Origin of the sequence: Aquirufa novilacunae, assembly GCF_045310505.1 — a bacterium.
Classification (GTDB): domain Bacteria; phylum Bacteroidota; class Bacteroidia; order Cytophagales; family Spirosomataceae; genus Aquirufa; species Aquirufa novilacunae.
The window spans coordinates 638,493-753,835 of record NZ_JBEWZG010000001.1 but is presented as its reverse complement, the minus strand read 5'-3'; the positions used below and the strand labels follow the sequence as shown (position 1 = coordinate 753,835).

Annotated in this window: 100 protein-coding genes and 1 tRNA gene (2 of these 101 cut by a window edge); 43 read left to right on the top strand and 58 right to left on the bottom strand. The window is 41.8% G+C overall.

What is annotated here, in order from left to right; genetic code table 11:
* The 3 genes in view from V7S74_RS03450 to porD are tightly spaced (at most 48 nt apart) and all read left to right on the top strand, a layout consistent with a single transcriptional unit that may run on beyond the window.
* Window positions 1–723 carry the 3' portion of an outer membrane protein assembly factor BamD gene (locus V7S74_RS03450; protein WP_406777367.1) on the top strand. It extends 162 nt beyond the left edge of the window, so 723 of the gene's 885 nt are visible here — the last part of the coding sequence; the start codon falls outside the window, past its left edge; its stop codon occupies window positions 721–723.
* Window positions 724–771: 48 nt separating this feature from the next.
* On the top strand, window positions 772–1,101 hold the full coding sequence (locus tag V7S74_RS03445; protein ID WP_406777366.1) for a DNA-directed RNA polymerase subunit omega: 330 nt from the start codon (window positions 772–774) through the stop codon (window positions 1,099–1,101).
* A 21-nt stretch (window positions 1,102–1,122) separates the two neighbouring features.
* Complete coding sequence (porD, locus tag V7S74_RS03440) at window positions 1,123–2,025, top strand: type IX secretion system protein PorD (RefSeq protein WP_406777365.1); 903 nt, start codon at window positions 1,123–1,125, stop codon at window positions 2,023–2,025.
* Window positions 2,026–2,166: 141 nt separating this feature from the next.
* On the opposite strand, the gene tilS is transcribed toward porD, so the two are convergent.
* Entirely contained in the window at window positions 2,167–3,513 is a 1,347-nt protein-coding gene (gene tilS / locus V7S74_RS03435; protein ID WP_406777364.1) for a tRNA lysidine(34) synthetase TilS, read from the bottom strand.
* 56 nt (window positions 3,514–3,569) lie between these two features.
* Between tilS and V7S74_RS03430 the strand changes: the two genes are divergently transcribed.
* Both V7S74_RS03430 and V7S74_RS03425 read left to right on the top strand, forming a co-directional pair.
* Window positions 3,570–5,105, top strand: coding sequence for an OstA-like protein (locus V7S74_RS03430; protein ID WP_406777363.1), 1,536 nt, complete (start codon window positions 3,570–3,572; stop codon window positions 5,103–5,105).
* 51 nt (window positions 5,106–5,156) lie between these two features.
* Window positions 5,157–5,507, top strand: coding sequence for a T9SS type A sorting domain-containing protein (locus V7S74_RS03425; RefSeq protein ID WP_406777362.1), 351 nt, complete (start codon window positions 5,157–5,159; stop codon window positions 5,505–5,507).
* 46 nt (window positions 5,508–5,553) lie between these two features.
* On the opposite strand, the gene htpG is transcribed toward V7S74_RS03425, so the two are convergent.
* A complete protein-coding gene (htpG, locus tag V7S74_RS03420) occupies window positions 5,554–7,371 on the bottom strand; it encodes a molecular chaperone HtpG (protein WP_406777361.1) in 1,818 nt (605 codons plus the stop codon).
* Window positions 7,372–7,459: 88 nt separating this feature from the next.
* Here htpG and V7S74_RS03415 point away from each other — a divergent pair, with 88 nt between their 5' ends.
* The 4 genes from V7S74_RS03415 (at window position 7,460) to lpdA (ending at window position 14,340) form a co-directional block, all read left to right on the top strand.
* Window positions 7,460–8,353, top strand: a complete 894-nt coding sequence (locus V7S74_RS03415) for a type IX secretion system membrane protein PorP/SprF (RefSeq protein WP_406777360.1) — start codon at window positions 7,460–7,462, stop codon at window positions 8,351–8,353.
* A gap of 252 nt (window positions 8,354–8,605) precedes the next feature.
* Window positions 8,606–11,335, top strand: a complete 2,730-nt coding sequence (locus V7S74_RS03410) for a 2-oxoglutarate dehydrogenase E1 component (RefSeq protein WP_406777359.1) — start codon at window positions 8,606–8,608, stop codon at window positions 11,333–11,335.
* Between the two features lie 10 nt (window positions 11,336–11,345).
* Window positions 11,346–12,887, top strand: a complete 1,542-nt coding sequence (gene odhB, locus V7S74_RS03405) for a 2-oxoglutarate dehydrogenase complex dihydrolipoyllysine-residue succinyltransferase (RefSeq protein WP_406777697.1) — start codon at window positions 11,346–11,348, stop codon at window positions 12,885–12,887.
* A 46-nt stretch (window positions 12,888–12,933) separates the two neighbouring features.
* Complete coding sequence (gene lpdA / locus V7S74_RS03400; protein ID WP_406777358.1) at window positions 12,934–14,340, top strand: dihydrolipoyl dehydrogenase; 1,407 nt, start codon at window positions 12,934–12,936, stop codon at window positions 14,338–14,340.
* Window positions 14,341–14,599: 259 nt separating this feature from the next.
* Here lpdA and V7S74_RS03395 read toward each other — a convergent pair whose 3' ends face one another.
* From V7S74_RS03395 to asnS, 5 genes are read right to left on the bottom strand one after another with little or no spacing between them, the layout of a single operon-like run.
* Window positions 14,600–15,958: an MATE family efflux transporter gene (locus V7S74_RS03395; protein WP_406777357.1), complete on the bottom strand. Its 1,359-nt coding sequence runs from the start codon at window positions 15,956–15,958 to the stop codon at window positions 14,600–14,602.
* Window positions 15,958–17,265: a UDP-N-acetylglucosamine 1-carboxyvinyltransferase gene (murA, locus tag V7S74_RS03390; RefSeq protein ID WP_406777356.1), complete on the bottom strand. Its 1,308-nt coding sequence runs from the start codon at window positions 17,263–17,265 to the stop codon at window positions 15,958–15,960. The genes V7S74_RS03395 and murA overlap by 1 nt, the downstream gene beginning before the upstream one ends.
* A 6-nt stretch (window positions 17,266–17,271) precedes the next feature.
* A complete protein-coding gene (locus V7S74_RS03385) occupies window positions 17,272–17,934 on the bottom strand; it encodes a DUF4290 domain-containing protein (RefSeq protein ID WP_406777355.1) in 663 nt (220 codons plus the stop codon).
* A 12-nt stretch (window positions 17,935–17,946) separates the two neighbouring features.
* A complete protein-coding gene (locus tag V7S74_RS03380; protein WP_406777354.1) occupies window positions 17,947–18,297 on the bottom strand; it encodes a diacylglycerol kinase family protein in 351 nt (116 codons plus the stop codon).
* Window position 18,298: 1 nt separating this feature from the next.
* On the bottom strand, window positions 18,299–19,729 hold the full coding sequence (gene asnS / locus V7S74_RS03375) for an asparagine--tRNA ligase (protein ID WP_406777353.1): 1,431 nt from the start codon (window positions 19,727–19,729) through the stop codon (window positions 18,299–18,301).
* A gap of 134 nt (window positions 19,730–19,863) precedes the next feature.
* Between asnS and rpoN the strand changes: the two genes are divergently transcribed.
* The 5 genes from rpoN (at window position 19,864) to V7S74_RS03350 (ending at window position 23,725) form a co-directional block, all read left to right on the top strand.
* Complete coding sequence (gene rpoN, locus V7S74_RS03370) at window positions 19,864–21,291, top strand: RNA polymerase factor sigma-54 (RefSeq protein ID WP_406777352.1); 1,428 nt, start codon at window positions 19,864–19,866, stop codon at window positions 21,289–21,291.
* Between the two features lie 156 nt (window positions 21,292–21,447).
* Window positions 21,448–21,801, top strand: coding sequence for a four helix bundle protein (locus tag V7S74_RS03365; protein ID WP_406777351.1), 354 nt, complete (start codon window positions 21,448–21,450; stop codon window positions 21,799–21,801).
* Between the two features lie 80 nt (window positions 21,802–21,881).
* A complete protein-coding gene (locus tag V7S74_RS03360) occupies window positions 21,882–22,652 on the top strand; it encodes an enoyl-CoA hydratase/isomerase family protein (protein WP_406777350.1) in 771 nt (256 codons plus the stop codon).
* A 74-nt stretch (window positions 22,653–22,726) separates the two neighbouring features.
* Window positions 22,727–22,800 (top strand) — tRNA-Arg (locus V7S74_RS03355).
* 58 nt (window positions 22,801–22,858) lie between these two features.
* Window positions 22,859–23,725: a bestrophin family protein gene (locus V7S74_RS03350; RefSeq protein WP_406777349.1), complete on the top strand. Its 867-nt coding sequence runs from the start codon at window positions 22,859–22,861 to the stop codon at window positions 23,723–23,725.
* Window positions 23,726–23,731: 6 nt separating this feature from the next.
* On the opposite strand, the gene V7S74_RS03345 is transcribed toward V7S74_RS03350, so the two are convergent.
* Genes V7S74_RS03345 through V7S74_RS03335 form a run of 3 tightly spaced genes read right to left on the bottom strand, consistent with a single transcriptional unit; the run spans window position 23,732 to window position 27,130 of the window.
* The gene (locus tag V7S74_RS03345; protein WP_406777348.1) at window positions 23,732–24,976 is read right to left on the bottom strand and encodes an alkaline phosphatase family protein; all 1,245 of its coding nucleotides are present in this window, start codon (window positions 24,974–24,976) and stop codon (window positions 23,732–23,734) included.
* Window positions 24,973–26,226, bottom strand: coding sequence for a DEAD/DEAH box helicase (locus V7S74_RS03340; protein WP_406777347.1), 1,254 nt, complete (start codon window positions 26,224–26,226; stop codon window positions 24,973–24,975). Before V7S74_RS03340 ends, V7S74_RS03345 begins: the two co-directional genes overlap by 4 nt.
* Window positions 26,227–26,242: 16 nt before the next feature.
* Window positions 26,243–27,130 carry a hypothetical protein gene (locus tag V7S74_RS03335; RefSeq protein ID WP_406777346.1) on the bottom strand — a complete coding sequence of 296 codons (888 nt, stop codon included), beginning with the start codon at window positions 27,128–27,130 and terminating at the stop codon, window positions 26,243–26,245.
* Between the two features lie 142 nt (window positions 27,131–27,272).
* Here V7S74_RS03335 and V7S74_RS03330 point away from each other — a divergent pair, with 142 nt between their 5' ends.
* Window positions 27,273–27,932: a hypothetical protein gene (locus V7S74_RS03330; RefSeq protein ID WP_406777345.1), complete on the top strand. Its 660-nt coding sequence runs from the start codon at window positions 27,273–27,275 to the stop codon at window positions 27,930–27,932.
* Here V7S74_RS03330 and V7S74_RS03325 read toward each other — a convergent pair.
* From V7S74_RS03325 to rsmA, 4 genes are read right to left on the bottom strand one after another with little or no spacing between them, the layout of a single operon-like run.
* Window positions 27,929–28,255: a nucleotide pyrophosphohydrolase gene (locus tag V7S74_RS03325; RefSeq protein ID WP_406777696.1), complete on the bottom strand. Its 327-nt coding sequence runs from the start codon at window positions 28,253–28,255 to the stop codon at window positions 27,929–27,931. The two genes, V7S74_RS03330 and V7S74_RS03325, sit on opposite strands and share 4 nt — an antisense overlap.
* A gap of 2 nt (window positions 28,256–28,257) precedes the next feature.
* Window positions 28,258–28,707 (bottom strand): D-aminoacyl-tRNA deacylase, encoded by a 450-nt coding sequence (dtd, locus tag V7S74_RS03320; RefSeq protein ID WP_406777344.1) that lies wholly within the window; start codon window positions 28,705–28,707, stop codon window positions 28,258–28,260.
* Window positions 28,708–28,710: 3 nt separating this feature from the next.
* Entirely contained in the window at window positions 28,711–30,087 is a 1,377-nt protein-coding gene (mgtE, locus tag V7S74_RS03315) for a magnesium transporter (protein WP_406777343.1), read from the bottom strand.
* A gap of 50 nt (window positions 30,088–30,137) precedes the next feature.
* Window positions 30,138–30,920 (bottom strand): 16S rRNA (adenine(1518)-N(6)/adenine(1519)-N(6))-dimethyltransferase RsmA, encoded by a 783-nt coding sequence (rsmA, locus tag V7S74_RS03310; RefSeq protein WP_406777342.1) that lies wholly within the window; start codon window positions 30,918–30,920, stop codon window positions 30,138–30,140.
* Between the two features lie 72 nt (window positions 30,921–30,992).
* Between rsmA and V7S74_RS03305 the strand changes: the two genes are divergently transcribed.
* Both V7S74_RS03305 and clpB read left to right on the top strand, forming a co-directional pair.
* Window positions 30,993–34,160, top strand: coding sequence for a PAS domain S-box protein (locus V7S74_RS03305; protein ID WP_406777341.1), 3,168 nt, complete (start codon window positions 30,993–30,995; stop codon window positions 34,158–34,160).
* Between the two features lie 112 nt (window positions 34,161–34,272).
* Window positions 34,273–36,873, top strand: coding sequence for an ATP-dependent chaperone ClpB (clpB, locus tag V7S74_RS03300; protein ID WP_406777340.1), 2,601 nt, complete (start codon window positions 34,273–34,275; stop codon window positions 36,871–36,873).
* Between the two features lie 139 nt (window positions 36,874–37,012).
* On the opposite strand, the gene V7S74_RS03295 is transcribed toward clpB, so the two are convergent.
* From V7S74_RS03295 to V7S74_RS03285, 3 genes are read right to left on the bottom strand one after another with little or no spacing between them, the layout of a single operon-like run.
* Window positions 37,013–38,371 carry an aldehyde dehydrogenase (NADP(+)) gene (locus V7S74_RS03295; RefSeq protein ID WP_406777339.1) on the bottom strand — a complete coding sequence of 453 codons (1,359 nt, stop codon included), beginning with the start codon at window positions 38,369–38,371 and terminating at the stop codon, window positions 37,013–37,015.
* Complete coding sequence (locus tag V7S74_RS03290) at window positions 38,371–39,192, bottom strand: fumarylacetoacetate hydrolase family protein (RefSeq protein WP_406777338.1); 822 nt, start codon at window positions 39,190–39,192, stop codon at window positions 38,371–38,373. Before V7S74_RS03290 ends, V7S74_RS03295 begins: the two co-directional genes overlap by 1 nt.
* A complete protein-coding gene (locus V7S74_RS03285) occupies window positions 39,189–39,773 on the bottom strand; it encodes an IMPACT family protein (RefSeq protein WP_406777337.1) in 585 nt (194 codons plus the stop codon). Before V7S74_RS03285 ends, V7S74_RS03290 begins: the two co-directional genes overlap by 4 nt.
* Before the next feature lie 22 nt (window positions 39,774–39,795).
* Here V7S74_RS03285 and V7S74_RS03280 point away from each other — a divergent pair, with 22 nt between their 5' ends.
* Complete coding sequence (locus V7S74_RS03280) at window positions 39,796–41,346, top strand: NFACT RNA binding domain-containing protein (RefSeq protein ID WP_406777336.1); 1,551 nt, start codon at window positions 39,796–39,798, stop codon at window positions 41,344–41,346.
* A gap of 61 nt (window positions 41,347–41,407) precedes the next feature.
* Window positions 41,408–43,078 carry a sodium/sugar symporter gene (locus tag V7S74_RS03275; protein WP_406777335.1) on the top strand — a complete coding sequence of 557 codons (1,671 nt, stop codon included), beginning with the start codon at window positions 41,408–41,410 and terminating at the stop codon, window positions 43,076–43,078.
* Between the two features lie 335 nt (window positions 43,079–43,413).
* Here V7S74_RS03275 and acs read toward each other — a convergent pair whose 3' ends face one another.
* From acs to V7S74_RS03235, 8 genes are all read right to left on the bottom strand, one after another.
* Window positions 43,414–45,303, bottom strand: coding sequence for an acetate--CoA ligase (acs, locus tag V7S74_RS03270; protein WP_406777334.1), 1,890 nt, complete (start codon window positions 45,301–45,303; stop codon window positions 43,414–43,416).
* A gap of 17 nt (window positions 45,304–45,320) precedes the next feature.
* The gene (locus V7S74_RS03265) at window positions 45,321–45,686 is read right to left on the bottom strand and encodes a response regulator transcription factor (RefSeq protein WP_406777333.1); all 366 of its coding nucleotides are present in this window, start codon (window positions 45,684–45,686) and stop codon (window positions 45,321–45,323) included.
* A gap of 11 nt (window positions 45,687–45,697) precedes the next feature.
* A complete protein-coding gene (locus V7S74_RS03260; RefSeq protein WP_406777332.1) occupies window positions 45,698–48,259 on the bottom strand; it encodes an ATP-binding protein in 2,562 nt (853 codons plus the stop codon).
* The gene (locus tag V7S74_RS03255) at window positions 48,256–48,444 is read right to left on the bottom strand and encodes a hypothetical protein (protein ID WP_406777331.1); all 189 of its coding nucleotides are present in this window, start codon (window positions 48,442–48,444) and stop codon (window positions 48,256–48,258) included. Before V7S74_RS03255 ends, V7S74_RS03260 begins: the two co-directional genes overlap by 4 nt.
* 56 nt (window positions 48,445–48,500) lie before the next feature.
* Window positions 48,501–48,719, bottom strand: a complete 219-nt coding sequence (locus tag V7S74_RS03250) for a DUF6814 family protein (RefSeq protein ID WP_406777330.1) — start codon at window positions 48,717–48,719, stop codon at window positions 48,501–48,503.
* A gap of 20 nt (window positions 48,720–48,739) precedes the next feature.
* Complete coding sequence (locus V7S74_RS03245) at window positions 48,740–50,296, bottom strand: MFS transporter (RefSeq protein ID WP_406777329.1); 1,557 nt, start codon at window positions 50,294–50,296, stop codon at window positions 48,740–48,742.
* A gap of 27 nt (window positions 50,297–50,323) precedes the next feature.
* Entirely contained in the window at window positions 50,324–51,700 is a 1,377-nt protein-coding gene (locus V7S74_RS03240) for a porin (RefSeq protein WP_406777328.1), read from the bottom strand.
* Window positions 51,701–51,797: 97 nt separating this feature from the next.
* Window positions 51,798–52,223, bottom strand: a complete 426-nt coding sequence (locus V7S74_RS03235) for an IS1/IS1595 family N-terminal zinc-binding domain-containing protein (protein WP_406777327.1) — start codon at window positions 52,221–52,223, stop codon at window positions 51,798–51,800.
* A 97-nt stretch (window positions 52,224–52,320) separates the two neighbouring features.
* On the opposite strand from V7S74_RS03235, the gene V7S74_RS03230 reads away from it, so the two are divergent.
* From V7S74_RS03230 to miaA, 3 genes are all read left to right on the top strand, one after another.
* A complete protein-coding gene (locus tag V7S74_RS03230) occupies window positions 52,321–52,806 on the top strand; it encodes a hypothetical protein (RefSeq protein ID WP_406777326.1) in 486 nt (161 codons plus the stop codon).
* A gap of 76 nt (window positions 52,807–52,882) precedes the next feature.
* Window positions 52,883–54,184, top strand: coding sequence for a DEAD/DEAH box helicase (locus tag V7S74_RS03225; protein ID WP_406777325.1), 1,302 nt, complete (start codon window positions 52,883–52,885; stop codon window positions 54,182–54,184).
* Between the two features lie 24 nt (window positions 54,185–54,208).
* On the top strand, window positions 54,209–55,093 hold the full coding sequence (gene miaA / locus V7S74_RS03220) for a tRNA (adenosine(37)-N6)-dimethylallyltransferase MiaA (RefSeq protein ID WP_406777324.1): 885 nt from the start codon (window positions 54,209–54,211) through the stop codon (window positions 55,091–55,093).
* Here miaA and V7S74_RS03215 read toward each other — a convergent pair.
* The 5 genes from V7S74_RS03215 to V7S74_RS03195 form a co-directional block, all read right to left on the bottom strand.
* Complete coding sequence (locus V7S74_RS03215) at window positions 55,082–55,354, bottom strand: rhodanese-like domain-containing protein (RefSeq protein WP_406777323.1); 273 nt, start codon at window positions 55,352–55,354, stop codon at window positions 55,082–55,084. The two genes, miaA and V7S74_RS03215, sit on opposite strands and share 12 nt — an antisense overlap.
* 1 nt (window position 55,355) lies before the next feature.
* A complete protein-coding gene (locus V7S74_RS03210; RefSeq protein WP_406777695.1) occupies window positions 55,356–55,655 on the bottom strand; it encodes a rhodanese-like domain-containing protein in 300 nt (99 codons plus the stop codon).
* Window positions 55,656–55,659: 4 nt separating this feature from the next.
* The gene (locus V7S74_RS03205; protein ID WP_406777322.1) at window positions 55,660–56,430 is read right to left on the bottom strand and encodes a PASTA domain-containing protein; all 771 of its coding nucleotides are present in this window, start codon (window positions 56,428–56,430) and stop codon (window positions 55,660–55,662) included.
* Window positions 56,431–56,719: 289 nt separating this feature from the next.
* Window positions 56,720–58,045, bottom strand: coding sequence for a Gfo/Idh/MocA family protein (locus V7S74_RS03200; RefSeq protein WP_406777321.1), 1,326 nt, complete (start codon window positions 58,043–58,045; stop codon window positions 56,720–56,722).
* Between the two features lie 8 nt (window positions 58,046–58,053).
* The gene (locus V7S74_RS03195) at window positions 58,054–59,421 is read right to left on the bottom strand and encodes a 3-keto-disaccharide hydrolase (protein ID WP_406777320.1); all 1,368 of its coding nucleotides are present in this window, start codon (window positions 59,419–59,421) and stop codon (window positions 58,054–58,056) included.
* Window positions 59,422–59,589: 168 nt separating this feature from the next.
* On the opposite strand from V7S74_RS03195, the gene V7S74_RS03190 reads away from it, so the two are divergent.
* Genes V7S74_RS03190 through V7S74_RS03165 form a run of 6 tightly spaced genes read left to right on the top strand, consistent with a single transcriptional unit; the run spans window position 59,590 to window position 67,367 of the window.
* The gene (locus V7S74_RS03190) at window positions 59,590–60,756 is read left to right on the top strand and encodes a trans-sulfuration enzyme family protein (protein WP_406777319.1); all 1,167 of its coding nucleotides are present in this window, start codon (window positions 59,590–59,592) and stop codon (window positions 60,754–60,756) included.
* Window positions 60,756–61,844 carry a complex I subunit 1/NuoH family protein gene (locus V7S74_RS03185; RefSeq protein WP_406777318.1) on the top strand — a complete coding sequence of 363 codons (1,089 nt, stop codon included), beginning with the start codon at window positions 60,756–60,758 and terminating at the stop codon, window positions 61,842–61,844. Before V7S74_RS03190 ends, V7S74_RS03185 begins: the two co-directional genes overlap by 1 nt.
* A 56-nt stretch (window positions 61,845–61,900) precedes the next feature.
* Window positions 61,901–64,306 carry a TonB-dependent receptor gene (locus V7S74_RS03180; protein WP_406777317.1) on the top strand — a complete coding sequence of 802 codons (2,406 nt, stop codon included), beginning with the start codon at window positions 61,901–61,903 and terminating at the stop codon, window positions 64,304–64,306.
* Window position 64,307: 1 nt separating this feature from the next.
* Window positions 64,308–65,456 carry a DUF4249 domain-containing protein gene (locus tag V7S74_RS03175; RefSeq protein WP_406777316.1) on the top strand — a complete coding sequence of 383 codons (1,149 nt, stop codon included), beginning with the start codon at window positions 64,308–64,310 and terminating at the stop codon, window positions 65,454–65,456.
* A 35-nt stretch (window positions 65,457–65,491) separates the two neighbouring features.
* Window positions 65,492–66,502, top strand: a complete 1,011-nt coding sequence (gene hemH, locus V7S74_RS03170; RefSeq protein WP_406777315.1) for a ferrochelatase — start codon at window positions 65,492–65,494, stop codon at window positions 66,500–66,502.
* Window position 66,503: 1 nt separating this feature from the next.
* The gene (locus V7S74_RS03165) at window positions 66,504–67,367 is read left to right on the top strand and encodes an EamA family transporter (protein WP_406777314.1); all 864 of its coding nucleotides are present in this window, start codon (window positions 66,504–66,506) and stop codon (window positions 67,365–67,367) included.
* Window positions 67,368–67,529: 162 nt separating this feature from the next.
* Here V7S74_RS03165 and V7S74_RS03160 read toward each other — a convergent pair whose 3' ends face one another.
* From V7S74_RS03160 to pdxA, 7 genes are all read right to left on the bottom strand, one after another.
* On the bottom strand, window positions 67,530–68,420 hold the full coding sequence (locus V7S74_RS03160; protein WP_406777313.1) for a YicC/YloC family endoribonuclease: 891 nt from the start codon (window positions 68,418–68,420) through the stop codon (window positions 67,530–67,532).
* Entirely contained in the window at window positions 68,417–70,855 is a 2,439-nt protein-coding gene (locus V7S74_RS03155; protein WP_406777312.1) for a YfhO family protein, read from the bottom strand. The genes V7S74_RS03160 and V7S74_RS03155 overlap by 4 nt, the downstream gene beginning before the upstream one ends.
* A gap of 3 nt (window positions 70,856–70,858) precedes the next feature.
* Window positions 70,859–71,287, bottom strand: coding sequence for an FKBP-type peptidyl-prolyl cis-trans isomerase (locus tag V7S74_RS03150; RefSeq protein WP_406777311.1), 429 nt, complete (start codon window positions 71,285–71,287; stop codon window positions 70,859–70,861).
* A gap of 130 nt (window positions 71,288–71,417) precedes the next feature.
* The gene (locus V7S74_RS03145) at window positions 71,418–71,906 is read right to left on the bottom strand and encodes a tetratricopeptide repeat protein (protein ID WP_406777310.1); all 489 of its coding nucleotides are present in this window, start codon (window positions 71,904–71,906) and stop codon (window positions 71,418–71,420) included.
* Entirely contained in the window at window positions 71,903–74,344 is a 2,442-nt protein-coding gene (locus tag V7S74_RS03140) for an endonuclease MutS2 (protein ID WP_406777309.1), read from the bottom strand. Before V7S74_RS03140 ends, V7S74_RS03145 begins: the two co-directional genes overlap by 4 nt.
* Window positions 74,341–75,267, bottom strand: coding sequence for an NAD(P)-dependent oxidoreductase (locus V7S74_RS03135; protein WP_406777308.1), 927 nt, complete (start codon window positions 75,265–75,267; stop codon window positions 74,341–74,343). The genes V7S74_RS03140 and V7S74_RS03135 overlap by 4 nt, the downstream gene beginning before the upstream one ends.
* Complete coding sequence (pdxA, locus tag V7S74_RS03130) at window positions 75,260–76,258, bottom strand: 4-hydroxythreonine-4-phosphate dehydrogenase PdxA (protein ID WP_406777307.1); 999 nt, start codon at window positions 76,256–76,258, stop codon at window positions 75,260–75,262. The genes V7S74_RS03135 and pdxA overlap by 8 nt, the downstream gene beginning before the upstream one ends.
* 186 nt (window positions 76,259–76,444) lie before the next feature.
* Between pdxA and V7S74_RS03125 the strand changes: the two genes are divergently transcribed.
* The 5 genes from V7S74_RS03125 to V7S74_RS03105 are packed head-to-tail and all read left to right on the top strand — an operon-like array spanning window position 76,445 to window position 83,955.
* Window positions 76,445–80,305, top strand: coding sequence for a pyruvate carboxylase (locus tag V7S74_RS03125; protein WP_406777306.1), 3,861 nt, complete (start codon window positions 76,445–76,447; stop codon window positions 80,303–80,305).
* On the top strand, window positions 80,305–81,036 hold the full coding sequence (locus V7S74_RS03120; protein ID WP_406777305.1) for a phosphatidylinositol-specific phospholipase C/glycerophosphodiester phosphodiesterase family protein: 732 nt from the start codon (window positions 80,305–80,307) through the stop codon (window positions 81,034–81,036). Before V7S74_RS03125 ends, V7S74_RS03120 begins: the two co-directional genes overlap by 1 nt.
* Window positions 81,037–81,071: 35 nt before the next feature.
* On the top strand, window positions 81,072–81,950 hold the full coding sequence (locus V7S74_RS03115; RefSeq protein WP_406777304.1) for a sugar phosphate isomerase/epimerase family protein: 879 nt from the start codon (window positions 81,072–81,074) through the stop codon (window positions 81,948–81,950).
* Window positions 81,951–81,973: 23 nt separating this feature from the next.
* Window positions 81,974–83,188, top strand: coding sequence for a TCR/Tet family MFS transporter (locus V7S74_RS03110; protein ID WP_406777303.1), 1,215 nt, complete (start codon window positions 81,974–81,976; stop codon window positions 83,186–83,188).
* A gap of 35 nt (window positions 83,189–83,223) precedes the next feature.
* Entirely contained in the window at window positions 83,224–83,955 is a 732-nt protein-coding gene (locus tag V7S74_RS03105; protein ID WP_406777302.1) for an outer membrane lipoprotein-sorting protein, read from the top strand.
* Window positions 83,956–84,003: 48 nt separating this feature from the next.
* Here the strand turns inward: V7S74_RS03105 and V7S74_RS03100 are convergent, their stop codons facing one another.
* The 3 genes from V7S74_RS03100 to V7S74_RS03090 are packed head-to-tail and all read right to left on the bottom strand — an operon-like array spanning window position 84,004 to window position 85,986.
* Window positions 84,004–84,924, bottom strand: a complete 921-nt coding sequence (locus V7S74_RS03100) for a sugar phosphate isomerase/epimerase family protein (protein WP_406777301.1) — start codon at window positions 84,922–84,924, stop codon at window positions 84,004–84,006.
* Window position 84,925: 1 nt separating this feature from the next.
* A complete protein-coding gene (locus V7S74_RS03095) occupies window positions 84,926–85,285 on the bottom strand; it encodes a transmembrane 220 family protein (RefSeq protein WP_406777300.1) in 360 nt (119 codons plus the stop codon).
* Complete coding sequence (locus tag V7S74_RS03090) at window positions 85,282–85,986, bottom strand: tetratricopeptide repeat protein (protein WP_406777299.1); 705 nt, start codon at window positions 85,984–85,986, stop codon at window positions 85,282–85,284. The genes V7S74_RS03095 and V7S74_RS03090 overlap by 4 nt, the downstream gene beginning before the upstream one ends.
* 180 nt (window positions 85,987–86,166) lie before the next feature.
* Between V7S74_RS03090 and fsa the strand changes: the two genes are divergently transcribed.
* Both fsa and V7S74_RS03080 read left to right on the top strand, forming a co-directional pair.
* On the top strand, window positions 86,167–86,823 hold the full coding sequence (fsa, locus tag V7S74_RS03085; RefSeq protein WP_223130404.1) for a fructose-6-phosphate aldolase: 657 nt from the start codon (window positions 86,167–86,169) through the stop codon (window positions 86,821–86,823).
* Between the two features lie 17 nt (window positions 86,824–86,840).
* Window positions 86,841–87,512, top strand: a complete 672-nt coding sequence (locus V7S74_RS03080; RefSeq protein WP_406777298.1) for a cell division ATP-binding protein FtsE — start codon at window positions 86,841–86,843, stop codon at window positions 87,510–87,512.
* On the opposite strand, the gene porX is transcribed toward V7S74_RS03080, so the two are convergent.
* A complete protein-coding gene (gene porX / locus V7S74_RS03075; protein WP_406777297.1) occupies window positions 87,513–89,078 on the bottom strand; it encodes a T9SS response regulator signal transducer PorX in 1,566 nt (521 codons plus the stop codon). It lies immediately after the preceding gene.
* A gap of 64 nt (window positions 89,079–89,142) precedes the next feature.
* On the opposite strand from porX, the gene V7S74_RS03070 reads away from it, so the two are divergent.
* Together V7S74_RS03070 and V7S74_RS03065 are read left to right on the top strand one after the other, a co-directional pair.
* On the top strand, window positions 89,143–89,424 hold the full coding sequence (locus tag V7S74_RS03070) for a HesB/IscA family protein (RefSeq protein WP_406777296.1): 282 nt from the start codon (window positions 89,143–89,145) through the stop codon (window positions 89,422–89,424).
* Complete coding sequence (locus V7S74_RS03065; protein WP_406777295.1) at window positions 89,421–90,311, top strand: Ppx/GppA phosphatase family protein; 891 nt, start codon at window positions 89,421–89,423, stop codon at window positions 90,309–90,311. The genes V7S74_RS03070 and V7S74_RS03065 overlap by 4 nt, the downstream gene beginning before the upstream one ends.
* Here V7S74_RS03065 and V7S74_RS03060 read toward each other — a convergent pair whose 3' ends face one another.
* The 5 genes from V7S74_RS03060 to V7S74_RS03040 all read right to left on the bottom strand — a co-directional run bounded on the left by V7S74_RS03060 (window position 90,312) and on the right by V7S74_RS03040 (window position 94,563).
* Window positions 90,312–91,202 (bottom strand): DUF3078 domain-containing protein, encoded by an 891-nt coding sequence (locus V7S74_RS03060; protein ID WP_406777294.1) that lies wholly within the window; start codon window positions 91,200–91,202, stop codon window positions 90,312–90,314.
* Between the two features lie 33 nt (window positions 91,203–91,235).
* Window positions 91,236–92,117 carry an aldose epimerase family protein gene (locus V7S74_RS03055; RefSeq protein ID WP_406777293.1) on the bottom strand — a complete coding sequence of 294 codons (882 nt, stop codon included), beginning with the start codon at window positions 92,115–92,117 and terminating at the stop codon, window positions 91,236–91,238.
* On the bottom strand, window positions 92,108–92,890 hold the full coding sequence (locus V7S74_RS03050) for a TIGR02757 family protein (protein ID WP_406777292.1): 783 nt from the start codon (window positions 92,888–92,890) through the stop codon (window positions 92,108–92,110). Before V7S74_RS03050 ends, V7S74_RS03055 begins: the two co-directional genes overlap by 10 nt.
* 157 nt (window positions 92,891–93,047) lie before the next feature.
* Window positions 93,048–93,917, bottom strand: coding sequence for a septal ring lytic transglycosylase RlpA family protein (locus V7S74_RS03045; RefSeq protein WP_406777291.1), 870 nt, complete (start codon window positions 93,915–93,917; stop codon window positions 93,048–93,050).
* Window positions 93,904–94,563 carry a hypothetical protein gene (locus tag V7S74_RS03040; protein WP_406777290.1) on the bottom strand — a complete coding sequence of 220 codons (660 nt, stop codon included), beginning with the start codon at window positions 94,561–94,563 and terminating at the stop codon, window positions 93,904–93,906. Before V7S74_RS03040 ends, V7S74_RS03045 begins: the two co-directional genes overlap by 14 nt.
* 64 nt (window positions 94,564–94,627) lie before the next feature.
* Here V7S74_RS03040 and kdsB point away from each other — a divergent pair, with 64 nt between their 5' ends.
* The 4 genes from kdsB (at window position 94,628) to V7S74_RS03020 (ending at window position 100,505) form a co-directional block, all read left to right on the top strand.
* Window positions 94,628–95,380 (top strand): 3-deoxy-manno-octulosonate cytidylyltransferase, encoded by a 753-nt coding sequence (gene kdsB / locus V7S74_RS03035; protein ID WP_406777289.1) that lies wholly within the window; start codon window positions 94,628–94,630, stop codon window positions 95,378–95,380.
* 64 nt (window positions 95,381–95,444) lie between these two features.
* Window positions 95,445–99,203: a methionine synthase gene (metH, locus tag V7S74_RS03030; RefSeq protein ID WP_406777288.1), complete on the top strand. Its 3,759-nt coding sequence runs from the start codon at window positions 95,445–95,447 to the stop codon at window positions 99,201–99,203.
* Window positions 99,196–100,149 (top strand): methylenetetrahydrofolate reductase [NAD(P)H], encoded by a 954-nt coding sequence (gene metF, locus V7S74_RS03025; RefSeq protein ID WP_406777287.1) that lies wholly within the window; start codon window positions 99,196–99,198, stop codon window positions 100,147–100,149. Before metH ends, metF begins: the two co-directional genes overlap by 8 nt.
* Window positions 100,149–100,505, top strand: a complete 357-nt coding sequence (locus V7S74_RS03020; RefSeq protein ID WP_406777286.1) for a CoA-binding protein — start codon at window positions 100,149–100,151, stop codon at window positions 100,503–100,505. Before metF ends, V7S74_RS03020 begins: the two co-directional genes overlap by 1 nt.
* A 3-nt stretch (window positions 100,506–100,508) precedes the next feature.
* Here the strand turns inward: V7S74_RS03020 and purS are convergent, their stop codons facing one another.
* Genes purS through selD form a run of 6 tightly spaced genes read right to left on the bottom strand, consistent with a single transcriptional unit; the run spans window position 100,509 to window position 104,606 of the window.
* The gene (purS, locus tag V7S74_RS03015) at window positions 100,509–100,760 is read right to left on the bottom strand and encodes a phosphoribosylformylglycinamidine synthase subunit PurS (protein WP_406777285.1); all 252 of its coding nucleotides are present in this window, start codon (window positions 100,758–100,760) and stop codon (window positions 100,509–100,511) included.
* The gene (gene pssA / locus V7S74_RS03010; RefSeq protein WP_406777284.1) at window positions 100,760–101,473 is read right to left on the bottom strand and encodes a CDP-diacylglycerol--serine O-phosphatidyltransferase; all 714 of its coding nucleotides are present in this window, start codon (window positions 101,471–101,473) and stop codon (window positions 100,760–100,762) included. The genes purS and pssA overlap by 1 nt, the downstream gene beginning before the upstream one ends.
* Window positions 101,470–102,111 carry an MBL fold metallo-hydrolase gene (locus V7S74_RS03005; RefSeq protein WP_406777283.1) on the bottom strand — a complete coding sequence of 214 codons (642 nt, stop codon included), beginning with the start codon at window positions 102,109–102,111 and terminating at the stop codon, window positions 101,470–101,472. Before V7S74_RS03005 ends, pssA begins: the two co-directional genes overlap by 4 nt.
* Before the next feature lies 1 nt (window position 102,112).
* Window positions 102,113–102,811: an SAM-dependent methyltransferase gene (locus tag V7S74_RS03000; protein ID WP_406777282.1), complete on the bottom strand. Its 699-nt coding sequence runs from the start codon at window positions 102,809–102,811 to the stop codon at window positions 102,113–102,115.
* Window positions 102,808–103,569, bottom strand: a complete 762-nt coding sequence (locus V7S74_RS02995; protein ID WP_406777281.1) for an alpha/beta fold hydrolase — start codon at window positions 103,567–103,569, stop codon at window positions 102,808–102,810. The genes V7S74_RS03000 and V7S74_RS02995 overlap by 4 nt, the downstream gene beginning before the upstream one ends.
* Window positions 103,569–104,606 carry a selenide, water dikinase SelD gene (gene selD / locus V7S74_RS02990; RefSeq protein ID WP_406777280.1) on the bottom strand — a complete coding sequence of 346 codons (1,038 nt, stop codon included), beginning with the start codon at window positions 104,604–104,606 and terminating at the stop codon, window positions 103,569–103,571. The genes V7S74_RS02995 and selD overlap by 1 nt, the downstream gene beginning before the upstream one ends.
* Before the next feature lie 256 nt (window positions 104,607–104,862).
* On the opposite strand from selD, the gene V7S74_RS02985 reads away from it, so the two are divergent.
* Window positions 104,863–108,225, top strand: a complete 3,363-nt coding sequence (locus V7S74_RS02985; RefSeq protein WP_406777279.1) for a TonB-dependent receptor — start codon at window positions 104,863–104,865, stop codon at window positions 108,223–108,225.
* A gap of 368 nt (window positions 108,226–108,593) precedes the next feature.
* On the opposite strand, the gene V7S74_RS02980 is transcribed toward V7S74_RS02985, so the two are convergent.
* Genes V7S74_RS02980 through V7S74_RS02965 form a run of 4 tightly spaced genes read right to left on the bottom strand, consistent with a single transcriptional unit; the run spans window position 108,594 to window position 112,914 of the window.
* Entirely contained in the window at window positions 108,594–109,565 is a 972-nt protein-coding gene (locus tag V7S74_RS02980; protein ID WP_406777278.1) for a UDP-glucuronic acid decarboxylase family protein, read from the bottom strand.
* Window position 109,566: 1 nt separating this feature from the next.
* Window positions 109,567–110,877, bottom strand: coding sequence for a UDP-glucose dehydrogenase family protein (locus V7S74_RS02975; protein ID WP_406777277.1), 1,311 nt, complete (start codon window positions 110,875–110,877; stop codon window positions 109,567–109,569).
* Window positions 110,878–110,881: 4 nt separating this feature from the next.
* A complete protein-coding gene (pafA, locus tag V7S74_RS02970; protein ID WP_406777276.1) occupies window positions 110,882–112,474 on the bottom strand; it encodes an alkaline phosphatase PafA in 1,593 nt (530 codons plus the stop codon).
* Window positions 112,471–112,914 carry a type I restriction enzyme HsdR N-terminal domain-containing protein gene (locus V7S74_RS02965; protein ID WP_406777275.1) on the bottom strand — a complete coding sequence of 148 codons (444 nt, stop codon included), beginning with the start codon at window positions 112,912–112,914 and terminating at the stop codon, window positions 112,471–112,473. Before V7S74_RS02965 ends, pafA begins: the two co-directional genes overlap by 4 nt.
* A 67-nt stretch (window positions 112,915–112,981) precedes the next feature.
* On the opposite strand from V7S74_RS02965, the gene V7S74_RS02960 reads away from it, so the two are divergent.
* Window positions 112,982–113,755 carry an AMP nucleosidase gene (locus V7S74_RS02960; protein ID WP_406777274.1) on the top strand — a complete coding sequence of 258 codons (774 nt, stop codon included), beginning with the start codon at window positions 112,982–112,984 and terminating at the stop codon, window positions 113,753–113,755.
* Here V7S74_RS02960 and V7S74_RS02955 read toward each other — a convergent pair.
* Together V7S74_RS02955 and menA are read right to left on the bottom strand one after the other, a co-directional pair.
* The gene (locus V7S74_RS02955) at window positions 113,752–115,104 is read right to left on the bottom strand and encodes a tetratricopeptide repeat protein (RefSeq protein ID WP_406777273.1); all 1,353 of its coding nucleotides are present in this window, start codon (window positions 115,102–115,104) and stop codon (window positions 113,752–113,754) included. The two genes, V7S74_RS02960 and V7S74_RS02955, sit on opposite strands and share 4 nt — an antisense overlap.
* A gap of 31 nt (window positions 115,105–115,135) precedes the next feature.
* Window positions 115,136–115,343 carry the 3' portion of a 1,4-dihydroxy-2-naphthoate octaprenyltransferase gene (gene menA, locus V7S74_RS02950; protein WP_406777272.1) on the bottom strand. The gene runs 701 nt beyond the window's last position, so the window shows 208 of its 909 coding nt (coding positions 702–909); its start codon lies off the right edge, out of view; it ends in the stop codon at window positions 115,136–115,138.

Sequence of the window (115,343 nt, the reverse complement as noted above, 5' to 3'; positions counted from 1 at the left end):
GAGGTATTGCCTTTACTGACAGGGGATTCTACGCAGGAAATGGCTACTTTTTATCAGGCCAAATGCGATTTTGAATTAGCGAATTACACGGTAGCTAATACGCACTTTAAACGTTTTTCTGAGGTTTTTTCTCGTTCTGAATTTGCAGAGGAATCCATTTATATGGCGGCATTCTCGCTGTACAAAGATTCGCCTAATTTCAATTTAGATCAAACGGGTACTCTGGCTGCCATTAATGAGTTGCAGAGTTATTTGAATAATTACCCGGATTCGAAGTACCGGGAGGATTGCAGTTTGATGATCAAGGATCTTCGTAAGAAATTAGAGAAGAAAGCCTATGAGAAGGCTAAATTATACTATAAAACGTCGCCTTTCAATATCGCTTCTTTAAAGTCTGCGGTTATTGAGATTACGAACTTTCAACGTGATTTCCCCGATTCAGATTATAATGAAGAGATGGCCTATTTCAAGGTAGTTTCCCAGTTTGATTTGGCCAAAAGCACGGTAGAATACAAACAAAAAGAGCGTTACGAAGAGGTTGTTAAATTCTATTTAGAGTTTATTGATAAATACCCTCAGAGCTCTTACTTGAAAACGGCAGAGAAATGGTATACGGAAAGCCAAAATGAGGTAGTTCGTATTGCCAAAATCGAAGCGGAATACAAGGCCCTACAGGAAAAAGAGAAATCGAATACCTCTAAAATTGCTACCAGTCCGCAATAGTATTTCTTAAAAATTAACGTTAAATTTGCTATCTTAAATTATATAGAGATGTCCAAGACCCCAACAAATCCATCCATCATTACACGTGATGTAGATAAGATCGCTGCTAAAACTGGTAACGTATATGAATCAATTACCATCGTAGGGCAACGTGCTCGTCAGATTTCGAGCAAGATGAAAGAAGAATTATCAGGTAAATTATCTGAGTTTGCTTCATCTGTGGATAACTTAGAAGAGATTTTTGAGAACCGCGAGCAAATCGAAATCTCTAAATACTACGAGCGTATGCCTAAGCCATCTGCTTTAGCTATCGATGATTTCTTAGCTGATAAAGTAGATTTCAGAAACCGCGAAGAAGGTACAACTGAAAACCAATAGTTTTTATTTGATCGAACGATCATGAAATCCATCCGATTTCTATTGATATTCTTATTAAGTTCTTGGGCTGTTCAAGCTCAAGAACTTTCTACTTTTATAACGATCAGTACAGAGCAATTACAGCTCGATCAGCAGCGTGGTAGTTCTCAAGTCTACGTTGAATTACAAAGAACGATGCAAGAATTTATGAATGGCCGCCGCTGGTCATCAGATAATTTTGCCCCGGAAGAAAAAATCAAGCTAAATATCAATTTACTATTAACGAAGTCATCTGCTCAAGGTGATATTGAAGCCTCAGCGCGCATTCAAGTACTGCGCCCTGTTTTTAATACGTCTTACGAGACTGTACTTCTGAATTTAGTTGACAAGAACTTCAACTTCAAATACCAAATAGGTAACCCCATCACGTATAATGACAATAGCTATTCAGATAATTTGAGTTCTCTGATGGCCTTTTATGCCTACATCGCATTAACCTATTCCTACGATTCATTTGGCCCGAAAGGAGGGGAGCCCTTCGTTCAAAAGCTCACCAACCTAACTAATTTAGCCCAAAACTCCGGCTCAGGCTGGGGAACAATGGCTGATGTTCGCAGTCGTATCGGTATTTCTGAAAATCTGATTAATCAAAATTTGCAAGCCATGCGCGAGGTATATTATGATTACCACCGCGTCTATCTTGATAAAATGGCTGAGAATCCGGATGCAGCCAGAAAAGGCTTGCTAGAAATCCTCAAGCAAATTCGTCAAGTAAACACTTTACGGCCAGGAGCCGCCTCAATTCGGGTCTTCTTTGATGCAAAATCGGAGGAGATTATTTCCATTCTCAACGAAGCTAGTCCTTCGGAGCGTCAGCAAGCGTTTACGTATCTGAGTATGTTGGATCCAATTCGAACGGAGGCGTATCGCATTTTACTAAAATAGCCTCTGGCTATTTTAGTAAAATGCGATAAAGCATAAAGCACAAAGAATAAAGAATAAAGTCCGAAGGAAATGAGTTCGTTGGAAACATTTCAGAGACTATCCCCGCAGGGGATTCCATCTTTATACTTTGTGCTTTATTCTTTATGCTTTTATGTTTGAGTCAGAAGCTCCGCTTTTTAACTCAAACACCGCTACCAATTCCGTCTTGTCCGTCACCTTATTGCGGTTATCGATTCTTTGTCCTAAAATCCAGGCAACGGAGCCTTTGCTTAAAAGGATTTGGGTGTTCTTTTTGATAGCAAGAGGGACTTTTTTGTCCGTTAAGAAATCAGATATCAATTTCTTTTGATTCATCCCAAGTGGGCAGAACCAGTCGCCTTCTTGCACTTTGCGGATTTCTAAAGGGAAATCCAAGGTGTCTGCATCAAGGCAGGCTACGTTTGGATCTGTGATGGCTTTCCAGTCTGCTGTTCTTTCTTCAATGAAAATGTGCAATTCTTGATTGCCAATGGTGATGACCTCATCTTCTTCTGAAATGACGATGGGTTTATAATCTGCTTGGCTCTTTAAGCTGATAATCCATTGGCCGCGATCGATATTTAACGAGTGGCTAGGGGATTCAAAGATAGCACCTACTTTATCAGCATGTAATATTGACTCAATACTAGCTGAGTTAAAGTGGTATGAAAGTAATAACTCCGTGAGTAAAACGGTGGTTTTGGAAGAGATGGCAGGCAATTTAATGCAAGTGTTTCCAGCGGAATCTGTCGTGCAGTATTCATTTTTAAAGGCCTGTAGTTCATCTTGTAACCAAGATTCGATCCCTTTGATTTTTGCGCTGGTAGCGGATAGCGTTTGCTCAAACTGGGGATTTAGCTCCTGGAATTTGGGCAGGATCTCGTGCCGAATAAAATTGCGCTGGTATTTAGTGGATTCATTGGAAGAATCTTCTCTCCAGGCTAATTTATGCGAGACAACGAAATCAAAAATGGCTTCTTGACTTGCAAAGGAAAGGGGTCTAATTAAGTGACCCGATTTTACAGGAATTCCGTGAAAACCGGCGATTCCGCTACCTCTTACGAGGTTAATGAGCATCGTTTCGGCACTATCGAGTTGATGGTGACCGGTGGCGATGTAATCGTATCCTTCTTTTACACGGATTTCTTCAAACCATTGGTAGCGCAAAATGCGGGCCGCCATTTGGGTGGAGATTTTTTCCTGTACAGCGAAGGCGTTGGTGTCGAAGCAAATGGTGTGGTAGGGGACTTTGAGGGTTTTAGCGAATTTCTTTACAAATACCTCGTCTGCTAAGGACTCTTCTCCCCGAAGGCTGAAGTTCACATGAGCGATGCCGAAATTAAATTTGGCCAAAGAAAACAGTTTACTCAATACAATCGAGTCGATTCCGCCGCTAACAGCGACCAAAATTTTCTGATCGGTTTGGAATAAATTCTCTTTTTGGACAAAATGGATAAAATCTTCCAGCATAAAAATGGTAAATTGCGTGTTCAATGGAGCTACGAAATTAGCGATTCAATTTCAAGATGCGTTACAAAGGTTGGATTTTCCTGGTATTTCTTCTGAGTTTGTCGCTATTCGCACAGGCTCAGGGTCAGCTTTTGCAAGTCATTCGCGCAGATAGTTTGAACGGAATGCAGCAGGAATTAATCATGCGCAAAACCTTAATCGGTCGCGTATTACTGCAACAAGGAACAACGACGCTTTATTGCGATCAGGCCGTTTTAAATTCGACCACGAATAATGTGGAAGCCTATGGCCACGTTCGGATCATTCAAGCTGATACGGTGACGATTACAGGTGATACCGCTCTTTACAATGGAAATATGCGCCAAGCCTACATTAGTGGCCGCGTGAAATTAGATGATCATACTATCCTTCTGAATACCCCTAAATTGGATTATGATTTGAACTCTAAAATGGCAATTTACCACTCTGGAGCAAGGATTATTGACAAGAAATCCACTTTAACGAGCCGGGAAGGATTTTATAATACTGTAACTAAGAACTTCTTATTTAAGGAAAAGGTGCGGGTCATTGATAAAGACGGAGGTTCTGTCAAGGCCGATTCCTTGAAATACAATACAGCTTCGAAAGAAGCCTATTTCATCGCACCCACGCAGATTATAACGAAGAAGGATACGGTCATTACGAGTCGCGGTTTTTATAATACGATTTCCAAAGTCTCTAATTTCACCGGTCGTTCGACGGCAAAAACAGATGAATATATTTTGACGGCTGATACCTTATTCTATGATTCTCCCACACAAATTGGGGTTGCAAAAGGAAAAGTGGAATTCATTTCTCAAAAGGAAAAGGTCATCCTGAAAGGCGATAATGGCCGCTATGCGGGTAAAACAGGTGTCACGCGAGTTTATGGACATGCTTGGATGCAGAATATCATGGAAAAAGATACGCTGTATTTGACGGCGGATACCTTGGTTTCTGTTAACATTAAAAAGGATTCCATTCGGAAATTATTTGCCTATAAAAACGTGCTCATTTATAAGTCGGATTTGTCTGGTCGCTGTGATTCGTTAGGATATAATGTGCAGGATTCGATTATTTATTTCTACCAAAAACCCATTCTCTGGACCCAAGATTCTCAATCGCAAGCCGACTCTATTTCTTTATTTATGGGTAATCAAAAGCTGAAAGAGATGCGCCTTCGTGGAAAGTCTTTCGTGATTTCGATTGATTCTGCAAATCATTTCAATCAGATAAAGGGTCGTAAGATTTGGGTGCATTTCAAAGAGGATTCCAAATTGAATCGAGTGAATGTCGAGGGAAATGGGGAGAGTATTTATTACGTCATTGATGACAAGAAAGTAACCACGGGTCTGAACCGGGTGGAATGTAGTCGAATGAACTTGTTTTTCGAGGACAATAAAGTCAAGAAAATTGCCTTTATAACGAAGCCTGAAGCTAAATTCGTCCCTCCAAAAGAATGGAAAGGGGATCTTCAAGAATTAGACGGATTCAGGTGGCGTATTTCAGAGAAGCCTTCGCTTCAAACGATTTTGAATCGAGTTGAATATCAAGATCTTGTTAAAAAACCTTAAAATGAACAAAGGGATGTGAATTTGTACTACTTTCGTCTCAACGAATTGAGCATGAAAATAGTATTACGACATATCACTTTATTTTTAATCCTAGCAGCCCTGTTTGGATTTAAAAATGACACCTTACTTTTTCAAGGCGATCGCATATTCGTTTCACACTTATACCCTAATCCAGCTGCAGATTTTGCCTTAGTTGATTATCAGTTTTCTACGAACAATCAAGAGGTGAAGATTGCAATCTACAATGTGCTAGGATTACTGGTGAAGGAAGTAGAGTTAGATCGGGAAGATCGATCCGCTAAGATTTCGCTAAAAGAATTGAATAGTGGCTTGTATATGTACCAGTTGCTGGTGGATGGTAAACCCGTCGCCACGAAGAAATTGATGGTTAGAAAGCAATAAAAAAGAGCCGCCTGCATAGCAGGCGGCTCTTTTTGAAATACATCACTTAAAATCCACTAACTGTTCTTTTGATGAAGGCCGTTAGATCAGCCCCTGTCAATAAGTTTTGTGATAATAAAGCTAGATCTGAGATTTGTTTCGCCAGCGCTTTTTGTTCGCTTTCGTCTTTTAAATCAGCTAGTTTATTGATCAATGGGTGATTCGCATTGATGGTGATGTTGTAGGTATTTGGCATAGCACCAAACATTCCCATTCCACCGCCACCGGTTTTAGACATGTCACTCATTCTGCGCATAAACTCGTTTTGAGTTACGATAGCAGGTAATTCATCGGGTGACATCGCTTCCACTGCGACTACTTTTTGTTTGTCATTCAGAGTTTCTTCGAAGACTTTCTTCACGCTCTCTTTTTGCGCATCAGATAAAATAGCTTCTAACGTAATCCCTGTATCAATTAATTTGTCGACCGCATCAGCATCCACACGCTTCCATTGCGTCTTTTCTAGTTTAGACTCCATCGTGTTAATGAAGTGGCTGTCGATCAGGGTATCCAATTTAATGACTGAATAACCTTTGTTTTGGGCGGATTGAATAAAGGCATCTTGTTGCTCGACATCGGTGGTGTATAAGTAAATCTTGTTTCCATCTTTGTCAGTTTGGGCAGCTTGCACCTCTTCACTGTATTCGTCTAACGTGAAATATTTGTTATTCGTATCTTGCACTAAACAAAAATCTTTTGCCTTCTCTAAGAATTTCTCATCCGAGATCATTCCGTACTTGATGAATAAGCCGATGTTCGCGAATTTCTCTTCGAAAGCTGGGCGATCTGATTTGAATAATTCAGCTAATTTATCCGCCACCTTTTTCGTGATGTACGAGTTGATCTTCTTCACGTTCGAATCGGCTTGTAAGAACGAGCGAGATACGTTTAATGGAATATCTGGAGAATCGATCACCCCGTGTAATAACATCAAGAATTCTGGGACGATGTCTTTTACTTCATCAGTAATGAATACCTGACGGCTGTAAAGGGAGATTTTTTCGCGTTGCAATTGCATCTCGTTCTTCACTTTTGGGAAATATAAAATACCCGTTAAATTGAACGGATAGTCCACATTTAAGTGAATCCAGAATAGTGGCTTCTCTTGGAATGGATATAATTCCTCGTAGAATTTCAAGTAATCTTCGTCCGTTAAATCAGATGGAGATTTAGTCCAAATCGGGTTCGGATTGTTGATGACCTTATCGCCAAATTCAATCTCGGTTGGCAAGAACTTACCATATTTCTCAAGGATGGACTTTAATTTGAACTCCTCTAAAAACTCTTCTGAATCCTCCGCGATGTGCAAGATGATATCTGTACCCCGGTTTTTCTTTTTCGCTGGTCCGATCGTGTATTCCGTAGAACCATCACACTTCCAGGTAGCGGCTTCTGAACCTTCTTGGTAGGACTTAGAGATGATCTCTACTTCTTTTGCGACCATAAAGGCTGAGTAGAAACCTAGACCAAAGTGTCCGATAATTCCTTTGTCATCGCCTTGATCCTTGTATTTCTCGACGAATTCTGTCGCGCCGGAGAAAGCGATTTGGTTAATGTATTTCTTGATTTCTTCTGCGGTCATACCGATACCGTTGTCAGAAATCGTAATGGTCTTTTTGTCTTTGTCAAAACTAACTTTCACTTTCAACTCGCCCAATTCGCCGTTAAATTCACCAATAGAACTTAAACGCTTGATTTTTTGGGAAGCATCGACAGCGTTAGAAACTAGCTCACGAAGGAAAATCTCGTGATCCGAATAGAGAAATTTTTTGATGATTGGGAAAATGTTCTCGGTGTGAATGGAGATGTTACCTGTTTCTTTCATATTTTTTGATGTTAATAATTCCTACATTTAGGAATACTTTTGCAATTTTAATTCCAAGCCTCCCGGGGGTGTCACATTGTCAGATTTTATGAGAAAAATTGTCCTATTCTTATTGGTCACTTTTACTTCAATCGCGCAGCAAGAATCTTTACAGATGGCGTATCCATTTTTGCCCTTAGCCATTAATCCGGCGGATGCAGGAGCCTTGAAGATTTTTTCTGCCAAAGGAGTCTTTCGCAAAAAGCCCTTATTTCAAACCATCGGCGGAGCTTCGTCCTCACAACAATTAATGAGTATTGATATGCCTATGAAAAAGGGGGCCTGGGGATTGGGGTTTTTGGCATTCAACACAGATCAATCCTATGCAACAAATTCGGGTTTGATTTCTTCCAATCTGGGTTTAGCGGCAGTCGTTTCTAATCATATGTACTGGGGCAGAGGAAATCAATTAAGTTATGGAGCGAATGTGGGGATAAATCAGTATCCGATTTTGGGAAAATCTGGTACCAGTGAAATGCTCGGAAGTGTCGGAGTCGGAGTGACTTATCGAAAAGAGGCGTTGAAGGTCGGAATTTCAAAGCCAGCTAATCGTTTAGATGGATTAGGAGATACACCATTATATGTTCAAGCCTCTTATTATTTTCCTGTAGGTAATTTGCATACCTTGAAACTAGGGACAGTTGTAAGGAAGAATCGGCAGACGAAAGTAGATTTGAATGCCGTTTTTTGGTACCAAGAAAAAGTTGGAGTAGGGCTATGGTACCAGCAGACGGGTTCCGAGTTTGGTGATCCGGCTTTGTTAGGAACCCTAGAGGTGCCTTTAGGTGTTAATTTTCGGGTAGGCTATTCCTACGATTTTCTGGGAAAAAATGTATCTACTTTAGGTAGTTCCACGACGAGTGAAGCAGCTGGTTTTCACCAAATTTTCCTTAGATATGACCTGGATTTTGGTTTGGGAAAATTAGGTCAATTTCATCCCTAAAAGAATCGGTTAATTATTGGTGATTTAGGAGGAAAAAATTGAAATTATTAAAGATTTTCAAAGGCTCCTTACTAGTAGTTAGAATTCCTCAGAAATTTGTGCACTTATAGCTAAAAAACCCGGTGAAAATTAGGGTTATTTTGCGGAGCAAATAGTAAATTGCGTAGATTTTAGCATTTATATAATGTTAAGATTTATACTAAACCAAAACATTGAAACATTTCTTTGGCCTAAAGCCTAGAAAATTAACTTATGGATCCATTTTCCTACGTAGCCAATGCCGATACACAAGTCATAGCTGACTTGTATGAGGCGTACAAACAAGATCCCAATTCAGTTGATAGCTCTTGGAGAGACTTCTTCAAAGGTTTTGACTTTTCTCAGACCTGGTTAGGCGAGGGAGCTCCTGCGGGCGCTGTTTCAGCTGATTCAAGCCATGTTCAAAAGGAAATGGCGGTAATCTCGTTGATTAAAGCCTTCCGTTCTAGAGGACACTTATTATCGAAAACCAATCCCGTACGTGAACGTAAGGATCGCAAGCCACGTTTAGATTTGGCGGATTATTCTTTGTCTGACGCTGATTTAGATACCGTTTTCCAAGCGGGTTCTTTCATGGGTTTAGGCGCGGTAACCTTGCGTACAATTCAGGCAGCTTTACACAAAATCTATGCGGGTTCTGTTGGATTTGAATATTCGTATATCCGTGACGTTCAACAAAAAGAATGGTTGCGCAATAAGATTGAAAAGGAAGCACTTTCCTTTAAGCCTACATTTGAAGAGAAGAAGCACATTCTTCAGAAGATGAATGAGGCGGTTGTTTTTGAGAACTTTTTAGGAACTAAATATTTAGGCCAAAAGCGTTTCGGCTTAGAAGGTGGTGAATCCACTATCGCAGGTTTAGATGCGATTATCAATGTGGCAGCTGATGCGGGTGTGAAAGAGGCGGTGATCGGTATGGCGCACAGAGGTCGTTTGAACGTTTTGGCAAACATTATGCACAAATCTTACGAAGCGATCTTTGATGGTTTCGAAGGAAATGTACCTAATGAAATCCACGGTGACGGTGACGTAAAATATCACTTAGGATATTCTAGCAAGCATATTTCTCCAAAAGGCAGCGAGATTTCACTGAAATTAGCTCCAAATCCATCTCACTTAGAGGCCGTAAATCCACTAGTAGAAGGATTCTGCCGTGCAAGTGCGGATGCGCATTACGCTGGAGATTACGATAAAGTATTGCCTATTTTAATTCACGGAGATGCGGCGGTAGCTGGTCAAGGTATCGTCTATGAGGTAACTCAGATGGCGAAATTAAAAGGCTTTAGCACGGGGGGAACGATTCACTTTGTGATCAATAACCAAGTAGGTTTTACGACTGATTTTGAAGATGCACGTTCGGCGATTTATTGCACGGATGTGGCTAAAATCATCGATGCACCGGTATTCCACGTGAATGGAGATGATCCTGAAGCGGTGGTTTTCGTGTCTCGCATGGCCGCTGAATACCGTCAAGAATTCAATCGCGATGTATTTGTAGATATGGTTTGTTACCGCCGTAATGGTCACAACGAATCAGATGAGCCTCGTTTTACGCAGCCTACTTTGTATGCGAACATCACGAACCATCCAAACCCACGCGAGGTTTATACGCAACAATTAATCAAGAACGGCGAGATCGAAGCTAAATTAGCGGAGGAAATGGATTCAGCTTTCAAAGCGGAATTGCAAGCTCGTTTAGATATGGTGAAGCAAAAAGTTAGCCCACCTTACGTTCCCTTAAAATTAGACAACCGTTGGTCTGCTCTACGTTTCTCTAACGAGAAAGATTTCGATGCATCTCCGAAGACAGCAATTTCTAAGGAGGTAATTGATCAAGTAGCAAAAGCTTTAACGGTCTTGCCGAAAGGTTTCACTGCTTTAAAGCAAATTGAAAAGGTCATTGCAGACCGTAAAGGATATTTTGAGAAAGGTCAATTAAACTGGGCAACAGCTGAATTATTAGCTTATGGTTCTCTTCTTTTGGAAGGAAAGCCTGTTCGTTTATCTGGTCAAGATGTACAACGTGGTACTTTCTCTCACCGTCACGCCGTATTACACGATGCGAATACGAATGAGAATTATAACTCGTTAAATCACATTAAAGAAGGTCAAGAGCAAGCGCAGATCTACAACTCCTTACTTTCTGAGTATGGCGTGTTAGGATTTGAATTTGGCTATGCTTTGGCTAATCCTGATGCCTTGGTGATTTGGGAAGCACAGTTTGGAGACTTCGCAAATGGCGCTCAAACCATGATTGACCAATTCGTTTCTTCTCATGAGTCGAAGTGGGGTACACAAAATGGTTTAGTGATGTTATTGCCACACGGTTACGAGGGACAAGGTCCAGAACACTCAAATGCACGTCCAGAGCGTTTCTTGCAGTTAGCTGCGGAAAACAATATGATCGTGGCGAACTTAACAACGCCAGCGAATATCTTCCACGCCTTACGCCGTCAATTGACTTGGGAATTCCGCAAGCCATTAGTGGTGATGTCGCCTAAGTCGATTTTCCGTCATCCGAAAGTGGTTTCGCCTATCGAAGAATTTACGAAAGGTAAGTTCCAAGAGGTGATTGGTGATAGTTATGCAGATAAGGCCAAAGTGAAAAAGGTATTACTTTGCTCAGGTAAAGTATACTTCGATCTATTAGATCGCCAAGAAAAAGACAAGCGCAAAGATGTGGCGATTGTTCGCATTGAGCAATTACACCCATTCCCGACGAAGCAAGTAGACGCGGAATTAGCGAAATACAAAGGAGCAGATGTGGTATTCGTTCAAGAAGAACCAGAAAACATGGGCTACTGGTCGTATGTGATCCGTGAGTTTGGCTGGTCTAAATTCAAAGGTTTAGTAGCGCGTAAAAAATCCGCTTCTCCAGCGACTGGATTCCTAAAAGTTCACGGCGTAGAGCAAGCAAACCTAATTAACAAAGCATTCGAATAATAGAATTATGATGGCTATAGAAATGAAAGTGCCCGCTGTGGGCGAGTCGATTACAGAAGTGACCGTTGCCACTTGGAACAAGAAGGAAGGCGATCACGTGAAATTAGACGAGGTTTTGTGCGAATTAGAATCGGACAAAGCGACCTTTGAATTGCCTGCAGAGGCAGAAGGTGTGTTGCACATTGTGGCTAAAGAAGGCGATGTTCTTCCGATCGGTGCAGTTATCTGTACGATTGAGGCAGGTGGCGCAACCGCTTCTGTGAAAGTAGCAGATGCTCCTGCTGCAGCAGCCGTGGCAGCTCCAGCTCCTGCAGCAGCACCAGCGGCACCAGCAGCAGCTCCAGGTCCTGTTTCGGTTTTAGAAATTAAAGTTCCAGCGGTAGGGGAGTCGATCACGGAAGTGACGGTTTCTGTTTGGAATAAAAAAACGGGAGATAGCGTTTCTTTAGACGAAGTTCTTTGTGAATTAGAATCAGATAAAGCGACTTTCGAATTGCCAGCAGAAGCTGCGGGTGTATTGGAAATAGTAGCTGAATCAGGAACGGTTGTTCCGATCGGTGGAGTTTTAGCGAAAATCACGGTAGGTGGTGCGGTAGCAGCTTCGGCTCCGGCTGCAGCTCCAGCAGCACCTTCTGCTCCGGCAGCTCCTGCTTCATCCGGTGACGCATCTTATGCCGCAGGTCATCCATCTCCAGCAGCAGCAAAAATATTAGACGAAAAAGGTATCTCCGCTGCTTCAGTAGCAGGTTCAGGCGTAGGTGGTCGCATCACGAAAGAGGATGCGGTAGCTGCTTCAAAACCAGCCGTTGCCGCTTCAGCTCCAGCAGCTGCCGCTGCACCAGCCGTAGCACAAGGAGGAACACGTCGCGAAAAAATGAGCTCATTGCGTAAGACAGTAGCTCGTCGTTTAGTGGCGGTGAAGAATGAAACAGCGATGTTGACGACGTTTAACGAAGTGGACATGAAGCCTGTGATGGATCTTCGCGGTAAATACAAAGACAAATTCAAGGAGAAACACGGTGTTGGTTTAGGATTTATGTCCTTCTTCACGAAAGCTGTTTGTGTGGCTTTAAAAGAGTTCCCTTCAGTGAATGCAAAAATCGATGGAGACGAAATCGTATTCCACGACTATTGTGATATTTCGATTGCAGTTTCTGCACCGAAAGGTTTAGTAGTTCCGGTGATCCGTTCTGCGGAAAACTTATCATTAGCTGGAATCGAATCAGAAGTGGTTCGTTTAGCTGGTAAGGCGCGCGAGAACAAATTGAGCTTGGAAGAAATGAGCGGCGGTACCTTTACGATCACGAATGGTGGGGTATTTGGATCGATGCTTTCGACTCCGATTATCAACGCACCACAAGTTGCGATCTTAGGTATGCACAATATCGTAGAGCGTCCAGTAGTGGTAGATGGTCAAATCGTGGTTCGTCCGATCATGTACCTTGCTTTATCATACGATCACCGCATTATCGATGGTCGTGAGTCCGTGAGCTTCTTAGTTCGCTTAAAGCAATTACTAGAGGATCCAGCTCGTTTATTATTAGACATTTAATTAACAGAATAGGCCTTAGCGGGCCTATTCGCTTTCAATTGCCTATATGCAAGAATTTGATGTAGTTGTTATTGGTTCAGGCCCAGGAGGATACGTTTCGGCGATCCGTGCGGCTCAGTTAGGTTTTAAAACCGCTATCGTGGAGAAATATGCCGTGATGGGTGGAACCTGTTTGAACGTAGGTTGTATTCCTTCCAAAGCCCTTTTGGACTCATCCGAGCACTATTACAATGCCGTACATAGTTTTTCAGAGCATGGAATCGAAATCGCGAAGCCTAAAGTTAATTTAGCTCAAATGATCGCTCGTAAGACGGGTGTCGTTGAGAAAATGAACGGTGGTATTACGTATTTGATGAAGAAGAACAAGATTACGACCTTCCACGGTTTGGGATCATTCGACTCGGCTAAAACAGTAAAAGTGACCAAAGAAGATGGTAGCTCTGAAGTTTTATCAGCGAAGAATATCATCATCGCCACTGGATCGAAGCCTACTATTTTGCCCTTCATTCCGGTAGACAAGGAACGCATCATTACGTCGACAGAGGCGTTGAAAATGAAAGAAATTCCGAAGCATTTAATCGTGATCGGTGCCGGTGTAATCGGTGCTGAATTAGGATCGGTGTATGCTCGTTTAGGTTCCAAAGTATCTTTCGTCGAATTTGCTGACAGCATGATTCCAACGATGGACAAGACGATGGGAAAAGAATTACAAAAGTCGATTGCTAAATTAGGCGCAGACTTTTACTTATCGCATAAAGTGACTTCAGCTGCTGTAAAAAGCAAAGAAGTGACGGTGAAAGCCCAAGACTCAGCTGGAAAAGAAGTCGAGATCAAAGGTGATTATTGCTTAGTTTGTATCGGTCGTCGTCCGTACACAGATGGATTAAACCTTGCTGCGGCTGGTTTGACAGCTGATGAGCGTGGTCGCATCGCAGTCGATGAGCATACTTTACAAACATCCGTTCCAGGCATTTATGCCATCGGTGACGTGGTTCGCGGTGCGATGTTAGCACATAAAGCAGAAGAGGAAGGCGTTTTTGTAGCAGAAGTTATTGCTGGCCAAAAACCTCATATCAACTATAATCTAATTCCAGGTGTTGTTTACACGTGGCCAGAAGTGGCTTCTGTAGGGAAGACGGAACAAGAATTAAAAGCTGCTGGTATCGCTTACAAAGAGGGTTCATTCCCGTTCAAAGCCTTAGGTCGCGCAGTTGCTTCTATGGATGTGGATGGTTTAGCCAAAGTTTTAGCCGACGCAAACACTGACGAAATTCTCGGAGTTCACATCATTGGTGCTCGTGCCGCTGATATGATCGCTGAAGCAGTAGTTGCAATGGAATTCCGTGCTTCCGCTGAAGATGTTGCTCGCATGTCTCATGCTCACCCGACGTATACGGAGGCGATGAAAGAGGCTTGCTTGGCAGCAACGGCGAAGAGAGCTCTTCATTCTTAGATTAGAGATTATAGAGTAGAGTATAGATATGGAATTAAAAAAGGCGCAATTTGCGCCTTTTTTGATGAATACAGAAGATTTAAAGAATAGAGCATAAAGTAAAAAGAATAAAGTTTGAATCGCCTTTGGCGATGAATTTAGGTAATGTAAATCAGCATTTCATGATACCAAAAAAAGGGCTCGAATTTCGAGCCCTTTTTTCACGTACTTTATACTTTATTCTTTGTGCTTTATACTTTAGTTAAAGTTTTTTGTGCTTTTATTCAACTTCAAGGTCCTCAAAATTCACCCCCTTCGCTCGCACATAAAACCGCCACGAAAGCAAAGCTGACGAACACACTAAACTTGCAGTTAAGCCTACCCAGATGCCTACAGCGCCTACTTTTTGGTAAATACCGATATAGTAACAAAGAGGAATTCCGACTGCCCAATAGGAGATCACGGTGATTGCTGTAGGGATTTTATAATCTTGTAGCCCGCGTAATAATCCTAGTGATACGGCTTGAATGCCATCAAATAGCTGGAAAATAGCCCCCCAAACTACTAAGGTGACAGCAATCGTAATAACAGGTAAATCTTGAGTATAGCCGCGAACTAGGTATTCCCGGCCGAAGAAAAAAACTAAAGCACAAGCCCCCATGAATAAAATGGAGAGTACGAGTGCGGCCTTCCCAGATTGAATAATCCCGGAACGATTTCGTTCACCGATGGCAGTTCCTACATTAATTCCGCCAGCGACTGCAATCCCGGTTGCCATCATGTAGGTTATGGATGCCATATTAATCGCCACAATGTGAGCCGCTTGTGCTGTCACAGAAATCCAGCCCATCATAACGACCGCCATTCCAAAAGTGGCGATTTCAAAGAAACCTTGCATTCCGGAAGGAATTCCAATGCGGAGAATGTTTTTTTCTAAGACATTCTTCACCACATGCACATGGCCTTTACTCAGATAGGGCTTGAACTCTTCTCTTGTAAATACATAAATAGCTAATGCTCCCGCCATAAATATACGGGACAGCAAGGTCGAAATGCCTGATCCGAATAAGCCTAGGGCAGGTAATCCCCATAATCCATTGATCAATAAATGGTTGCCGAAAACATTTAGAGCTAAGGCGATGATGGTAATCGTCATACCCACTGTTGTCCGTTGTAATCCATCCATGAAGCTTTTTAAGGCAATGAACCAGAATATGGGTAAAACCGAAATAGAGATTAAACTTAAGAAGGGTAGGGTTAACGCTTTGTTTTCCTCTGTTTGGCCAAATAAATCGTAGTTTAAACCAATGAGGTAGGTAATAAGGATCGTAATTATGCCTAAAAAGGTGGCTACACGGAGATTAGCTCGTAGGAGGTTACCGCATTCAGTTTTGTCTCCTTCAGCAACTGCTTTGGAAATCATGGGCGATACAATCTGTATACAGATGATACCGATAATCGCAATGGTAAAAAATATGGATTGTGCCATTCCTGCAGCTCCTAGGCTTTCGGCGGCACCGGTGGACATTTGGCCTACTTGAATGGTGTCGGCTAGACCCATTAACATAACGCCCAATTCCCCTACCACGATGGGTAAGGCTAATTGGACGGTCTGTTTTATTTTAGAAAGAAGGGACATTAGATACGTACGATTTCTGCGCCGATGGCGTTAAGACGCGTATCAATGTTTTGGTAACCACGGTCGATTTGCTCGATATTATCAATGATAGACGTTCCATTGGCAGACATCGCAGCGATTAAAAGAGAAACACCCGCGCGAATATCAGGAGATGACATGCGGATTCCTTTTAAGGTCTGCTTGCGGTCGAAACCAACAACCGTAGCACGGTGTGGATCGCAAAGGATGATTTGAGCACCCATTTCGATCAAACGGTCAACAAAGAATAGACGGGATTCGAACATTTTTTGGTGGATTAAGACCGTTCCTTTGGCCTGAATCGCAGTTACTAAAATGATCGATAATAAATCCGGTGTGAAACCTGGCCACGGGTGGTCAGAGATCGTTAACATCGACCCATCGATGAAGTTTTCTAATTCGTAATGCTCCTGAGAAGGTATGAAAATATCGTCTCCACGGAATTCCATTTTGATACCTAATTTCTTGAATACATCTGGAATGATGCCTAGTTCAGGAATTTGGCAGTTCTTAATCGTAATCTCCGATTGAGTCATCACCGCTAAACCGATGAATGAACCGATCTCGATCATATCTGGAAGCATTGTGTGCTCTGTTCCATGTAACACGTCAACACCTTCGATAATCAACATGTTCGAACCGATACCGGAGATTTTCGCCCCCATGCGGTTTAACATCTTGCTCAATTGCTGTAAATAAGGCTCACAAGCGGCATTGTAAATGATTGTTTTACCTTTCGCTAAAACAGCTGCCATCAAAATGTTCGCCGTTCCAGTTACCGAAGCCTCATCTAAAAGCATGTAAGCACCTTGTAATTCAGACGCATCTACTTCGTAGATACCGCCATCCTCTGGGCTATAGTTAAACTTCGCACCTAGCTTCATGAAGCCAAAGAAGTGCGTATCCAATCTTCTACGACCAATTTTATCTCCACCTGGTGAAGGAATACGTCCTTTCTTGAAGCGGGCCAACGTAGGTCCTAAAAGCATCACTGAACCACGAAGTGCAGCCGCTTTTTTCTTGTAGGTTTCTGATTCTAAGTAATCAATATTGACTTGTGAGGCATCGAATTCAATGCTTGACTCGGATAAACGACGCATGCTCACGCCCATATCGCCTAATAAATCAATTAATTGATTTACATCGCGAATGTTCGGGATATTGTGGATGGTTACAGGCTCTGCTGTTAAAACCACGGCACACAAGATCTGTAATGCTTCGTTCTTTGCTCCTTGAGGAGTAATTTCTCCTTTTAAACGGCGGCCACCGGTTACTTTAAATGATGCCATAAATGATTACTTATTTTTACGGAAATTGTTATTTCGGTTGTTGTTATTATTTCTGAAGTTGTTCTTCCGGTAATTATTGTTCCGGTTATTGTTATTGCTATTCGGGTATTCCGGTGCGTTATAGGCGTTTCTTGCGTTATTAGCTACCTTGGCGTGACCTAAACCTTCTTGAGATAATTCGTCCACGATGGTGCCTAATAGGTTTTCGGACATCTCTTTGATGTTCTGCCAAATCACCGCATCATCTACTGACTCCTTGTTCCAGGTCACATAGAATCCTTTCATTAAGCGGGCGATATAGGCCACTAAAATCTTTTTGTCTTCTACTTTTTCCTCAGCGATCGCACGAAGAATTAATAACTCTACGTTGCGGCCATAATGCTTAAAACGTAGGTTATGTTGGTTATAAGCCACTTTACGAGGGGCTTTACCTAAAGATTCTGGGGAAGGAGGAGGGAATGGGCCTTGCACATTCAATTCGAAATTAGACATGATGTATAAATCATCCCATAATTTTTTCGAATAGTCTTGGCTATTATCCTTCATATTCGGGTGAATTTGTTTCATCACCTCGACCATCAAAAACGCGTATTTTGTCCTTTGCTCTTCATCCGCAATGGTCAAAATGTAATTCACTAATTTTTGAACACTTGATCCGTATTCTTTCATATTTTGTTGCTCTTAAAGCATTAAATTCAATAATAAGCGAGGTAAAGCGATGATTAAAAATACGATGATTGCCCAAATAGCCATCATCAATACCGCTCCAGCCGCATAATCTTTGGCCTTCTTCGCTAATTCATTCTGTTGTGGAGAAACTAAATCCGTAATTCGCTCTAAAGCAGAATTAAACAATTCAGCCACCCAAACACCGGCCACAGCCAGCGAAATCCAAATCCACTCAGATCCAGTAAATCCAAGTCTAAAACCCACATAAATAACCACAACCGTACTTGCCGCATGGAACTTCGCATTGCGTTCCTGCTTGATAAGATCAATAATGCCGTTAATTGCGTGCTTTAAACCAAACATCTTAAAATTCAGCCGTCTTAGGTGTACGAGGGAATGGAATTACGTCACGAATATTGCTCATACCCGTCACAAATAACACTAAACGCTCAAATCCAAGTCCAAAACCAGCGTGTGGCGCTGAACCAAATTGACGTGTTTCTAAGTACCACCAGATCGATTCTTCCTCGATACCTACCTCTTTCGTGCGTTGTAAAAGCTTCGCGTAATCGTCCTCTCTTTGAGATCCCCCGATGATTTCACCAATACCCGGGAATAAAACGTCCATCGCACGAACCGTTTTCCCGTCCTCATCTAACTTCATGTAGAAGGCTTTGATGTCTTTCGGGTAGTTCGTTAGAATTACTGGTTTTTTGAAGTGTTTCTCCACTAAATAACGCTCGTGTTCGGACTGAAGGTCGATTCCCCATTCTACTGGATAAACGAATTTGCCATTTTTGTGCGCTTTCGAATTCAATAAAATGTCGATCGCTTCGGTATAAGTTAAGCGTTCGAATTCATTTTCTGTCACGAAACGTAACTTCTCAGACAAGGTCATTTCTGACTGCTCCTCCTTCTTTTTATTCTTTTCTTCTTCGATTAAGCGCTTCTCTAGGAAGGCGATATCGTCAGCGCAATTATCTAAAGCGTATTTGATACAGAATTTAGTGAAGTCCTCCGCTAAATTCATATTATCAGCTAGTTCATAAAAAGCGACTTCTGGCTCGATCATCCAGAACTCAGCCAGGTGACGAGTTGTGTTCGAATTTTCTGCACGGAAAGTAGGGCCGAAGGTATAGACTTTGGACAAAGCCATCGCCCCTAATTCACCCTCTAACTGGCCAGAAACCGTTAAATTCGTCTCTTTTCCAAAGAAATCCTCTTTGTAATCCACTTTACCCTCTTCCGTTAATGGAGGATTAATGGGGTCCAAAGTCGTCACGCGGAACATCTCTCCAGCGCCTTCCGCATCCGATCCCGTGATGATAGGCGTGTGCAAATAGAAGAAACCGTTGTTGTTAAAATAGGTATGAATCGCATAAGCCAATGCGTGGCGAATACGTAAAATCGCAGAGAAGGTATTCGTACGTGGGCGTAAATGCGCAATCTCACGTAAGAACTCTAAAGAGTGCTTCTTTGGCTGTAAAGGGTATTTTTCAGGATCTGCAGTTCCATACACTTCGATGGAAACCACTTCTACTTCTACCGATTGTCCTTGACCCTGTGAGGCAATTAATTTACCCGTCACGGCGATGCAAGAACCAGTCGTCACTAATTTCAAGGTTTCTTCAGAAACAGTTCCCTCAGAAACTACGGCTTGGATATTATGAATAGTCGACCCATCATTGATGGCGATAAAAACGACAGAGGAGGATACTCTTTTTGTACGCACCCAACCTTTCACGACGATGCTTTGCTGCGTGGGTGTTAAACCTAGTATTTCTTTGATTTGCATAAATGACTCGGGCATTTTAAAAGGAAAAGGCCTCAATAGAGGCAATAACCCTCAAAAATACGGATAAAAAACCGATTTATTTTATTTATTTGTAATTAAAAATCGGCTTATCTTTGGTGTAGATTATACAGACGATGCAGGGATTATCCTTAAAACAGAATCAACAACAGAACCTTTCTCCACAACAGATACAGTATATCAAGTTGTTGCAGATTCCGACAGCTGAATTAGCTGCCAGAATCGAGGAGGAATTGGAGGATAATCCGGCGCTGGAAGAAGGTTTGGATCACTCTGCTGAAGATGTCCCACGCGAAACGATTGATGATTTAGAGCGCGAGGAGATGGAAGTGGGGGATTATCTACAGGATGATTATGCCGGTTACAAGATGGCCGGTGATTCATATGATCCGAATGAGGAGACGCGTGAACGCCCTTTGGCCACCGAATCTAGCACTCAGGAGTATTTGTTAAACCAAATCCGTTACGTTGTTTGCACCGAGCGCGAAGAAGTTTTAGCACAGCAAATCATCGGTTCTTTAGAAGAGGACGGCTATTTACGCCGAAACATCGAAAGCATTGTGAACGATCTTGCCTTCACACAAGGCTTTGAAACCGATTATGACGAAGTGGAGCAGGTCTTGTTTAAAGTGCAATCACTAGATCCAGCCGGAATTGCTGCCCGTTCGTTACAAGAATGTTTGTCATTGCAATTACATCGCAAGGAATCGGATACACCAGCTCATGCATTAGCTATTCGCTTGATTGATGATTTTTTTGAGGAGTTTTCCAAAAAGCATTTTAGTGTTTTACTCTCCAAACTTGCCATCACCGAAGAGGAGCTTAAAAAGGCGATGCATGTCATCACCCATTTGAATCCAAAACCAGGTGGGGGAGACGACGCACCTATCGCTCCTTATTTGCAGCCTGATTTCATCATTTCGAATCAAAACGGAAAGATCGAAATTAAACTCAACGGGAAAAATGCCCCTGAACTTCGGGTATCTAAGGCCTTCCAAGAAATGCTTCAGACCTATGATAAAGGCGATAAGCAGCAAAAGGATATCAAGGAAGCCGTTACTTTTATCAAGCATAAATTAGATTCTGCTTCTTGGTTTATCTCTGCCATTCAGCAGCGCCAGGGTACTTTGATGAAGACGATGGAGAGTATTGTCGCTAAACAATTTGATTTCTTTAGTACTGGTGACGAAGCAGTTTTGAAACCAATGAAGATGAAGGAAATCGCGGCGATGATTGAGATGGATATTTCCACTGTTTCTCGTGTGGTTTCTGCGAAGTCAGTCCAAACTGATTTTGGCATCTTTCCCCTAAAATACTTCTTCTCCGAAGGCATCACCCACGAATCGGGTGAAGACTTCTCCACTCGCGAAGTGAAAAATATCTTGCGCGAAATCATCGAGCAAGAACCTAGCTCGGAACCCCATTCAGATGAGGATTTAGAGCAATTATTACTCGAACGCGGATTCGTCGTGAAACGCAGAACGGTGGCTAAATACCGCGATCAATTGGGTATTCCAGTGGCGAGGTTAAGGAAACACCTCTAAGAATGTTAAATGGCATTTAAATGGTGAATGGTGAATGGTAAATGGTAAATGGTGAATGAGTGGCATTAAAATGGTGAATGGTAAATTAGGGGGCAGTTTTTATCAAAATGTTGATATGAATTGGGCCTAATTTTCTTTAGTTTTCTGCCAAAAACTATGGCAACTAATCTTATCCAAACAAAAACCTTCGCATTTTCTCTCCAAATTATTTCTGTTTATAAATTACTTCAACAAGAAAGGGAATACGTCTTATCTAAGCAATTATTACGCTGCTCCACATCTGTGGGTGCGATGGTGATGGAAGCTGACCATGCTGAATCCAGGGCAGATTTTAGACATAAAATGAGTATTGCTCAAAAAGAAATTAATGAATCTATTTATTGGCTAAAGCTTTTGGAAGCATCGAATTATATATCCTCCGAACAATTATTTCTACCCTTGAAAGATGCAAACGATATTTTGCATATCATTACAAGAATTTTGATAACAGTTAAGCAAAACATGAATTGAACACTAAATAGATTCCATTCATTTACCATTCACCATTTACCATTTATCATTCTTTTGCCATTCACCATTTACCATTCAATATGAATTACCTAAAGCTTCACCGCAACGGTCCCATGTGGACCTTAACCTTACATCGTCCTGAGGTATATAATGCCTTAAATGCGGGTTTAATTCATGAGATCAGAGAAGTAGCGGAAGCTGCCCAAATAGACGATGAAGTCCGTGTTTTAGTCATCACGGGCGAAGGGAAAGCCTTCTGTTCGGGAGCAGATTTGAAGTCAGGTGTAACAGACCCTAATCTAGGCAATGTATTGAGATCAACTTATAACCCCATGATTTCTGCCTTACGTGGCTTAAATAAACCAGTTATTGGAGCTATTAATGGAGTGGCGGCTGGGGCTGGTTGCAGTTTAGCATTGGCCTGCGATTATCTCATCGCGAAAGAGGACGCCTATTTTTCCGAATTATTTGTCCAAATCGGTTTAGCCATGGACGCTGGATCCACCTCCTTTTTGATGCAGTCAGTAGGTTATCACCGCGCATTTGAATTAGCGACGACAGGACGTAAAGTAGGAGCAATGGAAGCCAAAGAAATAGGATTAGTGGCTGAGGTCGTATCAGAACAAGAATGGGAGGCTAAAGTCCAGGAGATTGCCGTATCCTTTTCAAAGAAAGCCACTTTAGCCATCTCTCTCATGAAGCGTAGTTTGCAACGTGCTTATAATCAAGATTTAGCGGCGACATTAGCTTCCGAAGCAGAGGAGCAAACGATACTTGGTCACAGTGAAGACTTCGCAGAGGGCGTGACCGCCTTTATGCAGAAAAGGGCTCCTCATTTCAAAGGGAAATAATTTTTAGAAAATTTTAGGGGATAGTTTTTCATTTTGCCAAAGAAATTCTACCTTTGCAATCCCGAAAGGGCAATGGTTGCGTAGCTCAATTGGATAGAGCATCTCACTACGGATGAGAAGGTTTGGGGTTCGAATCCCTACGCGACCACAGAAATCAAAAGACCTGTATTTTTACAGGTCTTTTTTTTTGCCTAATTTACAGGCCTATGGTACAATACAATACAAAAGACTGGATCACCTTTATTTTTAAGTTACATCAGTCAGATACATTTCGAAAATTATTGCCTCTAATGTTCTTTATAGGGGTATATTCTGGACTTATTTGCTTTTTGGAAATGGAATATTTTCACTTAGGTGAGGATAGTAAAGTGAAGAATATATCCATTATGCACGGTATGTTGGGATTTGTCATCTCTTTGTTACTTGCCTATAGAACTAATACGGCCTATGATCGTTGGTGGGAAGGAAGAAAATTATGGGGATCATTAGTGAACTCTAGTAGGAATTTAGCCTTGAAATTAGCTGCGATTTTAGATAATGAAGTTGATCGTCACTTTTATCAGAAAGTCATCCCTTTATATGCCTTTGTACTTCAAAAATATTTAGCAGATGATGAATCAGGTCTTGTCCTTTTTGAAGGCTTGGATTTGCAAATAGACCATACCAAGCACAAGCCTAATCAGGTGGCTAAGATGATCATGAAAAAGTCAAATGACCTCTATAATACGGGTAGATTAAGCGGCCATCAACTTTTATATATAAATGCTGAATTGCAGTCGTTTACGGACGTATGTGGGGCTTGTGAAAGAATTAAAAATACGCCAATACCCTATTCGTACAGCGCATTCATTAAGAAATTTATTTTCATCTATGTGATGACTTTACCTTTTAGTTACGTGTTTACGCTAGGATATTATGTGATACCGGTGGTGGTTTTTATCTTTTATGTATTGGCCAGTTTAGAATTAATTGCAGAGGAAATAGAAGATCCTTTTGGTACTGATGCCAATGATTTACCTACAGATAAAATTGCTGCCAATATAAAAAAGCATGTAGAGGAGATATTCGCTTGATCGCGCTTATCTTAAAGCTTTCTGCAAAACCTGCAGTTTCCCATCGATCGACTTAGGATCATAGCTTAAACCTAAGATTTTGGCGACAAAAGGATAGACGTTCACGTTTTCGAATCCTTCTAAAGTGAGTCCTGATTTAATTGCAGGCCCCCAAGCTTGGAAGCTTGCGCGCATTTCAGGAAGCAATGGGTCGAATCCGTGTTTCCCTTTTGAGGTTTTGCGCGTGGAGAGGTTGAATACCTGTGGAAGTTTTGGGACTAATAATAAATCACCTAGGCGGTTATATCGATCATCCGTTTTACGGTAATGCCAATGTGCTGGAGTCTCATCAAGGCGAAACGTTGTAAAACGCGTATCCTTCTTCAATTCTTGGTAAGTAGAATCGATTTTGGTAGAATCTTTTGCATACACATGCAATAAGGCATCTCCCCAAGGTACCTGAAAGGCGGTAGTGTTCAAAGGTGCCGGTTTGCTGATCGTATTCACGTTATCCACTTCTTTCATCCCATGATCCGAGACGAACACGAAGTTAATCGGAAGACCTAACGGTGCTACGGCCGCTTCTAGATCTGCAATAACCTGATCCACAAATTGTACAGAATGCTGAACGCGGGGATCCTCTGGGCCAAATTCGTGGGCGTCATGGTCGACTTCCGGGAAGTAGAAGGTAATTAAATGCGGACGCTTGTCTGCAGGTAGGGAAAGCCAATTCTTGACTTGTGCGATACGCGTTTTGATATCAATGGCTTCGTTGTAGACGTAGTAGTAAGAAGGATAGGTGTCCTGAATATTTGCTTCAGAGGCCACCCAGTAGAAGCTGGCAGCCATCATCTGTTGTTTCTCGGCTAATACCCAAAGCGGTGTTCCACCATACCATTTACCTTCGCCTACCATTTTCTTATTCGACATCCGGTATTCTTGTCCAGAATTCACATCTAAATAGGTATTATCTACTAAACCATGGTGCGCTGGATACAATCCTGTAGCAATGGAATAATGATTAGGGAAGGTGAGTGTAGGGTAGGAGGCTTGCATATAGCTTGCCTTTACACCGGATTTTTCTTTCGATTGCAGGAATTTTGCTTCGTATTTATGAGAAAAATCAGAGCGAAATCCATCTGCTGAAATCAAAATAACATAAGGCTTTTCTTGTTGTTTTAGGGCATTTGAACGTCCAGCGATGATGTGCTGAGTGGTGTCTTGTGCGTAAGCCTGAAGGCTAAAAAACAATAATAAAGCGAGTATTCTCATGATTTCTTTTTCCAAAATTTACCACCGCCAGACTTGCCGCCACCCGGCTTGCCACCAGATTTGCCCTTATATCCACCAAAAGAACTTTTCTGAGCTGCTGGATTGTATTCAGGTGTTTCCCCAAATTCCTCCGGAACGGCCGCTTTTGTCACTTCTTTTTCTAACAGATCTTCGATTGTCTTAAACTTACGTTGTTCAGATTCCGTAATGAACGTATAGGCCGTTCCTTTCGTTTGTGCACGTGCCGTACGACCGATGCGGTGAATATAATCCTCGCCGTCGTTAGGTACGTCGTAATTAATCACTAATTCGATTTCGTCGATGTCAATACCGCGGCTTAGAATGTCCGTGGCTACTAAAATCTTCGTCTTCTTATTTCTAAAATCTTGCAAAACCTGTTCGCGAACCTCTTGCTCTAAATCCGAGTGTATTTCCTCTACAGAGAATCGTGCGCGTTTTAAATCAGCCGTCAGGGATTTGACATTTTGCTTTTTAGAACAGAAAACAATCACGCGGGTATAGTCTTGCAACTTTAATAAGTGCTTTACTAACGGACTCTTTTGTTTTTCATATACCACGAACGCCTCTTGAACGATTTGCTCTGGGGGTTTCGAAACGGCGATGTTGATTTCGACCGGATTTTGTAACAGTTTTTGTGCTAGCGTCCGCATCTTAGGCGCAAAGGTCGCAGAGAATAAAAGGTTCTGGCGTTTCTCCGGCAGGAATGAGATGATCTTCATCAAATCATCCGAGAATCCCATATCTAGCATGCGATCCGCTTCATCGAGCACTAAATAACTACAGTGTTTTAAATTCACATAACCCATATTCAAGTGGGCAATCATGCGACCTGGTGTGCAAACCACGATATCCACACCGCTGGTCAAAGCTGTCTTCTCCGTCGTGAAGGAATTTCCATCCCCTCCGCCATAAATGGCAATTGAGCTAACATTCGTGAAATAGCCCAAGCCTTCCATGTTTCCAGCGATTTGAATGGCCAGTTCACGGGTAGGTACGATAATCAGGGCATTGATGTGATCCTCGGGATGAGGTTCGGTAATTAATTTGTGGATGATGGGCAAAAGAAAGGCGGCTGTTTTACCGGTTCCTGTTTGCGCTGAGGCTAAAATGTCGCGGCCTGCTAATATGGGTTGGATAACTTGGGATTGTACCGGTGTTGCGGTCTTGTATCCCATGGAACTGATACCGTCTAAAATTTGTGGGCTAAGCCCGAGTTCTTCAAATGTCAAAGTATGTGTGTTTATTTTACCTTCTGATAGGTGGACAATCAATGCTTCGATCAAGGTGGAAGATTAATTGAAATTGAGTTACAAAATAGTGATCGACTAAATTAGTCGCGTATTCTGAGGGAATTAAAAGTTTGGTTGTTAACTCCGTTTGAGCGGGTTGATTTTTAGGAGCTGAAAACAAATTTCCCAGTTGCGTTCGTAAACTAGCCTCAAATCCGAAATCCATAAAATCATTCAATCGATATCTAAAACCAACACCTACGGGAATAGAAAATCCAATGGAGGGGATTGTTTCGTTGAAATTACGGATAGGGTTAGTTGGGTAATCAGTCGCAATGATGTCTGAATAGTTTCTCCAAGAAGCCCCGGGAATACCCGCTCCTCCAAGTGAATCTAATTGATAAAGCTCCGGATTAGTAGAAACTAAGGCTATTCCAGCAGACAAATAGGGAGAGAAGCGATTACGCTTCATATAACTTTGTTGATTACCGTTTAACTCTAATAAACCCGATAACCCAAACTCCACAATATCATTTCTAAACCGGAAACGTAAATCGGGTGTGGTCGGTAATAGCGCTGAATTATCAAAAGTATAATCATTACCAGCCAGGCGGATATAATTCAAATTTCCTTTAATGCTGAAGTTCTTGCTGACGTGACGGGTTAAATGAGTACCTACATTAAATCGAGATTGATCATTTACTAAACGATTAAACATCGTTAATTCGTCGTTTAAGCTGTAGTAATGGGAACTGCCTACTCCAAAGCCAATAGATGTATGCGGATTAAAAGTCGACCTTTTGAAACCGGTTCCTCCTTTTTTACCAATTTTCCAAAATTGAGCTTGCGTAGCTGAACAGAAAGTCAACAAAAACAGAAGGAGTAAAGAACTAGTACGAAGCATAGGATGCAGCATTTTAAAAACAAATATAGGTATAAATCAATAAACGCTGAGAACTTGGATTTATTTTGCTGAGCTAATTTGGAATATTTCTAACTTGCTTCTCTCCGGAAGCTTCGGTAATTTTAGGTATAATTCTGTAACCATGAAAAAAATCATCCTCTTTTTAGCTGCGGCTGTATTTGCCGCTTGTAGCTCAAATCCTGAAGTGAGTGCACCCACCGAGAATTTAAACGAAGTCTTAGCCTGTACGGATGCGAAAGGCTTAATTGCAAAATATGGGGAGAAATCTGTGATATTGGATACCTCCATCATTTCGGGCGATGACACGTTAAAAGGCGCGATTATTTTCCCTGGTACAGCGAAACAAGCCAGTGTGTTTTTCCATGAAGGTAAGATATCAGATGTGAGTATTCAAGGTGATAATTCTGCTTGGAAAACAAGTTCAGGCCTTTATTTAGGATTAACACTTCAAGAAGTAGAGAAGATTAATACAAAGAATTTCACGATCTCCGGTTTTGGCTGGGCACACGGTGGTTCTGTCGTTTCCTGGGAAGGGGGCAAATTAGCGGGTGATAGCACGTTAACGCACCAAGTTTCCTTCCGTAATAAGCGTCAAAATATTTCCGTAGAAGAATTCAATAAAGTGTCAGGAGAGGCAGAGTTTGATGTGCGTCATCCTTCGATTCAACAAATGAACCCAACGCTAGAACAAATCACGATTTTGAAACCTTATATCCCATCGAAAGAAGAGGGTAAAGGGATAGCAAAGAAAATTGAATCCAGCCAAATACCTGTTCGCTAGGTTAATTTAGGGTTGTTCTTGTGACGGTCTGCATCGCGTACCGTCTTCTTTAAGAGGTTCTGTTTCAGAGCCTCTTCTAGGTTAATGCCCGTTTGGTTCGCTAGACAAATCAATACAAACAAGACATCCGCCATTTCATCCCCAAGGTCCTTATTTTTATCCGACTCTTTCTCTGATTGTTCGCCATACCGACGCGCAATGATGCGTGCGACTTCACCCACTTCCTCTGTCAGCATCGCCATATTAGTCAGCTCACTAAAATAGCGAACACCTACCGTCTTAATCCACTCATCTACTTGTTGTTGGGCTTCAGATATAGTCATCATTAAGGATTTTTAGAGTCGATGATTATGGTCACAGGACCATCATTCGTGAGATTAATTTGCATATCGGCACCGAAAACGCCGGTTTGGATCTTTTTGCCTAGCTTTTCAGATAATGTGCTAATCAGTAGTTCATATAGCGGAATAGCCTGTTCAGGTCTGGCAGATTCTAAAAAACTAGGGCGATTGCCTTTTCTAGTGGCAGCATACAGGGTGAACTGACTTACGAGTAATAGTTCTCCGTTAATCGCCTGTAGATCTACATTCATTTTGCCTTCTTCGTCTGAGAAAACACGTAGTCCTGCGATTTTGCCAGCGAGATAGGCTACATCTTCTGGAGTATCCTCCACATGAATGCCTAAAAGCACCATAAAGCCTTGTTGAATAGAAGCTTGTAATGCTCCGTCAATATGAAGTGTCGCTTGACTGACGCGTTGAATAACCGCTATCATATGCTAGAGAAGCCAGTAAACAATTAAGAAATAAACCCCATAGCCTAAGATGTCATTGGTCGTGGTAATAAAAGGGCCACTAGCTACGGCTGGGTTAATCTTTAATTGATTTAAGACGAGCGGAGTGATTGTCCCCATTAAGCTAGCCAGCATTACCACGGCAAACAAAGAAAGAGAGACTGTCATGGATAACATGATTTGGCCTGAATCCACTAATAAGGAACATCCAAATGCGAAGATGGACGCAATTAAAGCGTTGATTAAAGCAACTAGGAGCACTTTCTGAAGACGTTTCCACAACGTAGTATCTAGACCACTTTTATCTGCTAAAGATTGAACGATTAAAGAGGATGATTGAATTCCTACATTTCCTCCCGTAGAGCCGATCAAGGGAATAAAGGCTGAAATCGCAGGTAAAATGGAGATGGTATCGTCGAATCGATCAATGATTTTAGCCGCTAAAAAACTACCGACCATACCTCCGATTAACCATGGAAGACGGGAACGAACTAATAACCAAACTGAGTCATCTTCCTCTACGTCCTCGGAGATACCGGCCATGACCTGAATATCTTCTTGCGCGGATTCCGTAATGAAATCGACCACGTCATCGATGGTGATTCGGCCTAAAAGTCGACCTTGAATATTGACAACAGGAATGGCTTCTAAATCGTATTTCTGCATTAAATCCGCCACTTCTTCACCAGAGGCATAGGTTTGAACGGATACGATTTCATCATCTTCATAAACATCAGCGATTTTAGAACCTCGCTTAGCTAAAATGATTTTCTTCAGAGAAACAGTACCTAATAATTTGCCATCATCATCTATGACATAGACGGAATATACTTTCTCCACGTCTTCCGCCTGTTTGCGGATTTCCTCCACACACTCGGTAACAGTTTGAGAGATATTAATCTTAATTAATTCTTTCTGCATTAAACCACCCGCACAATCCTCGTCGTAATGCATTAAGTCGATTATGAATCGAGCTTGCTCCCGGTCTTTCAATAAGGCGATTACTTCCTCACGTACTTTTACGGGTTGTTCATTTAAAATATCCACCGCGTCATCTGAATCGATCACGTTGATGTATTGAGCAATTTCTTTCGAAGTAAAGTTCTTTAAGAACTTCTTACGGTCGTCAGAATCGAGCGTAGAAATGATTTCAGCGGCTAGTTTAGTATCAATTAATAACACTAAATACTTCGCTTCCTCTGTCGTTAACTCGATAAGAATGTGCGTGATATCCGCGGGGAATAGTTCATCTAATTTCAAAAGCAATTCCTCATTCGCTTGATTTTCGATCAATAAGCGAATGTCCTCTAAGAACTCTTTGGTTAGTTCAAACGGAAGGTGATTTGGGTTTAATTCTTCCATGTTTTGAGGGATTTTAGATGTAACGGCGCAAATTACTAAAAATAGCTCGATTAAGCGCCTTGGTAGCCATTATCTTTCCATAAAATCGTTAACTCGGTGAACTCAGCTACACCCAATTGTTCCGCGCGTTTAGAGAGCAATGGGTGTTCTGGTAATTGCAAGGCTCTGAGGGCATTACGTAAGGTTTTGCGACGTTGGTTGAACGCCATTTTGACCAAAGACTTAAATTTAGCCGGATCGCAGTCTAGTTTTTTGTCCCAATTCCGTACCAGTCGAATAACACCGGAGTTGACTTTTGGGGGAGGCGTAAATACCTCAGGTCCTAAACTGAAGAGGTATTCAATATCGTAAAAGGCTTGAAGCAATACGCTTAAAATGCCGTAATCTTTATTTCCCGGTTTCGCCGCTAAACGGACAGCCACTTCTTTCTGTAACATGCCCACTACTTCGATGCATTGGTCTTTGTATTCCAAAATTCGGAAGAAGATCTGAGTAGAAATGAAATAAGGGAAATTGCCCACAATCGCGAACTTCTCTTCTCCGAAAATATTTTCAAGGGGATAACGTAAGAAGTCACCATCAATTAAACGAGGGCCGGTAAACTCTAAATAGTTTTTACGTAAGTAGTCCACGGACTCTTTATCGATTTCGATGAGGGAGGTTTCGTATTCTGTTTTTTTGACCAAAAACTGTGTCAATACCCCCATACCCGGACCAATCTCCAATACTTTCGTATAGGCGCCATTCGGTTGCAAGCCATCTACGATGCGCTTAGCGGCATCTAAATCATTTAAAAAATGTTGTCCTAAACTCTTTTTTGCTCTTACTTGCACCGTGTCTTGTGGGTTTAAGGGGTAAAATTAAGCCCTTTTTTGTACATTTAAACAAAATTTGTGATTTAAGGCATGGAGGATAAGCAGGCCCTGATTAGTACATTGGACTCTTTGAAGCTTTTTGGCATCATTATGGCGCTAGATGGCACTATCTCGCATGCGAATGCCTATACACATCAATTACTTGGTTATAAACCAGGGGAATTAAATGGGCAAGACTTCTTTACAACCTTAGTTCCAGACGGAGAAAGTGAAATACGTCGCAATTCATTCGATAAGGCCATTCAGACGGGTGGTTTATTCGAAGAGCGGGAGCGAAATTATAGGACGAAATCGGGCGCCATCAAGTGGGTGGAAGTTGCGTCCACTGTGGTTAGCGATAATTTTCTGAGTATCATAGGGGAGGATGTAAGTGAGAAGAAGAAGGTTTCTGAAGCCTTAACTCGTTCGAATGCCCAATTACAAGACTTAATTAACAATACCACCGACCTGATCCAAATCACCGGGGTGACGGGTCGTTTCCTTTTCGTGAACCGCGCTTGGTTAGAAACCATGGGTTACACGGAGGAAGAGGCGAAGGATTTGAAAATACAGGATGTCCTACATCCCGAGTTTGCGCACCTGACACAAGCCCAATTTGATCAATTAGCCAAGGGAGAAGATATTCCTGAATTTACGGCTGTATTTAGGCGTAAAGATGGTCGCCGTTTGTATGTCTCAGGTTCAGCGACTTGTCGATTCGAACGGGGTACCCCTACGGCTTATCGCTGTATTTTGCATAATTCGACAGCGAAAGTGCGGGCAGAGCGGGCGAATAAATTGTTCTCGTCCATCTCGCAGGTGGCCATTAATTCCTCTAACCTGGATGATTTGTTTGTGAATATTCACAAGCAATTAGGCGAGGTGATTGATGTGAAGAACTTCTTTATCGCGCAATACGATCCAGGAAAGAGCTATATCTATTTCCCCTATTACATAGACGAATACTTCAATTCTCGGGTACATTTTACGAAGCGCCGTTTAGGAAATGGTTTGACGGAATATGCCTTAATGGAGAATAAGCCACTCATCTTGCATGACGATGATATTCATCAACTGGCAGCTGAGAAGAAGATTTACCTGTATGGTGTGGTCCCCAAAGTTATGCTTTGCGTTCCCCTCCGCATCGGTGATCGGGTGACGGGGATTATCGGGGTGAAGTCCTATGAGCGGGCAAACAAATACGAGAACCGAGATTTGGAGTTATTAGACTTTATTTCGGGGCAAGTGGCGATTGCGATTTCGAGAAAGCAGGCGGAAGAGGCTTTGGCAAGAGAAACTGCCCGATTAAATTCCATCTTTGAGAGTTCTTCCCACTTAATGTGGTCAGTGAATAAGCGTTTGCTATTGCAGAGTTTCAACCATGACTATGCGGAGCTACTAGAACAGGAGATAGGGATTAAGCCGCAACTGAATTTCAGTTCAGAGACAATGGGCTTCAAGATGATGGCGCCAGAGGAGCGGAAAGTGATGGAAGAACGCTATAAATTGGCTTTTCGAGGGAATAAGCAACACTTTGAGTTGTGTTTACAGAAGAAAGATGGAACAGATCGCTGGTTAGAGATCTACTTGAACCCTATTTTGACGCAGGACACCATCTCGGAGGTATCTGGTATCGCTAGGGACATTACGGAATTAAAGAAGTACCAAAGCGAACTAGTGGAAGCCCGTGAGCAAGCGGAGCATTCGTTGAAGGTAAAGGAGCAGTTTTTAGCGAACATGTCACATGAGATTCGTACACCGATGAACGGAGTGATTGGGATGGTCGATCTATTGTGCGATACGCCGCTAGATGAGGATCAGCGCGATTATTTACAGACGATTCGGAAGTCTTCGGAAACGCTATTACATATTCTGAATGATATTTTGGATTTGGCCAAAATCGAAGCAGGCAAAATGGTCCTTCATCCGACCGATATTTTGCTAGAAGAGGTATTTGATCGTCTAATGGCCTTATTTACGCCATTAGCACATCAAAAAGGCAATAAGGTTTCTTATAAACTGGACGATAGTGTACCAGCCTTCGTGAAGGCGGATGAGACGCGATTATTGCAGATACTTTCGAATTTAACGTCGAATGCCTTGAAGTTTACCGAGAATGGAGCTGTAGCGATTTCAGTTAAGGCGCTCACGGTTTCAGCAGAGATGACAGAACTCGAGGTTCGTGTAAAAGATACAGGTATCGGTATTAGTCCTGAAAATCTGCAAAAACTATTCAATGCCTTCCAGCAAGTGGATAATTCTACCTCGAAAAATTACGGAGGTACGGGATTAGGCTTAGCTATTTCCCGCGAGTTTTGTAAGATGATGGACGGAGAAATCGGTGTGGAGTCGGAGGAAGGAAAGGGGAGTACGTTTTGGTTTACGATCAAGCTGGCTATCGGGGATTCTTCACTAGCTGCGAAAACGAAGAATATTTCGGATATATCGATTGCAGGTAGTCTGCAGTCAGTTCATGCGCGCATCCTTTTAGTCGATGATAATGCCACGAATCGAAAAGTAGCCAGCCAAATATTAATGAAGGCTGGTTGTGAGGTTGAGATGGCCTCCAGTGGACAGGAAGCTATTTCGGTTCTTCAAAGCGACGCGAATTTTGATTTAGTCCTGATGGATATCCAAATGCCTGAGATGGATGGTATGGAGACTACGCGCCGCCTGAAAGCTTTGGGGCTTGTTCATTTGCCGCCTATCGTGGCTATGACGGCCTATGCGATGAAGGAAGATCGAGAACGATTCCTCGCTGCAGGAATGGATGATTATTTAGCTAAACCGATTAGGGCACAACAATTAATTCAGACGGTTTCTCGTTGGGTGGCTGATGGTCACGGAGTTGTGGAGGAGACTAGAGTCGCAACTGAATTCGTAGTGGACGAGGAGGTTTTAGCTTCGCTTTCCGATGCGGTGGGCGGAGATCCTGCCTTCGTGCAAAGCATGTTAGAGGAGTTTATTGTGGAGGCCAAAGACCAGATTGCTTCGGCTATTTCTTTTCACGCGTCCGGAAGCTGCAAAGGCGTTCAGTCGGAGTTGCATACCTTAAAAGGGAATTCAGGTACCTTAGGTGCGGCTCAAGTGCATTCAATTTGTGAAAAGATCGAGTTGAAGGCCAAAGTATGTGATTTCGAGCATTTCCCTTCTGAGATTGTGGATTTACAAATTGCGTTGAAGAATTTTGAAGACGCGATTAAAGCCAAATTCGCCTAATATGCGCCATTTTGGCGTATTTTTCTTCTTTGCCACGCGTTTTTTAATGTCATTTTTTCCGAATTATTCGATTGGATATTCATTTGCTAAGTAGTGTGAAAACCTAGCCGATATGAATCCAAATAATTACACATCACAAGCTGGATTGGTTATCCAAAACGCGATGGAAATCGCGAGCACGAATGGCCAGCAAGCCATTGAAACGGGGCATCTATTGCAAGCCATCTTGCAAGACGACACCCAAACATCTGCTTTTCTCTTAAAAAAGAATAACGTGTCTGTTCAGCAGATTCAAGAGAAATTACAAACCATTCTTTCTTCTTATCCGAAAGTATCGGGCGCTCAGCCCTATGCGAGCAATGCGTTGCAACAGGTACTAACGAAAGCGGAGGCTTTGAAATCAGAATTTGGTGATTCCTTTGTGAGTGTTGAACTACTTTTTCTCGCTCTCATCGAATCCAAAGATGCCACAGGAGATTTGTTGAAGTCTTTAGGCATTACGAGTGCAAATTTTAAGAAATCCATCATAGAACTTAGAGGAAATAGAAAAGTGAACGATCCACATGCAGAAAGTACTTACCAGTCTTTGGAGAAATACGGTAAGAATTTGAATGAATTAGCGAAGGCCGGGAAAATCGACCCGGTGATTGGACGTGACGAAGAGATTCGCCGGGTCTTACAGATTTTATCCCGTCGTACGAAGAATAACCCCATTCTTTTGGGAGAACCAGGGGTAGGTAAAACCGCCATCGTAGAAGGATTAGCCCAACGTATCGTTTCAGGTGACGTGCCTGAAAACTTGAAATCCAAGATCGTGATGTCGCTCGACATGGGTCTATTGGTCGCTGGAGCAAAGTACAAAGGGGAATTCGAGGAGCGTTTGAAAGCGGTCATCAAAGAGGTAACGGATTCCGACGGAGAAATCGTCTTATTTATCGATGAGATCCACACCTTAATCGGTGCGGGAGGCGGAGGCGAAGGAGCGATGGATGCGGCGAACTTATTGAAACCTGCTTTGGCTCGCGGAGAGCTGCATGCAATCGGAGCTACGACTTTAAAAGAATACCAAAAGTACATCGAGAAAGACAAAGCCCTAGAGCGCCGTTTCCAATCCGTTTTAGTGGAGGAACCTGATGTGGCTGATGCCATTTCGATCCTGCGAGGTATCAAGGATAAATACGAATTACACCACGGGGTGCGTATCCAAGATGACGCGGTTATTGCGGCTGTCGAATTATCGAATCGCTACATTTCGGATCGATTCTTACCCGATAAGGCCATCGATTTGATGGATGAAGCTGCTGCCAAAATGCGCCTGGAGATCGATTCCGTTCCAGAAGAAATCGACGATATTCAGCGCAAAATTATGCAGCTAGAAATCGAGCGCGAGGCCATTCGCCGCGAGAATAATAAGGAAAAGGAAACAATTTTGACCCGCGATTTAGCGGATTTGTCAGAGAAAAGAGATGAGTTGAAGGCCAAATGGCAATCGGAAAAATCTGTTCTCGATGCCGTACGTGCCGAAAAAGAAACCATCGATCGACTCAAGTTAGAAGCCGAACAAGCCGAACGACAAGGCGATTATGGTAAAGTAGCCGAGATTCGGTACGGCCGTTTAGTGGAGTCCGAGCAGAAATTAAAAGATATGCAGGCCCAGCCAGCCGGAGAAAATTCGATGTTGCAAGAAGAAGTGACAGCAGAAAACGTAGCGGAAGTAGTCGCAAAATGGACCGGAATTCCAGTCAGCAGAATGCTACAAACCGAAGTGGAGAAGCTATTGCATTTAGAAGATGAATTGCACAAACGCGTGGCTGGTCAAGACCAAGCTATTGAGATGGTTTCGGATGCCGTTCGCCGTTCGAGAGCTGGTTTACAGGATCCAAAACGTCCCATCGGTTCGTTTATCTTCTTGGGAACTACGGGGGTAGGTAAGACGGAATTAGCCAAAACTTTGGCCTCCTACCTATTCAACGACGAAAACGCCATGGTTCGCATCGATATGTCCGAATACCAAGAACGCCATGCAGTAAGTCGCTTAGTAGGAGCGCCTCCGGGATACGTGGGCTACGATGAGGGCGGACAATTAACGGAAGCCGTGCGCCGTAAACCTTATTCGGTCGTGTTATTAGACGAGATCGAAAAGGCGCATCCGGATGTTTGGAACATCTTATTGCAGGTGTTAGACGAAGGTCGCTTAACGGATAATAAAGGTCGCACCGCGAACTTCAAGAACACGATCATTATCATGACCTCTAACATCGGAAGCCACTTAATTCAAGAGAAAATGGCGCAGATGGAAGGCTGGAACAATGCGTTGATCCTAGAAGAAACCAAAGAAGAGGTGATGACTTTACTGAAACAAGTCGTGCGTCCTGAATTCTTAAACCGCGTAGATGAAGTGGTTTTATTCGAACCATTAACCTTAGAACATGCGCGCAAAATTTTAGCGATTCAGTTCAAAGAGGTGCAGAAGCGTTTAGCTGACCAACACATCACTTTGGAAGCAACGGAAGATGCTTTGAATAAATTAGCGGCTGATGGTTATGACCCGAATTACGGTGGTCGTCCCATGAAGCGTGTGCTTCAGAAAGCTGTGCTGAACGAATTGTCTAAAGCCATTTTATCAGGCAAAATCGTGAAAGATTCGGCGGTGATGATGGAGTTAGGTGCGGATGGGGAGTTGACTTTTGAAAACGTGATTGTCGAAGTTTAAAGCATAAAGCACAAAGAATAAAGTATAGAGAATAGATCGCCTATGGCGATAGATTCAGAAATAAATATTTCATAAATGTAAAAAAGGGCTCGAATTTCGAGCCCTTTTTATTCCGCCTTTATTATTTATTCTTTGTGCTTTATAATCTATTCTGAAGGCATACCATCCTCACAAACCGATAAATAGCCTGCGTTCCCACACTCGTGCTGCGAGAATCCGTTGTAGCTGGGAAAGGACCTCCGTGGACCATAGCTCCAGAAACTTCTACGCCGGTAGGGAAGCCGTTGAAAAGCAAGCGACCTACTTTTTGTAAAAGAGCATCGACCAGTTCCTCTGAAATTTCCGCCTTAGTTCCGTGAATAGTCCCAGTTAACTGACCGTCGATTGATTCGATGAAGGAGATCATTTCTGTCTCATCTTCCACTAAAATGGCCACTGTGCAAGGGCCGAAAACTTCCTCTAAAACTACTCGATTAATAGTCGCAGATTCAGCCACAAATAGGGCAGGGGAAGGCAAATCTCGTGAAGTTAATTTTTTCGAATGTTGGGCCAGATTTAAAACGCCTGTTGCGTAGGCATCTGCAATTCCTGGAGTTAAAAACGTGCCTAAAGGCAATTTATCTAATTCTTCAGCCAATAAATCTAAGAAAAAGGCATCCTTTTTCTGAAGTATCAGTAAGCCTGGATTCGTGCAAAATTGTCCTACACCCATGCAAACAGACCCAGCTAAACCGGCAGCAAGTGCTGTAGGGTTTTCGGCGATTTTATTGGATAATAGTACCACGGGATTCACGCTTCCCATTTCCGCGTAGACTGGAATAGGATGTGGTCTGCGCACCGCAAGGTCATACAAGGCTTTTCCTCCACGATATGAACCGGTAAATCCTACCGCTTGAATGTCTGGGTGTTGCACTAAATGGGATCCCACCTCGTTTGAAGCACCGTGGATTAAACTAAATACGCCTGCAGGTAAACCGTAAGAAGCGACCGCTTTAGATATAGCGCCACCCACAAGATCCCCTGTTTTAGGGTGAGCCGGATGGGCTTTGAAAATAACAGGACAGCCTGCTGCAAGCGCAGAAATGGTATCGCCACCGGCCACAGAAAAGGCAAGCGGGAAGTTGCTTGCACCAAAAACAGCGACAGGGCCTAATGGAATTTGGGTTTGAAATAAATCTGGTTTAGGAAGCGGAGCGCGGTCTGGCTGAGCTGGATCGTGGATTTCTTTTTTCCAGGAAGGGTTGGAGATGAAATCGGCAAAAGCTTGAATTTGACCTGTGGTACGACCTCTTTCACCTGTGATGCGAGCTTCCGGGAGATGTGATTCCGCACACGCTGTTTGGATTAATTCATCACCAATTGCAAGAATTTCACGCGAAATGGCTTGAAGAAATTCAGCGCGTTTCGCATCTGAAATACGACGGTAAAGGGGAAATGCGGCTTTGGCAGCGGCTATTGCTGAGTCGATTTCAGCAATCGAAGCGTCTTTATAGTTCATTAGGCAACGGTTTGAATAAGGGTTCCAATAGGTTCAATCGTAATGTGGATGCTGTCCCCAGATTGTAAAGTGAAAGGAGGATCAGGAACGATGCAAGTTCCGGTCATTAAATAAACGCCGGTTGGGAAAGACATTTCGCGGGTTAAATAATCCACTAATTCGGCGTGGGAGCGCTTCATTTGAGAGATTTCCGTATCTCCATGGAATACGCTTTCTCCGTTTCGGAAGATTTCCATAGAGATTACCGTGCTAGGTGCTAAGGGTTTTTCCGTCACCAAAAGGCAGGGGCCGAGGCCGGCAGCGGCATCGTATACTTTGGCCTGAGGCAAATACAAGGGATTTTCGCCCTCGATATCCCGGGAGCTCATATCGTTACCGATGCTGTAGCCGGCTAATTCGCCATGTTTATTAACGAATAAGGTCAATTCAGGTTCTGGCACATTCCACATCGAATCCTTCCGAATACGCACCTTACCACCTGGACCTACTGAACGCAAGCGGTTTCCTTTATAGAAGATTTCAGGGCGAACGGCATCGTAGACTTTGTCGTAAAAAGTATCGCCGCCTGATTCTTTGGATTCCTCCATTCGGGCTACTTTGCTGCGCAAATAGGTCACGCCAGCTGCCCAAATTTCCTGTGAATCGATAGGGCAAAGTGGATTCTCGATTTTGGCCTCTTGAAAATGCAGAGACGCGCAATTTTGAAATAACTGAGACTGATTAATAAAGTCATCCCATTTGCCAGGAACCGAGCAAATCAGACCATGCTGATTCTGCACTTGAATTCCTGCGGAGGTTAGATAAATTTTATAGGTTTTCATAGGTTGTCTAGAGAGGCATCAATCTCCGCGGCGTGCCAAGATGGATAGGTCAATTCAAAGGTACAAAGGTTATCAATCACTTGATTTACTATTTGGATGGGGTGTTTCTTGCAGATTTTCATCACCTCATTCATCTGCGCATAGCTAAATTCGATGCTACGAACGCTCATGGGCTCTTTTTCATAAATTTCCGCGTTCGCCAGCGCATCGATGGCACCTTCCTTGTAGGCATGAATCAGGCCAGGCACCCCCAGTAAAGTTCCACCGAAATACCGAACCACCGCCACTAAAACATAGTGTACATTATGCGATAAAATCGTATTTAAAATGGGTTTTCCTGCACTTCCTGATGGTTCTCCGTCATCATTCGAGCGAGCTTCCTCTGGCGTAAAACCCAGGCGATAGGCATAACAGATATGTCTGGCCTTAGGATGCGCTTCTTTTAGTGAGGCTAAGTGGCTTTTGATTTCTTCCAAATCTTTCACCGGATATGCCCAGCTGATGAATTTACTTCCTTTATCTTTGTAAAGTCCTTCAGCAGATTTCGCGATGGTGAGATAGGAGTCGGGTATCAATGACATAAGGATAAATTTAAGCTAAGCGATGCATAATAACTATTATTTTCTGCGGATTTTATCGAGCCATTTACGGCAGATATTGATGTATGCGCGCTTAAAACAGTGTTTTTCGCAGGAGAAGGACGAATTAGTTTTAGGTTTTGAACGCCAAAACGGCGAAGATTTCTACATCAAATGTTCTTTGGGTCCCCAGTTCTCTAGCTTACAATTTCCGGAATCTTTCCACCGCGCTGGCCGAAATTCCATCGATCTTTTCTCCGATTTACTCCTGGCCGAAGTCCAGGAAGTGGAGATGTACGAAAATGAACGAGCCTTTGGGATTCATTTCTTGGGCAATTATGTGCTAGTTTTTAAGCTTTTTGGCAACCGAGCTAATCTAATATTATACCTTGATGGAGAATATGATTCTCAGTTCCAAAAGCGCCTAAAGAAGGACGATGAGCTAGTATTGTCGGGCATATCCAGATCAATCGATCAGAGTTTCGAAGCCTTCCAAGCCGCTGATGGCGACTATTTTCCTCTTTTTCCCACTTTAGGAAAAGAAGGGCAAGCCTGGCTGGCAGCTCAAGGTTACGAGCGCTTACATCTCAAAGACCGATGGGCCTTACTTCAAAAGATGCTTGAAATACTTGAGGAGGGTCATTTCTATGTAGTCAAGACGCCTAAAGGAATTGGGTTTACTTTATTCCCCCCTTCAGAGGATTCGCTTTTTGAAACTTCCGATCCCATTGCCGCATTAAACCAGTTTTATGTGCTGCATTATTCGGTTGGGGAGTTCACAAGAGAAAAGACTCAAGTGAAGGATGGCTTAGAACGAAACTTAGCTAAATCCCATTTGTATTTACAAGAGCTCGAGAAGCAGAAGGTGATTCGAGAGACGAATGTGCCATTTGAGGAAATAGGCAATATTTTGATGGCCTATTTGCATCTCATTCCGGAAGGGGAAAGTAAGGTGACTTTGGAGGATTTCTACCGAAATCAACCCATTACGATTAAGCTGAATTCTACTTTGAGCCCAGCCGCGAATGCGGAGAATTACTACCGAAAGGCAAAGAATTTCAGTAAGGAATTGGCGCATTGGGAAGAGAATATTGCGCGCAAGAAGCAAGAAATAGCTGAAATTGTTGAAAAATTAGAAGCCTTAGCCTCTGTAGAAACCCGAAAAGGCTTGAAGCCTTTTTTAGCTCTCGCTACTGATAAAAAATCAGCCGAAGAATTACCCTTTAAGCAGTTTGAGGTAGAAGGATGGGTGATATGGGTGGGTAAGAATGCGAAAAACAATGATTTACTGACGCTCAAATATGCGAAAAAACAGGATATCTGGCTGCACGCTCGTGACGTTTCTGGTTCTCACGTGATTGTGAGAAATCCCCAAAATAAAACGGTTCCCGCCTTTGTCATCGAAAAAGCAGCGAGTTTAGCGGCCTATTTTTCCAAAAGACAAACTGAATCCCTTTGCCCAGTGATTGTTACCTCGAAGAAATACGTTCGTAAAACGAAGGATTTACTCTCTGGGATGGTCATCGTGGATCGGGAGGAGGAAGTTGTTTTGGTGAAACCCGAACTTTGGAATTAGTACATTTCCGATAAAAATCTTAATTTAGGCAATTCAAGACCTTAATTAACTTTAAAACTCTATGCAATCAAACGGTTTACAAACACTTGACTACCTCGTATTTCTCTTTTATTTCGTGGTAGTTGCCGGTTACGGCTATTGGATTTATAACAAGAAAAAATCCGAATTATCTGATTCAAATGACTTCTTTTTAGCGGAAGGTTCTTTAACCTGGTGGGCGATTGGAGCTTCATTAATTGCCTCTAATATCTCTGCAGAGCAGTTTATTGGTATGTCAGGAAATGGTTTTAGACTGGGTCTAGCCATTGCTACGTACGAATGGATGGCAGCTGCAACGCTTTTAATCGTAGCGATTTTCTTCATGCCTATTTATTTGAAGAACAAAATCTTCACGATGCCTCAGTTCTTGTCGCAGCGTTATTCTCCTACCGTTAGTTTAATTATGGCCGTTTTCTGGTTATTATTATACGTAGCGGTGAATTTGACATCGATTTTGTACTTAGGAGCTTTGGCAGTAACCACCATCTCCGGAATCGACTTCACAGTATGTATGATCGGAATGTCCGTTTTCGCGGTAATTATCACCTTAGGCGGTATGAAAGTAATCGGTTTTACAGACGTAATTCAAGTATTCTTCTTAATCCTAGGTGGTTTAGCAACGACGTATTTAGCTTTACAAATGGTGTCTGATCACTTCGGTGGCGAAGGTGTGATGAGCGGTTTGAATCATTTGATGACCAAAGCGCCGGAGCATTTCCACATGATCTTAAACAAAGACAATGCGAATTATCCATCGCTTCCAGGCCTTACGGTATTAATCGGAGGTATGTGGATTATCAACTTGAACTATTGGGGATGCAACCAATACATCACGCAACGTGCCTTAGGAGCAGATCTTCCAACCGCGCGTAACGGTATCTTGTTCGCCGCTTTCTTAAAAATGTTAATGCCTATCATCGTGGTTTTACCAGGTATTGCAGCGTATTTATTACACAAGGATGGCATGTTCCAACAAGAGATGTTGAAAGATGGCGTAATCAACCAAGATAGCGCTTATCCAGTGTTATTGAACTTATTGCCTGCAGGTTTGAAAGGTCTATCTTTTGCGGCTTTAACGGCAGCTGTAGTGGCATCTATGGCTGGTAAAGCGAATTCAATCTCTACCATCTTCACTCTAGATATCTACAAAAAATATATCAATAAGGATGCGAATGAGAAGCAATTAGTGAATATCGGACGTATCGCTGTCGTAGCTGCGATGGTATTAGCCATTGCGATTGCTCCTTTCATGGGTATCGACAAAAAAGGTGGTTTTGAATTCATTCAAGAGTACACTGGTTACGTTTCTCCAGGTATTTTCGCCTTGTTCATTATGGGCTTCTTCTGGAAAAGAACGACTTCAAACGCTGCGTTATTCGCAATGATCGGCGGTTTAGCTTTCTCTATCATTACTAAATACATCCCTGCTTGGACAGGTGTAAACGATTGTATGTTCTACACGGCGTTCTTAGATGGTGATGTGTACATGATTCCATTTATGGACCGTATGGGTTGGGTATTTATCTTCTGCGTGGTTTCTATGGTGATTATTTCACTAGCTGATCCAGAAAGCAAGAACAATCCGAAAGGTCTTGAGATTGATGCCAAAATGTTCAAATTGGAGCCTTCTTTCATCGCTGGAACAGTGATTGTGGTGATGGGGATTGTGGCGTTGTATACTTATTTTTGGTAAAACTTTCAGCTAAGGGTTTTAAAATTTTGCTACGCAAATAATTTTGTGAACGCTAACACAAAATTCTTTCTTAGGACACTTTGACTAAGCCGTGAAACGGCGACTAAGTTGCGAAGCAACGACTTTATAAAAAAAGGGATCGAAATTCGATCCCATTTTTTGTAGCCAGTAGCCAGTAATCAGTGGTCAGTCCGAAGGAAATAAGTCCGAAGTAAAAATCATTTCTGAATGTATCGCCGCAGGCGATTCCATCTTTATGCTTTGTGCTCTATTATTTTTGCTTTAAATCTATACTCTCTACTCTCTAATCTCTACTCTAAAGCGGCGAAGCTCTTTTATAATGCTCCTGAAATAATCGATTCCACCACACTCGGATCTAACAACGTCGACGTATCGCCTAGGTTAGAGGTATCACCTTCCGCCACTTTGCGTAGAATACGGCGCATGATTTTGCCGGAGCGTGTTTTAGGAAGGCCAGTCACGAATTGAATCTTGTCCGGTTTAGCGATAGGTCCAATGACGCGTGTAACGGTTGCTAATATATCTTTGCGGGTTAAATCATCATTAATCGTCGGGTGTTCACAGATGACATAGGCATAAATTCCTTGGCCTTTCACATCATGTGGGTAACCTACAACGGCTGATTCAATGACACCTGTATGCATATTGATGGCATTTTCTACTTCTGCCGTTCCGATGCGGTGTCCAGAAATGTTCATTACGTCATCTACACGACCGGTGATTCGGTAGTAACCATCTTCATCTCGCATACATCCATCACCAGTGAAGTAAAGTCCTGGGTAGGTAGAGAAATAGGTTGATTTGCAACGTTCATGATCACCGTAGGTGGTACGGATAATGGATGGCCATGGGTATTTGATACATAAGTTACCATTTACCCCGTTCCCTGTAATCTCTTTTCCGTTCTCATCTACCAGCATCGGTTGGACGCCAGGTAAGGGTAAAGTCGCGAATGCTGGCTTTAGCGGAGTTATTCCGGCGATAGGGGAAATCATTAATCCACCCGTTTCTGTTTGCCACCAAGTATCGACAATTGGGCAGTTTCCTTGTCCTACTTTATCATTGTACCAGTGCCAAGCTTCTTCGTTCAGGGGCTCACCTACAGATCCTAAAACGCGAAGAGAGCTTAAATCTTTATTGTCGATATGTTCATCTCCAAAACCCATCAATGAACGAATCGCTGTAGGTGCGGTGTAGAAAATATTAACGGAATGTCTTTTGATAATATCCCAAAAACGTCCAGCATCAGGATAAGTCGGGATGCCTTCAAATAGAACGGATTTAGCCCCGTTTAAGAGCGGGCCATAAACCAAATAAGAGTGACCTGTAATCCAGCCAATGTCAGCCGTACAGAAGAAGACTTCACCTGGGTTATATTGGAAAACATTAGCGAAAGTATAGGCTGTGTAAACCATATAGCCTCCGCAAGTATGCACAACGCCTTTGGGCTTTCCGGTTGATCCTGAAGTATATAAAATAAACAAAGGGTCTTCTGCATTCATCGCTTCGACTGGGCAATCTGCTGATGCTTCGTTTTCTTCTTGCTCCCACCATAGATCACGGCCACCGATCATCGATACAGGTGTTTTTGTGCGTGTTTTTACGATTACTTTTTCGACCGATGGACAAGTGACTAAGGCATCATCCACGGTTTCTTTCATGGGAATTGTTTTATTTCCACGAACGGCACCATCGGTAGTGATAACTACTTTGCATTCGGAATCATTAATTCTATCGGCAATAGATTGGGCGGAAAATCCACCGAAAACTACGGAATGTATAGCACCAATGCGAGCACAAGCTAAAACCGCAATGGCTAATTCAGGAATCATCGGCATGTATATACAGACACGGTCGCCCTTGTTAACTCCTTGATTTTTTAACACATTACCGAATTTACATACGCGGGTATGTAATTCGCGGTAGGTTAAGGTGATGGCTTCATCGCCTGGTTCATTTGGTTCGTAAATGATGGCTGCTTGATCTGGAATCGTTTTTAAGTGACGATCTAGGGCATTGGCGGTAATATTCATTTGGCCATCTTCAAACCATTTGACCGAATAATCATCAAAATTCCAGTCTAGTACTTTCGTAAAAGGTTTAATCCAGTCGAATTCGTTCGCTATACCAGCCCAGAATTTTTCTGGCGTCTTTACGCTTTCTTCGTAGGCCTCATGGTATTGTTGAAGGGAGGTAATTCTCATAACAGTATTGATTAGTTTTAGCTTTGTAGGTTTAATTCATGGACTTTTTTCAATAAATCTCTATTGGAAAAAGGTTTTGGTACGTATAAATCGGCTCCTGCCTGGTAGCCACGTTCAATGTCTGAATCAGCAATTTTGGCAGAAATAAAAATGATTTTAGGGAGGTAAGAAGGAGATAGGGCTTTTGCTTGTGAGCAAACGCCATATCCATCAATTTTAGGCATCATGATGTCCAAAATGATCACTTCTGGCAATTCTTTTTCGATTAGTTGGATGGCTTCCTCTCCATCTCGTGCCACATACACTTGATGTCCTTCCTTTCGCATTAGAAAGTCCAAAGACATTAAGATAGCTGGTTCATCGTCTGCAATTAGTATTCTCATAGTAGGCGGTTTTATTCGATAGGTAATTTAATCAAAAATAGGGCTCCTTGTCCTAAAGAACTCTGAACATGTATACTTCCTTGTAGGTGTTCCACAATTTTTTTCGAAATGGATAGCCCTAAACCAGAGCTTTCAATTTTGCGATTAGGGTTATCTACCTGTTTGAATTTTTCAAATATTTGATCATGGAATTTAGGATCAATTCCTATGCCATTGTCTTCAATTTCTACACAAATGTGTGTGGCTGATTCTTTTAAACGAACAGTGATTTTTCCGATTCCTGGTTCCACATTTTTAATGGCATTGGAAATCAGATTGATGACTACTTGAACGAGTTTTTCAAAATCACCGATTACTTTTCGTTGGGTTCTTTTTTGGCCTAGATCAATTAGTAAGCTTACTTGATTTTGTTTAGCAATGGCTATGAAATTTTGGGCCGCTTTTTCAATGACCTCCTCTAAAAGGATGGCTTCTAGTTTGAATTTCTGTTTCCCCGCGTCTAATTTTTCTAAGTCTAATACCTGGTTAACTAATCGGCTTAAACGATCAGATTCTTGAATAATGGTTTCTAGGAATTTTTTACGATCCTCTGGATCAATATCCTCATGGTCCACCATGATCTCAGAAAGAGATCGAATGGAGGTGATAGGGGAGCGAATTTCATGGGTTACCGTCGTTAGGAACTCATTTTTTTGTGCGTCTAATTTGCGCAGATTCAAATTACTCTGTTGCAAATCCCTTGATTTTTGTACTAAATCCACCACTTCAGAAACGCCAATACGCTCTTCTTTTGCAATGGCAGAAATAATGAGGCGAGCGGAAGTGGAACCGACGAACCCTGCTAGCATTTTCTCTGTATTGTTCACCAATCGAGGGTCAGCATAAGTCTCTTGCAAAGAGATTTGATGTAAGGCAGCAAACTGTTTTAAATTAGTTTCTGCTTTCAGCTTACCCATAAATCCAGCTAAAGCGTTTTTCAAATCCTTTAATTTAGCTTTCCCTCTCCACAAAGTCGCATCTTCTAAGCTTTGTGAATATTCAAATACGTTGACAAAAAGGTAAGCTTGATTGGCTTCTTTGGCAGACTGCTTCGTTAAAATAGAGACACTGATGAAGGCGAATGTATTTAGACTTAAAGACCAATAACCCGCATTATTGATGGGGTTAAATCCAGGAATTCGAAAATTATCTACAGAAATCCCAAGGCTTGGTAGTAATAATAAGGCGCAACAGATCGAAAAGCCTACCAGGATGCCAGAAAGAGCACCTAAGCGAGTCCCATTCTTCCAATAAAGACTTATAATGGTAGCGGGTGCAAATTGCGCTACAATCAAAAAAGAGGTCATTCCGATGGACACTAGATTGACGAAATTCTCATTAATTCGGTAATGTGCATAGGCCATCCCCATTATGACCACAATAAATAAACGCCTTAAGTTATGAATGATGGACCCGAGTTTTTCTTGATTTCTTTCGACAAAGGCTTTGCGCTGTAATAGGAGCGGCATAAATAAGTTATTACTGATCATGGAACTGATGGCAATGGTCTCCATAATGACCATGCCTGTCGCAGCGGAGAAGCCCCCGATATAAACAATGACAGCAAGTGTAGTAGATGAAAAGTGTAAGGGTAATCCTAAAACGTATAAATCTGGATTTAATCCGGAGCTATGTAAATAGGTATATCCTGCGTAACCCAAAGGGAGGACAAACAGGTTAATTAACACCATGTAAAGTGGAAAAATCCATGAAGCTTGTTTGAGGTTTTCTTCTTCATTTATTTCAACGACTGCCACATGAAAAACACGGGGTAGAAATAGAAATGACACACTACAAATGACTAATTGGATAAACCAATTACCATATCCTCCTTGATTTTTTAGCGAGATAGGAGCAACAGAAGCTTGATCTACTATGCTCGACCAACCCTCCTGGAAATAATAGGTAAGAATGATTCCTGCCGCCAGGAAGGCAATTAATTTAATGATGGATTCGATGCCAATCGCAAAAATCATGCCTTCGTGTTTTTCCGAAGAATCGAATTTGCGCGGACCTAAGACTAAGATGAATAGAGTTAAGGCAATGAAAAGGAGGAAAGAAGGGTCTTGGTAAAATGTACCCTCTGGTGTACTATGTGTGATTAGGTCGAAACTTTGTGAGATCGCTTTTAATTGCAATCCGATATAGGGTATACCTGCAAAGACGGATATCAGGGTAATGATTTGACCTAAGCGGTTATCTTTTCCAAAACGAGTGGAAATAAAATCGGCAATATTTGTAATGTGGTGAATTTTAGCAATGCGAATCATTTTGCGCACAAATCCCCAAGCTAAAATCATCACTAAAGTGGGTCCTAAATACACGGTTAGGAAACTCATTCCACCTGTACTTACTTGACCCACAGATCCGTAAAATGTCCAGGCGGAGCAATAAATGGCTAGGGATAAAGCATAAATAAGCGGATTATTAATCAGGCTTTTTGAGCGTACTTTTTGCTTTTCAGCCCAGGCAGCTAAAAAGAAAAGTATTCCTAAATACACGACCGATAAAAGGGCTATAATCCAGGTACTCATTTTTTGTTTTTATAATTCAGTATGATGCCCGTTAAAAGAATGACGAACACCCAAACAACCACACAATAAGCATAGAGTAGCGGAACACCTCCTACACTTTTTGAATTGTCAAAAAGGCTGATGATCGGAAAGTTAATCAGTCCTAAAAAGAGGAAAGCCACTAAAACCAGGCGATTATTGCGCATACTAGATAAAACGGCTGCCCTCTATTGCTAGAAGGCAGGCCGTTTTTGTTTGTTGATTATACATTATCAAATTCTCCAGTCAGGGAATAATATCCGAAAACGGACATTCCAATGGAGATCAGCGGAGCTAACACAAAGGTGTAGATGATCGCTGGGACTAAATCATTTCCCCCTTTTTCAAAAAGCGGTACCGCTTGAAAATAGATGAGGTAGATTCCTGCAGATACGCCTAATGCGATCCAAATCAGTCCTAATAGTTTTTTAAGAGCATTCATAATTTTTCTTTTATAGGTTATTAGGCGTGTTTTTTATCGCCTTTGATGTAAATAATACCGATGATAACACAAACAGTCACTAGAGCGATTGGGTAATTTAAACCCTCTAAATAAGGTTTCGCATAGGTAGCTGCTTGTCCTGCTTCTTCCGCTGTTTTGTTTGCATCTTTCGCTGTGGTAACTAAGAAAGTCGCAATCGCTGGCATTAAACCACCGAAGATACCATTTCCAATGTGGTAAGGCAATGACATAGACGTATACCGAATTTTAGTCGGGAATAATTCGACTAAGAACGCCGCGATAGGACCATAGGCCATTGTTACAAAGGAAATAAGTAAGAATACCATACCGATAAGGGTCCATTTGTCAGAATCATTAATCGTGATAGTTTCTTTAACATCCGCTTTAGGGGCCTCAGCGGCCTTATCCGCAAGGATTACTTGTTTGCTTACTTTTTTATACGTTGCACCATCCGTGTAAGCACGTGTTGTGGTGATAGTTACTAAAGAATCAACCGTTGATTTCGCATTTAAAGCACGTGTTTCTTCGATTTTCTCAGAACCAGCAACCACTTCCTTATTGTTTACATTCACTGTTTGGTACATCTTATCAAAAATAGGGCGATAAGCAAAAACAGCAATGGCCATACCCGCTAGCATAATGCCTTTACGGCCGATTTTATCCGATAGAGCTCCAAAGAAAATAAACAAAGGAGTACCCAATAGTAATCCGATCACGAGGATGGTATTCGTTTGGATATCATCCAAGTTACAGATCTTTAACAAAAACGTTTGTGCATAGAACTGACCTGTGTACCAAACTAAGCCTTGACCCATTGTCGCCCCAAACAAGGCAAGCAAGACGAATTTCAAGTTTAATTTATTGCCAAAAGATTCTTTTAACGGATTCGTTGAAGTCGTCCCCTCTTTTTTAGCTTTCTCAAACATAGGTGACTCCTCCATATTACGGCGAATTAAGAAAGACAATCCTACCATAACGATGGAAAGTAAGAAAGGAATTCTCCAGCCATACTCATCAAAAGCTTCTTTGCTCATCGATGAACGAGTTAACATGATAACACCAAGTGAGATGACAAGTCCTACTGTCGCTGTTGTTTGGATCCATGATGTGAAGAATCCACGACGCTCGGCTGGACTATGTTCAGCCACATAGGTGGCTGCACCCCCATACTCACCACCTAAGGCTAAACCTTGTAATAAACGAAGTGTCAAAACTAAAAATGGCGCCCATCCACCAATGGTAGCATAGGATGGTACTAAACCAATCGCGAAAGTCGCGCCACCCATTAACATAAGCGTAACCATAAACGTGTACTTACGTCCGATTAAGTCGCCTAAACGACCAAATACTAAGGCTCCGAAGGGACGAACAACGAAACCAGCCGCGAAGGTGGCCAAGGTATTTAAGAAGGCAGCGGTCGGATTATCCGTTGGGAAAAACTTGGTGGATAATACCGTCGCTAAGCTACCGAAGATGTAAAAGTCGTACCACTCGATGAGTGTCCCGACAGATGAGGCACTAATAATGTAGGCCAGGCTTTGTTTTTTTTGTGACATAGTTTTTAAGTTAAGAATGGATAGATTTTATAGGTAGTTGGCAAATTGTATGATAAATTCTCCTTTGTAATCGCTGATATTATCCTTGGTAGAATAAATCGGTCTTGAAGAGTATTGTAGGGTAATTTTAGAGTTGTGGCCATCGATGTAAAAATTAGATCCGATATCGAAATAACTACCTGCCGCAGGTAAAGCAGCTAATTGTTTCATCGTGTAAGCTACAAATGGTTGTACTCTTAATTTAGGTGCATCTGAGTTTTTAGGTAATAATAAACCTGCCTGCGTATACCAGATCGATCCAGTACCTACCAATGGGCGCGCATTTCCTGCGCCAGCCAGGGCTTTAGTACCCGTGAAGCTAGGGTCTGCTGCTCCAGGATTCATAATTCCGGTATTACGAAGGTAATTAGGGCCAAAGTCATTCGAGTACAGCACTGTATAGGCTGTTATCGCCATGTTTTTCTTTTTATCCCCAATCGGCATATCCAAGAAAGCATCGACGGCTAAGGAATTGATAGCATGTTTTGATTTTACTCCATTCAAAGAACTCATTGTTCCATCTGGTTGGTTATAAAATCCAGCTCCAATATTAAACACGCGTTTCGTGCCTACATAGGTACCAACGGTGTAAGGTAATAAATTCGATTCTTGATCCAGGAATTGGTACATCGCATAGCCACCAGTTGATAGTTTTGAATCCCCATTATTGTCTACAGCGATCGCTTCTGTAGTACCATTAACCGGTGCGATGGAGGTTGCAAAAGGCTTGTTAATATTAACGCGGTAATCTAATTTACCCCATTTTCCTTTTGCATAAATTCCATATAAACGGGCAAATTGATCTGAATTCTCAATTAATGGCCAGTTAAATACGGGAGCGTCTACTGCTAAGAAGTTCAAAGTACTTGCGGAAGTCATTCGGGAGATGCCATTGAAGTAATGTAAACCCGCCCCAAAAGACATACTAAACTTCTTGTCCTTTGCTGGAAGAATAAGCGCATATTCGCTATAAGCGTCGTGGAAGAACATTTGTGGTTTTTTGCCAGCTCCATAACCTCCTGTGCCTGAGCTTCCTGAACCTCCTCCTTGGATAAAGGATTGATTATTTACCCCAAAATGAAGAACCACCATATAACGGGGAGATAGTTGTGAGTATCCTAGCATACGGATTCGGCGAGCCCCTATATCAATCGTATTGCTTGATGGCGTGCCGTTAACGCTAGTTCCTGGATTGTTGTCAATGGATCTAGCCCAGATTTGATTCCAAAGGATGAAGCGCATATACTTCGAGCCTTTGTCGTTAAAGTTAATTTTCATCCCTGAGCCATAATCGAGAGAGCCTTGTCCTTTCATGCCCAAAGCTGTTAAAAGTAGTGCAAACAGAATAACAGAAGGTTTTTTCATCTAATATAAGTTTTTAAGGTTTTATTTGCATTTTTTGGTTGAGCAAATATTCGCTTAAAATCTTCTGTTCTCTAATTTTGCTATAGGCTTGCTAATTTTATATAGATTTTATTCTTGTCCATTGAATAACCATAAATTTATCCCCTAATTCCGTGATAATCATCCCTTTGTTACTGAGGTTTCCGGGGACGATGACGAACTCCGAGAGCTCTTTGTGGTTGAGTATGCGGTAGGTAGGCGTATAGAACTCCTGTTTTGGTATTTTGATCCGGTATTTTTTAACCCAGTTCATCACAGAAACGTGGCTAATGCCTAATAATCGCTCAATTTCTCGGTAGCTAACACCTTCAATATAAAGTTGTAAAGCTTTAATCACGTAATAGCTATCGATACTTTTACCCATTTTGGCGACCGTAAAGTTGTAGCCACAGGATTTACACTTAAATCGTTGTTTTTCGTTAATGATGCCGTTTTTTGCGATTTCATACGACGAACATTGAGGACAAGGGGTGGAGTTTGCCATAGGTACCTATATTATTTTAGCAAAGCTATAGAAATTTACCAAAAATGGTAATTTTGTGAGAATATATTTAATTTTGTTTATTCAAACTGCTGAAAAAATGAAACAATTCAACGAAACACAACGCTTTACCCAATGGTGGTTATGGCTGATCTTGATAGGAGTTTGGTCTTCCATGGTGTATTCCATTATAACTGCACCACTACAAACTGATGCGGCTGCATACGTATCTTTTGGCATAGGTATTTTGTTGCCTTTGCTGTTTTGGCAAATGAAATTAACCACCCGTATTGCGCAGGATGGCATTTATGTGCGTTTCTTCCCGTTTCATTTTAAGGAGAAGTTTTTCGCTTGGGAATCCATATCAGCTAGCTATGTCAGAACCTACAGTCCATTGATGGAATATGGTGGCTGGGGGATTAAATACAGTTTTAAGGGAAATGGTCTCGTATATAATACCGCCGGAAATGTAGGTCTCCAATTGAATTTTAAAGAGGGAGATCCTGTCTTAATTGGTACTCAGAAAGGGGAGGAGATTAAGGCCGTATTAGCCGAATTAGGACGTTTAACCGAATCTGTGAAATAAAAGGCGTACCTTTGCGCTGCATTATGAGGATGTTTGTTATTATTTCATTGCTCATAACACATCTTTATACATTTTTATGTCATTCGAATCATTGCACCTCATTGAGCCCATTTTAAAGGCGCTCAAAGAAGAGGGTTATAGTAATCCTACCCCCATTCAAGCTCAATCTATCCCAATTGTCCTTCGTGGAACGGATTTATTAGGTTGTGCCCAAACAGGAACAGGTAAAACCGCAGCGTTTACCTTGCCCATCATTCAGCTGTTAGAAGAGAACAAAAGCTTTTCAAAAAATAAGAAAGTTCGTGCCCTAATTGTTACTCCTACTAGGGAGTTAGCGATTCAGATTGGGGAGAGTTTCCGCGCCTATGCGCGTCATACGGATTTGAAATATGCCGTTATTTTTGGTGGCGTAGGCCAAAGTCCTCAAGTTTCAGCCATCCGCAGCGGTGCTGATGTGGTGATTGCGACTCCGGGTCGTCTTTTGGACTTAATGAACCAACGTCTTTTATCTATCGCAGACGTAGAATACTTCGTTTTAGACGAGGCGGACCGCATGCTTGATATGGGTTTCATTCACGATGTGAAGAAATTATTAGCGGCTTTGCCACACAGGCGTCAATCGCTATTTTTCTCAGCGACGATGCCCCCAGAAATCGTGAAATTAGCGGGTAGCATTTTAAGAAACCCCGCATCTGTTTCTGTAACACCCGTTTCTTCTACTGTTGAAATAATCAATCAATCGGTCTATTTCGTCGATAAAGGAAACAAAAATGACCTTTTGCTCGATATCTTACAAGACACGTCCATTAAAACAGCCTTAGTCTTTACGCGGACGAAACACGGCGCTGATAAGGTGGTGAAAATGTTATTGAAGGCAAGCATAAAGGCGGAAGCCATTCACGGGAATAAGTCCCAAAACGCCCGCCAAACAGCTTTGAAAAACTTCAAAGCCCAAACAACACGTGTCCTTGTCGCTACCGACATCGCCGCTCGTGGTATTGATATTGACGAATTAGAATACGTTGTCAACTTCGAACTATCAAATATTGCTGAAACCTATGTACACAGAATCGGTCGTACAGGCCGTGCAGGGGCAAAAGGAGCAGCTATTTCCTTCTGTGATATTGAAGAGAAAGCGTATTTGAAGGACATTGAGAAATTAATTGGAAAGAAGATTCCAGTCGTGGAAGCACATAAATACCCGATGAAGGTTTTACACGTGGAGAAAGCGGCGAAAAAACCTCAAGGTCAATCACGCCATGGCGGTGGCTCTCGTCCAGGTGCTCCAGCGGCAGCAGCTAAGGACGCGAAACCGGCTCGTTCTTTCGATAAGGCAAGTTCTGGCCGAAAATGGTACGGCAAGAAAAATACGTATTGATAATTGAAGTCTTCCAATAAAATATTGCTCGTCATTGTAGGTCCCACCGCCGTGGGTAAGACTGCACTTTGTGTGGATTTAGCGAAGCACCTACAGACGGACATTATTTCGGCTGATTCCCGTCAATTTTACCGAGAATTGGCCATCGGTACCGCAAAACCTTCTTTAGATGAGCAGGGTGGGGTTAAACACCATTTCATTGATTCACATTCGGTGGAGGATTATTTCTCACCCGGCGATTTTGAGCGGGAGGCGACAGCACTGCTGGAGAATTTGTTTCAAAAACACGATGTGGTCATCGCCACGGGAGGTTCGGGATTGTATATCAAAGCTTTGACGGAAGGATTAGATGAGATGCCTGAGGCTGATCTCGACTTACGTGACTCACTGAATAATCGGTTGAAGAAGGAAGGACTTTGGGCCCTATTCACTGAATTAAAGTCCCTTGATCCGGAATATGCAGCGAAAGTAGATGCCAAAAATCCACAGCGCGTCATTCGTGCCCTAGAGGTTTGCCTTTCTACCGGGAAACCCTACTCTGAATTTCGCTTAGCCCAAAAGCCTGCTAGACCTTTTCAAGTCATCAAAATCTGTTTAGAGCGTCCTCGCGAAGAATTGTATACGCGCATTGATCTACGTATGGATCAAATGTTAGAGGCTGGTTTGATGGAAGAAGCAAAGGCTTTCGAAGATAAACAGCATTTGTACGCACTGAAAACGCTAGGCTATAAGGAGATCTATGGTTTTCTGCGAGGTGAATACGATGAGGCAGAAATGATTCGCTTGTTAAAACGCAATAACCGGCATTATGCGAAGAAGCAGATGACCTGGTTTAGAAATCAAGATGCGTATACGTACTTACATCCAAGTACGGCATTTGTGGAGATTTTGAAACGATTAGAGGCTTAAATAGGCTTCCAATCCGCCTTCGAGGTGGTCGATGTGTGTGAAGCCTTTGGCCTTCAACAAACGCAAAGCAATCAAACTCTGCGTCCCATTATAACAGATAATCACCCAGTTTTTATCCCTAGAAATTTCATCGATGCGCTCCAAAAGCACATCCAATGGAACGTGAAAACCTCCTAAATTAAAGTCATCCCACTCTCTGGGCGTCCTTATATCTAGGAGGTTTACCTGTGTTAAATCAGCTTTGAATTTAGCCGCGGTCATCTTAGTAACCAGCCGCTTGCCACGCCAACATGCCGCCCAATACATTGCGGACATTTGTGTAGCCTTCAGCTGTTAAATAGTCTTTCGCACGACCTGAACGCGCACCAGAACGGCAATGAATCAAAATCTCCTCATTTTTCAAATGAGCTATCTCATCCAAACGATCTGGCAATTCACCCAAAGGGATCAACGTCGCACCAATATTGAACTCATCGAATTCATATTCTTCGCGTACGTCGAATAAGTTCAATTTTTCGCCTTTATCTAAGCGTTCTTTTAATTCTTCAATTGTAATATCCATCATATTAATTATTTCCGTCACCTACCACCCAAACATCAATCGTATCTCCCGGATGAATACTCGTTCCATCACACGTAGCACATGTTTGTTTGAATACAGTTCCTGCCTCTAAATCGCTATTAGCCTCATAGGTCACTTTGCCTAATTTCAAATTCATTCCCGCTAAGATGATCGACACCTCATCTAAGGGCTTTCCAATCAAATCAGGCAATTCAATCTCCGCATCCGCCGTTCCATTTCCGATATACAAATCGACCTCAGTTCCCTTCGGAATACTACTTCCAGCCGTTATTTTACGTCCCAAAGCCTCCATATCAATTACCTCTTTCAATCGCGGATCATTCACCTGGTGCACAATCCCTTTTTTCAACCCTGCAATCACTAATTGCTGCTCCGCACTACGCACGGAAAGGCCAATTAAATTAGGCATTCGAATCGTAGGAGGGGTTTCTGAATTAATCGTAATGTAGATTTTACGACCGGACTTCACTAACGCATTGGGCAATGGATACTGCGATAAAATGGTCAATGGCGGCTTATCAGACACAAAAGTGCAATCCGATATTTCGTATTCTAGGTTATTCGCATCCACAGCCTCTTCCATCTTATCCATCGACATTCCTTTCAAATTAGGAACTTTTATAGTTTCGCCGTGGTGCGTGCTCCAAGGTAAATAGACGAAAAAGAAACCAAAGAAGAGTACTAAAAACAACGTCACTAAAATCGCTACGTGTAGGTAGAAGTCCTTTTTTGATTTAGTTGAAATGATCGCCATGGAAGTATTAATCTATTGTACCGCAATTTACTAAATCTTATTAAAGCATAAAGCATAAAGCACAAAGAATAAAACCAGTATTGAAGTTGTAGGAACTAAAAATAGCATAAAACATAAAAATGGTGGCTTTCACCTCCATTTTGAATCCAACTTTATTCTTTGTGCTTTATTCTTTTCCTTCAACTCTCCACTCTGATAAACAAAAAAGGGGCTTGCGCCCCCATTTTGAAATTATCATTACTCTATAATCTATACTCTATAATCTATACTCCGGACTAATGACTAGCGACTAGTACTTAAACACCTTATCTCCCGCCATCACTTCTTGCGTTTTCTCATCGAAAGTAACACGTTGTCCCGTGCGGTAAGCTGCATTTGACATAATCGTAGCGATCGAGTGCTGGTAACCAGCTTCGATAGGTGCGTTAGGCGTTTTGCGAGAACGAACACATTCCATCCAGTTTTTCACGTGGTTGAAAGTTAAGATATCTCCACCTGTATCTGCGTCAGTTGCTACTTTAGCTCCTTCGATTTTCATCGTAGGTAGTAAGTTCGCTTGTAAGCCCATTGCTTTTGCTTCGCGCTCACGAAGACCCCCGTTAGGAGAGATCGTGTTGGTGTCTAAGTTTAATTCACCCCCATTTGAGTAGTAAATTTCTTTTGTTCCACCCGCTGAATTCGAGAAGCGAGACGTAAATTGAACTTGGAAACCTTTGTTTCCTTGGCCATAATCAAATACCACAGTCATCGTATCTGCGTTTACGCGACCATCGTTCCATTGGTAGATACCACCGTTTGCCACCACTGAATTAGGGTGAGAAAGGCCTGAGAACCAGTGAACGGTATCGATTTGGTGAGACATCCATTGTCCTGGGATTCCGGATGAATAAGGCCAGAATAAACGGTATTCTAAGTATTTACGTGGATCAAATTTGTCTGCTGGACGGTTCATTAAGAAACGCTTCCAATCGATATCTGATTCTTTCAAAATACTCGTTAATTCTGGGCGTCTCCAGCGACCAGGTTGATTGACATTCCACATTAATTCCACCATTTTGATATCGCCAAATTTACCCGACTTGATAAATTCATCCGCTGCCCAATAGTTCTCGCCTGAACGACGTTGTGAACCGATTTGAACGATTTTACCAGAATCTTTCACCGCCTTTAGAACTGCGCGGTTATCTTCCATCGTTTCAGCTAAAGGCTTCTCTGTATAGGTATCACAACCCGCTTTTACAGCCTCGATGGTATGTAAAGCGTGTTGAAAGTCAGCTGTAGAGATGAAAACAGCATCGATTCCTTTAGCAGAATACAATTCTTCATTGTTTCTGTAGGTCTGGATATTTCCTCCTAATTCTTTTTCTAAAAAGGCCTTACCCTCGTCTCTACGGCGATTCCATAGATCGGAAAGGGCAACCATTTCGAAGTTCATGCCTTTGGCTAATGCCTTAAATGGAGGCACGTGTGAGGCACGGTGACGATCTGAAAAACCGACACAAGCTACGCGAACGCGGTCGTTTGCGCCAAGAATCTTGCTATACGATTTTGGGCTAAATGCTAAAGTACCTAGAGAAGCTAGGGCACCTTTGTGTAAAAATTCTCTTCTTTCCATAGGTTGGTTTAGTTAATTTCTCTGATTTTGATGTTTTTATAGAATACGGAATCCCCGTGCTCTTGGAATAAGATAGGTCCTGAATCTTGTGCCCCAAAACCATCCCAAACTTTATGCTTGCTGTGAGCCACTAATACTTTGAAAATATTGCTCTTACGCTCGTATTCGACTACTTTAAAGCCATTTAGCCAGTGTTGAACGATATTGTTTGGATACACAATAATACGTCCTTGATTCCATTCGCCTATTTTCTTTTGGAAACGACCATCAATTTTATTCGATGGAATGATGTCATATAAACTGGCTAATGTTCTGTTACCTACTGTGCCTAATTTCGCATCTGGGTGCTTAGCATCATCTAACACTTGGTATTCTAAACCAATCGCTGACATACCCGAGTTATAAGACTCGTTCACGAAATATTTCACGCCTGAATTTGCACCTTCTGTTAATTTAAAATCGAAAGTTAATTCGAAGGCAGAGAATTTGTCATTGGTTAAGATGTCACCACCATTTCCAGATTCTTTACCACCTGAGCTGTTCACGTGTAAAGTTCCGTCTTCTACTGTCCACACCGATGGAGGAGCCGTTGTTTTGAAGGCTGAACGGAAACCTGTTAAATCTTTTCCATTAAATAACAAGCGGAATCCTTGCTCTTTTTCTAAAGGAGAGACATGGTTTAATAGGTAGTTGTCTACGACTACGTTTTTGTCCAAAGGACGTGGTTGCATATCTTTTCCCGTTTGAATACGGATGTTTTTCCACATCACTTGCATGCCCGGTTTCATGTCCGCATAAATCGCGTGAACTTGGAAGGCAATGAAGCCTTTAGCGGTCATATCATCCACTAAATACGTCACAGGAATGTCGTTAATCCACGTGCGGATCGTGCTTCCGATAGCTTCAATGCGGTAGTGATTCCAAACATCGCCTAATTTGAAGGCTTTCTTCGCCTCTGGCTTTAGTTCGTTTTGGGATAACCAACCACGTCTCGATTCATCGTATATTCCCCCAGACCATCCACGTGGAGAAGGATCGATTTCAGCTTGATAGCCATGTACGCGGCCATTTTGGTATTCTGGAATCGAAAGGCTTCTGAATTGAACGCCTGAATTCATTTTGTTATCTACTTTTACGTCGAACTCCAGGATGAAATCCCCATATTCCTGTTCGGTAGCCATGAAAGAGTTTGGGGTATTCGCAACGGTAGTTCCCACCATGACGCCATCTTTCACTTCGTAATTTGCTTGTCCATTTAATTGTTTAAAACCCTTGAAGGATTTTCCATCGAACAAGTTAGTCCATTTTTGAGCCCGCGCCTGGAACGATCCAATTGCTAAAAAGAGGCCTAAAAAGGGTAGTATTAGTTTTTTCATAGTTTCATATAAGTTTTATTTACAAGGCTCTTATCTTCGAAATTTACTCATTTATCTTTAAATAATTTAGTTTGTCTAGGGGGTGAAATCAGGGCAGGAAAATAGTCCGAAACGGAAGCCGTATTTATTAAGTATTCTATTATTTTTGTAGATTAATAAATGATTACTATGCAAAAACAGACAAAAGCCATCCGCATACAGGCCGAAAGATCTCAAAATAGAGAGCACTCGGTTCCTTTATATCTGACCTCTAGCTTTACATTCGAAGATGCAGAGCAAGGTCGCGCCATCTTTGCAGATGAAATGGCCGGTAATATCTATTCTCGCTACATGAATCCGAATGTGGATGAATTCGTAGAAAAGATGAATATGCTAGAGAATGCGGAGGATGGAATCGCCTTTTCTACGGGTATGGCTGCTATTTTCGCTTCTATGGCCGGTCTGTTGAAAGCAGGTGATCACGTGGTTGCATCGAATGCGTTGTTTGGATCTTGTATCCAGATTTTAACAAAGATTACGGCTAAATGGGGGATTGAATGTACTTTCGTTCCAGGTGCTGATATCAACGCATGGAAGGCTGCGATTAAACCCAATACGAAGTTTTTATTCTGTGAATCTCCATCGAATCCAGGTTTAGAGCTAATTGATTTACCCGCATTAGCCGCTTTGAAAGAAGGAAAGGATATTATTTTAACAGTTGATAACTGTTTTGCAACGCCTATTTTACAAACGCCATTGGATTTAGGAGCAGATTTAGTCATTCACTCCGCGACGAAATATATTGACGGCCAGGGCCGTGTCTTAGGTGGAGTGATCTGTGGAAAGAAAGTGTATATCGATGAAATTCGCTTCTTTGCGCGCCATACGGGACCTTCTTTATCACCATTTAATGCCTGGGTGCTTTCTAAAAGTTTGGAATTATTAGACTTGAGATTGCAAAAGCATTCAGAAAATGCGATGGCATTAGCAGAAGTTTTGGAAGGCCATAAAGCATTAAATAATGTCAAATACCCTTATTTGAAATCCCATCCTCAATATGAATTAGCGAAACGCCAAATGAAATATGGCGGCGGTATCTTAACGATCGATGTGAAAGGTGGATTTGAAAAAGTGGTGGCTATGAGTAAGTTATTAAAAATAGCCTCGATTTCTCCTAATTTAGGGGATACGCGCACGATTATCACACACCCCGCATCTACCACTCACTCAAAATTACCTGCGGAGGAAAAAGCTTCATTAGGTATCACGGACGGCTTAGTTCGGGTGGCTGTGGGTTTAGAATCGATTGAAGATTTAAAAGCGGATTTCCTACAAGCCCTTAATCAAATTAGCTAATGTGGGTCGCTCTGATCGTTTGTTTGCTTTTATTGACCGTAAACGTTGTGATTGGCGTTTATGTGGAGAGAAAGCTATCTGCTTTTATGCAGGATCGATTAGGGCCTATGGACGTTGGTAAATGGGGTTTATTACAAGTTTTTGCAGATTTATTGAAGTTGATTCAAAAGGAAGATATTGTTCCTGCTGATGCTCAAAAACGACTTTTCTTATTTGCTCCGTGGATTATATTTTTATCTGTTTTTGGGGCATTTTCTGTGATTCCCTTAAGTTCGGGTGCTTTTTTACAAGGAAGCCAAACCGAAATGGGCATTATGCTCTTAATCGGTATTGTTTCCCTAGACAGCCTCGGTATTTTATTAGCTGGATGGACATCCAATAATAAGTATTCTCTTCTAGGCGCCATTCGTTCCGCGGCGCAATTAGTTTCGTATGAGATACCTTTGGGATTAACCATCCTATCTGTTGTATTAATTTCTGGTTCCCTGAATTTACAAGATATCTCTATACAACAGGGGATATTCGCTACGGAAACCCAGTATTTATTTGGATTGAAAAGTATAGGTATTGATGTCACCAAGGCGGGAGGTTTCTTAAGCTGGAATGTGGTTCGGATGCCGCTGTTCTTTCTTCTATTCATCCTTTATTTTATTGCCTCATTAGCTGAAGCCAATAGAGCTCCATTTGATATACCCGAGGCGGAATCTGAATTAGTAGGAGGTTTTCACACGGAATATGCCGGGATGCGTTGGGCTTTATTGTTCTTGTCAGAATACGGAATGATGCTTTTAGTCAGTGTCCTTGGGGTTATTTTATTCTGGGGTTCTTGGTATTCACCGCTCCCTAATATGGGTTCAATAAGATTAGCCGATTGGACGAATGGAGAGCCCGGAACGTTATCTGCAACTATTTTAGGTTTCTTTTGGATCATGCTCAAGTCCTATATTTTAATTGGTCTCCAAATGTGGATTAGATGGACCCTGCCGCGCCTTCGAGTCGATCAATTGATGTATTTGTGCTGGAAAGTGCTGACCCCCTTTGCCCTGATTTTCGTCGCAATTTCTGCGGTGTGGTCGCTACTCATGTAAGGATTCTCCTTTAATTTTTGTTTATTTACAGAATTGCATCTGTTAACCTATATTCTATGATCAAACTCTTACCCAGAGTGTTGTGCCTAGGGCTTTTATTTGTCCTTTCCCATCAAAGCATTGCACAAACGACCTCCCTTCCTTCCATTTTTGGAAAAGTTTTGGATGCCTCTACCGGAGAGCCTTTAAGGGGAGCTGACATATCGGTCGATTTTAAAAAATCGGGTGTCACCACAGATTCACTAGGAAATTACCGCGTTTATTTGCCCTACGGCGAATGGGTGGTCAAGGTGAGTTATGTAGGCTATAATCCGTACCGGACGAAAGTGTATATTAAAGCAAATACGGAGCTGAATGTAGAGCTTAATAATGTCACGAAGCAATTGGAAGAGGTTATTGTTTCCAGTGCTGCGACGAAGCGGGATATTCAAACCCCTTCTTTGGGAGTAACGGTCTTGAGTTTAAAAGGGATTAAGAAGCTGCCTACGATGATGGGCGAGGTCGATGTGATTCGTAGTTTGCAATCGCTTCCAGGTGTTTCCTCTGTGGGAGAAGGGGCGAATGGATTGAATATTCGCGGTTCTAATGTGGACCAAAACCTTATCTACATCGATGATACCCCTATTTTTAACCCAACGCACATGTTTGGTTTATTCTCTGTTTTCGCTTCCGATGCGATACGTGATTTAGAATTATACAAAGGAGGGGTTCCTTCTCGTTTTGGCGGCAGAACAGCCTCTGTATTAGATATCAAGATGATTGAGCCGAACACGGATAAATTCAAAATGCAGGGAGGTATTGGTTTGATTTCAAACCGCGTGATGGCCGAAATTCCATTGATTAAAGAGAAATTATCGGTCTTAGTAGCAGGTCGATTATCGGTGAATGACTTTATGTTCAAATGGTTTGCGCCCGATTATTTGAAAAACTTGAGAGCAAACTTCTCTGATGTGGCCACAAAAATCTATTACCGTCCTAATACGAAGAACACCATTTCCTTGTCTTCTTACCTAAGTCACGATTACTATCGCGTAGATTCGTTGTTTAGCATTGAGAATGTCATTGCGAAGCAAACTTCGTTTAATTATGGACACACCAATTTTTCTGGTCATTGGAATCATTATTTTTCTCCCAAGTTAAATATGATGGTGAGTGGTTCTTATACAGATTATTCGACAAAAACATTTGCACCTGATTCTGTAAATACGATTGATCTGAAGAGCTCCATTTTGTACCGTAATTTGACGGCCAGCTTTGATTACCAGCCTAATGAACGGCACAAAATGAATTTTGGGGCAACTGCTACTCGCTACGATATTAATCCTGGTATTCTAAACGAAGGAGTTGTTTCAAGGGTATCAACTGTCAAATTGCCTTTTGAGCAATCCTACGAGTTAGCTGTTTTCGCAGATGATGAGTGGACCTTAAGTGATAAATTTACACTGCAGGCTGGTTTACGGTATTCGCATTATTACCGCATGGGAGCCGGTACAGAAAATGTATATGCTTCAGGCCAAATGCCGTCCCTGAATACCATTCTTCGGAAGAACACGTATGCGGATGGTGAGGTGATGGCCTCTTATGGCGGATTCGAACCGCGTGTTACGATGAAGTATTCACTCGCGGAGAATACGACGATGAAATTTGGCTATAACCGACAACAACAATTCTTCCAATTATTATCTAATAATACGACTCCATTACCTACTTCTCGCTGGAAAACAGCTGATAATTTCATTAAACCACAGCAAAGTGATTTCCTATCCTTGGGATTATTTAAAACGTTTAATGAAAACGTTTATGAGGCTTCAATTGAATCCTACTACCGAGACGTAAGAAATACACTTGATTTTATTTCAGGAGCTAATTTGCAATTAAACCCGACGATTGAAACGCAATTAATTACAGGTAAAAGCAAGGCGTATGGAATGGAGTTGATGGTCCAAAAAAAGAAAGGGGAGGTGTCTGGTTGGGTTTCCTATACCTATGCGCGTGCCTTCAATCAAATGATCGGGGATTATCCTGAAATTCAATCCATTAATGGAGGGGAATGGTTTGCCACTAATTATGACAAGCCGCACACCTTTAATATGATGTTGAACATTCAACCGACGACTCACCATAGTTTCTCGTTTACCTTTGCTTACAATACAGGACGTCCTTTCTCTTCACCATCTGGTTCATACGAGATTGGAGGTAAAAAATTCCCTGTCTTTGCAGAACGAAATAACGATCGCATTCGAGACTATCACCGATTAGATTTCTCTTGGACGATTAATAACCCGTCGATGAAAAAACAACGTTGGGAGGGAAGCTGGGTATTTACCATTTATAATTTATATGGTCGCCAAAACCCCTATTCTGTATTCTTCAAATCGACTAGAAATGGTCTAAGGGCGTATGAATTAAGTGTATTCGCTTCGCCATTTATCTCGTTGACCTATAATTTCAAATTCTTCTAATATGCCTTTATCTATCAGAAATATACTTTTTTATGTCTTGCTACTTGGTCTAGTGACTTGGGCATGCGTAAATCCAATTCAAGATTTTGTCCAAATAGACTCCACCTCATTTACCACCATCGAAGCAGATATTTCAGATGATGCAGCTTTGAGTAAAGTGCGATTAACGAGTTCATCTAATCGCTTAACTTCTCAATTCTCCTTACCGATTTCGAAAGCCGTCGTCATATTATCGGATCAAAATGGAGTGAAAACAACTTTCACAGAAGGAACACCTACCGGCACCTATTATCCTACAGCTGGATTTAAGGGTGTTGTAGGTTCATCGTATAAATTATCAGTTAAACTACTAACCGGTCAAGCATACGAGAGTTCAGTTGAAACGATGAAAGCTGTCCCTGAAATTGAGAATGTGATTACTCGTTTTGAGACTCTAGAGCAATATTCCAAAGTAGATGTTCGCAGGGCTGGATTTTCAGTTTATTTGGACTTTAAAGACCTACCTACGGAAGGAGATTATTACCTGTGGAATTGGAAGCATTTTGAAAAAATTCGCCTATGTGCCACGTGTACAGACGGTGGACGTTATGATTTCAAGAAATTTGATTGCGTTCAACCTCGTTTCCCGACAGATGCGATTTTAAATTACATGTGTGATGGGAATTGCTGGGATATTTCTACGAATAATGATTTAAATGTGTTCTCAGATGTATTGACCAATGGACAACGTGTGGTAGGTCGACAAGTGGCGCGTATTCCATTTGATAATTGGACTCCTTATTACTTCCGATTAGAGCAGAGATCAATTACACGTAGTGCTTATGATTTTTATCAATCTTTAATCTCTCAAATCCAATCATCAGGGTCCTTGTTTGATGTTCCTGCGGAGACTCGATTTAGTTTAAATATCAAATCACTGACAAACCCAGCAGAAAAGGTAATCGGTATATTCAATGTATTCTCTGTGCGGAAAAAGATATTTATTATCGATCGTTCGAAGAATATTCCGGTAGGGGAATTGCCCATTATTTCAGTAACCCCAGGGGAGACCTATACCTGTCCTCCAGGATCTGTAGGTTGTCAAGAGAAAGTACCTTGTTTCGAATCGAACACTAGAACAAAAATTACTCCAGAAGGTTGGGTATTCTAGTTTTTTAGGCACAAATTTGTGCTTTAATAAAAGCTATGATTGGAGTTTTGTTAGTGAATCTGGGAACCCCAGATGATCCAGGTACACCTAGTGTGCGTAAGTATTTACGTGAGTTCTTAATGGACGGTCGTGTCATCGACATACCCTATCCATTTCGGTATTTGTTAGTGAATGGCATTATAGCACCTTTTAGAGCGCCTCAATCTGCTAAAATCTATAAAGAATTATGGGAAGAACGAGGTTCTCCCTTGAAGTTTTATGGGGAAGACGTTTGTGCATCCTTAGCCGCGAATCTTGGCGATGGTTACATGGTACGTCTAGCGATGCGCTATCAAAGTCCGGATTTAAAGTCAGTGATGGCTGAAATGCAGCAAGCTAATTTGAAGAAATTAATTGTCATTCCTTTCTTCCCTCAATATGCTTCCGCTACGACAGGCTCCGTTTATGAGCGTGTAATGGAAATCATGTCAGACTGGCAAATTATGCCTTCTCTATCCATGGTTAGCTATTTTTATCAGCATCCTATTTTTGCCAAATACTTCGCCGATAAAGCAGCGAATTACCAGAAAGACGTCGACTTTGATTATTATTTATTCTCTTACCACGGTGTTCCAGAACGCCATATTCGCAAAGGAGATATTACCAAAAATACCTGCGTTTTTGGATCCTGCTGTGAAACAATTACCGAAAAAAATCACAATTGCTATCGGGCACAATGCCATGAGACTACCCGTTTAATTGCGAAAGAAATGGGCTTGACACCGGGTACTTTTGGTACAGCGTTCCAAAGTCGCTTAGGCCGTGATCCTTGGTTACAACCTTATACTGATGAGACCATTAAGATGTTGGTTAAAGAAGGCAAAAAGAAGATTTTAGCTTTCTCACCAGCCTTCGTAGCTGATTGTCTAGAAACCACTATCGAAGTAGGCGAGGAGTACAAAGAGCTCTTTGAAGAAGCGGGTGGAGAACATTGGCAATTAGTGGAGAGTTTAAACAACTCTCCAGAATATGTGGCTTTGTTAGAGGACTTAGTTAAGAATTCATAAGATGATTGCCTTACTTTTAACCATTGTTTTTTCTGTCTTGTTATTGGTGAATTTTCGGGCACACGCGAAGTTTGACATCGATACCCGGATCGCCATTTTACTGAACTATCCCGTTTGTTTTTTAACGGGTTATTTCCATCAGATGGATGCAATACCCTTTCATTGGCCTTCTACTGGCTACTCTTTGGGTATTTTAGGCATTGGTATTGGTTTCGTGATTACGTTCTTATTATCTGGTTATTCCACCGTTAAGAATGGCATGGCACCCACTTCTTTAGCTAATAATATCTCCTTGGTCATTCCGGTCATGGTGAATTTATTCATTTGGAAGACCGGAGGGGATTTGACTGTTCCCGTTATTGCTGGTCTTTTGTTATCATTTGCGGCCATTTATTTCTGTAGTCCTTCTGGTGCCGGAACTACCCAAAAGCCCGTAATATGGGCATTGGTAGCCGTTTTCGTAGCTTATGGAATCACCAATACGGCCTTTAATTATTTGAATGCGGCGATCGTGCAGCAAGTAGGAGGAAGTATTTCCTTTACGCTGATGCTTCTATTGGGCTCCATGGCTACTTCTGCCCTTGTTTTAGCCTATTGGACGTTCACGGGTGGTGTTACGTGGTCTTTGCGCTCCGTATTAGCCGCAATACCTTTAGGCTTGCCGAACTTCTTTTCCTTTTATTTCTTATTAAAGGCATTAGATGCGTATCAACAAAACGGGGCAGTAGTTCTAACGATTTATAACCTGGGTGTAATTCTGTTGAGCGCCTTTACGGCTTTGATTTTCTTCAAAGAACAATTAACGAAGAAGCAATGGGTGGGTATTGGATTAGGATGTGCGGGGATAGCTTTAATCATTTTGTAAAGAATAAAGCATAAAGAATAAATTTGGAATAAAAAGAGCGGCAAATGCCGCTCTTTTTATGTTGAGAGGAAAAATCCTTCATAATTCATCGCCGAAGGCGATTCAATCTTTATTCTTTTTGCTTTATTCTTTTTGCTTTAACGTTTTATAATTGCTTTGCAATTATAAAACGTTAGCCGTTTGCTCCTTTATCTTCTCTAGCTCATCCTTCATATTCACCACTAAGCGCTGAATGGTAGAATCATTTGCTTTCGAGCCGATGGTGTTGATTTCGCGGCCAATTTCCTGGGCCATGAAATTCAATTTCTTACCGTTCCCTTCTTCTAGTATTTCGATAAAATAGTCAAGGTGAGTGGCTAGGCGCACTTTTTCTTCTGAGATATCAAATTTTTCGATGTAGTAAACTACTTCTTGTTCGAAGCGGTTTTTGTCGAAGTCTTCTTTTAATCCAAGTTCTAAAAGGGCATTGCGCATCCGTTCGCGGATACCCGGCATTCGGATTTTGTCTTGCTCTAAAACTTGAGCTAAACCAGATTTGATGGAGGCGATGTATTCACGGAATTTATCTTCTACCACTTTGCCTTCGCGGGCACGGAATTCTTTACATTCTTTCACCGCTTCTTGAACGGCTGAAAATACGACTTGCCACAAGGCCTCGATTTCCTCTTCATTCTCCTGTGATTGATCGGACGAATTAAGGCTTGGCATGGACATGGCCTGTAAATACAAGGCGTTTTCGTCGATATTTTGGACCCCTAATTCAGTAGCGAAGCGCTTTAATTCAGCGAAATAAGTCGCTATTTGTGTTTGTGGTAGGATGCTTTGTTCTACATTCTCGTTATTCTTTTGAATATGGAGATTTAGCTCCATTTTACCGCGCTCTAATTGTTGAGTTAGGTAATTCCGAATGTCTATTTCTTTAGCAGAAAAGGACTTAGGAACACGGCAAAATAGATCCGTAAACTTCGAGTTTAGACTTTTAACTTCGACACGGATTTGCAGGTCTTGGATTTCTTTTTGGGATTTTCCAAAGCCCGTCATGGAGTAGATCATAGTATTTCTTTTTTAGCCTTAGCTGCTTGAAAAAAGGCATATGCAATAAATAATAGCATCGCGATGGAAGCGGCTAAGTCGATTTTATTTCCTGTAATCACAGAAACAGGAGCGAATTTAAACTCAATGGTATGTTTACCAGCTGGAATAGCTAGACCACGTAAAACGTAATCCGCTTGCACGTGATTCGCCTCTTTACCATCAATATAGGCTTTCCAGTCTTTGTTTCCTCGGTAGTAGATTTCAGAAAAAATGGCAAAACTAGGGTTCTTTGTGTCTGAGCTGTAGGTTAAATGATTTGGCTTATAAGAGATTAGGTTAATCGTTCCGTCCGTTTTAAAGCTTGCTGCTGGAACGAAAGAAGCATCTTTTTTCTCGACTAATGCCACGTTACGCGGATCAATTTTACCAATTCCATTCAAGGCCTCATCCGCCGTAGGAACCACTTGAACCGAAGAGACAAGCCAAGCATTTCCTAAAGCACCTGGATTCGTTTGAGGAGCTAGTTGTCCCGTAGAATCTGGGCTTAATATGTATTTCGTATTCAGCATATTCAGGATGTTCATTTGTCCTGGATTCGCAGTGAATTGTTTCTCAATCAACTCTTGGTATCGGCGTAATTTTGCCGCGTGATAACCACCTAAAGACTGATGGTAATAGGACGTAGTCGCGTCGCTCATAAAATTGGTTGCGACGTTAACCACACGGTAATGGGTGGAATCTTGTAGGATTTTTTGATCTGCTGGTGTAGGCAAGATTTGCTCATCGAGAGTTGCTTTGGAAACAAAGAAATCTTTGCCAAAATAACGTTTCGCCACCGGCGTCAAGTCAAAAATACCTAGTAGAACTAAGGCAATTAACCAGATGGATTTCTTGACTTTCCCCGTGCTAGCCACCCATAAAATGCCTGCCCCAATCAATACAATAAAGAAACTGCGGAAAGCATCTGATTGGAATAATTCGATGCGATCTAGTTGAATCGAACGCCAGATTTGGTTATTTAGTGCCGTATCTTGAATTAACGCTCCGCCAAAATTAGGTCCTTTAAAGTCAAAAAATAAATCCGGTGCCATTCCGAAGAATAGAGCTAGCCCGCCGCTTAATCCAGCAGCATACAATAATGGTTTTTTGATATCCGACCAGCTCGCTTTTTGCTGAATGAAGCGAATCAAACCTAATATGCCTAAACTAACTAACCCTAATTGAACGAAAGACAACACCATGGTGATGGCTCTGAACTTATTGAATAGGGGGAAGTACTGGAATAAGAGGCCGTTAAAAAAGAAGTATTTGCCCCAAGCGAAAGTGATGAATAAGGCAGTAAAGCCTATGATCCACCATTTTTCGGCAGATTTGATGTAAAATGCTCCGAATAAAAATAAGAAAATGACTAAAGCACCGGCATAGGCTGGGCCTGCCGTATAGCTTTGCTCACCCCAATAAGCAGGACCTTTTTCGACGAATCCTAAGGCTTGTTCTTCTGGGATGCCCGCATTCGTCATTGTTTGATATGTATTCGAAGCGGTACCGCCTAAATCACCACCTGAGGCACCACCCATGAAATTCGGGATTAATAAGGTTCCAGTTTCAGCGATCCCATACGACCAATCGAAGGCGTAGGTTTGGTCTAAACCATCTCCTCGTGATTTATTGGCGCTTAATTCGGAGGCGCCACGCGTCGTTTCTTTGGCATATTCATAATTATTCCAAAGACGCATCGAGTGAGTCCCTAAGGCTAAAACTAATCCTAAACCTAGCAATAATCCGCGCTTTAACCATTCAACCACTGTTTTTTGAACGATGGCTTGAGAAAGGGTATAGATTTTATAGAATCCGATGATGAAAAAAAGGTAATACGTTATCTGTACGTGGTTAGCGTATAATTCAAGGGCCATTCCTAACGTAAACAAGGCGGCTCCTAGCCATTTGCGATTCCCCCAGCCCAGTTTTACACCTGCTAGAACGATAGGAGCATAGGCTAAAGCCAAAACTTTAGAAGTGTGTCCTGCCGGAATGATGACCATGTTATAGGTCGCAAAGGCGTAAAAAACGGCTCCCGCGAAGCCTAAAATAGGGGAGGCTCCCATCGCCCAAAGCAAAATATACATCCCCAACATCTGCAAAACGAGCAAATTAACGGGAGATGGTAAGAGATTGGTGATGAAAGAACCAATTTTGGCAGAAATTGAATACGGATAAGATCCAGAAATCTGATATGTAGGCATTCCGCCAAACATCGAATTAGACCACCAAGCATCCTCGCCGGTCTTTTCTTTAAACTGTATGCTCTCCTGTGCCGCCGCCTGGGCTTGCTGAATATCGTGCTGAATCAATACTTTTCCTTGTAGAACGGGTCCACAATAAATAAAAGCAATCAATAAAAAGCCCAAAAGGACAATCCCATGGGGGGCAAAGGAGCGCAAATTAATTTTCATTTCTTATGAGATCGATACTAATTCAAGTTCAAAAGTTAAATCACGGCCAGCTAATGGGTGATTTGCGTCTAAAGTAACGTGAGAATCGGTTAAATCAGTAATCACTACTTCTACTACATGACCACCATCTTGGTGCATAGATAAAGAAGCGCCTAATTCTAATTCAATGTGCGGAGGAATTTGAGCACGCTCTAAAGTCACCGTATTTTCAGGAGAATGTTCGCCATAAGCTTCAGCAGCCGGGATAACAACGGTTTTTTTCTCACCAATTGCCATGCCTGTTACGCCATCATCAAAACCTTTGATAACCATTCCTGAACCTAATTGGAATTCAAGTGGAGTTCTTCCTACAGAAGAGTCGAAAATAGAACCGTCGGTGTGTTTACCTGTGTAGTGTACGGCAACCTTGTCGCCGGTTTTTGCAATAGACATAATGAATCGTTAAAATTTAAAAATAAGCTACAAATAACACGAATTTTCGCAGGCTTTCAAAGCAAATGAAGCCACCATTTACCATTCACCATTTACCATTCACCATTTCTTATCTCTACTCTATACTCTCTTATCTACAAAGCGAAGCTTTGTACTTCAGCGATAAGGTATCCCCCAGCTCAATCGCCGTCTTGAAATCAAGACAAGCATCGTCCAAAAGACCTAAATGCATTAGATTTATTCCCCGATTATAATAGGTCTCTGCGTAATAGGGGTAGCGAATGATGGATTTAGAGAAGTCTCGAATGGCTCCTTTATCATTGCCTAATTTTGATTTGAAGTAGCCGCGATAGAAGAAATAATCTGCATTCGTAGAATCAAGGCGAATAGCCTTGGTTAAGTCGGAAATAGCCCCTGAATATTGTTCCATGGATCCTCGAGAAAAGGCTCTTGCGAAGTAGATTTCGGGGTTTTTAGGGTCTTTTGTGAGAGCGACAGAGAAATTATAGGTGGCTTGCTCGTATTTTTCTTGTTGGATTTGGCTGAGTCCAGCAGCATATTGTAGCATGCAGGAGCTGCAGAAAACGAGGGAAAACAAAGCGATAATGAGTCGGATCATTTGAATTGGACGATGGTAATTCCCGCACCGCCACGGTCTGCATGTTCGTCAGTAATCGATTTAATTTCTTTGTAGCGTCTTAGTTGTTCACGGATGAGGGTACGCAAGATTCCGTCGCCTTTTCCATGTAATATTTGCACTTCTGGAACGCCTAATAGTAGGCAATCGTTAATGTATTGGTCCAAAATAACGTAAACTTCCTCGCCACGTTTGCCTCTTACATCCAGTTTTAATTGGAATTGTGCCATGCGATCGTTGATGTCGATGCCACGAAGAGGAGCCGTACTTTTTTTCTGTTGTTTAGGCGGAACGATTTTTTGAAGTCGATTTAACTTAATGGTACTTCGAATAGCACCCAGCGAAATCATGGCGTCTTTGCCTTTTAATTCGAGTATTTGTCCCAAAGTAGGTTCATCTCCACTTCCCTTAATCACCACCCAATCTCCTACCGCAATAGGGGAGTTGGCATAAACGATACCAGGTGTTTCAGAAATGACCTTGAGTGGGGCCACTGTTTTTAATTCTTTCTGAACAAATTGTTCTAAATCCGCTCGTAATTCCTTTGTTTTTTCTTTGTCAGCCGCCTTCTCCTTAATCTGGCGAATAGTCTGTTCAATGCGTTGATTGGCCTCTTGAATGATCTTTTTGGCCTCAGCTTTTGCTGCATTTAACATCGCCTTTTGTTCTTCCTGAACATGATTCTTTAATCGCTCGTAATTCTCTTTGATGGATTGAGCCTGCTCGTTTGCGAGGGCTAGGCTGGCATTTTTGCTTTCCCAAATCTGCTTCTCCGTCTCCGTTTCCAGCAATAACTTATCAAAGTCCACTTGCTTTTTGCCTAGTTTTTTTCGGGCATTTTCGATGATGGCTTTAGGCAATCCAATCTTCTGTGCAATTTCAAAGGCAAATGAGCTACCCGGTTTCCCCATATCCAAGATGAATTGGGGTTCCAAGTGCTCGGTATCATAGCGCATGGCGGCGTTGAATAGGCCTTTTTGGCGGTCTGCAAGGCTCTTTAAATTACCAAAGTGGGTATTAATCGCCCCGAAACATCCCTTATCTGCCAGCTTTTCTAAAATGGATTCCGCAATAGCACCACCCAAGGATGGTTCTGTACCTGTTCCGAATTCGTCCACTAGAATCAAACTCTTCTCATTCACATGTTGCAAGAAATGCCGCATATTACTCAAGTGAGAGGAATAGGTACTTAATTCATTTTCTAAATTCTGTTCATCCCCCATATCCAGGAAGATCTGGGAGAAGAATCCCATCGTGCTTCCTTCTGCTAGGGGTACTAAGCAACCGGATTGAAACAAAAATTGAAGTAATCCCACGGTGCTCAACGTCACTGATTTACCACCCGCATTTGGCCCTGAAACCACCATAATGCGTCGTTCGTCTTCTAAACGAATCGACAATGGTTTAATTTTCTTGCCTATTTTCTCGAGTGATTTCTCTAAAAGTGGATGACGCGCATCGGTCCAGTTTACGACTGGATGATCTTGAATAAATGTGGGTTTGATAGCTTTGTGTTCGGCTCCCCAAAGGGCTTTGGCCCGAATAAAATCAATCAATCCTAACCATGAAAAGGCGTGAGCTAAAAAGGGCGTCAAAGGTCGAATGCGATCAGACAGTTTAGACAAAATCTGTATGATTTCTCTTCGTTCAGCGGATTCGAGTGATTTGATCTCATTGTTCATCGCCAATGCGTCAGCAGGCTCTAAAAAGACCGTTTTACCTGTATCTGATTCATCTTGAACGAAACCCTTGATCTTACGTTTATGCTCCGCAGCGAGTGGAATCACCATCCGGCCATTCCGTAAAGTCAAAGAGAAATCCTTGCTCACCCAGCCCTCTTTATAGGCCTGGCTTAAATAGGAATCGAGTTTCTTTCTCAGACCTTGTTCCTCCGCAATTCTTTTACGACGTAAATCGCCCAAGGCAGGGGAGGCGGTCTCCTTTATCTGCCCATTGATGTCAAAAACGCGGTCTAAATCCTGAATGATGGGAATAATCTGACGAAAATCCCCATTGCTTTCCGCGCCTTTGGCTAAAAAATGCTGCGTAATCTTATGTATCTCAGGGTATTCTGTGGCATCGATGGCAGCAAAAAAACGAATGGTTTCATACAAAACCGTCAACGCTCGTTGCCAATCTCTCCATTCATCTGCTGATAAATAATGGCCTTCTAATTGCAAAGGGCTTAAATAGGCACGAAGATCTAGGTAATCTGTTTGTGGAAATTCGCCACCGTGCTCCCCTAAAATGCGGCCCATTTCATCGACTTGTTCCACCCATTGTTTAACTAAAGGGAATCGGTCCGAGAAACGCATTTTATCGGCAAATTCTTGCCCCATCGGACTTAAGCAAATCTGCTTAATTTCCTCTTTGATCTGGTTAAATCCCAGTTTTTCAGCAAGATTTACGGGGTAATTCATAAGTGAAATTGGGCCTTTATTTTTTCGAGTAAAACCTCGTTGATTTTAATGTAACTCTCTGTCGTCCAGCCGGCTACGTGTGGACTAAAAATGGTAGCTGGATAGGCTGCGATTTCAGTGAATAGCTCTTTTTCAACAGAGGACCAGGTGGATAATTTTTCGTTCGGCAAAACGTCTAAGGCAAGTCCTTTAATACGTCCATTACGTAAACCCTCTAACAATGGTTCTAGCGGTGCAATAGGCCCTCTGGAACTATTGATGAACAAAATGGGCTTTTTGAAAGACGCTAAAAACTCCGTTGAAACAAGTCCTTTTGTCTCTGATGTCAAAGGAATATGTAGGCTCAAGATGTCCGCTGCTTCAAAAATTTGCTCCATAGTAGCCGGATAATCAGCAGACGGTGCATATTTATCGTATGCCAAAATTTGTAAACCAAAAGCAGCCAGACGTGTAGCCACCGCTTTTCCCATATTTCCGTATCCGATGATACCGATGGTTTTGCCTTTAATCTCAAATCCCCTGTTTCCTTCTCTTTCCCATAAGCCATGGCGTACTTCAGTATCCGACGTATGTAATTTGTGAGCTAGTGAAAGAATTTGTCCGATAACATGTTCAGCTACGGCGTCTGAATTTCCTTCATTTGCTGAAAAAACCGCGATTCCTCGCGCTAGACAAGCGTCTACGTCTAGTAAATCAAGTCCAGCTCCAGCGCGTGCGATGAAGGATAAGGACGTGTTTTCGAGTAGGTCAGCTGTAATTTTGAATTTACTACGAACGACTAAACCATGGAAAGAGGGTAGAATAGAAGCGAAATCGGCGAGAGATAAATTCGTACGCGTTTCTACCTCGAAGCCTAATTTCGTCAGTCCTTCAGCCATCGAAGGATGAACTTCGTCGACGATCAAAACTCGCATATTACGCATCCATTCGATTTTTTATGAGATCTAAGGCTAGGAAGATGGCTTGTAAAAAGGAGCCCGGGTCAGCTACATTCGTGCCGGCAATATCATAAGCCGTTCCATGATCTGGAGACGTACGAATGACCGGTAGACCTGCTGTGAAGTTTACGCCTGAATCAAAAGCGATGTATTTGAAAGGAATCAATCCTTGATCATGATACATGCCTAAAACGCCATCAAACTCTTTGAATTGCGCTTTTCCGAAGAAGCCATCCGCCGGATAGGGCCCAAAAACCAAGTGGCCCTTCGCTCTAAATTCATCCACCACCGGTTGAATAATTTCTAATTCTTCTTGCCCTAGAAGTCCAGAATCTCCAGCATGTGGATTTAATCCTAACACTGCTAAACGTGGTTTGTCTAGCGAGAAATCTTCTTTCAAACTGGATAAGAAAAGTTGAATTTTAGCGCGCAATAAGTCTGCATTTAGCGCAGCAGGGACCTCTAATAAGGGGATATGGCCTGTGGCAACACCCATACGTAGGTTATCTGAAACGAGCATCATTAAGGAGGTTTTAGCCTCGAAGCGCTCGGTAAAATATTCGGTATGTCCTGGAAATTTGAATTCCTCTGATTGAATGTTGTGTTTGTTGATCGGAGCTGTGATTACAGCTGCAATTAATCCGCGGTCTAGGTCGTTCGAGGCGCGTTCTAGGCAATCAAAAGCCGCTTTTCCAGCTTCTTTCGTTTCTTTTCCTGGTTCGATAAGCGTCGCGGTGTCGTCCCAACAGTTGATGACAAAACTTTCCCCAGACTTCGCTTCTGAGGCATCTTGAATGGATTGAATGTTCCATTCTTTTAACTCGAATTTTGCTCGATAAAAATCTAACACCTTCGATGAGCCGTAAATCACAGGCGTACACCACTTTAGGATCCTTGGACTTGCTAAGGATTTCAAGATTACTTCCGGACCGATTCCGTTGTAATCACCTAATGTAATGCCGATAATGGGTTTCATAAAAGGGGAATTTTTGTTCGACCTGCAAGTTAAGAAAAAACGTTTGAAGGCGGTAGATTTATTTTTCTTGGTAACGAACCCAATAAATATGGTATTTTTTTAAGTTTTACCAAATAAAATGCGCTATTCGATGCAAATTTCACAATATATTTAGCATTTTTGTTAGAATCTCCTACTTTACTGATTATGCCAAAATCATACGTTAAGAAAATATCTAGTTTATTGATCGCTAACCGAGGCGAGATTGCTATTCGAATTATGCGCGCTGCTTCCGAATTAGGCATTCGCACCGTAGCGGTCTATACCTTTGAGGATCGCTATTCGCTTCACCGCTACAAGGCTGACGAAGCCTATCAAATCGGTAAAGACGACGAGCCTCTAAAGCCCTATTTGGATATCGAAGGCTTGATTTCTTTGTGTAAATCGAAGAAAATCGATGCGATTCATCCAGGATATGGTTTCTTATCAGAGAATGTGGTTTTGGCGACTCGTTGCCGTGAAGAGGGGATCGTTTTCGTAGGCCCTTCACCTGAAGCCATGAATGCCTTAGGAGACAAAGTAGCCGCGAAGGTTGCAGCCTTGAAGGCAAATGTGCCAATGATTGAAGACTCGAAGGGAGATTTATCGGATTATTCTTTGGCCTTATCAGAAGCAAAACGAATCAAATTCCCTGTAATGGTGAAAGCGGCTGCGGGTGGAGGTGGACGTGGAATGCGTGTCGTGAGAACGGAAGAGGAATTAGAAAAGGCCTATCAAGAAGCGAAGAATGAGGCGAAAAATGCGTTCGGAGATGAGACCTTATTTATCGAGAAATTCATAGATGATCCGAAGCACATCGAAGTTCAATTATTAGGAGACCAACACGGAAATTTAGTGCATTTGTATGAACGCGATTGCTCAGTACAAAGACGTTTCCAAAAAGTAGTGGAGATTGCTCCCTCTTTTGGTCTAAAAGAAGAAACAAAGCAAAAATTATACGCTTACGCGCTTTCCATCGGTAAAGCAGTAAATTATTATAACGCGGGTACCGTAGAATTTCTAGTGGATAAAGAGGAAAATATTTTCTTTATCGAGGTCAACCCACGTATTCAGGTAGAACATACGATTACAGAAGAGGTGACGGGTATTGACATCGTTCGTACGCAAATCCTCATCGCTCAAAATTATAAATTATCGGATCCAGGTATTTTCATCCAAAACCAAGCGGACATCCCTCTAAAGGGCTTCGCTATCCAATGTCGTATTACGACGGAGGATCCGGCGAATGGATTCAAACCGGATTTTGGTACCATTATCGCTTATAGAAACGCGGCTGGTTTCGGTATTCGATTAGATGAAGGATCTTCGTATCCAGGGGTAAAAATTTCCCCTTACTTCGATTCGATGCTCGTGAAAGTATCGGCTAAAGGCCGCACGCTTCGCGGTGCGTCCGAGCGTTTAAACCGCGCATTAACCGAATTCCGTATCCGTGGTGTAAAAACGAATATTCCGTTTTTACGCAATGTAATCACCCACCCGGTGTTCCAGGAAGGTCATTGCACGGTACCGTTCATTGCGAATCATCCAGAATTATTCAACTTCAAGCCTACTCGTGACCGCTCTACGAAGGCGATTCGTTACCTAGGTGAAGTGATTGTGAATGGGAATCCGGATGTCAAAGTGAAGCCAACGGCTCCATTCCGCACTCCGATTATTCCGTATGTGGATCCTTTGAAAGAATATCCAAAAGGCAATAAGCAATTATTGACCGAGATGGGGCCGGAGAAATTTGCGAAGCACATCCGCGATGCGAAGCAAATCTATTTCACTGATACGACTTTCCGTGATGGGCACCAATCGCTTTTAGCGACGCGTGTGCGTACACAAGACATGTTAGCTGTGGCTGACGGTTTTGCGAAATCTTTCCCTCAATTATTCTCGATGGAGGTTTGGGGAGGAGCGACCTTCGATGTGGCGATGCGATTCTTGCAAGAATCTCCGTGGAAGCGTCTTCAGGAGTTTCGCGAAGCAATGCCGAATATGCTTTTGCAAATGCTTTTCCGCGGGTCGAATGCAGTAGGTTACTCTGCTTATCCAGATAATTTGATCGAGAAATTCGTGGAAAAATCATCTGAAGCGGGTGTGGATGTCTTTCGTATCTTCGATTCCTTAAACTGGATCGATGCGATGAAAGTTTCGATTAAGGCAGTTCGCGAACGTACTCCGGGCATCGCAGAGGCTGCCATTTGCTATACCGGAGATGTCTTTACAAATGAGAAGTATAATCTTCAATACTATGTAGATATGGCACGTCAGCTGGAAGATGTGGGTGCTCACATGTTGTGTATTAAAGACATGGCGGGCCTTTTGCGTCCTTTCCAAGCAGAGAAATTAGTGACTGAATTAAAAAAGGCGGTGGATATTCCTATTCATTTGCATACGCATGATACGGCTTCGGTTCAATCGGCGACTTATTTGAAGGCTATTGAGGCTGGAGTGGATATTGTGGATGGAGCGTTGGGAGCGATGTCAGGATTGACGTCTCAGCCTAACTTGAACTCTTTAGTGGCGATGATGCAAGGTCACAAGAAGGCATCGGACTTGGATTTGGATCTATTAAATGAATATTCGAACTATTGGGAAGCTGTGCGCTCGATGTATTCTCCTTTTGAATCTGAATTAAAGGCGGGAACAGCGGAGGTGTACAATAATGAGATTCCGGGTGGACAATATACGAACCTACGTGGTCAAGCTATTTCGCTAGGTGTAGGTGATAAGTTTGAACAATTAAAGCGTAATTACACGGAGGCGAACACGCTTTTCGGCGATATTGTGAAGGTGACACCATCCTCAAAAGTAGTAGGGGATATGGCCATCTTTATGACGGCGAATTCGTTGACGGCGGAGGATGTGTATGCCAAAGGCGCCACGTTATCCTTCCCTGAATCGGTAAAAGACTTCTTCAAAGGTGGCTTAGGCCAGCCTTATCAAGGTTTCCCTAAACAATTACAAGAGATTGTCCTGAAAGGGGAGCACGCAATCGAAGGTCGTCCAAATGATCATTTAGCACCCATCGATTTCGATGCAGATTTCAAATCATTCACAAAGAAATTCCCTGAGGCAGAAGATGGATTCTTTGATTACTTGTCTTACAAGATGTACCCGAAAGTGTACGAGGATTATTACAAGAATTCTGCCTTATTTGGTGAATTATCTGCACTTCCTACACCAGCGTTCTTCTATGGCTTGAAGCAGGATGAGGAGATTATGATTACGATTGAGCCAGGTAAAACGATCATCGTGAAGTTCTTGTACATGTCTGAGCCAGATGAATCTGGTTTACGCAACGTGACATTTGAATTAAATGGTCAAGCGCGTCGAATCAAAATTTTAGATAAAAACGTTAAAGTGGAGCGTGCGCAACACGCAAAGGCTAAAACGAAGGGAGATATAGGAGCTCCATTGCAAGGTCGTTTATCTCGTATCTTGGTGAAACCGGGGGATGAGGTGAAATTAAACGCTCCATTATATGTGATTGAGGCAATGAAGATGGAGTCCATCGTATCCGCGCCTTTTGAGGGTATTATTGGCAATGTATTATTGACGGAAGGAACAGTAGTAGAGCAGGAGGACTTAGTCTTGACTTTGGAAGAAGCAAAACTCCCTGAACCAGATGTAGAAGAATATTTATTCGTTTACGGAACCTTGCGCCGCGATTGTGGAAACGACTTACACCGCTTAATCGCCCGAAATTCAGACTATATCGGCATGGCGACCTACCAAGGTCAAATGTACCAAGTAGCTGATTACCCGGGGATTATCCCATCCGAGGATGCAAAAGACCAAGTGGTAGGCGAGTTGTATTTACTGTCTAATACCATCAAATTATTGAACGTATTAGATGAGTACGAGGAGTTTAATTCTGACAAACCGGAGTCGAGTTTATTCGTTCGTGAGCACGTAAAAGTGAGCTTGAAGGGCAAAGAAATAGAGACTTACGCTTATTTATACAATAAGAAAATCGACCCTAAAACGCGTATTGCATCGGGTGATTATGTAAAAGGTTAATGAAAAAGATCCTTCTTTTATTGCTCTCAATTTCTGCATTGGCGCAAAGCCCTGTAAAAAAGGCCCATGCTCACAACGATTACGAGCATGAAAGACCTTTTTTTGAGGCATTTGCTTTAGGTTTTGGTTCTATTGAGGCAGATGTGTATGCGGTGAATGGAGATTTGCTGGTAGGGCATGAACGTTCTCAACTAAGCCTGAATCGCAATTTAAAAGATCTATATATCGATCCCATTATTCGCGTTTTAAAGGCAAATAAAGAGGGTAATTTTCATCAACTATTAATTGACTCGAAAACCACTTCAGATTCTACTTTGCCATTAATTATTGCGGCTTTGAAGCCGCATGCCGAGATTCTGATGCGGAAAAACTTTCGTATTGTCATTTCAGGCAATCGCCCAAAACCATCCCAATACATCGAATCCCCTGCTTGGATCACCTTTGATGGGCGTTCGGATGAAACTTTTCCCACGAACAAAGTGGTGTTAGAAAGTGAATCTATGTTCAAGTTTGGCTTTTGGAATGGACAGGGTCCCATCCCGACTAATCTAAAGGAAAAGTTAAAATCTTACGTAGATAAAGTCCATGCAAACGGCCGAAAAGTGCGCTTGTGGGCCACGCCAGATACCTTATTAGGATTTCAAGCGCTACTGGATATCGGGGTGGATTACATCGGTACCGATAAGCTGACCTTATTAGCTGATTATTTGAAATTTAGCGAGAGTAAATAAACTGGTAATGAGGCTTTTAATTAAAAACCTCTACTATGACTTCAAGACGCGAATTTCTAGCCTTAACCCTGGCCACTACACTACCTATTTCTTCTCTTCTCGCTGCCCAAAAATCCTATTATTTAGGTTATTCTTCCATCACATGGAGTGGGCAGGATGAGCAAGCGATTAAAGATATCGCTAGTTTAGGCTTTAAGGGTATTCAATTACGTGCGAACACCTTTTCGAAATATGGAGAAAACCCTGCTGCATTAAAGGCGCTTATTGATCAATCAGGCCTGCAATTATGTATGTTTTCGAGTGGAAATGTGGAGATTGATCCAGCTAAAGTAGACGCTTCTATTGCTCAGCATGTGAAGCATGCGAATTTTGTGAAAGCATTGGGTGGAACATCGATACAACTAACGAATTCTTTGCGTAAAAAAAGTGTGAAGCCGGAGGAGAAAGACTTGATTCGTTTAGCTGAAGTGATGAATGAAATCGGTGCCAAAACGAAGGAAATTGGCATTCAAGCGACCTACCATAATCACATGGATCAGTTTGGTGAAACACCAGAGGAAGTAGAATTATTAGTGAAACATATGGATCCCTCTAAGATTAAATTATTGTTAGATGTTGCCCATTATTTCCAAGGGGGAGGGAATCCAGCAGAGGCGGTTTTGAAATACAAAAAGGTATTGCATTCTCTTCACGTAAAAGATGTGCGCCAAACAGAACCTCGCTATCGTTTCGTGGAATTAGGGCAAGGGAAAGTGAACTTAGAGGAGGTGTTTGCTAATTTGGAAAAGATCAAATTTAAGGGCTTTGCCATCGTTGAATTAGATGCGGTACCAGATGCCGGTAAATCACCTTTTTCGTGTGCAGAAACGAGTAAGGAATTTTTAAAGACTAGAATTCAGTATCCTTTTTCTTAAATTGCAGCCTAATCTAACATCAAATGGCGAGTAAAAAGGATCCGGCAATCGGATTTATCTTCATCACACTTTTAATAGACGTTTTAGGAATAGGCCTGATTATCCCGGTTCTACCTACTTTAATTAAAGGTTTTGTAGGCGGTGATATTTCCGTAGCCTCTCAATATGCGGGTTGGTTAATGGCTTCTTATGCTATTATGCAATTCTTGTTTTCGCCTATATTAGGTGGGCTTTCGGACCAAGTGGGCCGTCGTCCAGTGATTTTAGCCTCCCTTTTCGGCTTCACTATCGATTATTTAGTCTTAGCTTTCGCACCCAATATCGTGTGGCTATTTATTGGTCGGATCATGTCAGGCATCACAGGGGCTAGTTTTACCACAGCTCAGGCCTATATTGCTGATGTATCGAAACCGGAGGATCGGGCTAAGAATTTTGGGGTTGTGGGGGCTGCTTTTGGGGTTGGATTCATCATAGGTCCTGCGATAGGTGGCCTTTTAGCCTCATATGGAGATCGCATCCCTTTCTTCGCCGCTGCAGCTTTAACACTGATCAATGGTATTTATGGCTATTTTATCTTGCCTGAATCGTTAGCTAAATCAAATCGCCGTGCTTTTGATATCAAGCGCGCAAATCCCCTAGGTTCTTTAAAGAATTTGACAAAATACCCGGTTATTGCCGGTTTAGTAGGCGGATTTTTCTGCTTGCAATTAGCCGGTCAGGTGCACCCGAGTACCTGGTCTTATTTTACGATGAAGGTTTTTGGCTGGACACCGGATCAAGTGGGTTATTCATTAGCCTTTGTAGGTCTAATTGTTGCCATTGTTCAGGGTGGTTTAGCTCGCGTTATTATGCCAAAACTGGGGGAGATAAAAGCGATCTCTTACGGGCTTTTGCTGTATGGCATAGGCTTTTTTATGTTCGCTTATGCAACGAAGTCTTGGATGATGTATGCCTTTATGATCCCATTTGGGCTTGGTGGAATTGCGGGTCCTGCGCTTCAAAGCTTAATTACCCAGCAAGTAGGCGCGGATGAACAAGGAGAATTACAGGGTGGTTTAACGAGTTTACAATCAATTACGACGATTTTTGGGCCTTTGTTAGCCTCTAATTTGTTCGCCTATTTTGCTTCTGAAAAAGCCCCAATTTTATTTCCTGGTGCCGCCTTCTTTATGGCAGCTATTTTAGTTTTAATCGGTTGGTTCATTGTAATGAGATCAATTCCGAAGAAATCTCAATAAATTCCTTATTTTTGGACAAATTAAACCCCAATAAAATGAAAACAATGATCAAATCGATCTGCCTAGTGGCGGGAATGTTAGTAGCTTCGGTTGCCTCAGCACAAACAACGGAAGAAATCTTAGCGAAACACGAAGCTGCGATGGGGGGCTTGGATAAATGGGCTACCGTAAAAACAGCGGTGTTAAAGAATAAATTCTCAGTTCAGGGGATGGATATCGAAAGTAAAACCTCTTTAGTGGTAGGAAAATCTTTCCGTACGGAGATCGAAGTGATGGGAAATAAAATTATCACGGTGATTGATGGAGACAAAGGTTGGATGAATCGCCCAGCGATGATGGGTGGTACGGGTTCTCCAGAGGATATGCCAGCTGAACAAGTAAAGATGGCTGCTTCACAGAAAGTATTAGGCTCTATTTTGACTTCTGCGAAGAACGATGGCCATAAAATCGAATTAGTCTCTAAAGAAAAATTAGACGGTGCTGATGTGTATCTCTTAACAGTAACTAAGCCATCAGGTGAAGATAGTAAGGTATATGTTTCTACTGCGACTAATTTTGTCGTGAAAACACAAGCTAAAGTGAATGTTAATGGACAGGAAGTAGATTCGGAAGTGAATTTCTCTAACTACAAGATGGTTAACGGTCTAGCTTTCCCACATACTGTAGAAACACCTAGCCCAATGGGTGGTACCATGACAGTGGAAACGGTTTCCGTAGAAATTAATCCAGCGATTGACCCTGCGATCTTTGCTAAACCTAGTAAATAAAAACAGGTTGTTGAAATATAAAAGGGCTTCAGAAATGAAGCCCTTTTTTTAGGGTAAAAATTGTTGAATGTGATTTCGAGCGCTTCGAATTGCTTTATCAATATCTTCCTCAGAACCTTCGTAGGCCTTATCTTCGACCTCAATGACAATCGGACCTCTGTAGCGAACATCATTCAAGGCAGAAATAAATTTCCCCCAATGAATATCACCTAATCCCGGTATTTTAGGCGAATGGTATTCTAATGGATTCGCTAAAATGCCCACGCGATTTAATTTCTCTGGATATACTTTCACATCCTTCAAGTGCACATGGTGAATCCGATCAGCATAATGATAGATAGGGTAGGTGTAGTCCATCATTTGGAATACCATATGAGATGGATCATAATTTAGGCCAAAATTCGCCGATGGAATAATCGTAAACAACTCATCCCAAATCTTAGGCGTGGTCATTAAATTCTTTCCGCCCGGCCACTCGTCATCCGTAAAAAACATAGGACAGTTCTCGATGCCTATTTTGATCTGTAGAGAATCAGCTAAGGCGATGATCTCTGGCCAAACCTCCGTAAATCGCCCCACATTATAGGCCACATTTTTTGTGTAATCGCGTCCCACGAAGGTATTTACCCGTTCAATACCTAAAATCGCCGCCGCTTTAATTACCTTCTTGATATGCTCCCGGTAAAAGGCAGCTTGTGTTTCATCAGGATCCAATGGGTTCGGATAATACCCTAGTGCTGAGACCTTTACTGGATGAGCGTCTAATTGGGCTTTCAGCTCTTGTAGTTCTGTTGCTGATAATTGATCCACCGCGATATGCGAAACACCTGCATAGCGACGCGCATCGCTTGAGGAAGATGGCCAGCACATAACCTCCACGCAGGTAAAATGCTGTTGATGTGCATAATCCAAAACCTCAAAAAGGCTTTTATTAGGCAATATGGCAGAGACAAAACCTAAGTCTAACATCTTATTTCATTTTGTGTAAACCGTAAAAAAGCGCTAAAGATCCCGATGCAATCCAAAGACCAACGGCCTCTCTCGCTAATTCTTGGTTATGTGTTTTCATGCTTAATCCGTCTGTTATAAATCCTTCCCAGGCGGTCATTTCCATCCATAATTGTAATCCTGCAAAAAAGGAGAGGCAAAATAAGACAAGCAAAAGTTCCGGATTAGTCTTTCCTCTCATCGCTTGAATAGACGTATAAACAGCTGTGGCATAGACGGGTACCCAGAGTACTGGATCTGGGTCATTCAATTGCCAATAGGTGAATAAGGTAAAGGCTAGGCCAAAAATTCCTCCTAAGATAAATTGGGCGTTTCTGATCATCGATTGCATAGGTTTTTAACTGCCTCGGCAGCGCCAGGGTAGTTTAGTTTTTGGGCCTGCTGGAAAGCTAGGCAGGCTTTATCGTTTTGATCCGATTTGATGTAAGATAAGCCTAAAGCATAATAGGCTTTGCCAAAATTCGGATTAATCTCAGCGGCCTTTGCAAAATCAGCGATAGCTGCCGGATAATTTTCCTCTTGAAATAAAATATTTCCGCGGTTATAATAGGCATTGATTTCTTTCGGAGAACGTTTGATAGCCTCAGTGAAATCATTTTTTGCCTCAGCGGGCTTAGCTAGGGCCGCTTGTATGATGCCTCTTTGGAGATAGCCAGCGGCTGAATCAGGTTGTGCTGCAATAGCTCGGTTCGTGGGTGCTATTGATTTATCCCAAACCCCTTGTTCCATCAATACGGCCCCTAAATTCAATTGTGCCGTATACAAGGACGGTTTTAATTCAATCGCTTTTCGATAAGCGGCTTCCGCCTCCGGATAGTTTTTTTCTTGAAATAAAATGACGCCTCTTAAATTATAGGCCTCTGCTAATCCTGGGTTTTTCTCCAGGGCTTTTTCCAGCGCTTCTTTCGCTGAAACACTTTCTCCTTTGCCAAAGCGCGTCTTCGCTTCCTCTAACCAGGCCTCACCTGAAGTGGAACATGCCCACATAAATACCAGGCTCAAAAATAGAATCGATTTTTTCATTGTTTAAAGTTAAGTGCCGATTCCAAAAAAACGATATATATTTTGAAAAAAGCTGCTTTTTTGTCATCTTTGTGACGGCAAATTACCAGCTCCCGCTGAATCCCCCAGGTCTTGATCGAAGCAAGGGTAGGTCGGTCGTAGCGGTGAATTTGCCATTTTTTTGTTATAAAAATCTGACCTATGAAATTTTTTATCGACACAGCTAATTTAGCTCAAATCAAGGAAGCACAAGATTTAGGTGTTTTGGACGGCGTTACAACGAACCCATCCTTAATGGCTAAAGAGGGAATCACAGGAAAAGACAACGTTTTACGTCATTACAAAGCAATTTGTGATATCGTAGATGGCGATGTTTCTGCGGAGGTAATTGCGACTGATTATGAAGGAATGATTCGCGAAGGCGAAGAATTAGCGGAGCTGGACGATAAAATCGTAGTTAAGATTCCCATGATCAAGGACGGTATTAAAGCCTTGAAATATTTTTCAGAAAGAGGGATTAAAACGAATTGCACCTTAGTTTTTTCAGCAGGTCAAGCTTTGCTTGCGGCTAAAGCAGGTGCAACTTACGTTTCCCCTTTCATCGGTCGTTTAGATGATATTTCATTCGACGGGATTGAATTGATTGAGCAAATTCGTTTAATCTATGACAATTACGAATTTGATACCCAAATCTTAGCGGCCTCTGTTCGTCACCCAATGCACATCATCAAATGCGCTGAAGCGGCAGCTGATGTGATGACAGGTCCTTTATCTGCGATGTTAGCTTTATTAAAGCATCCATTAACTGATAACGGATTAGCTCAATTTTTAGCGGATCACGCGAAAGCAAACTCCTAATTAAAAAAGCCATTTCTATGTCTGTTTTATCTTTTGAACAAGTAACAATTTCACAGGAAGGTGTCAACACACTGGAAGACATTAATTTAACGATTAATGAAGGAGATTTTTATTATTTAATTGGTAAGACTGGTAGCGGTAAAAGTACCTTCTTCCGTAGCATTATTGCTGAATTAGGTATTCAGTCAGGTATTGCTTCGGTGGCAGGTTATTCATTGAACACTATCAAGCGTTCGGAAGTGCCTTACTTACGTCGTAAATTGGGTTTTGTATTCCAAGACTTTCAATTGCTGACGGACCGGAATGTGGAGAAGAATCTTTCTTTCGTTCTAGAGGCCACCGGACAAACGAATAAAGAGGAGATTCGCTTTAAGATTGAAGAGGTTTTAGCTCGGGTGGGTATGAGTTCTGCTATTTCAAAGCGTATTCACCGTTTATCTGGGGGAGAACAACAACGTATTTGTATTGCACGTGCCATCTTGAATAATCCCGTATTATTGTTAGCTGATGAGCCTACAGGTCACTTAGATCCAGAAGTTTCGTTAGAAATTATGCAATTATTCAAGGAGTTGAATCAAAGCGGAATGGCCATCATTATGGCTAGTCACGATTATAACACGATGACCAAGGTTCCTGGCCAAATTCTCAAATGTGAAGGGGGTAAAATCTTTCCTGTTTCCAGCCTTTAGTTATTTTCCGGTATAATAAACCACTGGAATGATACATTCCTCCAGTGAAATTCCTCCGTGTTGGAAGGTGTTTCGGTAATGGTTTACATATTGATTATAATTGTTTGGATAGGCAAACAGATTATCCTCTTTGGCGAAAACATAGGTCGTTGAAACATTCGGTTTAGGCAAGAAAATATTCTCAGGCTTTCGGCAAACCATCATTTTATTCGCCGTATCCCAATTCAAATTCTTTCCCTGTTTGTAGCGCAAATTCGTATTGGTATGGCGATCTCCTACAATTTTAATGGGGTTTTGAACGCGTATCATTCCATGATCTGTTGTGATGATGACACGTCCTTTTTTCTCTGCAATCTTCTTCAATAAATCAAAAAGAGGGGAGTGCTGGAACCAGCTAGCGGTCAAACTTCTATAAGCCGATTCGTCGGGAGCTAGTTCCTTAATCATCGCCATATCTGTTCTGGCATGCGAAAGCATATCCACGAAATTATAGACGATGACATTCAAATCATTGGTGGCTAATTTGTTGAAATTATCCACTAATTGTTTGCCTTGGTATTGGTGTACAATTTTATGGTAAGAGCTTTTTGCGTTGATTTTAAGTCGTTTCAATTGCTCTTGTAGGTAAAATTCTTCCTGCTTGTTAAACCCTTCTTCGTCCTCTGAATCCCCTACGTCATACACCCATTTATCTGGGTAGTTTTTCGCGATTTCGGAAGGCATCATGCCCGCAAAGATGGAATTTCTGGCATAAGCCGTGGTAGTAGGCAGGATGGAATAATACTTGTTTTCAGACTCTAATCGGAAGTATTCCTGAATGTATTTATCCAGGGTTTTCCATTGGTCAAAACGTAAGTTGTCTATGAGGATAAAATAGAGTGGGCTTTTGTCGTTTAGTTTAGGAAAAACATGTTTGCGCATCATTAGATGCGATAAGATGGGGGTGTCAGCGTCGGGCCTTTGCAACCAATCTTCGTAGTTTTTCTCAATAAACTTGCTAAAATGGGCGTTGGCTTCATTTTTCTGATTGTTCAAAACTTCTGCCATCGACTTGTTTTCCGTCGTATCGATTTCGAGTTCCCAATAAACGAGTTTCTCGTAAATGTCTGACCACTCTTTGGCATTCAAACGATCCTGGTACTGCATCGACAAGGCTAAGAACTCCTGCTGATAAGTGATATTCGTTTTGCCTTCTTCGAGTCTCTTTTTATCAAAAATACGTTTAACGGAAAGTAATAATTGATTCGGATTCAGGGGTTTAATTAAGTAATCAGCGATTTTAGAACCGATGGCATCTTCCATCAATTCCTCCTCCTCTGATTTAGTAATCATAATCACCGGTAGATTAGGCCTGATTTTTTTAATGTGCAGCAATACCTCTAATCCTGACATACCCGGCATATTTTCATCTAAAAATAAGATGTCGAATTTCTGCGTTTCTACTAATTCAAGTGCATCTGATCCGGAATTCACGGTAAATACTTCATAACCTTTGCTCTCTAAAAACAAGATGTAGGGTTTCAATAAATCGATTTCATCGTCTGCCCAAAGTATTTTATACGTCATTGTTCAATTATTTACCGTTCGAGCCTAAAATTAGCTAATTTTACTTCGACATCCATGTTAATATATGTTATTAGATCAACCCGTTCAATTCACACAAACCGCGAAAGATAATTTGCGATTAATCGCCTTTCCGGAACCCTTTTTGCGGGTGGGAATGCGCGGTGGAACCTGCGGAGGTACTTATGTACTCGGTTTTGATTCAAAAACAGAAAATGACGAGGAATACCTAATTGAGGAAATACCGGTCATTATTGATCGAAGACAATTACTTTTTGTCCTGGGAACGGAAATTTCTTATGAAGCCCAAGGCAATGGTTTTTTTCTCCATAAACCCGTGAAAAAATGAAATTTGCAGCCATCGACATCGGTTCTAATGCCGCCCGCCTTCAAATATCTAGTGTCCTAGAAAACGAGGGTGTCATTAGTTTTAAGCGAATTGAATACGTTCGTTTCGCTTTGCGTTTAGGTCATGATGTATTCTCCGATGGGTTGATTTCACCAGAATCTGAGGTGCGTATTTTTAAATTATTACATGCCTATAAATTATTGATGGACCTGCATGAGGTGAAGGATTACGCCATTTGTGCGACCTCAGCGATGCGAGAGGCCTCTAATTCTGCGGAGATTATTACGCGTATCCATAAGATTTTGGATATGAAAATTCAGTTGATTGATGGTAGCAGAGAGGCAGAGTTAATTAATGATGTGGTAGTTCAATCTCTGCATCCGAAGAAAAATTATTTGCACATTGATGTGGGTGGGGGTAGTACGGAACTGAATATCTACCGTAACCGAGAGAAATTAGCCTCTAAATCATTTAAAATCGGCTCTGTTCGTCTTTTGGAAGGAACAGAAAAGGAGGGTGATTGGGAAAAAATGCGTAATTGGATTACCACACAAAAACAGCTGATTCCGGGTGAAATGGAAGCCATTGGAACCGGAGGTAACATTGCTAAATTATTTAACCTATCGAAGCCAGCTGCCGAGGAGAAGTCCATGACTTTTGATACCTTATTTGAAATGGCAGCCTATGTAGGTTCTTTTTCATTCGAGGATCGCGTAAATAAGTTGCGGTTGAATACGGACAGGGCTGATGTAATTGTGCCAGCCGCTTCTATCTATCTGACTGCGATGGAGTTAGGTGGCTGTAAGTCTATTTTGGTGCCAGACTTGGGTTTAAAAGATGGTATTCTCCAAATGTTGTACGATCGCTATCTCAATCGCAAGAAATAGTTATTTCTCAATTCGGTATACGAGTCCCATGGATAGGATTTGAGAAAACTGCCAATTAGGATCTTGGTCGTAGTCACGGAAAAGCACCATCTGGAGATTCGTGCTCACATACTTGTTCACTTTCATAGTGACATTCGCATCTAAGCGATGCACGATGCTGTTCGATAAGGTTAATCGAAAATAGTCGATTAAGGCGGAATAACGGGCTTTTACATTGATATTTTCCCAAACATCCTTGTCAATGTTCACTAGGTATTGGAACACAAATTGGTTACGAATATTGTCACCTGGCTTTTCCAAACCATACAAACCGGCTCTGGAAATTTCTTGATCAAAAACAAAGGTTTGGCGCAAACTACCAATACCGATTCGCGTATAAAAGGATTTGTCCGGATGGTATTCGAGGCCCATGGAAGAGGTCAAATAGGCAGGAGCAAAGAGGCTAGAAATCAAGGAATCGACTGGAACGCCAGCTTTGTTTTTCTTGCCATATTCATAGCCATTAAAGAACTGTGTTTGGAAGTTCGTAGAGCCATAAAAATCCCACTTAGGACTAATTCGGTAACCCGCTTTAAATTCGTAGGCAATGCGGTCGATGTTTTTGCGAAGACTTTGGGTACGGTTTTGGAGAAAACCAACTTGCAAATTAAGGTCAGAGTTTAAACGCCAAGACTCATTGGATACATTCGCGGTATGATTTAAATACCAACCAATGGCCAAAGTATTAGTCCCTCCACCTTTCCAGTTATCGCTGAAACTAGATTGATTTAGGTTAATTCCTGAAGTCATCACTTGCTTCCATTTATTTGCTGTAGAATCCGCCTTTGACTCCCCCAAAATGGGACTTAAAGTGGATAGAAAGCAAAAAATGACGAGGGTAATTAACTTCATGAAGCAAAGGTACGAAAAAGCTGTTTCAATGGTCTATTTTCCTGTGGATAAACGGATCTGTCCTGAAAAGGCCTCCGAAGGAGCAAGCTCAATTAGCCCGTCGCCTGTATTAAAAGCATCGGTATTTGCTGTCATGGGCTCAATGGCCACAGAGCTAAAACCTTCCGGTTGGAAGACCACTAGGAAAGGAAATAAAATAGAAGATTGCTCTAAAATCAGCCTTTTTTGATGTTTGGTATCAATGAATTCGGTGCGATGAATTTCCATTGGTTCTAAACGAAATACGTGATCAATTTTATCCGTACTGAATTTAAATTGTTGTTTTCCGTTCAGATTTTCCTCTTTTAATGGAATCATTTGGGAGTCAGATAAAAATCGGCTGATGGGTTTAAAGTTAATCTCTAAGTCGTCTACTTTCGTTTCGGGGAAGCTGAAATAGGGATGCCATCCACAGGCGAATGGAAGGGGGCCTTCGCCCGTATTTAGTGCTTCAAATGTCACTTCTAATGCTCGTGAATCTGTTAAGGTGTAGGTGTATTGGAATTGAAAAGGGAAGGGGTAATTAGGTTCCTCCCCCTTATATTCGTGCATTAAAGTGATGGATGAACTTGATTGCTTAACGATAGTAAAGGACTTTCTAGCTAATAGACCATGAATGGCGTTGCCTAATGCGGGCTCATTGATGGGTAATTGGTAGTTTTTGCCTTTAAAGGAATAATTGCCATTGCGAACTCGATTAACCCACGGAGTTAAGAGGGCAGATGGATGGTATGGATTGCTTTCTAGTGGATGATTTTTGCTTCCAGGTAGATCAATGAGGGATAAGCCTGCTAGATGTAGTTCGATTAAGCTAGCCCCCGTTTGCGCCTGGATGACCGCATAATCCCCGATTGAATTGCTAATTTTTATTTCCATAGAGTTTTCACTTCGATGCCCATTCCATACAGGGCAAAATCATATTTTACAGGGTCAGTTGGATCTAATTCCCGTAAGGTATTCGTTAATGCCAAAGCCGTTTTCCAGTTAGCCTTCTCCTCTTTCATCAATCCTAATTGTCCTGCCGTGCGCATTGCGTGCACATCGAGTGGACAAACTAATTGAGCTGGTTTTATGCTATTCCAAAGTCCAAAATCAACTCCCGCCTCATCTTTTCTAACCATCCAGCGTAGAAACATGTTGATTCTTTTACAGGCTGAATTTTTCAACGGTGATGCAATGTGCTTCTTCGTTCGCTCAGGAGACCATTCTGAATCGAAAAAATAGTGGTAGAACCCATTCAAGCCATTTTCTATCGTCACGTCCTCTGGACTTAATCCTTTGGTAAACGCTGATTCTAAGGAATTAGTATGTGAATAATGCCGTTTAAAAAAATCAATAAAATAGAGGGTGTCAGAGTATTGAAATGTTCGGTGTTTAAAGGATTCAAATCGCTTTAAATCGGCATCCTGATGATGTAGAATGAAATCATAGGGAGCGCCATCCATCAAATTAATGAGGGTATGGGCATTCTGAAGAATCGTTTTTCGTTGTCCCCAGGCTAATATCGCCACCCAAAAGCCCATAATTTCTTTGTCTTGTAAACGACTAAAGGAATGAGGAATTTGAATAGGATCGTGCTCAATAAAGCGCGGATGATTGAAAAAAGCGAATTTCTCGTCTAAGATGGTCGCAATTTTTTCTGAAATCATTTTCGGCTAAAAAAGGCGATGATTCTGGATGGAAAAGAGAAAAGCCAAACCAATACAGTAACTACAGTCGAGAATACCGCAATAAAGGGGTAGGATAAAATAAAGAATATTTCAAAAACTACGTGTCCAGCCGTAATAGGTCTCTTTCTTTTGTTCATTACTGTAATAAATAGGAGATTTCAGCTCTCACGCGTTTGTCTACCGCATTCAATTTTTCAAAAGCCTTAGGCGAGAGTTTGATGATTACTTTGCTGTCACCACCTGGTAAACGTCCGATAACTTTTACCCAAATACTTTGGTTGTTCGTTAAGTTTTTTACTAAAACCAATGTTCCAATAGGGGCTGTGCGATGAAGTGCTAAGAATTTACCTGAATTGTCCGGTACATCGATTAGTTCCGCAATACCCGTTTCGATTTTCTTTTTGATGTCTTCTGGCCCTTTTTCTTTGGCAGGTGCTTCGGAAACTGGAGCAGGAGCAGCAGCAGGAGCTGTAGCGGCTACCGTTGTTTCAGCAGGTAATAAACTCGTTTTATCCACTGCAATAGTCGATTTTGAGCCTGAAGGATCTGAAACAATTAAACGCTGACCCTCTTGTAAACGATCAGATGTCAAGTTATTCCATTTGCGCAATTCCGCCATGGTTACTTTGTGCATGTTCGCCACTGAAAGTAAACCCTGCTTAGGTGCTACAATGTGTATTTCAGCCTCTTTAGGGGTCTCAGCCACTTTTTCCTCTACTACTTTAGGTGCAGGATTGCTTTCCTCTAAGTAATGAAGTGGGATGTAAAGAATTTCTCCGGTTTTAACAGGAATTTCGATAGCTGCATTAGCCGATTTGAATTCTGTCAGGGATAAGTTATAGCGTTTTAAAATGGAGAATAGGGATTGTTTAGGTCCTACTTTGAATAGCAAAAATGTCTTATTGTTTTCCTTTTTTAATCCTAGGGAATCAAGCGTAGTAGCCTTTGCTGCAAGATTTAAACCTAATAAAAAGGCAATTAGTAGAGTTAATTTATAATTTTTCATAAATCACAAGTTTGATTTTGTCCTTCACAAAAATTAATTGGTCATTAAGTAAAGTAAAGGTATGGTAACCGATGGCATCTCCTTCTGCGATTAGTTCTAGAACTAAGGTCTCGAAGGCTAAATTGCAAACCCGAAGGTAATTTTTCCAGCCATTATCGTAAAGATAATAAGAAAATAATAGCTTATCCTCACCTTCAAAATAATCTATTCCCTTCGCTATATTTTCGTTGAATTGTTGCTTGAAAAAAGTTTGGAAGTCTTTGAAATAATCTTGGCTTTCTTCGTAATGCTGCGGGGTTTGAAAGCGAAAAGGGCTCTCTGTGATTAGAGGCCTCGGTTTTTCCTCTTTCAAAAGTGCTACCGGCCGCAGAGAATAGGTCTGAATCGATTCGATGCCCGGATTTTTTGACTGCTGTAATTTGATAAAAATGGCCTCTTTTTCGTCGCCAGAGTGGAAGTTTAATTGGGCATAATCTGCGGGAGCTTTACCTAATAGTTCCACTTTTTTTGAACTTAGTTCGCAGGAATGCCAAAATGCCTCCCCATTTCCTCTCGTTTCGATCCATAAACGTGGTTCTTCAGGTGTTCCCCAGTAGCGGATACTCCAGATAGGTTCAGAAAAGGAATGTTCGAAAAATGCGGGCAAAGGGTCGAAAGTTTGGAAATTATGTGCAAATTTGGCAAAATTCTATCGAAAAAACGTATTAAATATGCTGCACGGCAAAAAAGTAGCCGCGATTATTCCGGCTCGTTTCGCATCCACCCGATTTCCAGGAAAGCCCTTAGTTGACTTAGGTGGAAAGCCGATGATTCAGCGTACCTATGAGCGCGTGAAAGCAGTCAAAGGCTTCGATCGAATTATAATTGCTACAGATGATCAGCGAATATATGATGCAGCTCAGGGATTCAATGCTGAGGTGATGATGACGTCATCGGAGCATCTGACTGGAACGGATCGTTGCGCAGAAGTACTGAGTAGACTGGGCGAATCGGTAGATTATGTGGTAAATATCCAAGGGGATGAGCCATTCATCGAGCCAGCACAATTAGAAGAAGTGGCGGTTGGTTTCAGCTCTGGAGCCCCTATTTTGACCTTAATTAAGAAAATTACAGACTCAGAAACGCTATTTAACGTCAATACCCCGAAAGTGGTCTGCGATGAAGAAGGAAATGCGCTCTATTTTTCTCGGCAAACGATACCCTTTTTGAGAGGGGTGGAGCCGTCAACATGGTTGAATAAGCATACATTTTTCAAGCATATCGGTTTATATGCCTATCGGGCTGATATTTTACCAGGTTTAAGTGCCTTAAAGCCGACGAGTTTAGAGCTCGCAGAATCACTAGAACAATTGCGTTGGATTCAAAATGGCGTTCAAATTAAGGCCATTGAAACGCAATTTGAAACGATAGGAATTGATTCCCCGGAAGATCTAGAAAAAATTCAAAAAATGGGCCTCATTTAGCCTGAAAAGCGGTATATTTGCTAGATTTTTGGCATAAACATCAGCCCAAAGATCTTCTATACAGATGCAAAGACCGAATATAAAAGACGTATTACGCGAAAAGATTTTAGTTCTTGACGGCGCAATGGGTTCTTTAATCCAACAATACAATTTAACGGATGCCGATTACCGCGGCGAACGATTCAAAAATTTCCCACACGAGGTAAAAGGAAATAACGATTTATTATCGATCACTCGTCCAGATGTGATCAAGGAAATTCACGCGAAATACTTTACGGCTGGTGCTGATATCGCCGAGACAAATACCTTCTCAGGTACGTCTATTGCTATGGCGGACTACCACATGGAGGATTTGGTATATGAATTAAACTACGAATCCGCTAAAATTGCACGGGAAGTAGCGGATGAATTTACGGCAAAGGATCCGTCGAAACCACGTTACGTTGCAGGGTCGATTGGGCCTACGAATCGTACACTTTCTTTATCACCTGATGTAAACGATCCGGGTTATAGAGCCGTTACTTTTGATGAATTAGTTATTGCTTATACCGAGCAAATACATGGTTTAGTAGAGGGAGGGGCAGATTTGCTTCTAGTAGAGACGATTTTTGATACCTTGAATGCGAAGGCTGCTTTGTATGCCATCGATCAGTATTTCAAACAACATCCATCGAAGCCATATCTTCCTGTAATGGTTTCTGGAACGATTACAGATGCATCTGGTCGTACCTTATCTGGCCAAACAACCGAAGCCTTCTTGACGTCCGTTTCTCACATGCCTTTACTTTCAGTAGGCTTAAACTGTGCTTTAGGCGCGGATTTAATGCGTCCTTATGTGAAGACCTTGAACGATAAATCCCCTTTCCTAGTTTCTGCTCACCCGAATGCGGGCTTGCCGAACGAAATGGGAGAATACGATCAATCTCCAGCTGAAATGGCCGTAATTATCGATGATTTCTTAGCAAATGGCTTCTTGAATATCATCGGTGGCTGTTGCGGTACAACCCCAGCGCATATTCACGCGATTGCAGAGGTGGCTGCGAAACACAAGCCACACGTAATTCCGGAGGAAAATGTGAATCAAAAACTATCCGGTTTAGAGCCTTTAGAAATTACGGAATTAACCAATTTCGTGAACGTAGGTGAGCGTTGCAATGTGACGGGTTCGAAGAAATTCGCGCGCTTAATTCGCGAGGAAAAATTTGAAGAAGCCATCGCAGTAGCTCGTGAGCAGGTGGATGGTGGTGCCCAAATCTTGGACATCAATATGGATGAGGGGATGATTGATGGTGTGAAGATGATGCCACAATTCTTGAATTTATTGATGGCTGAGCCAGATATCGCGCGTTTACCGATCATGATTGACTCCTCGAAATGGGAGGTAATCGAAGCCGGATTAAAGTGCGTTCAAGGTAAATCGGTCGTTAACTCCATCTCGTTGAAAGAAGGGGAGGAGAAGTTTATCGAATCAGCGAATAAGGTCAAAATGTACGGTGCATCTGTCGTGGTGATGGCATTTGATGAAACGGGACAGGCAGATTCTTACGAGCGTCGTATCGAAATTTGTAAAAGAGCTTATGATATTTTAGTGGATCAAGTGGGTTTCCCGGCTCAGGATATCATTTTTGATCCAAACATTTTAACAGTTGCTACTGGAATCGAAGAGCATAATAATTATGCAGTTGATTTTATTAAGGCGACAAAATGGATCAAAGAAAACCTGCCATATGCGAAAGTATCGGGTGGAGTCTCTAATATTTCCTTCTCTTTCCGGGGAAACGAATTAGTAAGAGAGGCGATGCACACGGTTTTCTTATACCATGCGATTAAAGCAGGCATGGATTTGGGTATCGTAAATGCCAGTCAATTAGGTGTTTATGATGACATCGATAAGACTTTGCGTGATTTATGTGAGGATGTTTTATTAAACAGAAATCCAGAATCGACGGAGAAATTAGTAGCCTATGCCGAGACAGTGAAGTCTGCTGGTAAAGAGCAAGTGGTGGATGATGCATGGAGAAAAGAATCGGTGAATAAGCGTTTAGAGCACGCCTTGATTAAAGGTTTGACCGAATTCATCGATGAGGATGTAGAAGAAGCTCGTCAATTAGTGGAGCGCCCGATTCAGGTAATCGAGGGTCCATTGATGGATGGAATGAACGTGGTGGGTGATTTGTTTGGGGAAGGAAAAATGTTCTTGCCTCAGGTAGTGAAGTCTGCGCGTGTCATGAAGAAGGCCGTAGCTTATTTATTGCCTTTTATTGAAGCAGAAAAGAAAGGGGGAGAAAGTTCTTCAGCTGGTAAGATTTTGATGGCGACCGTGAAAGGTGACGTTCATGATATTGGTAAAAACATCGTAGGCGTAGTATTAGCTTGTAATAATTACGAGGTAATTGACATCGGAGTGATGGTGCCTTGCGATAAAATTTTAGCCGCAGCGAAGGAGCATAATGTCGATATCATCGGTTTATCCGGTTTGATCACTCCGTCTTTAGATGAGATGGTGTATGTGGCCAAAGAAATGGAGCGCCTTGGTTTCAAAGTGCCTCTTTTAATTGGTGGAGCCACCACATCACGTATTCATACGGCGGTTAAAATAGATCCACATTATTCAGGTCCAGTTATTCACGTATTAGATGCTTCACGTTCTGTGCCGGTGGCGGGTCGTTTATTGCAAAGTGAATTAACTTCACAAGAAATCTTTACCGAGATTAAATCGGAATACGCGGAATTGAGAACGGCTCACGCTGCCCGTCAACAAGAAAAGAATTACTTATCCATCGATCAGGCTCGTGTAAAATCGAGTGGCATTGATTGGACTGGATTTAAAGCGAAAAAGCCGTCCTTCTTAGGCGTGAAGTATTTTGAGGATTATTCTTTGGAAGAAATTGCGAAATATATCGACTGGACTCCGTTTTTCTCGACGTGGCAATTGTCTGGTAAATACCCTCGTATTTTTGATAATGAGGTAGTAGGCAAAGAGGCGAAGAAATTATTTGATGATGCACAGGCTTTATTGAAGGAAATTATTGTGAATAAGTCACTTCAGGCTAAAGCTGCACTTGGTTTTTTCCCAGCTAACTCGCTAGGAGATGATATCATCTTGCACGATTATGTAGAGAAGGCTTTAGAGGTGGCTTGTGAAAAACATGGGTCACATCAGCAGGTATCCTATGAGATTCACACGAAAGATGAATCTTCTGACAAGAGTCAGTGGTTGCACCATTTACGTCAGCAAGGCCAAAAAGCGAGCACGCTTCCGAACCGTTGTTTGAGCGATTTCGTGGCACCGTTGAACTCAGGAGAAACAGATTATATCGGTGCTTTTGCGGTGACGACAGGTTTAGGAATCGAAGCGCTATTAGATAAATACGAGAAGGAGCATGATGATTATAACTCCATCATGGTGAAGGCATTAGCCGATCGTTTAGCCGAGGCTTTTGCGGAATTATTGCATGAGCGAGTGCGTAGAGAGTTTTGGGGGTATGCCTCAGAGGAGACATTGAGTAACGAAGATCTGATTGCGGAGAAATACCAAGGTATTCGTCCGGCACCGGGTTATCCGGCTTGTCCTGATCACACGGAGAAGAAGCGCTTGTTTGAGTTATTGGATGCGGAGAAGCAAATCGGGATTCAATTAACGGAGAGTTATGCGATGTATCCTGCCTCTGCGGTGTCAGGTTTCTACTTCTCACATCCGGAGAGTACGTATTTTGGTTTAGGTAAGATTGCCAAAGACCAAGTGACAGATTATGCGAAACGTAAAGGTATGTCCTTGGACGACGTAGAAAGATGGTTAAGCCCAGTTTTGAATTATGACTAAAATTACAAAATACTTTGAGGAAGCGGCTGGAAAAACACTTTTCTCGATTGAGATTATTCCACCGATGAAAGGTCAACATTTGGGCGAATTAATGTCGCACATTGAGCCTTTAATGGAGTTTAAGCCGCCATTTATCGAAGTGACTTACCACCGCGAGGAATACGTGGAAAAAGTTATTGACGGAGTTTCTAAGCGCATTCCGATTCGAAAGCGTCCAGGTACCTTAGGTATTTGCGCCTCTATCATGCAGCGATTTCAAATCGAAGCGGTTCCTCACGTAATTTGTGGTGGATTTACGAAAGAAGAGACGGAAGATTTCTTGATCGATTTACATTATTTAGGCATCGAAAATGCGCTTTTATTGCGAGGAGATCAAGAAAAAGGCGAAGCTCATTTTGTGCCTAAGCCAGGTGGTCATGCTTATGCAAATGAATTAGTAGAGCAAGTGGCAGCCATGAATCAAGGCATTTTATTGCACGAGGAAACGGAATCATTGCCTACTAATTTCTGCATTGGTGTCGCTGGTTATCCGGAGAAGCACATTGATGCGGTTTCTTTTGATCAGGACTTAATCTATTTGAAACAAAAGGTGGATGCTGGTGCGGATTATATCGTTACCCAGATGTTCTTCGATAATGCAAAGTATTTTGATTTCGTTAAAAAATGTAGAGAAATTGGCATTCAGGTTCCTATCATTCCAGGTTTAAAACCCTTAGCAACGGAACGTCAATTAGACATTTTGCCTGAAATCTTCCATTTAGAGATTCCATCTGTATTTGTAAATGAGGCGCGTAAATGTGCTAATAATGCCGCAATTAAGCAATTAGGAATTGAATGGGCAGTTCAACAAGGAAAAGAATTAATTCAAGCCGGAGTCCCAGCGCTTCATTTCTATACGATGAGCAAGTCCGATAGCGTGAGAGCTATCGCTGAAAAACTATTCTAATGAAGGTCTTAGTCTATGGTGCGAGTACGAACCCGAGTCGATATGCTTATATTGCTACAGAATTGCTTTTGCAGCACGGACATGAGGTTTCTTTAGTGGGAATTAAGAAAGGCGAGGTGCTAGGATTGACTATTCAGCAAGACCAACCTGTAGTAGAAGATATCGATACGGTTACTTTGTATGTAGGTCCTGCGAATCAGGAAGGGCTTTTGGATTACCTAAAGGCAGTAGCCCCAAGACGCGTTATATTTAATCCCGGAACGGAGAATCCGGAACTCGAAAGAGCATTAGATAAAGCGGGAATTCAAACAGAAGAGGCCTGCACGCTTGTTTTATTGCATACAGGCCAGTTTTAAGATTTATTGAGCTACTAACGTAAACTCAAATTCCTCCATAATTAAGTTCGCTAGCAATTTCTTGCAAGCATTCGTTACCACCTCATTTGCCTCAGCTTCTGATGCCGCTTCCACCATTAATGTAATATGCTTGCCGATACGAACGCCATCTACTTGGTTAATACCTAAGTTTTGTAAGCCAATAAGTACCGCTTTTCCCTGAGGGTCAAGGATTTCTTTTTGAGGCATTACGTTGATTTCAGCTAAGAATTTCATTATTTGTTGGGATTTAAAAGGAAAATAAGGCCGGAAAGAAGGATGTATGCGATCACTAAAACCGGAATTGCTGCAAATTTAAGCATAACAAGGGCAGCAATGCAAAAAATAAGGAAAATGAATTTTACTTGATTACTTTTCCAATCCCAAGTTTTGAATTTAAAGGCTAAAAGAGGCAATTCGCACACCAATAAATAACTCATCAACACGGCATAAATTAATAGGCCTTGGAAATGTAATATATAAGGACTGAATTCTGGTTGAAAACGTAGAATCAGTGGTAATGAAGCAATTAAAAGGCCGTTTGCTGGGGTAGGGACACCGATGAATTGATCGCTTTGGCGGGTATCAATATTGAATTTTGCCAAACGATAGGCAGACATTAAAGCCAAAGCAAAGACCATAAATGGCTTATAAAATCCGAATAGTCCCACCGTGCATTGTGATCCGCAACTTTGTTCCACTAAAGAAAACAAAATAAAGGCAGGTAAAACCCCGAAAGAGACCATGTCTGCTAAGGAATCTAATTCTTTACCTAGATCAGAATAAGCTTGTAAAGCACGGGCTAAAAAACCGTCGAAGAAATCACACACCAAGGAAATAAAAATGCAATAAGAGGCGCTCACTAAATCACCTTGCATTACGAACCAAAGTCCGATACATCCAGCCAGTAAATTGCCCAGCGTCAATAGGTTAGGGATTTCTTTTTTCATGCTTTTACGTAAGGATTAGACACTTTTTCATCACCTATCGTGGTGCTTCCGCCATGTCCCGGATACACAATCGTTGAATCGGGTAACGTATACAATTGCGTCTGAATGCTGTGAACTAAATCAGCGTGGTTGCAAAGGGGGAAGTCCGTTCTGCCAACACTTCTTCTAAATAAGACATCGCCATCAAATAATAAGCCTTCCTTTTCGAAATACAAAGCCACGTGGCCAGGTGCGTGTCCTGGAACAAATAAGATCTTGATTTCCATTTCACCTATTTGCAAGATCTGGTTATCCTCATACCAAACATCTACTTCAGAGGCTTGGTAATGCGGGAATCCATATACTTGAGCTCGATTTGCGGCATCTTTTAAAAGAGGCTCATCTTTCGGGTGCAAGTAAAACGGAATCTTATATTCTTGTCTGAAATATTCCACGCCTAACACATGATCGATGTGTGCATGAGTATTTAAGATGTGGGTTAATGTGATATTTTTTTCCTCTAGGAAGTTTTTTAACGTTTGGCGTTCTTCATAGGTATAACAACCAGGATCAACAATAATCCCGGTGCCATTTTCATCCCATATGATATAGGTATTTTCTTGAAATGGATTCAGCGTGAAGGCTTGGTGAAAAATCATATTATTTACCTAAAAGGAAGATACAAGGTTTTTTATGCAAATCGGGTTGCGATTTCGCCCAGTCGCTTGCTTTTTTTGTTTGGACAAAACCGGAGGGCGCCGTTATATCACAAGCAATGCAAATTAAGGAATCTGGCGCACATTGTGCAATTAGATCTTCTAATAAAGCATTGTTTCGATAGGGTGTTTCGATAAAGATTTGAGTTTGGCCCCACTTAGCCACATCGCGGTCTAGTTGTTCGATTTTACGAATGCGTGCAGCTTTATCGATGGGAAGGTAGCCGTTGAAGGCGAAACTTTGGCCAGAAAATCCTGATCCCATTAAGCCCAATAAGATGGAAGAGGGGCCTACTAAAGGTAAAACTTCGATTCCTTGTTGTTGTGCGATGGATACTGCCAAAGCACCAGGATCTGCCACCCCGGGGCAACCAGCTTCCGATATAACGCCGATATAATCGACTGCCACATGCTTTTTGTAGAAGTCGGTGACTGTTTTAGGCTGGGTGTCTTTGTCTAGTATTTCGAAAATCAAATCCTCAATCTGAATGCCTAGTTTCAATTCACTAATGAACCTCCTTGCTGTCCGGACATTTTCGACTAAAAAATGCTTTGTCTGCATTAATGCCGTTAAAATTTGTGGGCTTAATACCTCGGTTGAGGTATTTTCGGCAATCGGGCAAGGGATCAGAACTATTTTCATAAATACGATTGAAGCGCCTGTAAAAATAGCTCAGGCTGGTCTGCTTGCACCCAATGACCTGCACCTGGAATTTCTACCACCTCAAAATTAGGGAATAATTCTGCAATGTAGCGTTCATCTTCCGGTTGAATATAGTGTGAATCAGCCCCTTTAATGAATAGGGTTTCAGTCTCTGATGCATTCTTGACCCATAATTCATGACCGACCACATCGATATTTTTCGTAATCACTTTCAGGTTAATTCTCCAGGCAAATAGTTGTTCTGAATTGCGGTAGAGATTCTTTAATAAGAATTGACGAACTCCCTCTTTTTCCTCAAAGCGTTTCATATGCTCATTCGCGGCTTGACGACTTTCTAATGTAGTCAGGTCAATACTGTTTAAGCCCTCCAAAATATGTGTATGGTGTACGGGATAGAATTTAGGCGCAATATCCACGACTACTATCCGGCTAGCAATACCTGGATGCGTTAAATCGAATTGCATCACTACTTTACCGCCCATGCTATGACCGATGAGGATTGGATTTTCTAAGTTATGGTCTTGAATAAATTCCAAAAGATCCTCCGCCATTACCTGGTAATTAAAGGCATCATCCCAAGGCGATTGACCGTGGTTTCTTTGGTCCACTAAAAATACGCGGTGGTTTTCTGAGATGGCTTTTCCAAAACCAAGCCAGTTATCTGAGGTTCCGAAAATTCCGTGTAGAATAATAACCGGCGGTCCCGATTCTCCAAGTGCGCGATAGAATAATTTCATTAGGCTAAGTAAATGGCTTTTTCTTTTCGGTCTGTTAATTCGCCGATAGGACTTAATTCATACCCATTTTCGAACGCAAATGCTTCGAATTCAGCCGTATGTTCTGCTTCTACAGCGATTAATAAACCACCAGATGTTTGTGGGTCTGCACCTATACAGCGTTGACGCTCTGAAATATCTTCGCTCAAACGATCGCCATAGCTGGCTAAATTGCGCGCGGTTCCACCTGGGAAACACTTTTGGTCTAAATAATGATCAATATTAGGAAGCAAGGGTAGGTTTTCGAAGGCTATTTTAGCGCTCAAACCAGAGCCATCTGCCATCTCTACCAGGTGACCGAATAATCCAAAACCAGTTACATCCGTTAAAGATTTCACATAGGTTAAAGGTCCTAGTTTCTCACCAAAGCTATTTAAGGTACTCATCTGCTTTACTGCTCGGGCTAAATCGGCAGAGCTGACGATGCCGCGTTTTTGGCCTGTAGATAATATACCTACGCCTAGCGGCTTCGTTAAATATAAAATACAGTTTTTAGTTGCTGTATCATTCTGTTTTAAATGCTCTTTGCGCACTTTTCCCGTTACAGCTAATCCAAAAATGGGCTCAGGGGAATCAATGGAATGGCCACCTGCTAAAGGAATACCCGCCTCAGCACAAGCAGCACGTCCACCTTCTAATACCTGTGCCGCAATTTCTGGGGCTAATTTATCAATGGGCCAGCCTAAAATAGCAATCGCCATCAATGGACTTCCACCCATGGCATAGATATCGGAAATAGCATTCGTCGCTGCAATCTTACCAAAATCAAAGGGGTCATCCACAATAGGCATAAAGAAGTCCGTCGTCGAAATAACTGCTTCGCCATTTTGCCAATCAAATACGGCTGCATCATCCCGGCTCTCGTTTCCGACTAATAATAAGGGATGAGAGGCCTTAGGTTTATCTGATTTTAGGATTTTGTCCAAAATCTGAGGGGAAATTTTGCATCCGCAACCGGCACCGTGGCTGAATGAAGTTAATTTGATTTGTTCTGACATAGGGCATTTTTGGTCTACAAAAATATTCTTTAAATAATTAAAAATTAAGTTTCTGTTAAATAAATGCAGTTAATAGGACTATTAATGGCTCGCATTGTTAGATTATTGCAGGTTATTTGTCTTTTTATCCTAATTGTCAAGCCATTAAGCGTTTTATGGGCTAAATACTTTTTTGACTTATTTTGGAGTATTTGATTTTTCTCGTTTATTTTGTGCTATCATTTCTCAATTTATTTTATAACTAAATTCCAAATTTATGCAGAGAAGATTTATTACTAAATCTGTGTTGTTAGGAGCGTTTTTCGCGCTAATGATGGCACTTCCTATTGGGCAAGCCTTTGCTCAGGGGTCTACAACGTCCGCTTTGTCGGGTACTGTTGTGGATGAAAAAGGTGAAGGATTACCGGGTGCTACGGTGATCGCAATTCACGAGCCTACGGGTTCTCGTTACGGTGCATCTACTCGTGGAGATGGTCGTTACAACATCGTTAACATGCGTGTAGGTGGTCCTTATAAAGTGACTGTATCCTTCGTAGGTTACAAAGAATCTGTTCAATCAGGTATCTCATTGACGTTAGCTTCAGAACTTCGTCAAAACTTCAAATTGGAATTAAATCAATCTCAATTAGAAGAAGTGAAAGTCGTTGCTTCTCGTTCATCTGTGATTAACTCAGGTCGTACAGGTGCTGCTACAACGGTTTCAAACAGCTCAATCACTACTTTGCCAACGTTAAACCGTTCATTAGGTGATTTTGCTCGTTTAGATCCACGTGCAAACGGTTTGAACTTCGCTGGTCGTAATGCCCTATATAATAACGTAACGGTAGACGGCGCGTTCTTTAACAATGCGTTCGCTTTATCTCCTACGATTGGTGGTCAAGCGGGTGCTTCTCCCATCTCAGTTGATGCGATCGATCAGTTCCAAGTATTAATTGCTCCTTATGACGTTCGTCAAGGTATGGCAACAGGTGCGAACATCAACGTTGTAACTAAGTCAGGTACAAACGATTGGTCAGGTTCTGCTTACTATTTTGGTACAGACCAAAACCAAGTAGGTAACAAGATTGGTGATGTAGTTAACCAATATGGTAAGTTCCAAAGAGGACAATTCGGTGGTCGTATCGGTGGTGCGATCATTAAGAACAAATTATTTGTGTTCGGTTCATTTGAGCAAGAATTACAAACTCAGCCAGGTTCTAACTTCGTAGCTCGTCGCGCTGGTTCTACTGCTGGTAACCAATCGGTTGCAACAGTTGAGCAATTAGAAAGCATCAAAAGCTTATTGAAGTCGAAGTTTAACTACGATCCAGGTGCTTATGAGAATTATGACAGAGAGAATTATTCTCAAAAGGCGAACATTCGTTTAGACTGGAATATCTCAGACAAGCACAAGTTTAACTTAAAGTATAATTACTTACGTTCTTATGCAGATGTCTTACCATCTAACTCGGGATCTTTATCTGGAGGTCGTGCAGCATCTGCTACGGTATTACCTTTCCAAGGTTCATTATACCGTATCAACAACAACTTAGATTCGTACATTGCTGAATTGAACTCAACGTTCTCTTCTACAGTTGCAAACAACTTGACAGTAGGTTACACTCAAATGCGTGACTTCCGTCAATCTCCTGTAAACAACACTCCGTTCCCTACAGTTGATATCGGGAACAACAACCTAAATGAGTTGACTGCGTTTGGTTTCGAGCCTTTCTCTGCAAATAACTTGTTGGATTCAGATATTTTCCAAGCATCTGATAACTTAACGATCTATGCTGGCAAGCACGTATTCACTTTAGGAGCAGCGTATGAAACGAATGCATTTAGAAATGGTTTTGCTCCTAACTACTACGGAGGATACCAATTTAAGTCAGTTGATGACTTCATTGCTTCAGTTAATACAGGCGTATCTAATGCAGTTCAATACCAACAATCTTGGTCTAACTACTCGACTTTCCCATTTGCGGAAATGAAGGGTTATACAGCCTCTTTATATGCACAAGATGAATTTACAGCTGCCAAAGGCTTAAAATTAACTTTTGGCCTTCGTGCTGATGGTACTGGTTTCCCAATTGAAGCTGATGCTAAATACAATAACGCCTACGTTCCAAGTTTGACATTCCGTAATAATACGGTATTAAGAACAAATCAATTACCTGATTTTACTACTTTATGGTCTCCACGTTTCGGATTTAACTGGGATGTGAAAGATGACAAAACTACACAAGTACGTGGTGGTTTAGGTGTATTCTCTGGCCGTGTTCCTTACGTTTGGTTATCTAACCAATTGTCTAACAATGGGGTGTTATTTGGATCTGAGCGTTTGACAAATCCAACGAATCGTCCGTTCAATGCAAATGTAGACGCTTACCGTCCAGCAATTTCTTCGAACATTATTCCTACGTCTTATAACTTAGCAGTTACAGACCCTAACTTTAAATTCTCTCAAGTGTTCCGTGCGAACTTAGCAGTAGACAAGAGCTTAGGTAATGGCTGGTTAGTTTCATTAGAAGGTATCTACACAAAAGATATCAATGCAGTTTACTTAGAGAATGTGAACTTACCAGACTCTAAAGTGAAGGCAGTAGGTGCTGATAACCGTGTAATCTACTATACGCTAGGTACAAATGGTTTACCAAGTTCTACCAAAAACAACCAAATCTATGGTGGTACGAAAGGTTTAAATGCACCAGCTACAGGTAATACAGGTTTAAATCCAAATATCTCAGATGCAATCGTTATCAAGAATACACAATTAGGTTATTCTTATGCATTAACTGCAACGGTATCGAAAGCATTTGATAATGGTTTATTTGCTTCGTTATCTTATACGAACTCTGATTCTCGCTCTGTGAATGACGGTGGTTCAATCGCCCAATCACAATGGAGAGATCGTGTTGTATCAGGAGATCCAAATGAGAACGTTGCGTCTTATTCATCTTACATGCAATCGCACCGTTTCAACGCGTATGGTTCATACAAGTTGAACTACTTGAATGAGAAAGCTGCAACCACATTCGGATTTACTTATTCAGTAGCTCCAGCAGGTCGCTTCTCTTATACTTATTCAGGTGATATGAATGGTGATGGCCAAACGGCGAATGACTTAATGTACATTCCACGTGGTGAAGGTGAGATCATCTTAAAGGATAAAGTTATTTCCTATAACGTATCTCAGAAATTCACTTACACGGCTGCTCAACAATGGGCTGACTTAGATAAGTATATCTCTCAAGATGCTTATTTGAACTCTCGTCGTGGTCAATACGCTGAGCGTAATGGTGCTGAATTACCTTGGGCTGCTAACTTTGACTTCAAAGTAATCCAAGATTTCTACATCAACGTAGGTGGCAAGAAAAATACCTTACAATTTACTTTAGACGTATTTAACTTAGGTAACTATGTGTCTCCACAGTGGGGCTTAAATCAAACAGCTTTACGTGCTGGTTTATTATCTTACTTAGGTAATGATGCTACTACAGGTAAACCAACGTTTGAATTCCCTCACCGTTACCAAGGAAACCCAACATCATCTGTACCATTGACAGATTCATTCCAACGTAGCTTTGGTTTAGGATCAAGATGGCAAGCACAGTTTGGTGTACGTTATATCTTCAACTAAAATTGATTGGCTTCGCCAAATCAATTTTAAGTCAAAACAAAAGGGAGCATTTGCTCCCTTTTGTTTTTTAGTCGACAGTCGCTAGTCTAATTAGAGTAGAGAGTAAAAAGCATAATGCACAAAGAATAAAGTTTGTTAACAAAAAAGGCGCCGCAGGCGCCTTTTTTGTTGTATAGGAAATATTTCCTTCGGACTGTCCACTGATTACTAGATACTGACTACTGTTTTAGAGTAGAGATAATAGAGTATGGAGTAGAGATATAGTTAACAAAAAAGGCACCAGCGGCGCCTTTTTTTGTTGTATTAAGTCATAGAGTTCTCTGACTACTGTCTACTGACCACTGGTCACTGTTTTTGCCGCTTCGCGACTAAAACTCTTTATGATGTGCCATTCTAAACAAATCCTCCTTGCTCAACGACTTGAAATAGTCATAGGTAATTTTTAATCCTTCAGCGCGACTTACTTTAGGCTCCCAGCCTAGAATGCTGCGGGCTTTAGTAATATCTGGTTTGCGTTGCTTGGGATCATCGGTAGGTAGAGGAAGTGAGATCAGCTTTTGTGAGGTACCGGTTAATTTGATGATTTCCTCGCCAAATTCTTTGATCGTTATCTCATCTGGATTACCGATGTTCACAGGCTGTGCATAATCGCTTAATAAGAGGCGATAAATGCCTTCTACTAGATCATCTACATAACAGAACGAACGTGTCTGAGAACCATCTCCAAACATCGTTAAATCTTCACCTCTTAAGGCTTGACCGATGAAGGCAGGTAATACACGACCATCATTTAGGCGCATGCGAGGGCCGTAAGTATTGAAAATACGAATGATGCGAGTCTCAAGTCCATGGTAGGTGTGGTAGGCCATGGTCATGGCTTCTTGAAAACGTTTGGCCTCATCATAAACACCTCGAGGTCCTACTGGGTTTACATTTCCCCAATACTCTTCAGGTTGTGGGTGTACGTTAGGGTCACCGTAAACTTCAGAGGTAGAGGCGATTAATACGCGGGCGTTTTTTACGCGGGCTAAACCTAAGCAATTGTGAATCCCTAGAGAGCCTACTTTTAAGGTTTGGATTGGGATTTTTAAATAATCGATAGGAGAGGCCGGTGAGGCAAAATGTAAGATATAATCTAGTTCGCCTGGCACGTGAATGAACTTAGAAACATCGTGGTGATAGAACTCGAAGTTTTCTAATTTAAAGAGATGTTCGATATTTTTCAGATCTCCCGTGATTAAATTATCCATGGCGATGACATGGTAACCCTCTTTAATAAAGCGATCACATAAATGAGACCCTAGAAATCCAGCACCGCCGGTGATTAAAACTCTTTTCATTTTACTGTATTGTTTGGCGGCCGATTGAATAATAGGTGTATCCTAATTCTGCCATTTGGTTTAATTCGTATAAATTTCTTCCGTCAAAAATGACTTTATTTTTCAATAAGCTGTCCATTCGATCGAAGTCTGGCGTTCTAAATTGTGGCCATTCGGTGACAATCAAAAGCGCATCAGCTCCTTCTAAAGCCTCATATGGATTCTTTGTGAAGGTAATTTTATCTCCCATGATCTGTTTAACATGGCCCATGGCCTCCGGATCATAGGCACTTACACTAGCACCTAGTTCTAACAAGGCATCGATATTGTACAAAGAAGGGGCTTCTCGGATGTCATCCGTGTAGGGTTTGAAGGCTAATCCCCACATGGCGATTTTTTTGCCCTTTAAATCACCTTTGAAGTGCTTGGAGAGTTGTGGAATTAATTTGGTCTTTTGGTTCTCATTGACTTTCATGACGGAGTCCAAAATCTTAAACTCATAGTCGTTCTCTGCTGATGTTTTTGCGAGTGCTTGTACATCTTTTGGGAAGCAACTACCACCATATCCGATTCCAGCGAATAAGAAACGTTTTCCGATACGAGAATCGGTACCAATCCCTTTGCGAACCTCATCCACGTTTGCGCCTACTAATTCACATAGGTTGGCAATCTCGTTCATGAAGGTGATTTTGGTTGCTAGAAAAGCATTAGCCGCGTATTTAGTTAACTCTGCCGAACGTTCATCCATAAAGATGATTGGATTGCCTTGGCGAACTAATGGGGCGTATAAGCGAGACATTAATTCCTTCGCTTTATCAGATTGAGTCCCGATAACCACACGATCTGGCTTCATGAAGTCTTCTACCGCCACACCTTCACGCAAGAATTCAGGATTTGATACCACATCGAATTCGACAGAGGCCTTTTTAGCGATAGCAGCTCTTACCTTATCCGAAGTTCCTACGGGGACAGTACTCTTGTCGATGATGACGGTGTATTCGGAAAGAATAGGGCCTAAATCATTCGCCACTTGCAGAATGTATTTTAAATCTGCTGATCCATCAGCTCCCGGAGGAGTTGGTAAGGCTAGGAAAATAACTTTTGCCCCTTCAATTCCCTCTTTCAAGGAAGTAGTGAAATGAAGACGACCTTCTTCTGTATTTCTTTTGAATAAGTCCTCTAAACCAGGCTCGTATATGGGAATGATCCCAGCCTGCATTTGCTTTACTTTTTCTTCATTGATGTCTACGCAAGTCACTTGGTTACCTGTTTCAGCGAAACAAGTACCTGTGACTAATCCTACGTATCCGGTTCCTACAACGGCTATTTTCATAATTTTACTGAATTACTTTTCCAATACTTCCAGTGGGTTCGCTAATTTTTAACCAATTAGCTATCGTGCTTGAAATATCACTGATGTTTGTTCTTTGACTGATTTCACGAGGTTTCAGGTTCCACCCGAAGAATAAAAGGGGTACGTGGGTGTCATATGCATAAACCGTGCTGTGGGATGCTCCCGTTTTATACCCCGAAACCCATTGTGGTCTTAATAAATACATAAAATCCCCGCTTCTTGCTTGGTTGTAGCCGTTTGTGAGGATTTCACGGTAAATTGCTGGAATAGGGCTTAATGCGACCTCTCTCATGTTAATGAATTCAGCAAATCCTGGTTGTTTTTTGAATGATTTCTCCAAAATATTTCCAACCGCATTCTTTGAAATTTGAAATTTATCCAGGTTAGCATGATTTAAATAAATTTGATTATTCTCCACACCGACAATCAAATCCACATCGCCAAATTCCTTTTTTAATGCTGATTTCGCTTCACTGATCGCTTTTCCTGTGTCAAAAGAGCCAGCTGGCAAACGCTTACTAATCATATAATCATGATTATCAGCCACGGCATGGTCTGCCGTTAAAAATACGAGGTATTGATTCTTACCTATTTTGGCATCTAAATAGCTTAGAATCTCCGCCATATCTTGATCTAAGCGCAAATAGGTATCTTCGATTTCAATAGATTGCGGCCCAAATGCATGCCCAATATAGTCTGTCGAGGAGAAGCTGATGGCTAAAAAATCGGTTGTCCCATTCTTACCTAATTTCTCTTCTTCAATCGCTTTTAAGGCAAATTCTTTTACCAAATTGTTTCCGTAAGGTGTTTTGCGGAAAACCTCCAGCATATTATCTCCTTTCAGCGCGTGAGGAAAAGTGGGCGTTTTTTCATTGCCTAATTTACCTTCGTAAGCGCTATTATCATCCGCAGAACGAGTATAGGTAGAAATTGGATATAACGTATTCCATCCTTGATTTAGGTACTTTTGTGGTCTTCCTTCCAAATTGAATTTTTGCACCCAGGTGGGTAATTCTTTCATGTAAAAAGAGGAAGTAATCCAGTATCCATCTGCAGAATCATACCAATACGAGGCATCTGCCGTATGTCCTCCCGGAATAATAGATCCACGATCTTTCAAAGAAATAGCGATGGTTTTAGACTTGTAATTTTGCGCCATCTTTAATTGATCTGTCAGTGTTGAAGTGAATAAGTTTCGGGGTGACATTTTTCCCGCCTTACTTTTACTTCCGATGGTTTGCACCGTCGAATCATCTACACAATACACTTTCTTACCGGAGGCTACATCAATCCAATCATTCTCCACAATCCCATGTATCGCAGGGACTGACCCCGTATAAATGCTGGCATGTCCAGCTGCAGTCACCGTAGGAGCATAATTATAGTGATTATCTGTACAATTAATGCCTTCTCTCATCAATCTTTTAAAACCTTTATCTGAATAGCGATCGAAATATTTATAGAGATACTCGTAGCGCATTTGGTCTACCACAATACCTACCACAAGTGCTGGTTTTTTCTGTGCTGCAGCTGATAAGCTTAGTAAAGTAAGTGTTAAAAAGAATAGCTTTTTCATGAATAGGAAGGGAAATCGGTGATGATTTCAGATGATTTGTTGAAAATATGGTAATGTAATCCGTTGGTTATGACGAGGTATTCTGCTCGTTGAACTTTTTGGTATTGTGCAATTTGTTGCAAGGTCTCTACAGTTAGTTGTACGTGTGGGGCTTTGCACTCAATCAACATAAAAACGTCTCCTTTTGAATTAAAAATTCGGATATCCGTTCGTCTATTTAATTTATCCACCTTCATGCCACCTTCAATCTGAAATAAGGAGGCCGGGTAGTTCATATCATTCACTAAATATTGAATGCAGTGTTGCCTGACCCATTCTTCTGGTGTAAGTAATCGATATTTTTTCGAGATCTCTTCGAAAATATATAGTTTCCCCTCATTTTTCTTTACTTTGTGAGCAAAAGGAGGGAAGACTAAGTTTAATTCGGGAGATGTTGTCATCTTTATCAATCTAACTTCTAAATTAATCTTTTTGCTTTATTAATTCATCACAAATGCGCGTATAAATATGAAAACGAAAGAGGAAATTGTTCAGAATTGGTTACCACGCTACACGGGTACGAATGCGGATGCATTTGGGCAGTATATTTTATTGACTAATTTCAAGAATTACGTGGATATGTTTGCGGAGAAATTCGGGGTGGAAATCAAGGGGAATGATCGTCCTATGCAGACAGCAACGGCACATAACATTACGATTATTAATTTTGGCATGGGTTCACCCATGGCGGCCACAGTGATGGATATTTTATCTGCTATTACGCCTAAAGCAGTTTTGTTTTTAGGGAAATGCGGTGGTTTGAAGAAGAATTTAGCGTTAGGAGATTTGATTTTACCTATCGCAGCTGTTCGTGGCGAGGGAACATCAGATGAGTATATGCCCAAAGAAGTGCCAGCGCTACCCTCTTTCCGTTTGCAAAGGGCTGTTTCTTCGATGATAAAGAAGCATGAATTAGATTATTGGACCGGATTGATCTACACCACAAATCGCCGTGTTTGGGAGCACGATGAGGTATTTAAAACCTATTTATCGGATATTCGAGCGATGGGAATTGATATGGAAACGGCCACTATTTTTACAGTGGGTTTTAAGAATAAAATACCACACGGAGCCCTATTGTTAGTCTCTGATAATCCAATGACACCTGATGGGGTAAAAACGGATGCGAGTGATAAAAAAGTCACGGAAAACTTTGTGCAAAAACACCTGCAGATAGGAATTGATTCCCTAGAGGAATTAGCGAATTCGGGAGAATCGGTGAAACACTTACGTTTCGATTAATTACAGAAGTCGCGAATAACCGTATAAGCCGCTGTATAGCCTAATTCACCTGATTTACTTAAGTCTAGACAGCCTGTAGTGTCATTCAAGGCAAGTTTGATGATTCCACGGATGAAATAGGCTTCTGCATATTTTCCATTTAAGTCGATCGCATTGTTGCAGTCTTGAATCGCATTTCTTTGATCTCCCAGATTTGATTTAGCGATACCTCGTTGGAAATAGGCATCTGCATAAGTGGGCTGAAGTGAAATAGCGCGGTTATAATCATCAATGGCACTTTTCGGGTCTCCTGATTTAGATTTTGCTAGCCCACGGTGGAAGAATACCTCTGCTCGGCTAGCACTCATATCACTCATTTTCGTGCGATCGACTAGCCCATTGCGCAATTCATCTAATTGAATTTTGCCCAGTTTTGCCGTGTAAAGTATTTTCGCATTTTCATTGTTTCCAAATTCGATAGCACGGGTAAAGTCCTCCATGGCACCTCTTGGGTCCCCTAATTTGGACTTAACAAAACCTCGGCCATACATCGCTTCGATCATTTCTGGATCTAATTCTAAAGCCTTGTTGAAGTCTTCTAAGGCGCCTTTCTCCCCGTTTTCCCCTCTGTAGTTTTCTAGTTGAGCTTTGCAGAAGCCAGAATAATACCATTCTTCAGCTCTATCAGGATTTAATTTGATGACTTCGCTGAAATCAGCCAAAGCTCCTTTGAAATCAGCTATTTTCATTTTGGCAAAAGCACGACCAGATAAGTAGTTCGTGCGCTTTGGTGTGATTTCGATGGCCTTGTTATAATCTTCAATACTGCCTGCAAAATCGCCTAATTTAGCTTTACTGTCTGCTCTAGCGGCTAATGTAGGCGCATAATCAGGAACTAATTCTAAGGATTTATTAAAATCGGTAATGGCAGCTCGGAAGTTTTCTAATTTATTCTTCGACAAACCGCGGCTGAAATAAGCGGTTCCTTCTAATGGATTGAGGCGAATAGCTTCATTATAATCTTGAATGGCAAGGGGATGGTTATCTTGTTTGCTATAGCTTTGGCCACGGGCAATAAATGCTTCAAAGTAATTAGGTTTTAATTCAAGAGCTTTGTTGAAGTCCAAAATAGCTCCTTGAAAATCCTTCAAGTTGTATTTAGCGAAGCCCCGGTTGTAAAAGGCAATCGGATTTGGATTCGCAGCCGTTTTTTCGATTTCTAAGGTGAAATTGCGTAATGCGTCGGCGTAATTCCCGGTTTTATTTTGGTTTAAACCTAGCTCTAAATAACTAATTTCAGTTGTCTGAGCTAAAAGAGATAAGCTAAAGCCAATTAAAGCGAGAGTTAGAATTCCGCTGCGTAATTTCATAGAATCTTATTTTTTGTAAAAATAAGCGAAATTACTGGCTTGTTAAAATTTGAATTGCCCCAAAAACAAGTATCAAAAACAAGGTCCTCAAGGCCGTTTTTTTCAAATATGGATCAATTTGAGCAGCACTCATTCCCGAATGCAATTCACGGAAAAGTTGTATGATGGGATAAATGCCGACTATCAATAGTTGTTGTACTCCATTTACCTTGATTCCAGCCACAAATGGATAGGCGTAA

Bases quoted from the DNA above. Each gene is read 5' to 3' on its own strand.
- selD (WP_406777280.1), bottom strand. From the start codon at position 104,606: ATGTCAGAACAAATCAAATTAACTTCATTCAGCCACGGTGCCGGTTGC.
- V7S74_RS03325 (WP_406777696.1), bottom strand. From the start codon at position 28,255: ATGACTATATCTGAAGCCCAACAACAAGTAGATGAGTGGATTAAGACG.
- hemH (WP_406777315.1), top strand. From the start codon at position 65,492: ATGATTGGAGTTTTGTTAGTGAATCTGGGAACCCCAGATGATCCAGGT.
- V7S74_RS03205 (WP_406777322.1), bottom strand. From the start codon at position 56,430: ATGGCGATCATTTCAACTAAATCAAAAAAGGACTTCTACCTACACGTA.
- V7S74_RS03065 (WP_406777295.1), top strand. From the start codon at position 89,421: ATGAAATTTGCAGCCATCGACATCGGTTCTAATGCCGCCCGCCTTCAA.
- V7S74_RS03415 (WP_406777360.1), top strand. From the start codon at position 7,460: ATGAGAAAAATTGTCCTATTCTTATTGGTCACTTTTACTTCAATCGCG.
- V7S74_RS03100 (WP_406777301.1), bottom strand. From the start codon at position 84,924: ATGTTAGACTTAGGTTTTGTCTCTGCCATATTGCCTAATAAAAGCCTT.
- V7S74_RS03385 (WP_406777355.1), bottom strand. From the start codon at position 17,934: ATGAAAGAATACGGATCAAGTGTTCAAAAATTAGTGAATTACATTTTG.
- V7S74_RS03105 (WP_406777302.1), top strand. From the start codon at position 83,224: ATGAAAACAATGATCAAATCGATCTGCCTAGTGGCGGGAATGTTAGTA.
- V7S74_RS02955 (WP_406777273.1), bottom strand. From the start codon at position 115,104: ATGAAATTACGCAGCGGAATTCTAACTCTCGCTTTAATTGGCTTTAGC.
- V7S74_RS02965 (WP_406777275.1), bottom strand. From the start codon at position 112,914: ATGACAACATCTCCCGAATTAAACTTAGTCTTCCCTCCTTTTGCTCAC.
- V7S74_RS03005 (WP_406777283.1), bottom strand. From the start codon at position 102,111: ATGATTTTTCACCAAGCCTTCACGCTGAATCCATTTCAAGAAAATACC.
- V7S74_RS03350 (WP_406777349.1), top strand. From the start codon at position 22,859: ATGGTACAATACAATACAAAAGACTGGATCACCTTTATTTTTAAGTTA.
- metF (WP_406777287.1), top strand. From the start codon at position 99,196: ATGACTAAAATTACAAAATACTTTGAGGAAGCGGCTGGAAAAACACTT.
- V7S74_RS03120 (WP_406777305.1), top strand. From the start codon at position 80,305: ATGAAAAAGATCCTTCTTTTATTGCTCTCAATTTCTGCATTGGCGCAA.
- V7S74_RS03190 (WP_406777319.1), top strand. From the start codon at position 59,590: ATGCAAAAACAGACAAAAGCCATCCGCATACAGGCCGAAAGATCTCAA.
- V7S74_RS03135 (WP_406777308.1), bottom strand. From the start codon at position 75,267: ATGCGTAATATGCGAGTTTTGATCGTCGACGAAGTTCATCCTTCGATG.
- V7S74_RS03185 (WP_406777318.1), top strand. From the start codon at position 60,756: ATGTGGGTCGCTCTGATCGTTTGTTTGCTTTTATTGACCGTAAACGTT.
- V7S74_RS03055 (WP_406777293.1), bottom strand. From the start codon at position 92,117: ATGGAAATAAAAATTAGCAATTCAATCGGGGATTATGCGGTCATCCAG.
- V7S74_RS03430 (WP_406777363.1), top strand. From the start codon at position 3,570: ATGCGTTACAAAGGTTGGATTTTCCTGGTATTTCTTCTGAGTTTGTCG.
- V7S74_RS03240 (WP_406777328.1), bottom strand. From the start codon at position 51,700: ATGAAAAAACCTTCTGTTATTCTGTTTGCACTACTTTTAACAGCTTTG.
- V7S74_RS03285 (WP_406777337.1), bottom strand. From the start codon at position 39,773: ATGTCATTGATACCCGACTCCTATCTCACCATCGCGAAATCTGCTGAA.
- V7S74_RS03330 (WP_406777345.1), top strand. From the start codon at position 27,273: ATGAAAAAAATCATCCTCTTTTTAGCTGCGGCTGTATTTGCCGCTTGT.
- V7S74_RS03050 (WP_406777292.1), bottom strand. From the start codon at position 92,890: ATGATTTCAGAAAAAATTGCGACCATCTTAGACGAGAAATTCGCTTTT.
- V7S74_RS03195 (WP_406777320.1), bottom strand. From the start codon at position 59,421: ATGAAAAAACTAATACTACCCTTTTTAGGCCTCTTTTTAGCAATTGGA.
- V7S74_RS03250 (WP_406777330.1), bottom strand. From the start codon at position 48,719: ATGAATGCTCTTAAAAAACTATTAGGACTGATTTGGATCGCATTAGGC.
- V7S74_RS03045 (WP_406777291.1), bottom strand. From the start codon at position 93,917: ATGAAAAATTATAAATTAACTCTACTAATTGCCTTTTTATTAGGTTTA.
- lpdA (WP_406777358.1), top strand. From the start codon at position 12,934: ATGCAAGAATTTGATGTAGTTGTTATTGGTTCAGGCCCAGGAGGATAC.
- pdxA (WP_406777307.1), bottom strand. From the start codon at position 76,258: ATGAAACCCATTATCGGCATTACATTAGGTGATTACAACGGAATCGGT.
- V7S74_RS03020 (WP_406777286.1), top strand. From the start codon at position 100,149: ATGAAGGTCTTAGTCTATGGTGCGAGTACGAACCCGAGTCGATATGCT.
- V7S74_RS03305 (WP_406777341.1), top strand. From the start codon at position 30,993: ATGGAGGATAAGCAGGCCCTGATTAGTACATTGGACTCTTTGAAGCTT.
- V7S74_RS03215 (WP_406777323.1), bottom strand. From the start codon at position 55,354: ATGACCGCGGCTAAATTCAAAGCTGATTTAACACAGGTAAACCTCCTA.
- V7S74_RS02960 (WP_406777274.1), top strand. From the start codon at position 112,982: ATGAAAACGAAAGAGGAAATTGTTCAGAATTGGTTACCACGCTACACG.
- V7S74_RS03140 (WP_406777309.1), bottom strand. From the start codon at position 74,344: ATGAATTACCCCGTAAATCTTGCTGAAAAACTGGGATTTAACCAGATC.
- V7S74_RS03395 (WP_406777357.1), bottom strand. From the start codon at position 15,958: ATGTCCCTTCTTTCTAAAATAAAACAGACCGTCCAATTAGCCTTACCC.
- V7S74_RS03200 (WP_406777321.1), bottom strand. From the start codon at position 58,045: ATGGAAAGAAGAGAATTTTTACACAAAGGTGCCCTAGCTTCTCTAGGT.
- V7S74_RS03245 (WP_406777329.1), bottom strand. From the start codon at position 50,296: ATGTCACAAAAAAAACAAAGCCTGGCCTACATTATTAGTGCCTCATCT.
- htpG (WP_406777361.1), bottom strand. From the start codon at position 7,371: ATGAAAGAAACAGGTAACATCTCCATTCACACCGAGAACATTTTCCCA.
- tilS (WP_406777364.1), bottom strand. From the start codon at position 3,513: ATGCTGGAAGATTTTATCCATTTTGTCCAAAAAGAGAATTTATTCCAA.
- V7S74_RS03260 (WP_406777332.1), bottom strand. From the start codon at position 48,259: ATGAGTACCTGGATTATAGCCCTTTTATCGGTCGTGTATTTAGGAATA.
- V7S74_RS02980 (WP_406777278.1), bottom strand. From the start codon at position 109,565: ATGAAAAGAGTTTTAATCACCGGCGGTGCTGGATTTCTAGGGTCTCAT.
- V7S74_RS02985 (WP_406777279.1), top strand. From the start codon at position 104,863: ATGCAGAGAAGATTTATTACTAAATCTGTGTTGTTAGGAGCGTTTTTC.
- V7S74_RS03125 (WP_406777306.1), top strand. From the start codon at position 76,445: ATGCCAAAATCATACGTTAAGAAAATATCTAGTTTATTGATCGCTAAC.
- V7S74_RS03360 (WP_406777350.1), top strand. From the start codon at position 21,882: ATGAATTACCTAAAGCTTCACCGCAACGGTCCCATGTGGACCTTAACC.
- V7S74_RS03145 (WP_406777310.1), bottom strand. From the start codon at position 71,906: ATGATCCGACTCATTATCGCTTTGTTTTCCCTCGTTTTCTGCAGCTCC.
- V7S74_RS03160 (WP_406777313.1), bottom strand. From the start codon at position 68,420: ATGATCTACTCCATGACGGGCTTTGGAAAATCCCAAAAAGAAATCCAA.
- metH (WP_406777288.1), top strand. From the start codon at position 95,445: ATGCAAAGACCGAATATAAAAGACGTATTACGCGAAAAGATTTTAGTT.
- V7S74_RS03110 (WP_406777303.1), top strand. From the start codon at position 81,974: ATGGCGAGTAAAAAGGATCCGGCAATCGGATTTATCTTCATCACACTT.
- odhB (WP_406777697.1), top strand. From the start codon at position 11,346: ATGGCTATAGAAATGAAAGTGCCCGCTGTGGGCGAGTCGATTACAGAA.
- V7S74_RS03275 (WP_406777335.1), top strand. From the start codon at position 41,408: ATGCAATCAAACGGTTTACAAACACTTGACTACCTCGTATTTCTCTTT.
- clpB (WP_406777340.1), top strand. From the start codon at position 34,273: ATGAATCCAAATAATTACACATCACAAGCTGGATTGGTTATCCAAAAC.
- V7S74_RS03175 (WP_406777316.1), top strand. From the start codon at position 64,308: ATGCCTTTATCTATCAGAAATATACTTTTTTATGTCTTGCTACTTGGT.
- V7S74_RS03115 (WP_406777304.1), top strand. From the start codon at position 81,072: ATGACTTCAAGACGCGAATTTCTAGCCTTAACCCTGGCCACTACACTA.
- V7S74_RS03235 (WP_406777327.1), bottom strand. From the start codon at position 52,223: ATGGCAAACTCCACCCCTTGTCCTCAATGTTCGTCGTATGAAATCGCA.
- kdsB (WP_406777289.1), top strand. From the start codon at position 94,628: ATGCTGCACGGCAAAAAAGTAGCCGCGATTATTCCGGCTCGTTTCGCA.
- fsa (WP_223130404.1), top strand. From the start codon at position 86,167: ATGAAATTTTTTATCGACACAGCTAATTTAGCTCAAATCAAGGAAGCA.
- V7S74_RS03295 (WP_406777339.1), bottom strand. From the start codon at position 38,371: ATGAACTATAAAGACGCTTCGATTGCTGAAATCGACTCAGCAATAGCC.
- V7S74_RS03345 (WP_406777348.1), bottom strand. From the start codon at position 24,976: ATGAGAATACTCGCTTTATTATTGTTTTTTAGCCTTCAGGCTTACGCA.
- porD (WP_406777365.1), top strand. From the start codon at position 1,123: ATGAAATCCATCCGATTTCTATTGATATTCTTATTAAGTTCTTGGGCT.
- V7S74_RS03000 (WP_406777282.1), bottom strand. From the start codon at position 102,811: ATGAAAATAGTTCTGATCCCTTGCCCGATTGCCGAAAATACCTCAACC.
- V7S74_RS03255 (WP_406777331.1), bottom strand. From the start codon at position 48,444: ATGCGCAATAATCGCCTGGTTTTAGTGGCTTTCCTCTTTTTAGGACTG.
- V7S74_RS03425 (WP_406777362.1), top strand. From the start codon at position 5,157: ATGAAAATAGTATTACGACATATCACTTTATTTTTAATCCTAGCAGCC.
- V7S74_RS03155 (WP_406777312.1), bottom strand. From the start codon at position 70,855: ATGAAAATTAATTTGCGCTCCTTTGCCCCCCATGGGATTGTCCTTTTG.
- acs (WP_406777334.1), bottom strand. From the start codon at position 45,303: ATGAGAATTACCTCCCTTCAACAATACCATGAGGCCTACGAAGAAAGC.
- purS (WP_406777285.1), bottom strand. From the start codon at position 100,760: ATGAAATTCTTAGCTGAAATCAACGTAATGCCTCAAAAAGAAATCCTT.
- V7S74_RS03165 (WP_406777314.1), top strand. From the start codon at position 66,504: ATGATTGCCTTACTTTTAACCATTGTTTTTTCTGTCTTGTTATTGGTG.
- V7S74_RS03070 (WP_406777296.1), top strand. From the start codon at position 89,143: ATGTTATTAGATCAACCCGTTCAATTCACACAAACCGCGAAAGATAAT.
- V7S74_RS03060 (WP_406777294.1), bottom strand. From the start codon at position 91,202: ATGAAGTTAATTACCCTCGTCATTTTTTGCTTTCTATCCACTTTAAGT.
- asnS (WP_406777353.1), bottom strand. From the start codon at position 19,729: ATGCAAATCAAAGAAATACTAGGTTTAACACCCACGCAGCAAAGCATC.
- V7S74_RS03225 (WP_406777325.1), top strand. From the start codon at position 52,883: ATGTCATTCGAATCATTGCACCTCATTGAGCCCATTTTAAAGGCGCTC.
- V7S74_RS03410 (WP_406777359.1), top strand. From the start codon at position 8,606: ATGGATCCATTTTCCTACGTAGCCAATGCCGATACACAAGTCATAGCT.
- V7S74_RS02995 (WP_406777281.1), bottom strand. From the start codon at position 103,569: ATGAAATTATTCTATCGCGCACTTGGAGAATCGGGACCGCCGGTTATT.
- V7S74_RS03335 (WP_406777346.1), bottom strand. From the start codon at position 27,130: ATGCTTCGTACTAGTTCTTTACTCCTTCTGTTTTTGTTGACTTTCTGT.
- V7S74_RS03150 (WP_406777311.1), bottom strand. From the start codon at position 71,287: ATGTCTATTGCAAAAACCGGCGACAAGGTTGCCGTACACTACACAGGT.
- V7S74_RS03265 (WP_406777333.1), bottom strand. From the start codon at position 45,686: ATGAGAATACTAATTGCAGACGATGAACCAGCTATCTTAATGTCTTTG.
- mgtE (WP_406777343.1), bottom strand. From the start codon at position 30,087: ATGGAAGAATTAAACCCAAATCACCTTCCGTTTGAACTAACCAAAGAG.
- porX (WP_406777297.1), bottom strand. From the start codon at position 89,078: ATGACGTATAAAATACTTTGGGCAGACGATGAAATCGATTTATTGAAA.
- V7S74_RS03080 (WP_406777298.1), top strand. From the start codon at position 86,841: ATGTCTGTTTTATCTTTTGAACAAGTAACAATTTCACAGGAAGGTGTC.
- rpoN (WP_406777352.1), top strand. From the start codon at position 19,864: ATGCAGGGATTATCCTTAAAACAGAATCAACAACAGAACCTTTCTCCA.
- V7S74_RS03445 (WP_406777366.1), top strand. From the start codon at position 772: ATGTCCAAGACCCCAACAAATCCATCCATCATTACACGTGATGTAGAT.
- pssA (WP_406777284.1), bottom strand. From the start codon at position 101,473: ATGAAAAAAGAAATCCCTAACCTATTGACGCTGGGCAATTTACTGGCT.
- pafA (WP_406777276.1), bottom strand. From the start codon at position 112,474: ATGAAAAAGCTATTCTTTTTAACACTTACTTTACTAAGCTTATCAGCT.
- V7S74_RS03180 (WP_406777317.1), top strand. From the start codon at position 61,901: ATGATCAAACTCTTACCCAGAGTGTTGTGCCTAGGGCTTTTATTTGTC.
- dtd (WP_406777344.1), bottom strand. From the start codon at position 28,707: ATGATAGCGGTTATTCAACGCGTCAGTCAAGCGACACTTCATATTGAC.
- V7S74_RS03210 (WP_406777695.1), bottom strand. From the start codon at position 55,655: ATGGATATTACAATTGAAGAATTAAAAGAACGCTTAGATAAAGGCGAA.
- V7S74_RS03365 (WP_406777351.1), top strand. From the start codon at position 21,448: ATGGCAACTAATCTTATCCAAACAAAAACCTTCGCATTTTCTCTCCAA.
- V7S74_RS03290 (WP_406777338.1), bottom strand. From the start codon at position 39,192: ATGAAAACCTATAAAATTTATCTAACCTCCGCAGGAATTCAAGTGCAG.
- V7S74_RS03280 (WP_406777336.1), top strand. From the start codon at position 39,796: ATGCATAATAACTATTATTTTCTGCGGATTTTATCGAGCCATTTACGG.
- V7S74_RS03095 (WP_406777300.1), bottom strand. From the start codon at position 85,285: ATGATCAGAAACGCCCAATTTATCTTAGGAGGAATTTTTGGCCTAGCC.
- V7S74_RS03230 (WP_406777326.1), top strand. From the start codon at position 52,321: ATGAAACAATTCAACGAAACACAACGCTTTACCCAATGGTGGTTATGG.
- murA (WP_406777356.1), bottom strand. From the start codon at position 17,265: ATGGCATCATTTAAAGTAACCGGTGGCCGCCGTTTAAAAGGAGAAATT.
- V7S74_RS03090 (WP_406777299.1), bottom strand. From the start codon at position 85,986: ATGAAAAAATCGATTCTATTTTTGAGCCTGGTATTTATGTGGGCATGT.
- V7S74_RS03380 (WP_406777354.1), bottom strand. From the start codon at position 18,297: ATGTTTGGTTTAAAGCACGCAATTAACGGCATTATTGATCTTATCAAG.
- V7S74_RS02975 (WP_406777277.1), bottom strand. From the start codon at position 110,877: ATGAAAATAGCCGTTGTAGGAACCGGATACGTAGGATTAGTCACAGGT.